Genomic DNA, 115,343 nt, shown 5'->3' with positions numbered 1-115,343 from the left:
TACATTTAAATATGCCTCTTCAAGCAGATCCAACGGTTATTTATGCTTTACCTAAATTTAATGGTAAGTTAAAAAAAGAAGATTTAAAATACCCATCTCCTTATAATACCTATCTTATAAAAGGTTTACCTCCAACACCTATTTGTAGTCCTGGAGAAGAAGCTATTAAAGCAGTAATAAATGCTCCAAAAACATCTTATCTTTATTTTGTAGCTAAAGGAAATGGTAGACATCATTTTTCTCGCACATTAAAAGAACATATTATGGCTATAAATAAATATCGAAAAAATAATTAACGTCTTTGCAATTTTTCCATTGCTTCTAATTTTCTTTTACATTCAATACAATAAGAAGCAACAGGGCGAGCTTTAAGCCGCTCTTCTTCTATCTCTCGACCACACAACTCACAAATACCATAAGTACCATTTTCTATTTTTTTGAGTGCTTCATCTATTTTAGCAATAAGTTTTCTTTCCCTATCCCGAATGCGTAAAAGAAAATTTCTTTCTGTTTCAAGACTAGCTCGATCAGCTAAATCTGCAGGTACTTCCTCCCCTTCTGCACTTAAACTATCCATTGTTTGACGAGCATGTTGTAACAACTCCTCCCGCTGTTTTAATAGAAGTTGTTTAAAAAACTCCAATTTTTCTTTATCCATAACCTTTCCCACAAAAAGTTTTAGGGCTTTTACACTGTTTTTTTATTTTTGTCAATCAACATTTTGCCAATTTATTGAACCTAACAGGTTCAACGTTTTGGTCCTCAACAGTGTTTAAAGGAGGGTTTAGGAGATGGGGAAACTAAAAGACGTTTTGATTTCTTTTTATTCCATTTTGATTTTATCTTTTGCCATAAGGCTTGCCACCAAGACATAAACACTTTATATCTTAAAAACATAATTTTAGCAATATATTAAAATGGTAAATTATATATACGGATTTCAGCCAGTCTTAGAAATTTTAAAGCGCTGTCCAAAAAAAATTGATATAATATTTATAGCTGAAGGTTTAACTAACAGAAAGAAACAACAATTAATTTCTATAGCAAGAGATAAAGGGATAAATATAAAAATATATCCACGAATAAATTTAGATTATCTTTTAAAAAATATTACTCCAAAACCTGTTCATCAAGGAGTGGTAGCAAGATTAAAAACATTTTATTATGCTGAATTAGAAGAAATAATAACTACTAATTTTCTCCTTATTCTTGACCATATTCAAGATCCACAAAATCTTGGAAATATTATTCGCAGTGCTTGTGCCTTTGGTGTTAAAGGTATTATTTTACCTAAAGATCGGGCAGCTAATATTACACCTACAGTCATTAAAGTATCAGCAGGTACAGTATTTAAAATAAAAATTGTTCAGGTTACAAATTTAGCGCAAACTATAGATAAACTTAAATCTGCCGGTTTTTGGATTGCTGGCACTGTAGTTAAAGGAGGAAAACCTATTTGGGAATTAAAGACAGATTTACGTTTAGGACTTGTTATTGGTCATGAACATAAAGGTATAAGTCGACTTATCAGACAAAAATGTGATTTTCTTATTACTATCCCTATGATGAAAGATGTTAATTCTCTAAATGTTGCAACAGCAGCAGCTATTTGTCTTTATGAAATTTTTCGTAAACGTCATGAGTAAACTATGTTGTTTACTTATTAATCCCTGGATTTATGATTTTGCTGCTCATGACTATTGGGCAAAACCTTTAGGACTGCTTTATATAGCTAGTTGGTTAAGAAGAAATGGATGGAAAGTGTATTTTATTGATTGTTTAAATGTTCATCATCCAAAAATGATCTCTGAGCCTTATGTAAAACCTGCTAAAAGAAGATCTGATGGTACAGGTAAATTTTTTCGTCAAAATATTCCTAAACCTATTTTTCTAGCCCATATCCCTAGATATTATTATCGTTTTGGTTTAACACCACGTATTTTTTGGGAAGAATTAAACAAAATACCACAACCAGATATTATCCTTATTACATCAGGTATGACTTATTGGTATCCTGGTGTATTTTCTGTGATTAATATATGCAAAAAAAAGTGGCCTCAAGTACCTATAATTTTAGGTGGTATTTATGCTACTCTTTGTTATGAACATGCTATTAAATTTAGTGGAGCAGATTTTGTATTAAAGGGACCTGCTGAAATCAATTTACCCACTCTTTTAGAAGAAATTACTTCTTCCAAATTAGAATATGTTCCAAAATTAGGATATGATCCAGAATTACCTTATCCAGCTTTTGATTTACTTAATAGTATTGATTATGTTTGTCTTTTAACATCTAGGGGATGTCCTTTCAGCTGTCCTTATTGTGCTTCTTCTCTGCTTTTCCCCAATTTTTATCAACGTCCTCCTGAAGATGTATTTAAAGAAATAATTTTTTGGCATAAGCAATATGGAGTAAAAATATTTGCTTTTTATGATGATGCCTTATTAATAAATGCTGAAAAACATATAATTCCACTTTTTGAAATGATTATAAAGAGTAAAATAAATGTTGAATTTCATACCCCAAATGGTCTACATGCTCGATTTATCACTCCTAAAATAGCTAAATTAATGAAATTGGCTGGAGTAAAGACAATAAGATTAGGACTTGAAACAAGTAGCAAAAATCGATTAGATAAAAAAATAACTAAAGAAGAATTTATAAAAGCTGTTCGTTATCTTTATGAAGCTGATTTCTCTCCACAACAAATTGGTGCATATCTTTTAATCGGTTTACCGGGTCAAACCCGCACAGAAGTAGAAGAAAGTATTTTTTTTGTTAAAAATCTTGGTATTACTCCTAGGTTAGCAGAATATTCACCCATTCCTGGCACACCTCTTTGGAAAAAGGCTGTGACAGAAAGTCCTTATGATCTTGTAAATGAGCCCATTACGCACAATAACTCCCTCCTTCCCTGTGCTCATTTCACCTTATCTTGGGAGGATGTAAGAGATTTAAAAAGAAAAATCTGGCATGACTCTTGCTAATAAGCAAAAAATGTGCTACCTATAAATAAAAAGGAGGGAGTTATGAGAGCTGTAGCTAAAAAAGTGACAACTTTTGGTGAAAAAATTAATTTAAATCAATTACGACCTTTTAAAAATCATCCTGTAGAATGTCTTGTTCTTAATGAGAGAGAAGCAAAATTGTGTGCCGCTTTGAACATTAAGACTATTGGTCACTTAGCAGAAACACCTGTAAATAAAGCATTGACACTTCGTAATCTTTGGTATCGTTCAGTAGAAAGTTTAATGTCCAAATTGGCACAATTTGTGTCAAATTGGCACGATGTGGAGGCGGATTTCTTAAAAACTCCTTTTACAGAGATCTTACAGAAAATGGCACGTTTTGTTCCTGAAAAAGAAAGGGTTTTCTTTATCCGCCGTTATTTTTATGGAGAAACGCTGAGCGAAATTGGTAAAGATTATGGACTAACTCGTGAAGCAGTAAGACAAAAATTGTTAAAGGCAAAAAAGAGCTTACAGACACCTAATTGGGAAAAATTAGTTAATCAATATTTGGAAAAGCATATTATTCCATTGTTTAAAGATGAAAAAGGTAAAATATTAGCTAGGGAAGAAATAATTAAACGTTTGCAAACAGAGTTTGGAAATGCCTTACCAGTAGCATGTGCCACTTTTATTCTGTTTGAACAACTTTATTTTAGTGATAAGAATACTGAAATAGCCAAAATAGTTAGAATTGGACGGAAATTGCTGGAGAAAATGGTGAAAAGGGCATTTGATGCACAATATCGGCGTGCATGCCGGCAGGGAGAGATTGGCAAAAAGATTAGAATGTTAAGACGATTACATGGATGGACACAAGAACAATTGGCAAAAAAATTAAGTTGTGCACGTATTACTGTAAACATGTGGGAAAAAGGGAAATCTATCCCTAAAGGGAAAAATATAGAAAAACTCGCCCAGGTTTTTGGTGTGCCTAAGGAGGCTTTGGTAATGGGATAACATTGACAAAGCCTCTATTATAGGGCACTTTTAATGTATGTTTCCCTTTTTCTCAAGTTTACTATTAATCCTTGCCCATCCTCCTTTTGGGATTTATCCCTTGGCCTGGGTGGGTTTTCTACCTTTATTTTTTTCTATAAGAGAAACAACACCAAATAGAGCTTTTTTAAAAGGATTTATAACAGGTAGTATATTTTTTTTAGGAATCTTATATTGGATTGTTTATGCAGTAGTATGTTATGGTAATATTTCTATTTTTTTGGCTATTTTTTTACTTTTTTTACTTATTTTTTATCTTTCTCTTTATTTTGCTATTTTTTGCTATATTTTACGTATCTTACCTTGGGAACATCCCCCATTAATAGCAGCTATTTGGGTAGGTTTAGAATATATTAGAGGACATCTCTTTACTGGTTTTCCCTGGATGTTATTAGGTGATTCTCAATATCGCTGGTTAACTTTTATTCAAATAGCTGAAATTGGTGGAGTTTATTTAATCTCTTTCTTAATCATGTGGGGAAATGCCTCTATTTTTTATTTCATCCTCAAAAAGGATAAAAAAGCAAATTTTATCTTTTTTATTATAGTTTTTGTCCTTGCTCTTTTTTATGGTCATAATCGCCTTATTTTTTGGCAAAAAATTTCTTTTAAAAAACCTCATCTAAAACTTGCCCTTATTCAGGGCAATATAAATCAAGCTCAAAAATGGGATCCAAAATTTCAAACAGAGACAATAAAAATATACAAAAAATTAACAAAAAAAGTGACACAAAAATCTATCGATTTAATAATTTGGCCTGAAACTGCTTTACCTTTTTACTTACAAGAATTATCTCCTTTTAGAGAAGAAATTTTAAATTTAGCTCGCACAATAAATACCCCTATTCTTACAGGTAGTCCTGCTTATGAATGGAAAGGCAAAAAAATTGTTTATTTTAATAGAGCTTATCTTATTGATAAAAATGGGAAAATTAAAGGATATTATGATAAAGTACATTTAGTACCTTTTGGCGAATATATACCATGTAGAAAATTATTTCCTTTTCTTTCAGCTATTGCTAGTAATATTGGTGATTTTACACCAGGAAAAGAAATGACTGTATTAAAAATTGATAACTATTTGTTTAGTGTGCTTATTTGTTTTGAAAGTATTTTTCCTGAATTGAGTCGAGAAGCTGTAAGAAAAGGAGCAGAATTCCTTGTTAATATTACTAATGATGCCTGGTTTGGTTATACAAGTGCTCCCTATCAACACCTTTTTATGCTTACTTTAAGAGCAATAGAAACACGTCGGGCTATTCCACGGGTTGCAAATACTGGTTTCACAGCCTTCATTGAACCTACTGGTCATATTTTGAAAAAAACAAAACTTTTTAAAAGAGATTATCTTATTGATAAAATACCAATTATACGTTATCAGACATTTTATGTTCGCCATGGTGATATTTTATGTTTTATTTCTCTTTTAATTTTGATTACTTTTACCCTTGCCTTTTCCTTAAAATAGATTATTTTAATAAAAAAGGCTAATGATGGAAGAAATTAGAGAAACTTTAAAAAATCTTCAAACTCGTTTTATAAAATTAGGGGAGTGTCTTTGACATCCCTATCAAAATATCCCGTCTTAAAGAGTTAGAAAAGACACTTCTTGAATATCAAGATTGGCAGTGTATTGAAAAAATAAAGCCTTTATTAAAAGAGAAAAGCCAACTTGAGGAACTAATAAGACAATGGCAGGAATATAAAAAGGCTATAGAAGACTTAAATATCCTTTATGAATTAGCTTGTGAAGAAAATGATATAGATACATTTAAGGAAATTGCTAATGAAATTGCTAAATGGGAAAGGAAAATAAAAAGATTAGAACTTCAATGGCTTTTGGATGATCCTAGTGATAAGCTTAATGCTATAATAGAAATTCATGCAGGTGCAGGTGGCACTGATGCTCAAGATTGGGCAGAAATGTTATTACGTATGTATGTTCGTTGGGCAGAAAAATCGGGATTTAAAACAAAAATTTTAGATATTACTAGAGGCGAAGAAGCAGGAATAAAAAGTGTTACTTTTCTTATTGAAGGCTCTTATGCTTATGGTCTTTTAAAAGGAGAAACAGGCATACATCGTCTTATTCGCATTTCCCCTTTTGATGCTAGTGGTCGTAGACATACGTCCTTTGCTGCTGTTTCAATTTATCCTCAAGTAGATGAGGAAATCCATATAGAAATTAAAGAAAATGATTTAAAAATTGAAACCTTTCGTTCAAGTGGAGCAGGTGGTCAACATGTTAATAAAGTAGAAACAGGTGTAAGAATCACACACATACCTACAGGTATAGTAGTACAGTGCCAAGATGAAAGATCTCAATATCGCAATAAAGAAATTGCTTTAATGATATTAAGATCTCGCCTTTATGATTTGGAGCGTCGCAAAAGGGAAGAAAAGAAAAAAGAAATTTATGCTCAACAAAAAGAAATTGCATGGGGTAATCAAATTCGCACCTATATTCTTCACCCACATCGCTTGGTCAAAGACCATCGCACTCAATTAGAAATTCCTCAAGCTGATATTGTTTTAGATGGAGAAATAGATAAATTTATTGAAGCATATATTTTATATACTAAGAGAAAATAAAAAAGGCCTGCTAAAAGCAGGCCTTTTAGGCATAGTTTGACTTTAAAGCCGCACTACTTTTGAAGCTTGTAATCCTTTAGCTGTTTCCACTACTTCAAATTCAACTTCTTGACCTTCTTTTAATGTCTTATAACCTTCCCCTACAATAGCAGAAAAATGTACAAATACATCTGATCCATCTTCCCGTTGAATAAAACCATAACCCTTACTGTCATTAAACCACTTAACCTTACCTCTAAACTTCATTTAAAAAACCTCCTAAAAAATAAAAAATCAGCTATTTACTAGCTTCCCTTCTCTAGCATGGCTATAATATTTTGTCAACAAGCAATTTCCACTTGCCAGAAAAGGATAACAGGATTATTATAATGATGGAGGTAATTATTATGGAATTTAAAGATAGTGAATTACCATCTCAAAAAGAATTGGAAAAGGAACTTAATGAGTATCTTGCTCGCAAATATGGACATAGAGTAAGGGTTATTTCTGCCCCCTTTTTTCAGCCTAAGCCAGAAAGAAAAGAAGAAAAATCTTCTGCTAAACGTATCCTTTCTAAAATTAATTTTGATTTAAAGCCTGAAGAACTTATTGCATATTTAGATCAATATGTAGTAAAACAAGATGAAGCAAAAGCTATCCTTGCCACAAAGATTTGTACTCATTTTAATCGTATTAAATATTGGCTGACACATCGGGAAAATGCTTGGCAAAAGATTCATTATATAAAAAATAATATCTTGATGATTGGACCTACTGGGGTAGGAAAAACATTTATGATTAAACTTATTGCTCAAAAACTTGGAGTACCTTTTGTTAAAGGAGATGCAACCAAATTTAGTGAAACAGGCTATGTTGGTGGAGACGTAGAAGATTTGGTAAGAGAACTTGTTCATCAAGCAGATGATGACATTGAAATTGCTCAATTTGGCATCATTTATATTGATGAAATAGATAAGATTGCTTCAAGTGGTGAGATTGTTGGGCCAGATGTCTCTCGTACTGGTGTCCAACGTGCCCTTTTAAAACCCATGGAAGAAACTGAGGTTGATTTAAAAACTCCATTTGACCCAATTGCCCAATTAGAGGCAATAGAACATTATCGTCGCACTGGGAAAAAAGAGCGACGTATAATAAATACAAGACATATTCTTTTTATAATGAGTGGTGCCTTTAATAACTTAGAAGAGATTATTAAACAGCGTCTCCATCAGCAGGGGATGGGATTTGGTGCAAAAATTACTACAAAAAAAGAAATACATAGTTATCTTCCCTATGTAAAGCCAGAAGATTTAATTAAATATGGATTTGAATCTGAATTTATTGGTCGCCTACCAGTAATTGCTGTATTTGAAGATTTAAATACAGAAGACCTTTATCAAATTTTAAAGAATCCAAATAGTGTAGTAATTAATGCTAAAAAACAGGATTTTAGAGCTTATGGCATTGATCTTGTGTTTGAAGATGATGCTTTACACATTTTGGCAGAAAAGGCTTCAGAAGAAGGAACAGGTGCAAGAGGATTAGTAAGTGTGTTAGAAAAAACCCTTTTACCTTTTGAAAAAACTTTACCTTCTACTGATATTAAAAGGTTAGTAGTAACAAAAGAATTGGTTTTAAATCCAAAAGAAACATTAAAGAAAATTCTAGAAGGTAGTATTGATCTAGTAAGTGAAAAACGATTTGAAAAAGCTTTAAAAGAAGAAAAAAAATATCTTAGAGAAATTGTCATAAATAAAGGAAAGGCTTTAGCTAAACAATATGATCTTCATTTAACACCTAAAAGAATTGAACTCATTGTTAATGCTTATGATAAATTTGATTATGATCTTACCTATGGTTTTCAAGAGATGGCCAGATGGATAAAAGAAGTAACCACATTTTTTGAAACATTTTATGAAGAAACTGGTCTTAAATGCCATCTTTCTGAAGAAGCAATAGATGAGCTTCTTTCTCATGTAATTATTCAAGAAAAAGATATTGTTAATATTTGCCGAGAAATTGCACAAAATTTGGAATTTGGTTTAAAACTTGTAAAAGAAAAAACAGGGCAATCAATTTTTGAGCTTACTGCCCAATCATTAAAAGATCCAGAAGGTTATATTCGTCAACTTATTCGAAGATCCTATGAAGGATATTCCTAAAGAAGAAGGCTATCAGGAATTTGAAGCTGCCACACTTTATTGTCCTTATTGCAGGCAAACAGTGCCTGTAAGGAAAAAACTGCTTCTTATTCTTCCTGAAGGGGAGAAATATGATTATTGCTGCTCACGCTGTGGAAAGCCTATTGGATCAAAAATTAATAGCAAACGCCAAATTTTCTTCAAATGATGGAGACATTATATTACCCCTATCTATATCCAAAAGAAAAAACTGCTTATGCTATAGCTGCCTGTTTTGGTAAGCTTTATTCATTAACTCCACTTGCTTTGCGCCCTCATTTTTCTATACCTGCCCAAAAATTTCTTGATCCTCTTCCCACAGATTGGAAGGAATCTTTTAGATCACTTTTATATCAATATCGTTTATTTACACAAATCTATACAGATAGAAGCTTTCTTGAATATTTAAAATTTGTACCCCCTCAATCAGATGATGAGGAAAAAACATCTGTTCTTATCAATCTTTTAAAAGGAAAAGATATTAAAAAAATATCAGAAATACCAAAGGAAGTTATTAGTGCTCTTTTTCTATATTTAGCTGAACAATATCGTCAAAATATTTTTGAAATTTATCAAAGAATAAAACGTATTATAATTCAAGAAGAGGCTTTAAAAGAAATTTTTGATGCTAAAGAAGAGATAAAAATACCTGATTTTATTAATCCACGTCTTGATTACACTCATCCTGATGAAGGATTAAATGAATTTTTAGATAAAATTTTAAAAGCTTTTTCTTACTTATTACCTGAAAAGGAATTTCCTATTTTTGTTACAGATGATGAAGTAGTCCACCAATATGTAAAAGAAAAATTAAAAGAATTACCATTTTTTTCTTACACTTTATATTTTGATCCTTCAAAAAAAATGGCTGATTTATGGCCAAAATTAATAGAACTTCCTAAAGAAAATATTTCCTCACATCTTAATAATTTACTTGCTCTATATCAAAAACCTTCAAATGACTCATTTTCTATTGAAATTCTCTTTTTTCCTTCCTTTTCTGCAAAGGAGATTTTCTTAAAAGTATTGACAAAGATTGAATTAAAAACAAAAAATAAAAATGCCATTTTTGCCTATTGGAGATAATTATGCCTTTTAGAGTAGAAGTAGGTTTTAAGCCTGGTATTAAAGATGCTTTAGGAGAAAAAATAACTAAGAAAATTCGTAATTTTCTTGGTATTCCTGTTGAGGAAGTAAAAACAGTATTTGTTTATACAGTAGATGCAGATTTAACAAGAGAAGAAATAGAAATTATAGCTAATGGTCCATTTTCTGATCCTATTATTCAAAATTATTCTATTGACCGACCTTTAATAACAGATTTCGATTGGATGATAGAAATAGGGTTTAAACCTGGTGTCACAGATAATGTAGGAAAAACAGCAAAGGAGGCAATTGAATGGCGTCTTTCTCGTTCTTTAAAGCCTGAAGAAGGAGTATACACTTCTACACTTTATCTTTTAAAAGGAAATTTAACTGAAAAAGATACAGAGAGAATAGCTGTTGAACTTTTGGCTAATACCTTAATACATCGTTATCGTATTGTTTCTAGAGAAAAATGGGATGGTAGTGTATGGTTATATATACCTAAAGTTATTTTACCTAAAGAACCAGAAGTAAAAAAATATAATTTAAATCTTATGTCTGATGAAGAATTAATAGCCTTAAGTAAAAATCGACTTTTAGCATTAGATTTAAAAGAAATGAAAACCATAAGTGAATATTTTGCTCAAACTGAAGTAATTGCTGAAAGAAAAAAGGTTGGGTTAGATGAACGGATAACTGATGTAGAATTGGAATCCATTGCACAAACTTGGTCAGAACATTGCAAACATAAGATTTTTAATGGAATTATTCATTATACTGATGAAAATGGCAAAACTATAATTATTGATAGTCTTTTTGATACTTATATTCGCCGGTCTACAGAAGAAATTAGGAAGGCTAAAGGAGAAAAAGATTTTTGCCTTTCTGTTTTTAAAGACAATGCTGGGGTAATCAAATTTAATGATGAATGGAATTTAGTATTTAAAGTAGAAACCCATAATTCACCTTCAGCCCTTGATCCATATGGCGGTGCATTAACTGGAATTGTTGGAGTAAACAGGGATCCATTTGGGACTGGTAAAGGAGCAAAATTAATTTTTAATACTGATGTTTTTTGTTTTGCCTCTCCATTTTATGATAAGCCATTACCACCGCGCATCCTTCATCCACGTAGAATTTTTGAGGGAGTAAGAGAGGGAGTAGAGCATGGTGGAAATAAAAGTGGGATTCCTACTGTTAATGGCTGTATTGTATTTGACAATCGTTATCTTGGTAAACCCCTTGTCTATTGTGGTACAGGTGGGATTATGCCTGCTAAAATTAATAATGAGCCAAGCTATATGAAACAGGCAAAACCTGGTGATTTAATTGTTATGGTAGGTGGTCGTATTGGCAAAGATGGTATTCATGGAGCAACATTTTCTTCAGAAGAATTACATGAAGGATCGCCAGTAACTGCAGTACAAATTGGTGATCCAATAACTCAGAAAAAGATGTTTGATTTCCTCCTTATTGCACGTGATAGAGGTTGGTATAATTCTATTACAGATAATGGAGCAGGTGGGCTTTCTTGCTCTGTAGGTGAAATGGCAAAAGAATCAGGAGGAGCTGAATTATATTTAGATAAAGCCCCATTAAAATATGCAGGACTTGACCCTTGGGAGATTTTTGTTTCAGAATCTCAAGAAAGAATGACACTTGCAGTACCACCTGAACATATTGAAGAGTTTCTTACTTTAGCAAAAAAAATGGATGTAGAAGCAACTGTTCTTGGAAAATTCACTGATACAGGTAAATTTCATGTTCTTTATAAAGGAAAAACTGTACTTTATTTAGATATGCATTTTTTCCATAATGGTGTTCCTAAAAAAGAGATGGTTGCTCGTTGGAAACCACCTAAACATCCTGAACCAGATTTTCCTTGCCCAAAAGATTTAACAGAAACTCTAAAAGTTATGCTTGGTCGATTAAATATTTGCAGTAAAGAAGGTGTTGTAAGACAATATGACCATGAAGTCCAAGGTGGTAGTGTTTTAAAACCTCTTGTTGGAAAATATAATGATGGCCCATCAGATGCTGCTGTTATTAGACCACTATTAGAAAGCTATGAAGGAATAGTAATATCAAATGGTATATGTCCACGTTATAGTGATATAGATACTTACCATATGACTGCTTGCGCTTTAGATGAAGCCATCCGTAATGCCATCTGTGTTGGTGGTGATTTGAATCACATGGCTACTTTAGATAATTTCTGTTGGTGTGATCCAATTTTGTCAGAAAAAACGCCTGATGGAGATTATAAACTTGCTCAACTTGTTAGAGCTAATCAAGCCCTTTATGATTATACTACTGCTTATGGTGTACCATGCATTTCTGGTAAGGATAGTATGAAAAATGATTATCGTATTGGAGATATAAAAATCTCTATTCCTCCAACTATTTTGTTCTCTGTTATTGCACGTATAGAAGATGTACGTAAAGTAGTAAGTATGGATGTAAAAAGACCAGGAGACTTAATCTATATTTTAGGTATGACATATGATGAATTAGGAGGCAGTGAATATTTTGCTGAACATGGTTTTATTGGTAATAATGTTCCTAAAGTAAATGCTAAAACAGCAAAAAGACTTTATTTGAATTTACATGATGCTATTATGGAAAAAATTATTGCCAGTTGCCATGATTGTTCAGATGGTGGTTTAGGTGTTGCTTTAGCTGAAAGTGCCTTTGCAGGTGGTTTAGGTATGGAAATAGATTTAAGAAATGTGCCTTATGAAGGAGAAAAAAGAAACGATTATATTCTTTTTTCTGAATCCCAAAGCAGATTTATTGTAACTATTCATCCAGAATATAAAGAAGCATTTGAAAGTTTTATGACAGATTGTGTTTTTGCACAAATTGGACAAGTACGTGATGATGAACAATTTATTGTTAAGGGAATTAATGGAGAAACAATAATAAAAACAGATATTTATGTTTTAAAAGAAGCTTGGAAAAATACATTAAAAGAAATTGGTTAATTTATTTAGATAATGGTCCTAATTCATCTACTATCATTGCTAAAGCAAAACTTAAAAGAGTAGGAGCAATCCAGTCAAATTCTTCCTTTTCCTTTTCTGATAAAGCTTGTCTTATTTTTTCAACTAAAATTTTAAATTCCTTACATTCATCAAAACTAAAAACTTTTTGAGTAGCTATTTTATTTAGATAAAATTCTATTTTTTCCTTTTCATCTTTTCTTAAATTTTGTTTTGTTTTTTCCAAAAATTGATTAAACTTTCTTAAATGCAATTTCATTTTACTTCAAAACCATATTTTTTTAATAATTCTTTCAATTTATCAAGACCAAGAGGTTTACTTAAAACATCATCAATTTTATGTGCTTGAATTTCTTCTAAAGACACAGCTGCTCCCCAACCTGTAAGAAGGATTATAGGTATTTCAGGAGTAATTTCTTTTATTTTCTCTGCAAGTTCAAAACCACTCATTTCAGGCATACCTAAGTCGGTAATAACCAACCCTATTTCATCTTTAAATTTTTTCATTAATTCAATTGCTTTATATGGTATTTCAACACCAAAATTTTCTATACCAAGATTTGTTAAAATTTCACGTAAGATTGTGAGAATTTCTACTTCATCATCTACTACTAAAACCTTTTTCTTCCGTAGAGAAGAAGATTTGATAACCTCTTCTTTTTTCTTCAAACTAACAATAAGATTAGGATCAATAATAGGTAAATAAACATAAAAAGTTGCTCCTTTTCCTTCCTTACTTTCCACTTTAATATCACCACCATGAGCTCGAACAATTCCTAAACTTACTGCTAATCCTAAACCACTTCCTTTCTCACCTTTTGTACTGAAAAATGGTTCAAAAATTTTTGGCATAATAGTTTCAGGAATACCTTGCCCATTGTCTTTGATCATTACACAATTCATTTTATTTTCTTGCCAAGTTTTGATAAAAATTTCTCCTTTCTCTGGAATAGCTTCAACAGCATTTTTGATTAAATTTATAAAAACTTCTTTTAATTCCACCGGAGTACCTGCTATTGGTCCTACATTACCATATTCTTCAATAACATTAATCTCCCTTCCCTCTCTTCGAGCTTGTGTACGCCAGAAAGGTTTAGTTAAAAGCACTGTTTCTTTTAAAAGCTTATTTAAATCAGAAATGACTTCTGCTGTTTGTAATCTTTTATGAGCATATGCATAAAGTCGCCTTACAATACCTTCCCCTTCCTCTGCCACATTCAATGCTTTTTCCAAATAGCTTTTAGCTTTAATTGAATTTTTTTCTAAAAAGAAATTTACTAATTCTAAATTACCCATAATCATCATTAATAGATTGTTTATATCATGCGCAACCCCAGCAGCCATTTCACCTAAAACAGCAATTCTATCCTGTTCACGCAATTTTTCTTCTAGAGCCTTTCTTTGAGTAATATCATAGATAAACCCAAGAATAGCTGTTTCTCTTTTAAATCTTGTTGCTTGAAGAAAAAGATCAACAAAAATAGTATGCTTTTCTTTAGGAAAAAATCTCATTTCTCGGTAAAAAACACTTTGTTGATTAAGACAATCTTGAAACAATTTTTGCAAAGCCGCACGTTCGGTTGGAGAACACATTGATTTAAAATTAAGTTTTAAAAGTTCTTCTTCACTATAACCACTAATTTCTTTAAATTTTTCATTAAACATCAAAAATTCTCCTGTTGGCTGGATGATAAAAATGCCCATTAATTGTGTTTCAAAAATTTGGCGATATTGTTCTTCACTTTCTATTAAATCCTGTGTACGTTTTATCACCAATTCTTCTAATTGTTCTGTGTATTCTTCTAAAGTCTTTTCTAATTTAACTTGACGTGTGATATCATTAAAATCTATGGCTACATAAGTAGGATTTCCTTTAGCATCTTTAAGCACAGAAAAAACCACCCGGGTCCAAAAAGTTTCTCCTTGGGCTGTCTCAAAACAATAACGAGGGAGTTCATAATCTTTCCCTTTCTTTATACTATTCAACATTTCTCTATGCCAAAGAGGCATTTCTCCTCGGTGAAAATCAGGCGAAATAGCACAAAGCTTTTCTCCTTCTTTTACTTTATTACTTAAATAACGCTTAAATGCAGGATTAGCATAAATAATCCGACCATTTAAATCGGTAATAACAAAAGGATCTATAAGGCTTTTAATAGCTTGATAATAAGGAGAAACAAATTTTATAGTAGAAGTATAAAATCGATTAATGGTAAACAATAATAAAGCTAAAAAGGTAATTATAAGAAAAGCAGAAATCATACCACCTTTAATCAAAGGATAAAGATAAGTTTTTCTTAAATTTTTAGGATAAGAATAAACAAAAACCCATCGTGTTTTATCTGGAAAATAAAAAGCTGTATAAACTAATCGAGAATCATAACCATCACAACTTCCCTTTTCTTCTTTTAATATCTGCTCAATAACAATATTTATTTTGTCTTGATGTGCTGATGGAATATCTTTAAATATTTTTTTGAACGGTTGATGGCAAAAAGAAGAATCTGTGTGATAAATAATGATCCCTTTTTCATCTATAATGAAAAAGGAAGCAGGTATAAAGTTTTTCAAATAACTTAAATATTTTTCTAAAATATTTTTTATATCAATGAATCCAACAAAAGCCCCAATATAATTATTTAATGTAGGCCAAAAAACAGGTGCAATAATAACAAAAAAAGGGGTATTTAAAAAGGAAATATCTTTTGAAAAAAATAAAAAATTACTTAAGTAAAATGTCACCTTTTTAGTTTTATAAGCATTTTGAACATAGGTTATAAATTTCTCTGTTTGAGATAGCTCTTTTAAAGGTAAGGTAAAATTATATTGCCCATAAAATTTAAGTATGTTTTTTTTATTAAAGAAAAAGGCAACTTTTAAAGGTAAAGCAGACAAATGTCTTTGGGCAATAAAGTCAAAGTATTCAAAAGGTGAGTATGTAGAAGGTAAAGAGCCAAAATAATTTTCAAAAAAAAGGATAGCGCTATTTATTTCTTCATAGAGAAAAGCCTGTAATTTTTCCAATTCATAATTAAATTGTAAATCTAATTGATACTCTACTTCTTTTAAACCTTTTTGATAATAATAAAATTGGCTTAAAATAAACAAAATTAAGCTTAATAAAATAAAGATATAAATCCAAACTGAAATATTAATATTAGAAATTTTTTTCATCAAAATAATATAGCTAATATCTGAAAATCATGTAAAATTTTTATTAGCAAAAATCTTTTTAAAAAGCAACTATTTTCTTGCAGAAAAGAAACATTATGTGTATAAGTTAATATGCTTTCCTCTAAAGTAACTAAAGCCCTTATAAATATTGTAGGTAGAGATTTTTTTTCTGATGAAAAAGAAGATCTTTTATCTTATGCATATGATGCTACACAAGAGAAAAAAATGCCAGAAGCAGTAGTTTTTCCTGGATCAGCTGAAGAAATTTCAGCTATTATTAAATTAGCCAATAAATATCATTTTCCTGTAATCCCTAGAGGAGCTGGAACAGGAATGGCTGGAGGAGCAGTACCTTTAAAAGGAGGGGTAGTAATTGTTTTAAGCCGTTTAAATCGTATTTTAAAAATTGATGAAAAAAATTTTTATGTATGGGTAGAACCAGGTGTCATTACAGGAGAATTACAACAAGCAGTAGCTGAAAAAGGGCTTTTTTATCCTCCTGATCCTGCTAGTCTTTCTTTTTCTACTATCGGAGGAAATATAGCTACCTGTGCTGGAGGAGCAAGGGCAGTAAAATATGGTGTAACTCGAGACTATGTTTTAGCTTTGGAGATTGTATTACCTACAGGTGAAATTATTCATACAGGACGCAAAACTATCAAGGGAGTAAGTGGATATGATATTACATCTTTTTTTGTTGGCTCAGAAGGCACACTTGGAATCTTTACTAAAATTTTGTTGCGTTTACTACCATTTCCTCCTGCAAAAGGCACAATATTGTTAAATTTAGAAAAACTTAAAGTCTTACCTCATTTATTGATGAGGCTTTTACATTTACCAGAACGTCTCACAGCTATAGAGTTTATGGATGATTTATGCCGAGAATGTATAAAAGATAAATTTCCTTTTGATTTACCACCAGGAGAGGGTTTATTGCTTTTAGAAGTAGATGGAAGTGAAAAAGTTGTCAATATTATGTTAGAAAACATTATTACCATAGCAAATGAATTAAAAGTGGAAGTGATTAAAAAAGAAAAAAAAGAAAAAAGTGAATTATGGGAAATAAGACGAGCTATTTCACCAATTTTATTTCAACTTGGAGAAAAAAAAGCAAGTTATGATATTGTTGTACCATATAGCCATATTTTTTCTATGATAAAGAAAATTAAGATGTTACGAAAAGAATATAAAATACATATTTTGTGTTTTGGTCATATTGGTGATGGCAATCTCCATGTAAATATTTTATATTCTTCTAAAGAAAAAAATAAAGCAGAAACTATAGCTAAAGAGATTATAAAAAATACTTTAAATTTTGGTGGTACTATTACCGGAGAACATGGTATTGGCTATAAAAAAGCAGCATTCCTACCTTGGGAAATAGAACCAAATACTCTTCATTTAATGAAACGATTAAAGCATACCTTAGATCCAAATAATATTCTTAACCCAGGAAAAATTTTTACAATTTAGACCGATAGGGATTGATTGTAAGTACTGGACAAGATGCTCCTTTTACTACCCTTTCAGCTACACTACCAAAAATAATTTTATCTAAACCTTTACGACCATGAGTACCCATTAAAATTAAATCAATATTTTCTTTTTCAGCAAAATTTAAAATTTCTGTAGCAGCATCACCAATCAAAACATGGAATTTAACTTGAAAATCTTTAAAATGTTCTTCAACAAAATCTTTCATTCTTTTTTCTGCGCCTTTAATAATCTCTTCTTCAAACTTTTTAATAGAAGTATGAGGTACATAAAAACCGCCAAAATAATCAAGGCTTCTTACAACATAGAGGAGATGAACCTTAACTTGAAGTTTCTCAGCAAAATATTTAGCATAAGGAACAAGCACTATACTTACTTCAGAAAAGTCAATAGGTACTAACATTTTTTTAAATTCTTTCACTCTTATCTCCTCCATCTTTTTTGATGCTATCACTAACCCTATAAACTGTCAACTAAATTGCAAAAAATTTCTTGACAAAATGTCTAGTCATTTTTATTATTTATCTCAAAAAAAGAAAGGAGGTGAAATGATAATGCGCTATGTAAAGGTAATAGCAGTTGTTTTAATGGTAATGTTTTTGGGAGCAATTTATAAAGTAGCGATTAGTGGTGATGTTCCTGCTACAATCACTATTAAAGATGAGGCTTTTGGTAAGCTTAAGAAAGCAGCTGTGGAATTTACACATGAAAAACATTTTAAAGAACACAAAATCGCCTGTACTGAGTGTCATCATGTTTACAAAGAAGGGAAGAATGTATGGAAAGAGGGTGATCCGGTAAAGAAGTGTTCAGAATGCCATAAGCCAGCTGCAGCAGAAAAAGATGCTCTTAGTTTCTGTAAAAAGACTTATCCTAAAGGTAAGGCGCCTGGTCTCAAGTGTGCTTATCATATGAATTGTGTTGGCTGTCATAAAGCAGAAAAGAAAGCTGGAAAAAAACCACCTACAAGCTGTAGCAAATGTCATCCTAAAAAACACTAATTTTGTAGATACGGGGAGGTTTTTACCTCCCCGTCTTATTCTTCTTTTAACTTAATAGCCTTTAAATTATAGGCTATAATAATTGTTCTTGCTTTAGAAAATAAAGTAGTTTTTCTATGTTTTACAACTGTAAAAATTAATTCAGTCTCACCATCATTATCAAAATCAGCTAAAGTACAATCAGTAATGCAACCATCAATTTCTGGAGAACGCCATTTTATTTTCATTCCTAATCCATCCCAAACAAGTACTCTTAATTCTCCACTCTTAAAACTTTTATAATTTTTTACAATTCGACCAAACCGTGAATGATTTTGATAAAAAATTATTTCATAGGGTGGTTTTTGATCAAGTTCTGTAATAAGCATCCGACCTGGAATATATATCCTTTCTAATCGAGGATTAAACGCATCCTCATCTATAGGCTTGCCTTCTAAGTAATAAAAAGAGCCATTATAATGCTCACCACTTTTCCATTCTTTGTTTCCTGTTTTTGTAAGCAAAACAAGATAATCCTCTTCATCAAGCATCAAAATATCCTCAACTTCATCACCAGTTAAATCCGCAAAAATACAATTATAAATTTGAACATCTTTTAAGGAAGATACTCTCTCTTTAACATCAAATCCATTGCCATTCCAAGTTAAACGGAAGATACCCTCTTTAAATGGAACTTCAATACCTCCTTTTTGTCCCAAAATTGCTTTTTTACCATCTGGGTATGTTTGCACACGAAGATACCAAGGAATGTCTTTTGCTAATGGCTCAAGTTTACCATTTTGCCAGCTATAAATAATTGACATTACTCTCTTTCTTATCACATTACTAATTAATAATTCTTCTTTACCATCATTATTAAGGTCATATAAATCTACATTTACAAAAAAGATATGTGGAGATCCTTCTTTTTTCTTAATAAGCAAAAGCCTTTCATCTTTAAATTGGTAGATCCAAATATCATTATCATCAATTAAAATTACCTCATTGTAACCATCACCATTTACATCACCAACAGCCAATCCTTTTGCTTCTAAAGGCATGGGATAACTATACCATTTCTTCAATTTTATTTTTTTAGATAAAATCTTTGTTTCTTTAACAGGTGTAGATTGAGACTGAATAGGTTGTTTAGTTGTAACTACTTTTCGACCAAAAATAGCATTGTTAATTCTTGCTGCCAGGGAATCTATTTTAGAAATTAAATCACTTAAGTTATCACATTGCGCAAAAAATGGATAAACCTTTTTTGTAGCAAGGTCTAAAAAGTTTAAGTCTATGCTTGCTCCCTTTCCAAATATTGTTATGCTTCCATAAAGAACATAATCTACATTAAGCGCATCCCCTAATTGTTTTGCTTTTTCAATATTAGAGACATTTTTTATATTAAGTTGTTGCATAGTATTTTCTATTATTTCTCTTTCTAATACTTCCACTTTATTTTCCCAGAAAAGACGAGTAAAAAACATTGTATATATGCCATCTTTTAAATAATGAAATTCAAGAGGAGCATAAATAGCAAAAGGTGCAATAGCTATTTTTTGAGGAGCAGCAATAGCAAATAAAGGTAAAAAAATAAAAAATATCAAAATAAATAAAAGTTTTCTCATCTAATCCTCCTTTTTTACTTTAAAGGCTAATGCAAAATAAAAACGATGTTCATCTATAAAATTTTTAAGAGAAAAACCGAATTTTTTAAGAAATTTTCTCAATTCTTCTTTTTCTGGTAAAGAATTGATAGGAAAAGGAAGAATCTTCTTCAAATTATTCACAAATGCTTTCCCCTCTGGATGGCTAATAATTATACGACCATTGTCTTTTAATATACGATATAAGTTTTTCAAAGCACCTGGTTTATCACCAATATTTGGCCAAACAGCATTTAAAAAAGCAACATCAATATATGCATTAGGTAAATGTAAGTCTCTGATATCCATAAGATATGTTTCTACTTCAGGAAACTGCTGCTTTAAATAATTCAACATACGTTTAGAAAGATCACAGGCAATAATTTTTTTAGGTTTATATTTCAAAAAATATGGAATTAAAACACCAGTACCTGCACCTACATCTAAAATAACTTCATCCTGAACAATATTAGCAAAGGCAACAATTTTTTCAAGATTTTTTTTAATTTCTAAAGGTAAAGGTTGGGTAAAAAATTCCATTACATTATTAAAAAACTCACTTTGTTTCTGATTATAAATTTTGAGATCTAAATCTTTTAAGAAATCATTAGACATATTTAATAGCTAAAAGTTTACCTTCACTCATTTCTTCCATAGCATAACGTATACCTTCTCTTCCCAAACCAGAAAGTTTAACTCCTCCATATGGCATAGGATCACTTCGATAAGTAGGTATATCGTTAATAATAACACCACCTACATCTAAATGATTATAAGCATAAAAAACCTCTTCTAATTTATCAGTAAAAATGCCTGTTTGAAGACCATAAACAGAATTGTTTACCATAGCAACAGCATCATTAAATTTTTCAAATGACTCTACAGTTACTACTGGGCCAAAGATTTCTTTAGCATTTACCTTCATTTCTGGACGTGTATTAGTTAAAACTGTTGGATAAATAAGATTATCTTTTCTTTCACCTCCTATTAATAATTTTGCACCACCTTCTATTGCTTCTTTTATCCATGACTCTACCCTATCAGCTGCTGATTTATTAATAAGAGGTCCTACTAATACATCTTCATCAAATGGATCCCCAGTTTTGACATCTTCTACTTTTTTCAGAAAATCATTAAGAAATTCTTTATACAAATCTTTTCTAACAAATATACGTTGAATAGAAATACATACCTGACCTGCTTGATAAAATGCTCCAAAAATAGCTCTTTCTAATAAAAATTCCTTTAAACGTAAAGATGATATAACTAAAGCAGCATTACCACCAAGTTCTAACACTACACGTTTTCTCCCTGCTATGTTTTTTAAATACCATCCTACTTCAGGACTACCTGTAAAAGTCAACATAACAAGGCGATCATCTTTTACCATCTTTTCAGCTATATCTGTTGAGCAAGGTAAAATACTTATTGTTCCTTCTGGTAAATCTGTTTTAGCTATTATTTCTCCCAAAATTAAAGCAGCAGTAGGAGTGGCAGAAGAAGGTTTAATAATAATAGGATTACCTACTGCTAAAGCAGGTGCTACTTTATGAGCAACGAGATTTAAAGGGAAATTGAAAGGAGTAATACCAAGCATAGGCCCAATGGGAAATCGCCTATAAATACCCAATCGATTTTCTCCCAATTTATCTAAATCTAAAGGGACAATCTCACCACCAAAACGCTTTGCTTCTTCTGCAGCATATTTGAACAAATCAATACATCGATTTACTTCAATCCTTGCTAATGAAATGGGCTTACCTGCTTCTTTAGTTATAGTTTGTGCTAATTCCTCTGCTTTTTCTTTTACTCCTTCACTAATTTGAAAAAGAGCATTTGCTTTGATATAAGCAGGCATATGTTTTAATATAGAAAAAGCCTTTTGTGCGGCTAAAATTGCTTCTTCTATTTCTTTTTCAGTAGCTAAACATACTTCACTTACAGGTTGATGAGTATAAGGAGAATATACAGTAAGTCTTTTTTCTGTATAAACAGTTTTTTGACCTAAGATAATTGGATAGACACTCATTTTATACTCCTAAAATATAAACTAAGCCTCTGGTCAAAACACCAAAGAAAAAGGCAATAAGAGTAGTGAAAATTAAAGCAAAAATTGTTTTTTTTGCTCCGATTTCCTGCCATAATGCAGCTATTGTAGCTAAACAAGGTATATAAAAAACAACAAAGATAGTAAAAGTTAATATTTGTCCTTTTGTCATAACAGTTAATAATTCTTGTGTACCAAGTGCCTGTAAAAGCATAATTAATGAAAGTTCTTTTCTCAATATTCCAAAGATTAAGGTTGTACCTATAACCTCTGGCAAACCTAAAATTAAAGTAATAGGAAGACAAAAAGTATTTATAATTTTATCTAAATGAAAAAATTGTAAAATACTTAAAATAACACTACCAACAACAAGTATAGGCCAGGCAATAACAATAAATTCTTTTAATCTATACCAAGACTTTATTGCAATGGATTTGAAAGAAGGAATATGATATTTTGGTACTTCAAGAAGTAAACCTGGTGTAACTTCAGGATAAAGATGAGTTAAAATTTTACCACTAAGACCAACAATAAGTATATTTAAAATATAAATTCCAAAAGCATAATTTGGACCAAGATAATAAGATACAAGACCAAGAATAATTACTGTACGGGCAGAGCAAGGAATGAAAGTAGAAAGAATAGCAGTAATGAATCTATCTCTTTCTGATTCAAGCACACGTGTAGCCATAACTGCTGGCACACTACAACCATAACCTAAAAGAAGAGGAATTATTGATTTCCCATGAAGCCCAATACGGTGCATAAAAGAATCAAGAAGAAAAGCTACTCTAGGCAAATATCCAGAATCTTCAAGTAATGCTAAACCAATGAAAAATGGCACTAAATAAGGCAAAACAATAGCGACCCCTCCAGCAATTCCTTGTATTGCACCTTCTATAACAACATAAGAGAAAGAAGAATTAAAAAAAGATTGCATTTTAATAAGAAGAGAATCAAATATTTTCATCAAAGGTTCTTCAATATAACTACCAATTTTAAAAACAAGATTAAAAAAACCATAAAAAATTGCTACTAAAAATACATAACCCCATATACGATGCATAAGTACATCATCTATCTTATCCCGAATATCTGGTTTTGGAGTACGAAGGATCTTAGCTACTTTTTCATAAATATGCATAGCTAAACCATGACGTTCAGAAGATATGACTACATCTGATGGACGACCATGTGTCTCTTCAAGTTGCTTTTGGGCTTGTTTTAAATAAGAAGAAAGAGATAAATGAAAATTTAAAACTATCTTTTCAAGTTCAGGATCTTTTTCTAAAAGTTTTAAAGCTAAAAAACGAGGAGGAATGTGCATTTTTTTAGCTATATCTCTTACTTTTTTCATAAATGCTACTACCACTTTTTCCACATCTTTACTTAAAATAGGAGGAGAACCAACAATATTCCTTTCATAGGCTTTAATTGCTATTCGCAAAAGTTCTGTTAAACCTTGACCTGTATAAGCAATTGTTTTTATAACAGGCACTCCTAAAATATTGGCTAATTGTTTTTCATCTATATGGATACCTTTACGTTCTGCCTCATCAATCATATTCAAGGCTATTACCATTGGTTTACATAACTCTAATAATTCTAATGTAAGCTCCAAACTCCGACCAAGGATTGAAGCATCTAAAACATTAACAATAACATCTACTTTTTGTGTTAAAAGATAACGCCTGGCCTCTTGTTCAGCAGCATCAGTAGAAATAAGAGAATAAGTACCTGGTAAATCTACACATTCACAAAGATAACCATTAATATAAAGTTTACTAACTGTGTATTTAACAGTAGTTCCAGGAAAATTAGCAGTAACGGCTTTGTAACCACTTATATAATTAAAGATAGTGCTTTTACCACAATTTGGCTGACCTACTAATACTATTCTCAAGTTACCTCCTCCACTATAATTTTACTTGCCATTCCCCTACCAAGCATAACTCTTGCACCATTGACCTCTACAAGTATAGGCCCTGCAAATGGGGCACTTCTTATTACCTTTATTACATCTCCAGGATACACTCCTAACTCTGCTAAGCATTGACGACATCTTACGCCACCTTCTACCATTATTATTCGCACTTTCTTACCAGGAAGAACCATATTTAATGTAATAGGCATACTACCTCCTTAACCAGAGACCATTTTAATCTTTTTTCTAAAACTCTGTATTATTTCTTTATAATTTCCTTTACCAAAGATAGCTGAACCAGCTACAAAGACATTTGCTCCTGCTTTAGCTACAGCTGAAATGGTTTTTTCATTAATCCCACCATCTACTTCTAAATCTATTTTTAGTTGATTTTCCTCAATCCACCTTCGCACTGTTTGTATACGATCTAAGGCTTGAGATATAAATTCTTGTCCACCAAATCCTGGATTAACACTCATAATAAGCACTAAATCCACTTCTTTTAATATAGGTTCTAAAAAACAAAGAGGTGTAGCAGGATTTAAAGCCACACCAGCTTTTTTCCCAAAATAGCGAATAAATTGCAAGGTGCGATGTAAATGAATACATGTTTCTACATGAACAGTAAGAATATCAGCTCCTGCTTTAACAAATTCTTCTATATATCTTTCTGGCTTTTCTATCATTAAGTGAACATCTAAAGGTAACTTCGTAACTTGACGTAAGCAAGCTATTACAGGTGGGCCAATAGTTAAATTAGGTACAAAATGCCCATCCATTACATCTATGTGAATCCAATCTGCTCCCGCTTTTTCTACTGCCTTTATCTCTACTGCTAAATTAGCAAAGTCTGCTGAAAGAATAGATGGAGCAATTTTAAATTTTTTAGACATATTCCCCCCTTGAATGCTCTTTTTTATAAGGGATTTTTTCAATCGTCAACCTTCCGCAAACGGGCAGCAAAAAAACCTTCAAGATTATGAAGATGAGGTAAAGTTTGAAAAAAACAATTTTTACAAAATTGGGCATATTGAGGGAATAAAAATGCAATATCTTCTAAACAAAAATTAGGAAACATTTTTAAAAATGCTTTTATTACATCTTCATTTTCTTCTTTAGTTAAAGTGCAAGTAACATAAAGAAGTATACCATTTTTTTTCAAATAAAATGGAATGCTTTTTAAAAGAAGAAGTTGTAATTGAGAAAGTCTTTTAATATCTTCTTCTTTTTTTCTCCATTTTAAATCTACATTTTTTCTTAAGACCCCTAATCCAGAACAGGGTGCATCTATAAGAATACGGTCAAAATAGTTTTTGGGAAATGAAGTAATATTTTTTTCTAAAAATCCTGGTTTTACTATAGTATTTTTTATTTCAAATTTTTTTAAATTTTGATAGAGACGTTGTACTCTTTCCTTATTTGGTTCAATGGCATAAATTCTCCCTTTATTTTGCATCAATTGTGCAATATGAGTAGTTTTTCCACCTACTCCAGCACAACCATCTAATATTATCTCATCAGACTTAGGAGAAAGAAGATGAGTGATAATCTGAGATACTTCTGATTGTGGAAAAAACAATCCTTCTTTAAAACCTGGCAATTCTGATAAAGAACAAGGTAATTTCCCTAAAATCAGTCCTTCGGGAGTAAAACGAGTTTCATTTGCTTTTAAATTTATAGACAAAAATTTTTTCTTTAATTCTTCTCTTGTAATCTTTAATGTATTTGTGCGAATAACAATAGGAGAAGTCATATTGTTGAATTTACATATAGAGATAGTATTTTCCTCTCCAAAGTGTTTAAGCCAATATTTAACCATCCATTCAGGATGTGCATATTTTAATGAAATAAAAGAAACTTTATCATCTGGAAATTTTATTTTATCTTTTTCCCTAACTACCCTTCTTAAAATAGCATTAATAAATCCTATTACCCAAGGAGGAAGTTCTTTTTTTGCTATTTCTACTGTTTCATAAACAGCTACCCATGGAGGAATTCCATCAAGATAATACAATTGATAAATACCAAGTCGCAAAAGAGATCGCACTTTAATGCTTATCTTCTTAGGTTTAACATGTGAAAATTGGTCAATAATATAATCTAATTGATTTAACCAACGCAATACTCCATAGAACAATTCAGTAAGAAATGCCCTTTCATGTTGAGATATATTTTTATAGCGATATAAAAGAGTTTGTTCTAATAAAGCATCTGCTTGCTTTTTCTTCCTTTCCCAATCAACAAGAAGTTTAAAAGCAACAAGACGCACATTCATAAATTTAAATTAAGTCCAAAAATAAATGTTGACAATATTCAACTTGACGATTAAAGAAGAAATGGTTAGATAAATTAAGAAAATTGTTAAAGGAGGTGAAAATGGTGAAAGAACCTTTAGAAATTAGATGCCAGTGGTGTGGAGATGTAATTAGACCTGGACAGAGATTTGCTAAGACAAAAAAACCTGTGCATTCTTTAAGAGGAATGATGAAAATGATTTTATGTGAAAAATGTGGGAGAGAAAGAGAAAAGAAAGAAGCAGATATTGATTGGGATGTAATGGATGAAGACGGAAAAGCAATAGATATAGATTCTTACTGGGTTAATGTATCAATTAGTACATAAATAAAAATTTTGTCCTGCACCTAAAAAGGTGCAGGACTTTTTATTCAATGTAATAGTCAAGTCCTAAATGTGTAATTTGTTCTTCTTCCATTAAGAAACGTAGAGTATTTTTTAATTTCATTAATTGAATGAAAAGATCATGTTCAGGATAAAGTCCTTTTTTATACATAGGACTTTTAAAGTAAAAGGAAAGCCATTCTTGAATACCATAAAGACCTGCACGTTGAGCAAAATCAGTAAATAAAGCGAGATCTAATACCACCGGGGCAGCAAGGATACTATCTCGACATAAGAAATTAATTTTAATTTGCATTTCATAGCCTAACCAGCCAAAAATATCTATACAATCCCATGCTTCTTTATTATCTCCCCGAGGTGGATAGAAATTAATACGTACTTTATGATAAATATTACCATAAAGTTCAGGATAAATATGAGGTTGTAAAATATATTCTAGAGGAGAAAGTTTACTAACAGCTTTAGTCTTATATGATGCCTCATCATCCAAAACCAGACCATCACGATTACCTAAAATATTTGTTGAAAACCAACCTGTAAGACCTAATAATCTAGCTTTTAGACCTGGTGCAATAATGGTTTTAAGTAGAGTCTGACCTGTTTTAAAATCTTTACCAGCAATAGGCACTTCATATTTTTCTGCCAATTCTATCATAGCTGGAATATCTACTGTTAGATTAGGTGCACCATTAATGAATGGAATACCACTAGTAATAGCTGCATAAGCATAAAGCATACTTGGTGCAATATTGACATCATTGCGTTTTAAACCTTCTTCAAATTCTTTAAGAGATTGGTGAACCTCTTGTGGTTTTAAATAAGCTTCTGTACTCCCACACCACACCATTACACAACGATCCAACTGATGTTTTTGTTTAAAATCTTCAATATCTGCTTTTAAGGCTTCAATTAAATCCATATAATTTTTTTCTTTTTTTACATATTCACCTTTTAAATTATGCACAAATTCTTGTTTAAAAACTGCTGGATAGGGCTTAATATTAATCAGAAAATCTTTTAAATCTTCTACAAGCTGCCTTTCTAAAACCTTTGCTTTTAAGCAAGCATCATAAAGATTATCTTCAAAAATATCCCAACCACCAAATACAAGGTCTTCAAGACGGGCTAAGGGAATAAATTCTTTTATTTTAGGCACTCGATGCTCATCTCTTCTTCCCAAACGGATAGTGCCCATCTCAGCCAGAGAACCAATTGGTAAAGCCATTCCTCTTCTTACAGCTTCCACCCCGGCAATAAAAGTAGTACTTACTGCCCCGGCTAAGCCAGGTAATAATACTCCCAAACGCCCTTTTGCTGGTAAGATCTTGTCCTTCTTACGAATTTTTTCCTCCTTCAATGCCCTTCCCTCCTTTCTTTTATAAATAAGAATTTAACTTAGTTATAAACTCTCCTTCTTTCCATTGAATTAGAATATATCCTTGGTCAATAGTACCAGGATTAATAATAAGAGTATTTCCTATTTTATCAATATTGCGAGATTCGTGAATATGCCCTGTTAAACATAAGTCAGGTTGATATTTTTCTATAAATTCTCTTATTATTCGACTACCTACATGTTCACCCCTTCCTACAATATCTACCTTTGTTCCATAAGGTGGTGTATGAGAAACAAGAATTTTATGCGGTATATCTTTAATTTCTTCATAAGCTGCAAAAAGAAATGCAGCCAATTCTTCTTCTGAGTATTCAGTAGGAGTTCCAAAAGGAGTAGGAGAAGAACCACCTACACCAAAAATAGCTATTTCTTCGCTAAGTTTGTAACCATGACCATGTAAATTTATATTCAAATCACTAAAATAAGCATCCATTTCAAGTGTATCCATATTTCCTATTTGAGCTAAAATATTTTTATTATATTTTTTAACTCGATTTATCACTTCTTCTCCGATTTTTTTCCCTCCTCCATTACTTAAATCACCAGTGATAATAACCCAATCTGCTTGAGATAATTCTTTAATTTGATCAATATAACTTAGACGTCCATGAATATCACCAAAGGCGACAATTAACACCGCTTCACCCCCTGTTATAAGCAACTATTTTTATTTCTTCTTTTTTTAAACTCAAATCAGGTAAAATGGCAATCCTTTTTTCAGGAAAAATTTGCTTAAGATAATAATAATTTTCCTTCTTTTGACCTAAACATTGAGAAATTATTTTAGGTGAGACAAAAATATTTATTTTTGTATTATTTTTAAATTGTTTTTTTAAAATAGTTATAATTTTTTCTCTAAAAATAGCTGCTCTAACCATCTCACCAAATGACGGATGCCAAGGACCTGCTATAATATTTTTAATAAGACTTGAAGTAGGCTGCAATCCCAAACGAATTACTGAAATACCTGCATCTTCAAATGCCATAACCAATTTTTTACAAATTTCTACTGCTTTTTTAAGTGTAAGAGGTTTATACCTTCCCTCTTTCCACCAGCGAGCAAGCACAGTGTTTTTAAGAACAATTGTAGGATAAATACGTACAAAATCTGGATGCCAACTAAGTACTTCATTAATCATCATTTGCCAAGTTTTCTCAGTCTCACTTGGAAGACCTATCATAAGTTGCCAACCTATAGAAAAACCAGCTTCTTTTATCATAGTTGTAGCTTTAAAAACATCTTTTACACTATGCCCTCTTTTGGCAATATTTAAAACATTTTCATCAAGTGATTGCACACCTAATTCAATTGTTTTCACACTATAAGATTTTAATTCATTTAATATTTCTTCATTTATAGCATCAGGTCTTGTAGATAGTCTAATACTTTCTACTTTTTGTTTTTGTATATAATGAAAAGCAAGTGAAAGTAATGCTTTTCTTTGAAAAGGCTCTAAAGCAGTAAAACTTCCTCCATAAAAGGCAATTTGTGGCTTATTTCTTTTAGTATGAATTTTCCTAGTTAGAAAAAAATCAATGGTTTCTTTAATTTTATTTAAAGAAAAACTTCTTATTCCAGTAATTTTAGATTGATTACAATAAATACAACGATGTGGACAACCCATATGTGGAATAAATATAGGAATAATATATGGCTTCATATTTTTAACCGTTGTAATGCTTGTTTTGCTGCATTTTGCTCTGCTTTTTTACGTGATTTTCCTTTACCCTTTCCCCATAACTCATTTTTAATAAATACACCTACTTGAAATATTCGATCATGATCAGGCCCATTTATTTTAAGAATACGGTAAGTTGGCAAAAGTTTATAGCGAGATTGAAGAATATTTTGCAATTCTGTTTTATAATCTCGATAATCACCTTGATAAACCTTAATAAACCAAGGATTAAATAATTTTTTTATAAGCTTCTTTACTGTAGTAAAATCGCTATCTAAATAAATTGCAGCTATAACTGCTTCTAAAGTATCTGCTAGTATAGATTCAGTCCCTTTTTCTCCTTTACCTAACCATAAAAATTCAGAAAGACCAAGTGAACATGCCACTTCAGCCAAAGTAGTTTCTTCAACAAGAAAAGCCTTAAGTCTGCTTAATTCACCTTCTGTCAATTTTGGCTCTTTTTCAAATAAAAAAGTACGAATAGCTAATTCAAGTACTGCATCGCCAAGAAACTCCAACCTTTCATTACTTATAACTCCTGCTTCATGAGCATAAGAGCGATGAATTAAAGCTTGTTGTAATAATTTAATATTTTTAAAAAAATAGCCAAGCCTTTTTTCTAAAATTTCTAAGTTTTTCATCATTTCATTTTTGTACATGCTTTTTTAGACTGTCAAGACACTCCTTGCAAAGAAAATAAGTATGTTGTAATAAGCTTATAAAATGCAACCAGATAAATCTTTTGTTCAGCAAAAATTTAAGCGAATAACAAGATGGTATGATTTTTTAAATTCTTTATTAAGTCTTGGGCTTGACCATTATTGGCGTTGGCAAACAGTAAAATGTCTTAAAGGAATAAAAGGAGTAGTATTGGATTTATGTGCAGGTACTCTTCCATTAAGTAAAGCTTTATTAAGATGGATTGATTTTAAAGGAAAAATTATTGCTCTAGATTTTTGTCCATCTATGCTTTTTTATGGTTATAAAAAAGAAAAGAGAATTTTCCCAATAGCTGGTGATGCACTTTCTTTACCATTAAAAAATGAAAGTATAGATGCTGTAATGGTTGCTTTTGGAGTAAGAAACTTTACTGACCAACTAGCAGGATTAAAAGAGATGAAACGTGTTTTAAAAATTAAAGGGAAATTAGTTATTCTTGAATTTTCTCATCCTCTACATCCTTATTTTAAGGCATTTTACTTTGCTTATCTAAAGCATCTCTTGCCAAAAATAGGAGGAATAATAAGTGGAGAATGTGAAGCTTATCAATATCTTTCTAATTCTATTGCTTTATTCTATCAACCAAATGAATGGATGAATTTAATGAAAAAAGCAGGTTTTCATAATATAAAGCATCGTTATCTTACTAATGGAATAGTAAGTCTTTATACAGCTATTAAATCTTTGTCTTGATTTTTCGAAAAATGTAAGTTATTTTTGGAAACATAGAGAGGTGTATTATGATAAAAATTGTGTGGTTAGGACATGCTGCTTTTAAAATAGAGATTAATGGAAAGAAAATCTATATTGATCCTTGGTTAGAAAACCCTCAATCTCCTGTTAAATGGCAAGAAATAAAAGATGCTGAAATCGTACTTGTTACTCATGATCATTTTGACCATACTGGTCAAGCAATTGAGATTGTTAAACAAAGTAATGGTATTCTTGTTGCTAATGTAGAAACAGCTAGAAAATTTGCTGAAGCTGGATTGTCTGAAAAAAATATTGCAAATAATGGATATGGTTTAAATATTGGAGGTTCTTTTAACATAAATAACATAACTATAACAATGGTTCAGGCTTACCATTCAAGTAGTAGTGGGGTTGCTACAGGTTATATTATTAGCTTTCAGGATATAAATATTTATCATGCAGGAGATACAGGTATTTTTAGTGAAATGCAACTGATTAGTGAAATTTATCCCTTAACAGTAGCATTAATTCCTATTGGAGGGGTTTTCACCATGGATGCTTATCAAGCAGCCAAAGCTTTAAAACTTCTAAAACCTAAATTAGCTATACCCATGCATTATGGTACTTTCCCTATTATTGCTCCAGATGCTAATTCTTTTGTTGAAATTGCACAAAAGATTGCACCGGAGGTAAAAATTGTAGTCTTAAAGCCTGGAGAAGTATATAATATTGAAAAATAGGAGGTAAAAATGGAAAATTTAACCCGCATTGGTTTCACATTAGAAGATTTAAGCTGGGAAATAGAAGGGACAGAAGCTTTTGTGAAAGAAGAATGGGGAAAAATTAAAGATTATTTACTTGAATATTTACAGGCAAAATTAAGATCAACAACTCCTACACTAGTAGCTATCAATACTAGAAAGCTTTATGAATTTTATCAGCAGAAAAATCCTCGTAGTCATTTAAAAACAATTACTGTATTTGCTTATTATTTAAAACACTTTGAAGGGAAAGAAGAATTTTCACAAACAGATTTGCGTCAATGTTATCAAGCCCTTGGTCTCACCCCTCCTAAAGTACTTACACAGGCAATTAGAGATGTAAGAAGTAGATATAAATATTTTAATAAGGGCTCAAAAAGAGGATATTATACCATTTCACCTTTAGGCGAAAAGTTTGTAGAGGAAGAACTACCAAAATAGTCCCAAATCATGAAAAAATTAGCAGTAGTGTTAGTAAGTGGTGGATTAGATAGTTGTGTAACAACAGCTATTGCTGCACAAGAATATGAGCTTGCTTTATTACATGTGAATTATGGTCAACGCACAGAAAAAAGAGAATTGAAGGCTTTTGAAGATATTGCCAATTATTATAAAGCAAAATATCGTTTAGTAGTTTCTTTAAATTTTTTAAAAGAAATTGGAGGTTCAAGTCTTACAGATACGCAGATTCCAATACCAGAGTATGTATTAGAAGATAAAGAAGTCCTTACTACTTATGTACCTTTTCGCAATACCCATCTTATTGCTATAGGTGTTTCTTGGGCAGAAGTAATTGGTGCAGAAAAGATTTTTATAGGAGCAATGGAAGAAGATAGTAGTGGATATCCAGATTGTCGTGAGGAATATTTTAAGGCTTATAATCGATTGATAGAATTAGGAACAAAACCTGAAACACATATTGAGATTGTAACACCTGTTATTCACATGAAGAAATGGGAAGTAGTGAAAAAAGGAGCTGAACTTAAAGCTCCTTTTCACCTTACTTGGTCATGTTATCAAAATGAAACTGTTGCTTGTGGTAAATGCCCTTCTTGTCTATTACGTCTTAGAGCCTTTGCCTTAGCTGGTATAGAAGATCCTTTACCTTATGCTTTAAAACCTAAAGTAATTTAAATAAAATTTGACATAAACTTGACATAAAGTAGTGTTTCAATTAAAAAGGGGATTATGTTGAAAAGAAGGTTTAAAAAAATTTTGGTAGCAAATAGAGGGGAAATTGCTTCAAGGATTATCAGAGCTATCAAAGAATGGGGAAGTGCAGCAGTAGCTGTTTATGAAACACCAGATGCAGAAGCAAGACATGTAATTCAAGCAGATGAAGCAGTTTGGTTAGGGGATGGGCCATGTTTTGATTATTTGAGTATTGAAAAGATGATTGCTGCAGCTAAGAGGACTGGAGCTGAAGCTATCCATCCAGGTTATGGCTTCCTTGCAGAAAATCCTGATTTTGCTAAAGCGTGCCGTGAAGCAGGATTAGTATTTATTGGCCCTCCTACAGAAGTAATTAAAGCATTAGGAGATAAAGTTATTGCTCGAAAACTTATGGAAGAAGCAGGTATTCCAGTAGTACCAGGTACAGACCCTTTACCTTCAGGAGAAGAAGGAAAAGAGATGGCTTTAAGTTTTGCTAAAAAATATGGTTTTCCTTTATTAATTAAAGCAGTAGGTGGTGGAGGAGGACGTGGAATTAGACAAGTAAATAATGAAGAAGAATTGCTTAATCAAATTCCTTTAGCTGAAGCTGAAGCTAAATCAGCATTTGGAGATCCCAGAGTTTATTTAGAAAAATATTTACCTAATCCCAAGCATATAGAAGTACAGATCCTAGGTGATGAATATGGTAATGTTATTCATCTAGGCACAAGAGATTGTTCTATTCAACGGCGCCATCAAAAATTAGTAGAAATTGCCCCAGATATGCTTAATGACAAAAAGCTTACTTCTCAAATCTGTGAAGCAGCAATTAAAGCTGCAAAAAAAGTAGGTTATATCAATGCTGGCACTGTTGAATTTCTCGTTAAAGGGAAGGAGTTTTATTTTTTAGAAATTAATACACGTTTGCAAGTAGAACATACTGTTACTGAAATGATAACAGGTGTAGATATTGTTAGAGCTCAATTGGAAATTGCTGCTGGTAATCCTTTACCCATTACTCAAGAAAATGTCATATTAAGAGGACATGCTATTGAAATGCGGATTAATGCTGAAGATCCAAAAAATAATTTTTTACCTGAATCAGGAAAAAAAGTACTTGTTTATTATTCTCCAGGAGGCTTTGGAGTAAGACTAGATGGATGTGCTTATCCTGGTTATGTTGTACCTCAAGCCTATGATTCCCTTTTAGTAAAATTAACTGTTTATGGTCTTACTTGGGAAGAAGCTGTAGAAAGGCTAAAAAGAGCATTAAATGGCTTTATTATTATTGGACCAAAAACAACAATCCCTTTTTATCTACAAATTGTAGATGACCCTGATTTTCGTGCTGGTAATTTTGATACTGGTTATTTGGAAACACATCCTCATCTTTTAAATTATAAAGAAGAGGAGCAAGAAGTTTCAAAAATTGCTAGATTAATTGCTGAAATTCATCATCGTGGTTTTAATCCCTATGCTATTTAAGAGGAAAACATGAGAATTACCCGACACATGTCTGTAAAAGAAATTTTAGAAATATTAAGAAAAGCTAAAGGTTATTATATCACTAACACTCAAAGAGATTTATCTCAGTCAGATTTTAAAAATAGAATTTTGCTTCATACTGACCTTTTAGCTGCCCCTTATCGTGATCAAGCTGGTTATTTTTCTTTGGAAATCAGTGGTGGTGCTTCAGTGCATGTGGATATGCTTAGAAAACAAGTTAATCCTTTTTTAAAATTAGAATTACTACGGCAAGAAATGCCCAATACTATGTTTCAAACACTTTGCCGTGGTATTAATCTTTTTGGCTATAGACCCTATCCAGAAAATGTAATTAGGTTAACAGTAAAGGAATTTGCTAAATATATAGAAGTATGGAGAGTTTTTGATTTTCTTAACTATGTCCCTAATATGATTCCTGTCTTTGAAGAAGTTAAAAAAGCTGGAAAGGTTCTTGAACCATGTATTTGTTTTTCTACAGGTCCTGAACATACAGATGAATTTTATGTAAAAAAAGTGAAAGAAATTATTGAAGTTACAGGTGAAGATATTATCTTATGTATTAAAAATCATGGTGGTCTTGGCACACCTAAAAGAATTGGACAATTAGTTAAAGCAATTAAACAGGCATTTCCTGAACTTATTATTCACTATCACGGTCATAATACAGATGGTAATGACATTGGTCGGATTGTGGCAGCAGTAATGAATGGAGCAAAAATTGTTGATGCTGGCGATCATGCCTTAACAGGATTTTTTGGTCCTCCTCCTATATTAACTGTTATTGATACTCTTGAAGCTTATGGATATAAAGCTGAAGGTATTGATAGAAATGCTGTTATTGCCACTTCACAAGTATTACGTAAAGAAAGATTAGCTTATGCTTGTTTTGAATCTCAGTATAAGGGCTTTGATCCAACTGTTCAGATACATAAATTGCCAGGTGGAGCAATGGGCAGTAGCCTTGAACAAGCAGAAAAGGGTGGTTTTCTTCATTTAATGCCAAAGATTTTATTAGAAGAACTCCCTCGTGTACATCGGGAACTTGGAAATTGGTGGAGTGTAACACCAGGTTCACAAATACTTTGGACAACAGCTGTAGATAATGTACTTTCTGGTGAACGTTATGCTAACCCTAGTGGTGATTTAAAAAATCTGCTTTTAGGTCGTTATGGGCCATTTCCTTTTTATTGGCCTAGTGATGAAATTTATAAAAAAGTATTTGGACCTGATTGGAAAAAAATAGTTGATGAACAATGGGGTTTAGAAGAGATAAAACCAGTAGATTTAGAAGCAGAAAAAAAGACCCTTGAAGAAAAGATTGGAAGAAAGGCTACAACAGAAGAGCTTGTTCTTTATCTTCAACATCCTACTGATGCTATAGCTTTTTTTAAATTTGAAGAACAATTTGGCAAAACATTTGTTCTTCCACCACAAATTTGGTTTAGACAAGGTGGATTTAAGATAGGAGAAAAAATTACTTTTACTGACTACAAAGGTAAATTACATATTATTGAAGTAGGACCTACTCATGAAACTGATGGGAAAAAAGTTACACATTTTACCATTGATTTACATCCAGTAGTATTGGTTACAGAAATAGAGGAGAAAAAAGTAGCTGTTACAGCACTTACGCGAGAAGAAATAGATGCCCTTGCTCAAGTAGGAGATATTCGGGCACCTTTTAATGCTAGTATACAAAAAATTGAAGTAAAAATTGGAGATATTGTTAAATCAGGAGATGTTGTTATTATAATTGAGGCTATGAAGATGCAAACACCTTTAATTAGTGAAGTAGAAGGGACAGTAGAAAAAATTTTTGTTAAAGAAGGTGATCAGGTTAAAATGGGAGATCGCCTTGTTTTAATTAGGAAAAAATAAATAAAAAGGAATAAAAAATGACTCTAAAAGAAGTAAAAGCAATTGCTAAAAAAATGGGATTAAGAATAGGACGAATGAAAAAAGCGGAATTGATTAGAAGTATTCAAAAAGCTGAAGGTAATATTCCTTGTTTTGCAACAGATCGAGTTTATGAATGTGGAGAAGAAAATTGCCTTTGGCGTGAGGATTGTTTGAAAGAAAATAAAAAATCTAAAAAGTGAAAGTCCTTTTTGTCACTTCTGAAGCAACTCCTTTTGCTCGCACTGGAGGGTTAGCAGAATTTTGTGGTAGTTTACCAATTTATTTATCCAATCAAGGTATAAATACAGATATTATTCTTCCTTTTTATCGTTGTATAAAAGAAGGTGGTTATTCTTTAAAATTAGTTATTGAAAAATTACGTCTTGGTTTAGGTTGGCGTTGGCTTAATTTTTCTGTTTTTCAAACTTATTTAAAAGAAAATATACGTGTTTTTCTTATTGAAAAAGATGAATTTTTTGATCGATCTTTTCTTTACGGCACTGAAAAAGAAGAATATTTTGATAATGCAGAAAGATTTATTTTTTTCACTAAAGCTGTTTTAAATTTTATTGAACATTATAATGAATCTTGGGATATTATTCATTGCCATGATTGGCAAACAGCTTTAATACCAGTTTACTTAAAACAAAATTTCTATCCTCAATTAAATTCAATAAAAACTGTTCTTACTATCCATAACTTAGGTTATCAGGGAATATTCCCATCAGAAACTTTTTCATTTACTAATCTTCCTGCAGATTTATTTTCTATAAATGGATTAGAATTTTTTGGGCAAATAAATTTTTTAAAAGGAGGAATTATTTTTGCCGACTTCTTAACAACTGTCAGCCCTACTTATGCAAAAGAAATTCAGACACCTCATTATGGTTTTGGTTTAGATGGAGTTTTAAAAATATATGCACATAAACTTAAGGGAATACTAAATGGAGTAGATTATACTATATGGAACCCTGAGATTGACCCTTATATTGCGATTAATTATTCAAATTCAAATTTAGAAGGGAAAAAAATATGTAAAGAGGACTTATTAGCTACATGTGGTTTACCAGTAGATTTAAAAGAAAGACCTTTATTAGCTATGGTAAGCAGATTAGTAGAACAAAAAGGGATAGATATTTTATTACCAATCTTAGAAAAGCTTATGCAAAAAGGAGTATGTTTGATTATATTAGGTCAGGGGAATAAATATTATGAAGATACTTTAAAAAGCATAGCTGCAGCTTATCCTAATCAAATGAAGGTAGAAATTAAATTTGATAATATCCTTTCACACAAAATTATAGCTGGAGCTGATATGTTGCTCATGCCCTCACGTTATGAACCATGTGGGCTTGCTCAAATGTATGCTATGAAATATGGTACAATCCCTATTGTGCACCATACCGGAGGTTTAGCAGATACTGTCATAGATGTAAACTCAGAAAAAAAGATAGGTACAGGATTTAAATTCTATGATTATACAGCAAAGGCTTTTTTAGAAGCTATTGAACGTGCATTATTTTATTTTGAACAAAAAAAAGAAATGTGGTATAGTCTTATGCAAGAAGCAATGAGGTGTGATTTTTCCTGGGAAAAATCTGCTCATGAATATCTTTTATTATATCAATCATTATTATAAATTATGTCTAAGTTTGTCTGTTTCCATGGTCATTTTTATCAACCTCCTCGAGAAGACCCCTGGTTAGAACAGATTGAATTTCAAGAAACAGCTTTACCTTATCATGATTGGAACGAAAGGATCACAGCTGAATGTTATTTGCCGAATGCATATGCAAGACGTTTGGATAGTGAAGGTTTTATCATTGAAATTTTGAATAATTATGAAGAAATAAGTTTTAATTTTGGTCCTACACTTTTGCGTTGGTTTGAAAAACATAAACCAGACATTTTAAAAAAGATTGTTCAAGCAGATAAAAAAAGCTGTCTTTATTATAATGGACATGGTAATGCTATTGCTCAAGTATATAATCATATCATTATGCCTTTGGCCACAACTAAAGATAAAATTACACAAATACGTTGGGGAATTGAAGCCTTTAAATACTTTTTTGGACGTTCACCTGAAGGAATGTGGCTTCCAGAAACTGCAGTAGATAATGAAACACTTGCCTTAATGGCAAAAGAGGGTATTAAATTTACTATTTTAGCACCAAAACAAGCATTAAAAATTCGTCCACTTTCCTCAAAAGATGAAAAAATTTGGTGTCAAGTGGAAGAAAATACCTTAGACATTGCTCAACCTTACCGTTGTTATCCGACTAAAGATACATCTATTGACATTTTCTTTTATCATAGCCCACTTTCACATGGAATTGCTTTTGGCAATCTGTTACATAATGGAGAAATACTTGCAAAACAGATTGAAGCTGCTTTTTCAAAGGATGAAGGTCTCATCAGTATAGTCACTGATGGAGAAACATTTGGACATCATTGGAAATTTGGAGAAATGGCACTTGCTTATGCAATTTATCATTTTTCCCATCATTCTGACATAAAATTGACTAATTTTTCTTATTTTTTGAGTCAATTTCCTCCAAAATATGAAGTAGTTATAAAAGAGAATACTGCTTGGAGTTGTGCACATGGATTGGGACGATGGGAAAGAGATTGTGGTTGTTGCACAGGCTTTCATCCAGAGTGGCATCAGAAGTGGCGTAGACCTTTTAGAGATGCCCTTAACTGGTTAAGAGACAAAATTCATTCTTTTTTTGAAGAGATAGGTAGTCAATATTTTTATGACCCTTGGGCTGCTCGTGATGATTATATTAAAATTGTATTAAATCCCTCTTTTGAAACAAAAGAAGAATTTTGGCAAAAACATAGCAATTATCTTCCTCAAAAAGAAAAGATAAAAGCATTAAAACTCCTTGAAATGCAATATTATAGTCAATTAATGTTTACTAGTTGTGGTTGGTTCTTTGATGATATTTCTGGACTTGAAGCTAAACAAAACTTACGTTATGCAGCAAGAGCCATTCAACTTGCGAAGGATTTTAATCTAGACTTAGAAAAAGGATTTCTCAAAATACTTAAAAAAGCAAAAAGCAATTTACCAGAGTATGGTGATGGTGCTCAGATTTATCAAAAACAAATACGCCCTCATCTTTATGATTTTCAACGTATAGCTGTTCATTTTAGCTTTAATCATCTTTTAAAAGAACCTTTATCAAAAACATCTTTTTATACTTTAAATGTAGAAGTAAAAAAACATGAGATTTATAAAGCAGGTGGAAATTCTTTGCTTTTTGAACATCTTTTAATCACACATCAACGCACAGAGGAAAAAAAAGAATTTCTAACAGTTATACTCCATCTTGGTGGATTAGACCTAATAGGAACAGCCTTTTCAACATTAAATGAAACAATAGTTGAAAATTATAAAAAGCTTTTCCAAGAATTAGCTTTTTACCAAATTAAAGCTAAATTAGAAAAATTTTCAAATTGTTATAAAATTCAAAACATTTTTTTGGACGACCGTAGAAAGCTTGCTCTTAAATTGTTAAAAGATAAATTGGAAACATTTGAAAATACTTATGCTAGTTTTTATCAAGAAAATAAAAGTTTGATGCTTTCTTTAAAACAACTTCATATCCCTTTACCAGAAGGCTTTTTAGCTATTGCTAAAACTGTGTTGAGTAAAGAAGCCTATAAAGAATGTCAGAAAAAACTTCTAGGAAAGAAAAATTATTTTAAAGAAGTTCTTGAAGAGGCTAAAATATTAGGATTGAAATTAGATACATTAGATATAAAAAATCTTTTAGAAGATTATATTAAAACAAATCTTAAAAAAATTAAAGAAACATTTGATTTTAATGTTATCAAACAAATTCAAAATGCTTTGGATCTCTATCAAAGTCTTTCCCCCCAATTGGATTTATGTCATATTCAGAACGATTTTTGGGATACTATTATTTCACTTAAAGCACAATTAAATATTTTGCCTAAAGCTATTATTTCTTTAGGGGAAAAACTTAAATTTAGATTAGAAATATAAGATGCCAAAATATTATCTCCCTTTTGCTATTCATTTACATCAGCCTGTTGGTAACTTTGAAAAGATTTTAGAAAAAGCAGTATATAAATGTTATGCACCTTTTCTTAAAACTATAGAAAAATTTCCAAACTTTCGTTTTAGCCTTCATATTTCAGGTCCTTTATGGGAGTGGTTCGAGGTGCGTTTTCCTCATCTTATAGATTTAATTGCTAGATTGGTAGAAAGAAAACAAATAGAACTTATGGCTGGCGGTTTTTATGAACCATTATTGCCTTTTATTCCAGAAAGAGATGCTAAAGGGCAACTTTCTTATATGCTTAACTATTTAAAAAATCGTTTTGGTGTAGTTTCTGAAGGCTTATGGCTAACTGAAAGAGTTTGGACCCCTGAATTGCCAAAGCTTTTAGTACCCTTAGGTATAAAATACACACTAGTAGATGACACTCATTTTTTTAATGCTGGATTAAACAAAAAAGACATTCATGGTTATTTCATTACTGAAAAAGAAGGTTATTGTCTCTTTATTTTCCCTATTGATAAAAAATTACGCTACCTTATTCCTTTCAAAGATCCAAAAGATATTTTTGAATATTTTGAAAGTTTTTTTACTAATACAGAAGGAAATACATTAACTTATGGAGATGATGGAGAAAAATTTGGACTTTGGCCTAATACTTGGCAATTGGTTTATAAAAAAAGATGGCTTGAAAAATTTCTTTCTTTTTTAGAAAAAGAAAACAAAATTGAAATACTTCCTTTAAAAGAATTTTTAGAAAAATTTCCTCCACGTGCTCGGATTTATCTTCCTCCTGCTTCTTATGAAGAAATGATGGAATGGTCATTTTTACCTGAATTTGGTGCACGCTATCTTGAATTTATTGATTTTTTAAAATCAGAAAAAAAATGGGAAAGATATCAGCCATTTGTGCGAGGTAGTAATTGGGATAATTTTTTGCGAAAATATGAAGAGAGTAATCTTATGCATAAAAAAATGATTCTTGTAAGTGAAAAAGTGGCAAAAAATTTTCCAAAATATGAGCTTTCAAATCTTCCTTTAGCTATTAAACATCTATGGAAAGCTCAGTGCAATTGTGCTTATTGGCATGGAATCTTTGGTGGATTATATTTAGGACATTTACGCTCAGCTGTTTATCAAAATCTTATTGCTGCTGAAAATGCCTTACCTAATAAAGATATTGAAATAATATTTAAAGACTATGACTGTGATGGAAGAAAAGAATGGCTATTTTCCTCTCCTAAAATAAATGCCTATATCAAACCAACTTATGGTGGGGCTTTAATTTTACTAGAGTGGCGAGAAAAAAAACTAAATCTTACTCATGTTCTTACTCGTCGTCCTGAAACATATCATGTTAAAATCAGAGAAAAAATTAATCAACCAAAAAAAGAAAAAACAGATGATGTGAAAACTATCCATGAACAATTTAAATTGAAACAACCAAATTTGGATAAATATCTTGTTTATGACTGGCATTATCGTTTTAATTTTTTAGACCATTTTTTAAGTAACAAAATAAATTTGTTTACATTTAGTCAGTCAAAATATCAAGATTTGGGAGATTTTACTACTGAACCTTATGAAATTTTTGATTGGGGAAAAGAAGAAAATGGAGCTTTTCTTATATTAAAAAGAAATGGAAATATAAATGGATTTGGAACATTAGAATTAATAAAACAATTTAAGATTCTTACTGAAGGAGAAATTATTGTACATTATCAACTATTTCCTACATTTTCTTCCAATCTTCGATTTGCTACTGAACTTAATCTTTTCTTACCAAATTGGGATTTGATAATAAATGAGGAAAAATATAATATTTTAAAGGCAAGAGAATTTAAAAAAATTTCAAAATTTACTTTGATTAATTATAATAATTCTATCCATATTTCTGCCAAACAGCCATTTCATTTATGGATTTTCCCAATCTATACAGTAAACCTTTCAGAATCTGGTGCAGAAAAAACTTATCAAGGCACTTGTTTTGTTTTTATAACCAAATTTAATTTTAAAAAAGACAAAATTTTTATACAAGAATGGCAATTAAAATTATCAAATTAAACGGTTTTTTTAGGAACAACAACAATTCCCGATGTAAGATCAAGATAAAATCTTTCAGCATCTTTTTCTAAATCATAACCAATCCTTTCACCCCTTCGGATGATATTACCTTCATCCACAATTGTTCTTCTAATCTGAGCTCCTTCTTCTACAATAACATCTCCAATAAGAACAGATTCTTCAACTAAAGCACGGCTACCAACAAATACATTACGTCCAATAACAGAATCCCTTACCCAACCTCCACTTACAATAGAACCACCAGCAATAAGACTATTCTCAAGATGCCCAATACGACCCTCGGCATCTACTACTACCTTTGCTGGAGGATCATGATATTTAACTGAACGCACTGGCCATTTTGGATTATAAAGATTTAATTTAGGTAACGGATTTTTTAAATCCATATTAGCTTCATAATAAGAAATAATAGTACCTACATCTCTCCAATAAGTAGGTTGTTTTTCTAAACCAGGCACTTTATTTTTGCAAAAATCATAAGCAAATACACGTCTAGTTTGACAAATTCTTGGCAAAATATCTTTACCAAAATCATGAGAACTATCTTTATCCTCAGCATCAATTTCCAATTCTTCTAAAAGCACATCTGTATTAAAAACATAATTACCCATAGAAACTAATCCTTTATTAGGATCTCCAGGCATAGCAATAGGATTAGAAGATTTTTCTTGAAACTTTTTAATTTGCCAATTTTCGTCAACAACTACTACACCAAATTGATAACATTCAGAAATAGGATAGGGAATTGTAGCTACAGTTACTTCAGCATTTTTTTCTAAATGATAATCTATCATTTGGCGAACATCCATAAAATACACATGATCAGCACCAAAAATAAGGACTAAATCTGGCTTAAATTGTTTTATAAGATATGTATTTTGATAAATAGCATCAGCAGTACCCAAATACCAACTTTCTCTTAAACGCATTTGTGCAGGCACTGGTAAGATAAAAAAACTATCCATAGGATAAGCACCTACCCAACCTAATTGAAGATGTCTTAAAAGAGATTGTGCTTTATATTGAGTTAAAACATATATAGAATAAATACCGGAGTTAACAAGATTGCTTAAGACAAAATCAATCAATCGATAAATACCACCAAAGTGAACAGCTGGTTTGGTACGGTGAGCAGTAAGAGGATAAAGTCTTTCTCCCTTCCCACCAGCCAATACCATAGCTAATATTTTTAACATATAATCTACTTTACAAAAATTTTAATAATAAAGCAATAATTGACAAAATAAAGCTTTTTTTGTTAAAAAGCTTTTATGCAAGAAAAAATTAAAGGCATACTAGAAGTACTTGATAAGCACTATCCTAATGTAAAAGTAGCTCTTAACTATACAAATCCATTAGAATTATTAATAGCAACCATTCTTTCTGCACAATGTACTGATGAAAGAGTAAATCAAGTAACAGCTTATCTTTTTAAAAAGTATCAAACAGCCAAAGATTATGCTGAAGCAGATTTAAAGACTTTAGAAGAAGATATTAAACCTACAGGATTTTATAAAAATAAAGCAAAACATATAAAAGCCTGTTGTCAAGCATTATTGGAAAAATACAATGGAGAAATCCCTCCTGATCTTGAAAAACTTACAAATTTACCAGGAGTAGGAAGAAAAACAGCAAATGTAGTGTTGGGTAATGCCTTTAATATACCTGGCATTGTAGTAGATACTCATGTCCGCCGTTTAGCTAAACGTTTAGGATTAACAAAACAAAGAGATCCTTTAAAAATAGAACAAGATTTAATGGCAATCATACCTAGGGAGAAATGGACAAAATTCTCTTTGCAATTAACTTGGCATGGACGTACAATCTGTAAATCACGTCAACCTAAATGTGATGTTTGTCCTTTAACAACATGGTGTGATGAGTTCCAAAAGTTAAAGAAATAGCCTTTTCAGGACAAACATTGTAACAAGTAAGACATCTCAAACAATCTAATTGATTTGGTTTTTCATAAATCTTAATTCCCATTGGACAATATTTGTAACAAATATCACACTTTTTACACTTTGTTTTATCTACATGCATTTGTAAAAGACTAAAACGATTAAATAAACCATAAAAAGCACCCAATGGACAAAGTATATGGCAAAAAGGACGTTTAAAAAATATAGTCATTATTAAAAATATCGATAAAATTATTAGTTTATGATAAAAAACCCAAGTAATCTGCTGTTTTAAACTAGGTATTAATATTAAAAGAGGCAAACCTGCTTCTAATGTACCAACAGGACATAGATAACGACAAAACCATGCTTCACCATAACCCATTTTGTCTATAATTAAAATAGGTAATAAAAAAACAAAAAATAATAAAATTGCATATTTAAAAAGCGAAAAATATTTAGGTAAAGAAAATTTGCGTGTAGGTAACTTAAAAATAATTTCTTGTAAAAGACCAAAAGGACAAGCCCAACCGCAAGCCATACGACCAACAAAGGCACCGATAATAATCATTGTTCCTAAAACATAAATGCCGAAAACATAAATACTATTGTGCCAGTTAAACCTTAATTCAGAAAGAAAGTGTTGAATAGCACCAATAGGACAACTTAAAGTAGCAGCTGGGCAAGAATAACAATTAAGACCTGGTGCACAGAAGGCTTTTAAAGGTCCTGTATAAATTTTCTCTTTACCTAAGAATGCCCAATAACCATTATTAAAAAATAGCCAAAGAAATTGAATTCGACGTCTCATAATATTAACCAATACCCATACAACTTAAACAAATATTTGTAGCTTTTTTAAGAAGTATTTTTACCTCACCAAAATAGAGACCAAAAATTATAAAGAATAAACCAAGAAAGATAAAAAACCATGTTAAATTAATTTTTCTCATTTTATTTAGATGATTCTGAAATAACTTTTGGCTTATGAGCAAAAATCTTTGCTACCCAAATGCTTATTTCATAAAGCAAAATTAAAGGACCAGCCATAAGAAGCTGAGTACCAACATCAGGAGGAGTAAGAATAGCAGCTATTATAAAACTAAGAACAATAGCATAACGCCTTTTTGAAGCCAAAGTCTCTTTATCAATAATTCCCATCTTTGCTAAAAAAAATGTAAAGACTGGCAACTCAAAAATAAGACCAAAAGCAAAAAGAAGCTTTAAACTTAAAGAAAAATATTCATTCATTTTTGGTAAAAGTTTTAAATAATCAGTAGAAAAACCTAAAAAAAATTTAAAACCAAAAGGAAATACTACATAATAGGCAAAAACACAACCTAATAAGAAGAAAAAAGTAGAAGAAATTACGAAGGGAATAACAAACTTTTTTTCATGTTCATAAAGTCCTGGAGCAACAAACTTCCAGAGTTGATAAAAAACAATAGGTGAAGCAAATATAAAACCAAAAAGTAAAGAGACTTTAAAATAAGTAAAAAAAGCTTCTGTGAGGGCAGTAAAAATCATAGGTTGGTCAGGTGGTAGGAGTTTTACTAATGGCTGAGCAAGAAAATAAAATAATTTTTTAGAAAAGAAAAAAGAAATGGCTGCCCCTAAAGCAATAGCTATAAGACAGATAAATAAACGTTGACGTAATTCCTCTAGATGAGCAGTAAAAGGTAATTTTAATTCTTCATTTTCGCCCATTTTTAGCTTTTTCCTTTTCTTCTATCTCCTCAGAAATAATTTCATCTTCTATTTTTTTTAATTCTCCCTCTATATCAATGCTTTCTTTCACCTCTCTTGTTGCTTTTCTAAACTCCTTTACTCCTCTACCTAATGCACGAGCTACTTCAGGCAATCTCTTTGGGCCCAAAACAAGAAGGGCAATAATTAAAATAATTATTAATTCCTGCATACCAATACTAAACATTGATAAGCCTCCTTATAGACTTTCAACTTTTTAACAAAAAGCCTATTTAAAGACAAGGGTAAACATTTTATTCATTGACACTATTCAGCAAATAATTTATAGTGGACTTACTTGGGTATGCCCAAGTGATTTTTAATTTTTTAGGAGGTAAAGATGAAGATTGATACTGACATGGTAGTGGAAATTCAATACACAGTAACCTTGGATTCTGGTGAAGTGGTGGAAGGAGCAAAGGAACCAGCGCGTTATTCTTTCATTTTTGGTAAAGGACAGATCTTTCCAGCATTAGAAAGGAAATTAAAAGGGCTTAAACCTGGCGATACAATGGAAGTTACACTTACTCCTGCTGAAGGTTTTGGCGAAAGAAGACCAGAATTAATGAGAGAAGTACCTCTTTCTGAATTTCCACCAGATTTAGAAATAGAAGTAGGACATATGTATCGCACAGTAGATGCACAAGGAAATCCAATGTATTTTTCTATCAGAGAAAAAACAGACAAAACAGCCATTCTTGATTTTAACCATCCTTTAGCAGGTGAAAATCTCCATTTTAAGGTTTCTGTAGTTAGTGTACGTCCTGCCACAGCAGAAGAATTAGCAGAAGCTAGTTCTGTTTGTATCCCTGGTGGATGTGCTTCTTGTAGTGAGCCTTGTGATTAAAAAAGGGGGCTTAAAGCCCCCTAAATTAAATTTTTTATTAAATTTTTTATTCTTTTTTCTATCTCATCTCGCAGTTGGCGTATGTTTTTAATATTTTTTTCTTTTTTCTTTATATTCCAATTTTCTACTTTATTAGCAGAAATAATAGCTTTATATCCCTCATCCATTTGAATTAATAGATCATATAAATCTTCCTGCACAACTTCTATTTTTTTAGGTCGACGATAAACTAAATCAATCCCTTTTTCTGCCATAACTTTTATTACTAATGGATCTATATTTGAAGCTGGCTGTATACCAGCACTTTTTACATCAAAGTATTTTCCAGCATAATATTGTAAAAAGGCTTCAGCCATATGGCTACGGCAAGCGTTTTTTTGAGAAATAAAGATTATTTTTTTTCTTTTTTTAAAAGATTTTATAAATTTTTTCCCTTCTAAATAGGCTTCTTTTAATGCAGTTGGATGATAAATTATATCTCCCTTTTTTTCTATTCTTTTAAAACCAAGCTTTTTTTTGTATTTTGCTCCAATAGCTTTAAAAAAATATTTGGCTGTAAGCTCAATACCAAAAAAAAGATTTTTACATTTTGTCGCTCCTACTGTAAGCAAAAAGCCTAAACGGAAAGTGGCTTTTGGATCTATAAGATTTAAAATATATCTTCTTACCCAAAATACTTGACAACGATCAATAAAGGCCTTTAATTGAGCAGGAACATTATAGAAAAAAACAGGTGTAGCAAGAATCACTGCATCAGCTTGCCTCAGAAGAAAATAAATTTCTTCCATATCGTCTTTAATAAAACAAAAACCATTTTCCTCACATTTTCCACACTCTATACAAGGAAAAATCCTCTTTTCTGCAATATTTAATACTTTTATTTCTCCTCCCATTTCTTTTATACCTTCTAAAAAGGCAAAAAGAAGACTTTCTGTATTTCCTCCTTTCCTAGGACTACCCAATAAAGCAAGCACAAACATTAATTGACTCCTATTATCTTGGTACTGGCAAAGTTGAATTTGAAATAAATTAAGAATATTTTTCTTTATATCCACATTTAAGACAAATAAGTTGTTGTTTTTTTAAAATTCTAAATGCAGCCCCACAATTTGGACATGATTTAGCTATAGGTTCATTCCATAAAATAAATTGACATTGTGGATAACGACTGCAACGATAAAAAATCTTTTTCTTTTTAGAAATTTGTTTTACAAGTTTTCCTAAACCACATTGAGGACAAACAATATTTAATGTAATAGAAGCAGTATATTTGCATTCAGGATAACCTGAACAAGCAAGAAATAGACCATAACGACCTTGTTTTTTGATAAGAGGACGACCACATTCTGGACAAATTTCTTCTGTCTCTTTTGTTAGAATAACAATCTCTCCATTCTCGTTCCTAACAAAATCTTTTGTATTTTTACATACCGGATAACGAGAACAAGCAAGAAATACACCATTTTTGCCAATCTTTATTATCATTTTAGCACCACATTTCTCACACTTTATTTCTGTCTCAATTCCTTTCCTTTTTACATCAAGCATTTTTATTTCTGCCTGTTTGAGCGCTTGATTAAAAACCTCATAAAAAGCTGTAAGTGTTTCTAAAGGAAGCTTTTTTCCCTCTTCTATCTCATCTAACTCAGCTTCCATTTTAGCAGTAAAAGAGACATCTACAATTTCAGGAAAATTTTTTATTAGTAATTCGTTTACAATAAAACCTAATTCTGTTGGTTTAAACTTTCCTTTATCTTTCACAACATATTTTCTTTCTTGAATAGTAGTAAGTATGGTAGCATATGTACTAGGACGCCCTATACCTTTTTCTTCTAGTTCTTTTATTAAAGATGCTTCTGTATAACGAGCTGGTGGTTTAGTAAAATGTTGAGAAGGCAAAATCTTTTTTAATTTTAATTTTTCTCCTTCTTCTAATAATGGCAAAATAACAGATTTATCTTTATCTTCGGTTTCCTCATAAATATATTTAAAACCATAATCTTTTAATATGCTACCAGTAACCTTAAAAAGATAATCTCCACAAGTAATTTCTATTATTGTTTGATCATAAATAGCAGGAGCCATTTGAGAAGCAATAAAACGTTTCCAGATAAGTTCATAAAGTGCTTTTTGATCAGAGTTAAGCCAATTAGAAATACTTTCTGGAGTGCGATAAACAGAGGTAGGTCTTATTGCTTCATGAGCATCTTGAGCCTCTCGTTTATTCTTATAAAAATATGGATTTTTAGGAATAGCCTTATCTCCCCATTTTTCTTTTATAAATTTTCTTGCTTCTTTAATAGCTATTTCAGCACTGCGTACCGAATCTGTACGCATATAAGTAATAAGACCCACTCTACCTTCAGGTAAATCTATGCCTTCATAAAGTTGCTGAGCAATAAACATTGTTTTTTGAGCTGAAAAACCAAGCTTTTTTGCTGCTTCCTGTTGCATTGTGCTAGTAATAAATGGAGGAGGAGGATACTTTTTTTTCTCTTTGGATGTGATTTTTTCAACAATAAAAGGCTCTTTTAAATCATGAATTATCTTTTTTGCTTCATCTTCTGTTCTTAAATGACATTTTTGATCCTTAATTTTAATAAGTTTTGCCTCAAAAGGAGGAGGATTTTTTGCTTCTAATAAAACAGATATTTCCCAATATTCTTCTGATACAAAGTTCTGAATAGCCTTCTCTCTTTCACATATCAATCTCAAGGCTACTGATTGCACCCTACCTGCTGAAAGACCCCTTTTTACCTTTTCCCATAAAAGTGGAGAAATTTTATAGCCAACAAGTCTATCCAAAATACGTCTGGTTTGTTGTGAGCCATATTTATTTGAATCAAGGGATGTAGGATTTTTTAATGCTTCTTTTACAGCAATAGGCGTGATTTCGTGAAAAAGCACACGTTTAATTCTCTCCCCTTTTTTATCTATTTCTTCTGCTATATGCCAAGCAATAGCTTCTCCTTCTCTATCTGGATCAGAGGCAAGATAGATTTCTTCTGCTTTTTTTGCTAATGTTTTTAATTTTTTTATAATTTTTTGTTTCCCTGGTAAAATTACATAAATAGGTTTAAATTGATTTTCAATCTCTACACCTAATTTATTTTTTGGCAAATCTTTAATATGACCAATAGTAGCCTCTACTACAAAATTTTTCAAAAGTTTTTTTAAAGTCCTTGCCTTTGCTGGAGATTCAACAATAAGTAATTTCATCTTAAATTTCCATTAATTTTATTTCGGGTATAGTTACAATCTCTTCCATTTCCTTTAAGTGATAAAAAAATAGCCTTAAACTCTCTAAGTGCAAAGAGGATAAATCATAATTTAAACATTGCCAGTAGGCAATTGGATTATCTAAATGTTTATATAATGTGGCAATGATATTTAAATGAGAAAGACCCCATTTTTTTGAGGCAAGAAGTGCTTGCCAAATGTTTATGATTTTCCTTCTATGCGTTTCCCAAAATGTTTTTCTTACCACAAAAAAACTAAATACAAATGGTAAACCTGTCCATTTTTGCCAAATCTCGCTTAAATCAAGCTGATAAGGATAGATTCTTTTTGCCCTAAGATTTAAGGCTGCATCACCAATAGCTAATCCAGCTATAACTGTCCCATTAAATTTAATAATCTCGCCTTTTTTATAAATAGGTTTAATGCCAAATTCTTTTTTTAAAATAAGCTTTAAAAGGGCAACGGAAGTGGCTGATTGTTTAGTAACAAAAACAGGACACCCATCAAGTTCTTCTATTGGCACACGACTAAAAAGTACTACACTTTTTACTTTTCCCTTAGCAGATATAGAAAGTTCTGGCAAAATTAAACATTCATTAACTATGTCAACATATGCTATTGAGGAAATAGGGCTTATATCTAATTTAGCTTTTTTAAGAAGATTATTAAGATTTGTTGGAGGAGCAGAAATTAAATGAAATTCCTCTTTGCATTTTATTTTACCTGTTTCTAGACCATAATAGATTGGTACACAATTTAAAAATGGAAATTTACCTAAGCGTAATTTTCTATCCATCTTACTTTTCTTTCTATTCCAGCTATAATTACAGCCTCTGCCAAATTTTTTCCAATAATTGGAGAAAACAATATCTTTGCCTCTGCATGAGGGAAAAATGTACCAAAACGGCATCCAAATCCTAAAGCAATACTACCTTTCCATGTTCCCATCTCTAACAATTCACTAGGAGAAAAAATGCCTTCATTTAATAAATAGCCCATTTCTTTAAAAAGATTTAAATCCTCATTACTAGCTAAACTATCTGTACCTAAACAGAGAAATAGACCAAATTTTTTAAAAAGAAAAAGAGGAGGTTTTTTTAAACCCAAATTAGCATTACTTCTGGGACAGATACAAATTTTTACTTTATATTTTTTTAAAATCTCAATCTCTTTTTGTGTCACCTCTATACAATGTACACATAAAGTATTAGAGTCAAGTATCTTAAGAGATTCTAAATAATCTATTGGTCTTTTTTTAGGTATAAGCCCATCTTCCCAAACACCTTTTTCTTTAAGCAAAGAGGCAATTTTACCTTTTCCAGTAAGTAAAAATTCTACTTCTGCCTCACTTTCTGCTACATGAATAGAAAATATTTTTTTATTTTCCCTAGCTAATTTTTTAATTTTTTTTAAAAATTTTGGATGTACACTATAAGGAGAATGAGCAGATGGCATTACTTTTGGATAAGTTTCTATAAAATTTAGCCAGTTTTTCCAGCGTTTTTGAGCTATATTTTCATTAAAACCAATAAATTCAAAAAAAATTACTTCTCCAGGAAGATTATCATTTTCTGGTATATTTTTTATGTTTCCAAAAAGGGCTGTACCTGTAATCTTTAAATCATTATATGCTTTTTTTTCTGCTTCCTTACGTTTTTCTCTTTTTAATCCCATTTTTGCAACAATGATAGAGCTTAACCAATCAACAAAATTATCTTTTTTAATACCTTTTAATGCCGAAAGTTCTAAATGAGTATGGACATTTACTAAAGCAGGAAACAATATCCCTTCACCATGATCAATAACTTCACCATTTATTTTCTTTCTTATTTCTTTATAATTGCCAACTTCTAAAATTTTTCCTTGACTTATAGCTATAGCACCATTTTCAATAGGTGGACAAAATATAGGCAATATCCATTTAGCACGATGAATTTTAAACCCATTCATAATACATGTTTCTTCTCTGTGGTTTAAAACCTGCTTTTTCTATTAAATAACACATTTCTTTTTCATTCATACGAAATTTCACACCAGTAGCAGCAACTACATTTTCCTCTATCATAAGGCTACCTAAATCATTTGCCCCAAAAAATAAGGAAATTTGCCCAATTTTTGCCCCTTGTGTAACCCATGAGGCTTGAATATTGGGAATATTATCTAAAATAATTCGAGAAATTGCCAATGTTTTTAAATATTCAACAGCACCTACTGGTTTTAAATAATTCAGAGCTGTATTTTTGGGTTGAAATGTCCAAGGAATAAAAGCAGTAAAACCATGTGTTTTATCTTGTAAATCTCTAATCTTAAACAAATGTTCAATACGTTCTTCATAAGTTTCTATATGGCCAAACATCATTGTAGCAGTGGTTTTTATTCCTAATTTGTGTGCTGTTTCCATAACTTTAAGCCAGGTAAATACATCACATTTATTTGGAGAAAGAATTTTACGCACTCTATCTACTAAGATCTCTGCCCCTCCACCAGGGATAGAATTAAGACCTGCTTTTTTAAGCCTTATTAAAGTTTCTTCAATACTTAAATTAGATTTTTTAGCAATATGTGCTATTTCTGGAGCAGATAAACCATGAATATGAATATTTGGATAATGTTTTTTTATCCAAAAAAGCATCTCTTCATAATCAGAAATAGTCCAATCAGGATGCAATCCTCCTTGTAATAAAATTTGAATACCACCTAATTCAATAGTTTCTTCTATTTTTTTAGCTAATTCTTTTTTATTCAAAACATATGCCTCTGGATGTCCTTTTGGACGCCAAAATGCACAAAATTTACAGCAAGAAATACAAATATTTGAATAATTAATATTACGATCAACAATATAAGTTACTATAGGCTCTGGATGTAAACGTAATCTTATTTGATGTGCCAGTTTACCTAGTAAAATCAAATCTAAATCAAATAGTCTTATAGCTTCTTCTTTTTTAAGTCGCTCACCATTTAAAATTTTATCAATCAGTTTTTTATCTTGCTTTTTCAAAAAATCCATTCCTTTCTACTGGTTCATAACCTGCTTCTCTTATTAAACTTTCTAATTCCTTTTTTGTTAAACATTGTGGGGATTCTGCTTTTGCCATATGGGTAATCTTTTCTTCAATAATAGTACCATCCATATCATCTGCTCCAAAATTTAAAGCAACCTGCGCAAGCTTTGGTGTAAGCATGACCCAATATGCCTTAATATGAGGAATGTTATCTAGCATAAGTCGAGAAATAGCAATTGTCTTTAAATCTTCTATACCAGTTGGCCCTGGCAAGTAATCTAATCTTGTATTTTTTGGATGAAATGAAAGTGGAATAAAACAAAGAAAACCACCTGTTTCATCTTGTGCATTCCTTAAGGCAATTAAATGCTCAAGACGTTCCTCAATGGTCTCAATATGACCATAAAGCATAGTACAATTTGTAGGTATGCCTAAGCGATGGGCGGTCTTGATAACCTCTAACCATTCTTTACCAGAAAGCTTTTTAGGACATAATGCCCTTCTTACTCTATCACTAAATACTTCTGCTCCACCACCAGGTAAAATATTTAAACCTGCTTCTTTTAAAATTGATAAAACTTCTTCAATATTTTTGCCTGTTATTTTAGAAAAATGGGCAATTTCAGTAGCTGTATAGGCTTTAATGCAGACATCTGGACGAATTGAGCGCACAATCTTTATAATCTCAATATAATATTCAAAGGGAAGTTCAGGATTAAGTCCTCCAACAATATGAATCTCTTTTATAGGTTCATTCAAACGAGATTTAACCTTAGATTCTATTTCCTCTAAACTCAAAGTGAATGCCTTTGGATCTCCTTTTGGTTTACCAAAAGCACAAAATTTGCAAAGATTTATGCAAATATTGCTATAATTAATATGTTGATTATAAACATAATATGCCCTTTTCCCATGTAATTTTTCTCTTACAATTTTTGCTAATTCTCCAAGAAAAAATAAAGGTGCTTGATAAAGAAAAAGACCATCATTAAAACTAAGTCTTTCTCCACTTTCTACCTTATGCACAATTTCTTTAAACATTTCTTGCCAATCCTTTTTTTAAAATGTCTATCCAGATATCTATCTTTTTTTCCAATACTTTTTCATCTGCCTGATAAATAGAAATAGCATCTAAATAAGGTAACACATGTGCTTGTAAAAAACGTTCTATCATGGCATCTAACATAAAAGCTGCCATTTCCAAATCTATATCTTCTCTAATTTCCCCTTTTCTTTTTCCTTCCTCTAAAATTGGAAGAAGATAATCTCTAGAATAAAAACGAATAGCTTTTAAAAGATTTTCCCTTACAGGTACTTTATCTTCAAAAAGAATTTTTAAGTAAATATGAAAAATATGAGGATGTTTTTTTATAAATTCAATTCCTGCTTTTAAAGAAGTTTTAATTTTAAAAAAAACATCACCTTTTTCTTCTTTAATAGGTTTTAATATTTTTTTTGCTAAATAGATACCTTGTGAAAAAATAAAAAGAAATAAATGCTCTTTATTGCGAAAGTATTGATAAAGAGAACCTTTAGCAATTCCTAATTTCTCAATAATACGGTTAATGCTTGCTTTCTGATAACCTTGAGTAGCAAATTCCTCTGTAGCAACTTTAAGTAAACGTTCTTGTTTTTCTGCTGCTAATGAAAAAAATGTTTTTTGAGGTTGAAATTTATTTTTCATGACCAGGTGGTCATAATAAAGCAAAAAAATTATATACTTGATGCATAAATGCCTCTAAACGAGTTTGAATATGTGTTTGTTCTTGTCCATCAAAGGCTAAATGAAGACAAGGAAAACCACCTTTTTCTTTTTGTAATCTTGAAAATATTGCTTGGGTGATAGTACCAGGCATGCAGGTAAATGGCATAACATTAATAATACCTTTTGTGCCTTTTTTTAGAAAATCAATAGCCTTACCAATACTTAAAACTGCTTCACCTTCAAAAGCAGGGTGAAGATAAGGTTTAGCCCAATGAAGAAGTTGCACAATAAAAGGTTCATGAGCATGTTTTATTTTAGAAGCCACTTTTTTAACAAATCGCCATTCTTCCTTATGTTGAATAATAGTTGTAATCAAAAGTCTCAATAATCTTTTTAAATAACGCTGACGCCAAGAACGAAGTATGGCAGTATGATTTGTATAAAAAATCCATTCACCTAAAGGTGGAAGCCATACTTCTGCCCCAAGAGCTTCTAATCTTCTAATAAGATTTTCATTAGCAAATGGGTTACTGCGTAAATAAATTTCACCCACAATACCTACAGTAGGTTTAGATATTGCATTATCACGAATCTTTTCAAAATCATTTGCTGCCTGAATCAATAAAGGTAATGGCTCTTCTTTTTGGCGTAAATATTCACATATTTTTTCAAGATAATTTTGATAAATTCTGTCAGCTTCACCTGGCTTTTTCTCATATGGGCGGGTATGTCTTAAAAATTTTTCTAAAATATCTACAGCCACTAAACCCCTCCATGCCCAAAGGATAAAATCATTTGCTACCATACCAAGTTTTTCATAATATTCTCCATCCTGATTCGGCGAAAAAATAGGAATTTCTGTATATCCCCATTCATCTAATACACGGCGGTGAAAATGAGCATATTGACCAAAGCGGCATGGACCACTACCAGTAGGCATAAAAAAGGCAGCATATTTTGGATCAAAATCAGGCTGTTTTAGTGTTTTTAACATATCACCTGCTGTAAGAAGACAAGGGTAACACTCTTTACCAGAAACTGCCTGTCTACCTAAAATAAAACTTTCTTCATCCGTACGAGACATTACCTTTGCTTTTACTCCACAACCCTCAAATACAGCAGCTAAAGCATAAGAATGATCACACATATAAGGAATATAAACACAAGCATCATGATAATGTTTTTTATAAATAAAATAACGTCTTTGAGCTTTACTTGTCTGTTTTTTCCCTTTAATACTGTCTAAAAATGCCTCAAGCCTTGTTATTACTCCAGCATCGGCACTATGTTCATCTATTTCTATTTCAAGAAATGGCTTTTTACCTATCTCTTCTTTAAAAAAGTGAAGAATGAAAGAATCAGGACCACAAGCAAAATTTGTAATATAAATAGGATAAAGTTGAGGATGATCTCTAATATAAGCAGCTGCTGTTAATATATGTTGTCCATATCGCCAGTACATATGTGGCCAAGCATCTTTTATCCTTACTGTCTCAAGTGGTAGAGCATCTAAAGGGATAACTGGTACACCTCTTTGAGAAAGTTTTTGAGGAATGCGAAGGTTTGTACCACTGTCAAAGCTATTATAAGCGCGACCAACAATAACAATAGCTATATCTTTGGGTCTTAAATTTGAAATTATTTTTTTTGCTTTTTTTACAATTTTTTCCTCAAATTCTTTTTGTGCAATCTTTGCCTTTTCCCATGCCTTTTCTACTTTCTTTTTTGATATTCTTAAAGCTTCACTTAAATTTTTAATACTTTGTCTATAATACCAACCAGTTCTACCTAAATATACAACAGGGTGTAAAAACTCTATATCTTCTTTTTCAAAATTAAAAGCTGATTTAAGCATATAAGGCAATCCTTGAACATAAGGACACACCATCCCCCATACAAAACCTGGGGAACGAGAAGGAAGATCTATAACATTTGGGAAAAATAAGCGTTTGTATCCTGATTTAATTAAAACAGAAACATGTCCATGTGCTACTTTTACTGGATAACAAGTCTCAGCTAAAACACTTTCTACTCCAGCCTGAATAGTCTCTTTTGTTGTAGGGGCAGAAACAACTACTTTGAAACCTAATTCATTCAATAATGTAGCAAAAAATGGCAAAAAATCTTGTAAGAAAAAGGCATAGGGAATGGCAATTTCTCCTCTATCTCCTCCTTTTGCTTTTTCAACATATTCTAAAAGTAATTTTTCCCTTTCTTTGACAAGATCAGGAGCAGGAGAAATATCTCTATGAGCAATTTCATATTTTTCACAACGACCACCATAGTAATATACTTCCTTTTGTCCTTCAATAGTAACTTTTTTTATCTCACATTGATTTGGACAAGCTTTGCAGACAAATGTATTTATCTGATAATTTAGATGAGCTAAATCAAAACCTTTAAATTTACTTTTCTCCCAATTTTTTTCTTTTTTTGCTAATAAAGCTGCTCCAATTGCCCCTGTTACTTCATGATGAGGTGGTACAATAATAGGCTTTTTCAAAATCTGTTCAAAAGCAGCTACAACGCCTTTATTAGCAGCTACACCACCTTGAAAGAAAATATGATTACCAATAGTTCTATTAGATACTACTTTATTGATAAAATTATAGGCAATGGCATAACAAAGTCCAGCTACAAGATCTTCTTTAGGTAAACCTTTTTGTTGATAATGGACAAGGTCTGATTTCATAAATACTGTACAACGTTCTCCCAATGGAGCAGGATGTTTTGCAGAAAGAGCTAAATCAGAAAATTCTTTATAAATAGAAATACTTAAGCTATCAGCTTGCTCTTCTAAAAAAGAACCAGTACCAGCTGCACAAGCTTTATTCATTTCAAAATCTATAATTGCCCCATTTTTAAGACGAATAAATTTTGAGTCTTGTCCTCCAATTTCAATAATAGTATCTACCTTTGGATCTATAGCTACAGCTGCTGTAGCCTGGGCTGTAATTTCATTCTTTATTACATCTGCTCCAATAAAATCTCCTACTAAAAAACGACCAGAGCCAGTAGTTGCAGCTCCTAAAATCTCTACTTTATCTTTCCATTTTTTTCCTAAACTTTTTAAACCTTTTTTTACCGCTTCAAGAGGATGACCAGCTGTCATTAGATATTCTTTTGCCAATAATTGCCCTTTTTCATCTATTAACACTAAATTTGTACTAACAGAACCTACATCAACACCTAAATATGCAGGTATTTTTTCTTGAGAAATGATGTGAGTCTCAGTCTTTTTAATACAAGATTTTTCCAATTTTAAAGGAGGATAAAAATACTTTATTTCTCTTTCTTGTTTTATGGCAGCATATAATTTTTCCAAACCAGGAAAGTGATAATCTTCCTTTTTTCTCTCAATAGCATCTAAAGCTGCGCCAATCGCTCCCATAGTAAGATAATGCTTTGGAATAATCAATTCTTCTGGCTTTAATCGCAAAATATCACAAAAAGCACGACGCATACCTAAATTAGCTGCTACCCCTCCTTGAAAAGCAACTGGCTTATGAAATGGCTTTCCTCGACCTATATTGCTACGAAGATTCCTAGCTAAAGCATAACATAATCCCGCAACAATTTCTGGCAAAGGAGTACCTTCTTGTTGGAGATGAATCATGTCTGATTTAGCAAATACCGCACAACGCCCAGCAATTCTAGGAATTGTTTTAGCCTTAAGAGCTAAATAACTAAATTCTTCTATTTTTAATCCTAAACGATGTGCTTGTTGATCTAAAAAAGCACCTGTACCAGCAGCACAAAGTGTATTCATAGCAAAATCTACAATCCTTGGTCTTCCTGTTTCATCTGGTGCTAAGAAGATAAGCTTACTGTCTTCACCACCAATTTCAATAACAGTTCTTACTTCTGGATAATAAAAGGCTACTGCTTTACCATGGGCAATAATTTCATTAATAAACTCACCACCTAATAATGATAAAAATGTTTTTCCACCAGAACCTGTAAAAGAAAGAGAAACAATATCAGTTAGAGAAAATTTTTGGATAATTTCTTCTAAAATATTTGCAACAGTACGTAAAGGTTGCCCATAAGTACGCCGATAATCTTCATAAAGTATGTTTATCTTCTCATCTAAAATAACAGTGCAGGCACTTGTAGAACCTACATCTAGTCCAAGATATAACTTACTCATCATCTTATTAAATAATATTTTTGCCCCTGATATAAGTAACTGTCAATCCTTTTTTTTCGTTGATATAACTCTAATAATTTGATAACTGTTGTTTTTCTTACACCTAAAGCATAAATAATGTCATTTAGAGTGCAAGGGCGACGTTTTAAAATGGCAATAAGTCTTTCTTCTATATCCTTTGTTCCAGTATCTATAATTTCCCCTTTAAAATCTACAATAATCTCTGCTTTTTCACCAATCATTTCTTTAATTTTTTTCATTTCTTCAAAATTTAATGCTAAAACATTCGCTTCAGCAGGAGGTCTCACTACTGTATTTAAATGTATCTTATCTGGCAAAATTTCGTTTAAAACGGATTTTAAAGCAAAAATTTCTGATTCATTATCATTAATCCCTTTAACAAATAAAATTTCAAGCCAAATTTTCCCATCATATTGTTGTCTAAAATCTTTTAATCCTTCAATAATTTTATCAAGCTTTAGCATTGGATGAGGTCTATTTAAACGTTTCCAAGTATCATAAGAAACTGTATCTAAAGATGGCAATACAACATCAGCCAAAGAGACAGCTTTAATAATGTCTTTTTGCCAAAAAAGAGAGCCATTTGTAAGTACAGCTACTGGAACTTTACTTAAAGCCTTTACACTTAATATAATTTCTTCTAAATGTTTATTAAGAGTAGGCTCACCAGAGCCACCAATAGTAATAAAATCTATATGAGGATGATTTTCTGCAAAAAAATCCTCTAATTCTTTTAAAATCTCTTTAGCTGTTACATAATAAGCTGGTTCAATGCTTAAATGAGTTGTTCTTCCTAATTCACAATAAATACAATCATAACTACATGTCTTAAATGGCACTAAATCTAAACCTAAAGAAAAACCTAAACGGCGAGATGGCACTGGTCCAAAGATATATTTCATTTTATTCCTCGCTTTCTTTTGTTAAGATCCGATAAAAACAAAAAATATCTAAGCCTAAAATAACTAGCCAAACAATTAACATAAAAATTAAACCACTAAGCTTCATTTTTCTTACCTTTCCATGCAAAATGTACTAAAAATACACAAATTAAAAAGCTAATAAGAATAAGCCCTCTTGCCATCAATCTATAAGGTATATCTCTTTCTGGTATTCCTTTTAATAAAAAAAGCTTCAAACCACTTTGCCAAATCCAAACACAAAATATAATAAATAGACAAGTAGGAGTAATGTATTTAAGGATAAAACAATAAATTTTTGGCACTGTAAGTAATGCACCTCTATGCATTTCTTTAAATCCCTTATCTATACCATAAATCCAAGCAAAAAGTATAAGTTCAATAAGACCAAATAAGGGCATTCCTACTGTCCCAATCCAGAAATCAAGTTCATCTAAAAAACCATATTTTAGAAAAAAGATAACTAAATGTGTAGGAATAAAAACAGCAATAGCAGTAAAAATAACTGCTCTTTTCCAAGGGAGCTTAAGTTCATCTATTAGAAAAGAAACAAAAGGTTGAATTATAGAAACAGAAGAAGTTAAACCAGCAAAAAAAAGCAAAATAAACCACAAAAAACCCCAAAATTCACCAAAAGGTAAACGACTAAGCACTAAAGGCATAGAAAGAAAACCTAAATCAAAAGCCCCTCCTTGAGCAATCTGCTCAATACCAAAAAAGGCCACAGCTGCAGGGATAGCGATAGAACCACCTAATATAACTTCAGCTGTTTCATTTAATGAAGTTACTGTCAATCCTGAAAGGACAATATCGTCTTTTTCTCTTAAATAACTAGCATAACAATGAATAGTTCCTAAACCAAGGCTTAAAGTAAAAAATATCTGACCAGCAGCTGCTAACCAAGTATCAGCATTTTTTAATTCAGAAAAATTTGGATTCCAAAGAAAACCAAGTCCATTTAATGCACTTCTTTCAGGATGATTGGGGTCTGGTGTACCTAAAGTAAGAGAGCGTATAATAAGTAAGATAGCAACTAAAAATAAAGTAGGCATAGCCAATTTGCAAAGACGCTCTATACCTTTAGCTAAACCATGATACATAATAAAAAAATTGGCAAAAAATGCTACTAAAAAAAATAAATAAGCAGGTAAAATAGATTGAAAATAACCCTTTTTCACACCTTGAAAGCTTTGTAAAAAATCTTTCATACTTTCTAAATCATTAAGTCCATAATAAAGTTTACCTAATGAAAAGAAAGAAAAAGCCAAAGTCCAAGAGCAGACATAAAGATAGTACATACATAAGATTAAAGGTGTGACTAATCCTAAGACGCCAAGATAACGTGAAAGAGGGTGTGACCAAAGAAGATTAAAAATCCCTGGTGCTGTTCCATGTCCATATTTACCCCCCATACGTCCAATTGTCCATTCCACCCACATCATGGGAATGCCCATGATGAATAGGAAGAAAAAATAAGGAATCATAAAAGCGCCACCACCATGTTGACTAGCTTGTACTGGGAAACGCAAAAGATTACCAAGTCCAACAGCAGCACCTGCTGTAGCAAGAATCATCCCAATTTTTGTTGCCCACCTTGCTCGTGATTGCATTTTAAGATCAGATATTTGAGAAAATAATTATTAGCTTTCTTCCTTTTCTGCCTTTGCTTGCTGAATAATCTTTTCTGCTAGAGCTGCCGGTACTTCCTCATAATGGGAAAATTCAATAGTGAAAGAACCTCTACCTCCTGTAATGGAGGTCAAATCAGAGGCATAAGTAAGTACTTCAGCCATTGGCACTAGAGCTGTAATAACCTGATATTTTGATTTAGCCTCCATACCAAGCACTTTACCACGTCTTCCATTGAGATCTCCAATTACATCACCCATAAACTCATCAGGAACAGTAATAGTTAATTTCATAATAGGTTCTAATAAAATAGGCTTTGCTTCCATAAATGCCTTTTTAAAAGCAAGCGAACCAGCAATTTGAAAAGCAAGATCTGAAGAATCTACTGGATGATAGCTTCCATCCACTAAATAAACTCGCACATCTACTACTGGAAACCCAGCTAAAATACCTTCTGCCATAGCCCCTTTTATTCCTTTTTCTACAGCAGGAATATAATTTTTAGGAATCACTCCACCAACAATTTTATCTATAAATTCAAAACCAGTTCCTCTTGGTAATGGCTCAATCTCAATCCAAGCATCACCATATTGTCCACGACCACCTGTTTGCTTTTTATATTTCCCTTGTGCTCTAGCCTTTCCTTTAATTGTTTCTTTGTAAGGAATTTTTGGACTCCTCAATAGCACTTCTACTCCAAATTTGCGTTTTAGTTTTTCAATAGTATTCTCAATATGTTGTTGACCTGTACCAGATATAAGAAGTTCTTTTGTCTGTGGATCTCTTTCCAAACGTAAGGCTGGATCCTCTTCAGCTAAGCGTACAAGGGAAGAAAATATTTTTTCTTCATCTGCCTTTCCTTTAGGCTCTATAGCAAAAGAGATTACTGGTTTAATTGGCTCAACTGCTCTGATAACAATAGGAGATTTTTCATCACTTAAAGTATCACCAGTCAAGGTCTCTTTCAATTTGGCTACAGCAGCAATATCTCCTGCTTTTACTTCTTGAAGAAGCCTTTGTGTTTTTCCTGCTAAGACAAACAATTGACCTATTTTCTCTTTATAACCTTTAGTTGCATTTAAAACAGTACTTTCTGTTTTTAATGTTCCAGAAAAAACCCTAAATACATTAATACGTCCAGCAAAGGGATCATAAATGGTTTTTATCACTAAAGCTGAAAATGGCTCAGAAGGATCAGGCTTTCTTTTAATCTCTTCTTTTGTATTTGGATGATAACCTTTTATTGCTCCCCTTTCTAAAGGAGAAGGAAGGCATTGATTGACAAGATTTAATAAAAGCTGAGTACCTATATTGAGAATAGCTGAACCACATACTACTGGTGCAAACATTCGTTTTATTGTTCCTTCACGTAAAGCCTTTTGCCATTCTTCATCTTTTATCTCTTCTCCCTCTAAATATTTTTCCAACAAAACATCATCTGTTTCAGCTAAAAATTCAATCATCTTTTCTCTAAATTCATTTGCCTTATCTTCTAATTCTGAAGGAATTTCCTTACAAGAAAATTTGCCTGAGCCATCTTTTTTATAAAACCAAGCTTGCATAGTCAAAAGATTAATAATTCCTTCAAAATTCTCCCCTTCACCAATAGGCAAACAAACAGGCATTGGTTTGATATCAAGAGAAACAGATATATCCTCAAGTGTTTTTTCAAATGATGCGTGTTCTTTATCTATTTTAGATATAAAAATAATACAAGGTAATTCATTATCTTTAACATAATTAAAAAGTCTTTCTGTTTGAAATTTTACTCCCTCTATTGCATCTACTACTAAAATAACACCATCTGCTCCTTGTAAGGCAATTAAGGCTTCAGAAATAAAATTGCCATCACCTGGAGTATCAATAAGATTTACCCAACAACCATCCCATTCATAATGATGAAAAGCAGCACTTATTGTTATATGCCTTTTTATTTCTTCTGGCTCATGATCCAATACACTTGTCCCTTTATCCACACTACCCAAACGTTCAGTAGCCTTAGCCATAAAAAGCATAGCTTCAGCCAGCGAAGTTTTACCTGCCCCACTAGCAGCAATAAAACCAATATTACGGATATTTTTTACTTCACTGGCCATCTTTCCCTCCTTTTATTTCTTCCTGTTTCTTAACTGCTTTAGTCTTTATAGAATTTATCAACTTTTCCAAAGCTGGAAAGACATGTTCTCTAAAATCTCCAGCTACAGCCACTGCCATAATAGGCTCTCCAACTGTAAAAATCCCCTCTTTAACCTCTACTAATACTTCTAAAATTCCTGGTAAATTCTTTATTTCACTTATAATTTCTTTTACTATTTTTTGATTTACTTGAATTTTTATCCTTTTCACTGGCTCACCATTCCGAGAATATCCTCTTACTATACCTAAATGACATGCAATCATTCCTACTTCCGAAAACCGAGAACAATTTTTTATTTTATTTATTAATTCATCTAAACTCATCCCAATACTACTCTTAATAAATCTTTAACTGGATTAACTGTTTCAATCCTTATTTTTACTTTATCTCCTTGTTGAAGTTCTCCTTTATTTAGTAATAAATCTGCTTCTAAAAGATAATCAGGTAATAATACTTTATAGCCCTTTGATGTCTTCTCTAATATATAACCTTCTGTTACTTCTTTTATCCGTTGTTTTAAATAAGTTAAAATCCAGTACTTTATCCTTTGTGTAGAAAGCATATGTGTGCGTCGGCTTATTTCTTCAAGATGAGGGATTAAAAAAGAAAGTTCTTTTTCACTATAAAAAGGTTCTCCCTTTTGTAAAAAACACATAACTTGTCTTTGTATTAAAAGGTCAAGATAACGTCTTAAAGGTGATGTTACACTTGTATATTTTTCTAATCCTAAAATGTAATGAAATGCAGGTTTTGTATCTAATTGGGAACGATTAAGTAATTTGCGTTGAAGATATAAAGTAAAAATGTCCCTTGAAATACCATTCATAATTCGTTCTTTAGGAGGAGGTTGTAAACGATAAAGAGCTGGAATAGATTTTTCTTCCAAAAATTTTGCCATTAAATAATTAGCCATAATCATAAATTCTGCCACAAGAATACGTGCAGGTTGTTCTGGATCACGTTGTCTTATCTCTGCTACATTATCTGAAATAAAGGAAAATACTAACTCAGGTAAAGCAATAATCATTCCACCTTGTTCAAGGCGTTTTTTTCTAAATTTTAAAGCCAATTGATAAAGAATGTTAAAGGTTTCATCTTGTGTAAGAAGGCAATTAACTTCATCATAAGTAAAATGACGATCAACACAAATAATACTTGGTAAAATTCTATAATTTAGAATTTTAGCATTCTCATTTAAGGCAATCAAAAAACTTAATGCAGGTCTTGTCTCATTTACTTTAAGGCTAGCAAGATGGTCAGAAATTGGCTCAGGTAACATAGGAATTCTTTTTTCAGGAAGATAAATACTTGTTCCTCTTTCTTTTGCTTCTTCATCTAATATGTCTCCTGGTTTAATAAATGGAGTTAAATCAGTAATGTGTACACCTATTATAAACTTTTCACCATCACGATAAAGAGTAAGTGCATCATCAAAGTCCTTTGTTTCAGGGCCATCAATAGTAAAGGTATAAAGATCACGTAAATCCTCTCGATTATGAAAATAAGATGGTTTTTGTTGAATAAGAATTTGTATAGCAGTTTTTACCTTTTCAGAAAATACAATAGGAATGCGAAGACGATGAAGAAGAATATTTTCATGTTTAGAAAATACACCCAATTTTACTAAAAGTAAAAAAGGATGATCTTCAGTATTAAGTCCAGCTTTTTCTAAAATTTCTTTAATAATCTTTGCATCTTTTGCATCTTCTTTCCAGAAACACCACTCTTTTAAAAGTTGAATATATTCTTTAGAATTAGCAGGAGGTTTAATCATTTGACCTGTCCAAATGGCTTTAAACCAGTTTGCTGCCTCCTCTATCTTCTTTTTCCTTTCTTCTTCCCTTGCCTTTTGTTTTAAAATTTCTTTTACTTTTTCTGGAGATTGAACCTCAAAACCATCTCCTTTAAATTTAAATCTTAATTTTTCTTCAAAAAGAGCTCTAAAAAGAGCAGCCTCTTGAGTAGAAGATGGGGTATTTGGAAAGTAAAATTCAGCTAATGTTTTAATAGAATATACACCTCCCTCAGGAGCTAATAATTCCCAAAGACCTAAAACATCAATAGTATTTTTTAAAGCATTACGTTTTTCAATTTCTTCTTTTAAGATAGAAAGCAATATTTCTCGAGATTGTTTTAATGATATTTTTTCTTTTGAAATATGACAAATACGGTTTTTATTAAGTACTGTTTCACGATTTTGGGCTGTTAAAAGACGTACTTTTTCTTTTTTTTCTTCTAAACAAATAGCAGCTATCACCTTCCTAGCATCTATATATTCAACAATTTTACCTTCCATAATTTAATTTTAATTAAACCCTTGCTAAAAAGTATGCTTTTCGTTATGATGCCTTTTCTGAAAACATGTGTCAAGTGAGGAGGTATAAAAATGGTTTCAAATCGAATTAAAAACATTCCACCCTCTCCCACTCTTACAATAAATGCAAAAGCAAAGGCTATGCAAGCAGCTGGTATAGATGTCATCTCTCTTGCTGCTGGAGAACCTGATTTTGATACACCTGAGCATATCAAAGAAGCTGCTATAAAAGCAATTAAAGATGGTTTTACTAAATATACTGCTGTTGGTGGTATACCAGAGTTAAAAGAAGCTGTTGTAAATTATATAGCAAAAGAATATGGACTGAATTATTCTCCAGAAGAAGTACTTATTTCCTGTGGTGGTAAACATGCCCTTTATAATCTTTTTCAAGTTATTTTAAATCCAGGTGATGAAGTAATCGTACCAGCTCCTTATTGGGTTTCATATCCACCTATGATACTTCTTGCTGGTGGGAAACCAGTAATTGTAGAAACAGAAGAAAAAAAAGGATTTAAATTAACACCTGAAATCTTAAAATCTTATCTTACTCCTTGGACAAAGGCTATTATAATTAATAGTCCTTCAAATCCAACTGGAAGTGTTTATACAAAAAAAGAATTAGAGGCATTAGCTGAAGTATTGATAGGTAAAGATATATGGATTGTTTCTGATGATGTATATCATAAAATTCTATTAGAGGACAATCTTAAATGGTTTTCTATAGCTAATATTGATGAATTAAAAGAAAAAACATTTATTATAAATGCTGTCTCAAAAACTTATTCTATGACTGGTTGGCGCATAGGATTTCTTGTAGGTAATAAGGAAATTATCCGTGCTGCTACTCGTTTACAAGGTCAAAGCACATCAAATCCAACTTCTATTGCTCAAAAAGCAGCTTTAGCAGCACTTAATGGCCCACAGGATTTTCTTAAAGATTGGTTAAATGCCTTTAAGGAAAGAAAAAAAAGACTTCTCTCTCTTTTAAAAGAAATGTCAAAAATAAGTTGTTTTGAGCCAAAAGGTGCTTTTTATGCATTTCCCAATATAAGTGCTTATCTTAATAAAGATATATCTGATTCTGTAAAACTTGCTGAATATCTTCTTGAAAAAGCACATGTAGGAGTTGTGCCAGGTATAGCTTTTGGTAAAGAAGGATACATTAGGATTTCTTTTGCTACATCTTTAGAACTCCTTGAAAAGGCTATAGAAAGGATTAAAAAATCTATTGAAAAACTTCTTTAATTCAGCCGAACAGAGATAAAAAATTTCCGATAATATACTAAAATAAAAGTTGTATGAGACAGATGATTTTAATAATTATTATTTTAAGTATCTTCTCTGCTACTGTTTGTTTTTCTGAAAATTGTCTTAATTGTCATAAAGACCAAATAAAATCAGAGCCATATCCACACCCTCCTATTTTAGAAGGAAAGTGCTGTATTTGTCATGGTTCAGAAATTCAGAGAGAGACAAAAGTCATAAGCAAATATACACCCTTAAGTAAAAAACACTTTGTCTTACTTGAATTATCTTCTAAAAGTTCTTATGAAGGCTGGATTAAAGTAAAGGATAAAAGAGGACAATTTGCTCAGAAAAAAATTGAGATAGATATTAAAAATCTACCTTTAAAAAAAGACAGACAACCTCCTATAATAAAATCTGTACAAGTTGTAAGAATTGAACGAGGTATATTTTGGACAGCTACAATATATTGGGAAACAAATGAACCTGCTACTTCTATTGTTACTTGGGGGGAAAAGAAATTGCATGAAAATAAACTTGAAAATGAAGATTTAGTTTATAAACATGAAGTAATTATTGCTGGATTGGAAGGTGGTGCTTCTTATTCATTTCAAGTACACTCAGCAGATGCTTGTGGTAATATAACAAGTAGCCCAGAAATGAAATTTAAAGTTATTCCTATGATACTCTCTAAGAAAACGCAGGAAATGGAAAATCCATCAGTTCCTTTAGAGATAAAAAGAATAAAATATTATCGAACTCCTCAAAGAAAAATACTCATTAGTTGGGAAACCAATGTTTTAACAACTGGTGAAGTAGAATTAAGACCAAAAGACAAAACAGAAAAAGTTGCCCATATTGTCTTGGCAAGCAAAAAGGAAGCAGGACTAAATGCCTGTTATCGTTGTCACTCTTCAGAAAAATTAGGTCTTACTCATCCTGTGGATCTTCCATTACCAGCAGAAATGAAAAAGTCTTCTCACCTTCCTTTAGCTAATGGTTGTATTACTTGTGCTACTTGTCATAACCCACATGGTGCCAAACTTGAATATCTCTTACGTAAATCTCATCGTAGTGAATTATGTGTAAGTTGTCATAAGAATTATTGAGGAGGGATTATGCAAAGAAGGAAACGCCTTAATTTTTCTATTAAAAGAGAATTCCAATTAAGGTTATTATTTAAAGTTTTCATTATTGTACTAATTAGTGTTATCTCATCTCTTTTGATTTTTTATATTATTAGCCGTCAAGAGTTAGGAGAAACTTATTATCAGGCTCATATTCGGATAAAAAGTTTTCAAGAATTGTTATTACCTGTTATTATTGGTGGTATCTTAGTTGGCTCTCTTGTAGGTTTTTTAGTTGCCCTCTTTTTCCCTCAACCAATTGCTGGCCCTCTTTATCGAATAGAAAAAGAACTTAAAAAAGTAGGAGAAGGAGATTTAACTTTAAATTTACGTATAAGGAAAAATGATGAACTTCAAGATTTGGTTTCTGTTATAAATGAAATGATTAAAAATTTGAATGAAAAAGTAAAATTGTTAAAACTTAATTGTGAAAAACTTAATATTGCTTTAGAAAAAGGTGACATTGATGCTGCTCGTTCTGCTTCCACAGAATTAAAAGAAACAATAGCAATATTTAAAGTTAAAAATTAATTTTTTCTAATTTTTTTAAATCTTCCGGAGTGTTTATATCTATAACTTCATGTTCAGTAATATTTATATAAATAGTATAACCATGTTCTAATACACGAAGTTGCTCAAGACATTCTGCTTTTTCTAAAGGTGTTTGTGAGAGTTTGATATATTTATCTAAAAAAGCTTTACGATAAGCATAAATTCCTATATGCTTATAATAAATTGTTTTTGTCTCATCTCGATAATAAGGAATAGGAGAGCGAGAAAAATAAATAGCCCTACCATTCTGAGAAAATACTACTTTAACACAATTTGGGTCATAAATTTCCTTAGTATTAGTAATCTTACAGACAAGAGTAGCCATAGTTAAAAAGGGATTATTTAATAGAGGATTGGCTACTTCCTCAATTATTTGAGGAGGAAAATAAGGCATATCTCCTTGAACATTAACTATAATATCTGTTGGAGAAAGTTTTAACAATTGGGCTGCTTCAGCTAGACGATCAGTACCAGATGGATGTTTAGATGAAGTCATAATCACATTGCCTTTAAATGTTTTCACACAATTAGCAATACGCTTATCATCTGTAGCAATAAAAACTGCTTTAGGTAAAGGGGATTTATTAGCACATTCATAAACATGTTGAATTAATGGTTTTTTCTGCCATTTAACTAAAACTTTTCCTGGAAAACGTGTACTTTGATAGCGAGCTGGAATAATAACATAAACTGCAGATGTTAATAAAAAACGCCGATGTAAATCTTTCTTTGTAATTTTATACCCACAATCACACAGTATATATGATTGAAAATCAAATAATACTACATCATATTGTCTCCCACATTTAGGACAAATTATAGCCATCTTTTAAAAACTATCTTACTCTTTTTTTATAGTCAAGTAATACCTAAATCCTTGTTTGTTATACAAGAGGCGATTTTGATAGGATGCCCCAAATTTTGGACACTGTTAGGGGGTCGTTATAATAACCCCTAACATTTTACATGTCCAAAAAACGGGGAGCAATCCAGTTTCAGTTAGACTACTTCAGTTGATTTTTTTCTTTCTTTTAAGTATATTTTAGAAAGAGAAATTTGGAGAAAAAAATGGAGTTAAAAGAGATTATCACTAATACATTTAAGGAATTGATTTTGCCTGAATTGGGGAAGATTAAGGAGGAAAATAAGGAGATAAAAAATTATCTTGCCTTTATTAATAAGCGGCTTGATGATGTAAATAAAAGGCTTGATGATGTAAATATTCACTTAGCAGATCAGAGTAGACGGATTGATGAGATAAATAAAAGAATTGATGAGACAAATAAAAGGATTGATTCGGTAAGAGAGGAATTAAATGCAAGGATTGATTCAATAAGAGAAGAGTTGAATAAAAGGATTGATGAGACAAATAAAAGGATTGATGAAACCAATAAAAGACTAGATAGACTCTATGAGGTTATAGTAAGAAGGGATGAGCATGTAAGGCTTGAAGAACGTGTTACTCGGTTAGAGTATGAGATGCAAGAAATCAAAAGAAAAATAGCTTAATGAATAAAAATATGGGATGTCCAAAAAACGGGGAGCAATCCATAAATCATAAAAAAGTTTATCGAATTTTGAAAAATTGCTTTCATCTAAAACGCTTGATTTAGAGCAACGGCTATTTTAGCAGAAAAGAAATATCTTCTTTAACAAAAATCAATTGCGGATTTTGGGATACTCTTGCATTTCTAAATGAAGCAAATTATTATGTATTATTCTTAAAAGGAGGTAAATGATGCCTATTGCTACAATTGAAGAAGCTATTGAAGATATTCGTCAAGGTAAAATGATTATTCTTGTTGATGATGAAGATAGAGAAAATGAAGGTGATTTATGTGTTGCGGCTGAAAAAGTAACACCAGAAATCATCAATTTTATGGCAAAATATGGACGTGGTTTAATCTGCCTTGCTCTTACAGCAGAAAAGGTTGAACAATTAAAATTACCTTTAATGTCTAGTGATACACATCCTAGTCCACCTCATGGGACTGCTTTTACTGTTTCTATTGAAGCAAGAAAAGGAGTAACTACTGGTATTTCTGCTCATGATCGTGCAGTAACAATTTTAACAGCTATTGCTGATGATGCTAAGCCAGAAGATTTAGTCATACCTGGACATGTATTTCCTTTACGTGCTCGTCCTGGTGGTGTTTTAGTGCGTGCTGGACATACTGAAGGATCTGTAGACTTAGCACGTCTAGCAGGATTAAAGCCAGCAGCTGTAATCTGTGAAATAATGAATGATGATGGAACTATGGCCCGTTTGCCAGATTTAGAAAAATTTGCTCAAAAGCATGGACTTAAAATTGTAACTATTGCTGATTTGATTTCATATCGATTAAAAAATGAATGTCTTGTGCGTAGAGTAGTTGAAACATTCTTGCCAACATCTATTGCTGGAGAGTTTAAGGCAATTGTTTATGAAAGTGATGTAGATCCTAATCATCATTTGGCTTTAGTAAAAGGTGAAATATATCAAGATAAACCAGTTCTTGTACGAGTACATTCTCAATGTTTAACTGGTGATGTTTTTGGTTCTTTACGTTGTGATTGCGGCCCTCAATTGCATACAGCTCTTAAAATGATTGAAAAAGAAGGAAAAGGCGTTTTGGTTTATATGCGACAAGAAGGTAGAGGAATTGGTTTTGTAAATAAACTTAAGGCATATGCTCTCCAAGATAAGGGTTATGACACAGTAGAGGCAAATATTGCCCTTGGATTTAAACCAGATTTGAGAAATTATGGTATTGGAGCTCAAATTTTAAGGGATTTAGGTGTAAAGAAAATGCGACTTATGACTAATAACCCTAAAAAAATTGTAGGCTTACAAGGTTATGGATTAGAAATTGTAGAACGAATACCTATAGAGATTCCACCATGTAAAGAAAATTTTTTCTATCTTTTAACAAAAAAAAGGAAAATGGGACATTTACTTACAATTTTAGATGAGTCTGAAGAAAGAAAAAATAAGGAGTAGTCCATGCCTAAGATATGGGAAGGAGATTTATTAGCAAGTGGCTTAAGATTTGGTATTGTAGTTAGTCGATTTAATGAATTTATGACACAGCGACTTTTAGAAGGTGCTCTAGATGCCTTAATTCGCCATGGGGCAAAAGAAGAAGACATAGAAATTGTACGAGTACCTGGGGCATTTGAGATCCCATTAATGACAAAGGTCATGGCTAATTCAAAAAAATATGATGCTATTGTTGCGTTAGGAGTAGTTATTAGAGGTGCTACTCCACACTTTGATTATGTAGCTACAGAAGTAGCGAAAGGGATTGCGCAGGTACAACTTGAGACAGGAATACCTATTGGATTTGGTATTATTACTGCAGATACAATTGAACAGGCTATTGAAAGAGCTGGTTCAAAGGCAGGAAATAAAGGTTGGCAAGCTGCTATAGCTGCTATTGAAATGATAAATGTTTTAAAAAAATTTTAGAATGGAAATACTACCATCGATAATAGCAACAAGACAGAAAGCGCGTGAGATTGCCCTTCAAGTACTTTATCAAAAGGATGTTAGTAGAGAACCATTAGAAATAGTATGGAAAGATTTTTGCAAACATTATCAACCACCAACAGAAGCTTTAGATTATGCCTGGCAATTGGTGCAAGGAGTTACAGAGTATCAAACTTATATAGATTTATTGATAGAAAAATATGCCTTACATTGGCGATTAGAACGTATTTCTTTAATAGAAAGAAACATTTTAAGATTAGCTATTTATGAAATGTTTCATATTCCAGATGTGCCTCCAAAAGTCAGTATTAATGAAGCCATTGAATTAGCTAAGATGTATGGCAGTGAAACTTCCAGTACCTTTGTCAATGGAATTTTAGACGCTGTTTTTCATAAAGAATTTGAAAAACAAAATTCTTAAAGGGGAAAGAAATGAAAGAAACCTATTCACCACATGAAATAGAGAAAAAATGGCAAAATGAGTGGGAAAAAGCACAAATCTATAGAGTAACTGAAGATAATAAAAAGCCAAAATATTATATTTTAGAAATGTTTCCTTACCCTTCTGGTCGTATACATATGGGTCATGTGCGCAATTATTGCATTGGTGATGTTTTGGCTAGATATAAAAAAATGCAAGGATTTAATGTCCTTCACCCTATGGGTTGGGATGCCTTTGGTTTACCTGCTGAAAATGCCGCTATTGAACATAACATTCATCCAGCCAAATGGACATATGACAATATTAATTATATGCGACGTCAATTAAAACGTTTAGGATTTAGCTATGATTGGAATAGAGAATTTGCTACTTGTGACCCTGAATATTACCGATGGGAACAATTATTTTTCTTAGAGATGTTTAAAAGAGGTCTTGTTTATAGAAAGAAGGCTCCAGTAAATTGGTGCCCTAGTTGTCAAACTGTTTTGGCAAATGAGCAAGTAGAAGAAGGGAGATGTTGGCGTTGTGGGGCTGAAGTAGAAACAAGAGAATTAGAACAATGGTTTTTTAAAATTACAGCTTATGCTGAAGAATTACTTTCATATTGCGATAAGTTAAAAGGTTGGCCAGAAAAAGTGCTTGTAATGCAACGTAATTGGATTGGAAAAAGTGAGGGAACAGAAATAAAATTTCCATTAGAAGGAATAGATGATTATATCACTGTTTTCACTACCCGTCCTGACACTCTTTATGGCGTTACATTTATGTCTTTAGCACCTGAACATCCTTTAGTTTTAAAACTAGTGAAAAATACTTCACAGGAAAAAATAGTAATGGAATTTATAGAGAAAATAAAGAAAATGAGCCATGTTGAAAGGATGGCAGAAACAGCAGAAAAAGAAGGAGTATTTACTGGCGCATACTGTAAGCATCCTTTATTAGATAGAAAGATTCCTATTTATGTAGCTAATTTTGTTTTAATGGAATATGGTACAGGGGCTGTTATGGGTGTACCTGCTCATGATCAGCGTGATTTTGAATTTGCAAAAAAATATGGCTTACCTATTATTTTAGTTATCAAACCACCAAATGAAAATTTAGATCCAGAAACAATGAAAGAAGCTTATACTGAAGAGGGTATTCTTATAAATTCTGGCCCATTTAATGGACTTAATAGCAAAAAGGCAAAAGAAATTATTACTCAATATTTGGATGAAAGAAAACTTGGTAAAAAAACCATAACTTATCGTTTGAGGGATTGGGGCATTTCACGCCAGCGTTATTGGGGAGCACCTATACCTATTATTTATTGCCCAAAATGTGGTATTGTCCCTGTACCAAAAGAAAAATTACCTGTTATTTTGCCCTTAGATGTAACTGTAAAAGGAAAGGGTAATCCCCTTTCTGAACATGCATCTTTTTATGAAACCATTTGTCCCTATTGTGGCACAAAAGCAAGAAGAGAAACAGACACAATGGACACATTTGTAGAATCTTCTTGGTATTTTGCTCGTTATGCCTGTCCTGATGAAAATAATGCACCTCTTAATAAAGAAAAGGTAAAATATTGGTTACCTGTAGACCAATATATTGGAGGCATTGAACATGCTGTTTTGCATTTACTTTATGCAAGATTTTTTGCAAAGGTACTTAGGGACTTAGGATGGCTTGAAATAGATGAACCATTTATTAATCTTCTTACTCAAGGAATGGTATGCAAGGAAACTTATCGATGCAAAAAACATGGTTATCTTATACCAGATGAAGAAGTAGAGGAAAAAAATGGGAAAAAGATTTGTAAATACTGTGGCAAAGAAGTAGAGATTGGTCGTTTAGAAAAGATGTCAAAATCCAAAAAAAATATTGTAGATCCTGAATATATAGTTGATCAATATGGAGCAGATACAGTTAGATTATTTATCCTTTTTGCTGCTCCGCCAGAAAGGGATTTAGAATGGAGTGCTCAGGGTGTTGAAGGAGCTCATCGCTTTTTAAATCGATTATGGCGTTTAGTAAATGATGCTTTACCTTTTATAAAAGAGAAAAGCAATTATGATCACAATAAATTAAATAAAGAACAACAAAAATTACGCCGTAAAACACATCAAACTATTAAAAAGGTTACTGAAGACATAGAAAGATTTCACTTCAATACTGCTATTAGTGCATTAATGGAACTTTTAAATGAAATATCAGAATTTTGGCAAAAAGGGCTAAGAGATAAAATAAGTTGTGCAGTATTAAAAGAAGCTATAGAAAAATTTATTATTCTTCTCTCACCTTTTGTCCCACATATTACTGAAGAATTATGGCGAGAGTTAGGACATAAAAATTGGTTAATAGAAGAACCTTGGCCTAAGTGGGATGAAGAGGCTATTAAAGAAGAAACTATATTAATAGTTATTGAGATTAATGGTAAAGTAAGAGCAAGAATAGAAGTTCCTGCTAATATATCTGAGACGGAAGTTAAAGAACAAGCATTAAACCATGAAAGGATAAAACAACTTTTGTCAGGAAAAGAAATAAAGCAAATTATTTGGGTACCTAAAAAGATTGTGAATATTGTAGTATGATAAAATATATTTTTATCTTTTTAATTCCATTTCACTTCATCGCTTGTGGTTATCATTTTAGCTTAATTGAAGCTCGAAGAGCAAAAGCAATTTCTGAAGTTTCTTTAGGAGTAGAAAAAATTTACATACAACTTTTTCAAAATCATACACCAAAGCGTGGATTAGAAAACAATTTTTTAAATGCCCTTGTATATGAATTTAATACAGGAAAAGGACTTCAAATCGTTAAAAAAACAGAAGCAGAAGCATTTCTTTTAGGTGAACTTACTGGTTATAGGGCTACAGGCATTGCTTATACAAAAGGAGAATACACAGCTACTGGACGTATAAGTTTAACTGTAAAGGCAATTTTAAAAGATAGAGAAGGCAAAATACTTTGGCAAAAAACTATCTCTGATCAAGAAGAATATCAAGTAACTAATAATCCTTCAGAAACAAAAAGTAATCGAGAAATTGCCTTACAGCGCATTCTCGACCGATTAGCTGAGAGAATTTATGAAGGATTAATTATGGGAATTTAAGCAGCTTTTTGTAAATTTTGTCTTAAGAGATGAACTTTTTTAGAAAGGCGAGAAATTTTACGCGAAGCATTTCGCCAATGTAATACACCTTTTGAAGATGCTTTAGAAATCACTGATACAGCTTCTTGTAATGCCTTTTCTGCCTCTTCTAAAGACTTAGATGCAATTGCTTGATGTACTTTTTTAATAACATTTTTTACCCTTGTTTTATAAAAACGATTACGCATTCGCCTTTTTTCAATCTGTCTAATCCGTTTAATAGCTGACTTATGATGTGCCACCTTTTTTCCTCACTTAAATTTTGCTTGCTTATATCATAAAAATAAAGTGTGTCAAGGTTTTATTGCCAAAATAATCTTTGACCTTTCATCTAAAGGAATTGTTTTTATACTATCAAAGCCCAATTCTTTTACCCAATAAATTACTTCTTTTTCTTTATAGCTTCTGCCTTTTTGAGTATGAATAAGCATATTAACGGAAAAAATAGCCGCCCAAGGAGGATTAAGACCTGATTCATCTAATAAAAAATCACGTATTCCAATCTTTCCTTTATTATTTAAAGATTGATAAACCTTTTTTAAAAGAAATTTATTCTCTTTTTCACCAAAAATATGAATAATTGAAGACATCCATACAAAATCATAATTATTACCTAAATCATCTTTTAAAAAATCACCTTTTATAAATTTTATCCTTTTTTTCTCTATTTTCTTTTTTTTAATCAACTCTTTAGCAACATTTATTGGTCCAGGAAGATCAAAAAGCACAGCCTTTAATTTCGGATACCTTTTTAAAAAAGCTACACTATAAGCACCTGAACCAGCACCTAAATCCAACATAAGCCTAGCTTCACTTAAATCTATTAAATTAGCTACCTTTTCTGCTACTTCTTTTGCTAAATGCTCCATACCCAAAATAAAATCCCTATTTATCCTTTTTCTTCTTTTTATTGGACAACCACTCTTTATAATAGAAGTTAATTTAGACCAGTCTTTCCACAAATGAGCCATATGTCTAAGACCACCACCAGGATATTCTTCACTATCTGTGCGTAAGAAAATAGCTGCTGCTTCAGTTAAACCAAATTTTTCTCCTTTTTTCTCAAGTACACCTATAGCTGCCAGTGCATGAAGCAAAATTTCAATAGCTCTTTCATTAATTTTTAGTCTTTTTGCCACTTCTTCTGATGAAAGAAAATCGCCAAAAACATCAAAAAGCTTTAATTCTACAGCAGTTAAAAGAATACGAGACTGCCAAAAACAACCAGCTATTTCTCTAATCTTAGCAACAGACAGATTCATTAAACTTTAAATTTTACTTCTATCTTATAAGTCTTTGTGGCGGGAAAATTATATATTTCTTCTATCCCTGTCTCCTTACGTATTTCCTCTAATGCCTTTTCCACTTCTTCCATTGTTGGAGCAATGAATGTGAACCAGATATTAAATTCATCCCTTCTTTGATAATTATGTGTAACACCTTTATATCGATTTACTATCTTAACAAACTCAGCAATCTTTTCCTTTGGGACTTTAGCTGCGCAAAGAGTGCTAACAAAACCAAGTTTATCTGAATTAAAATTTGCTCCAATACGGCGAATATAACCGTCCCTTTTCAATCTTTTTATCCTCTCAATTACTTCCTTTTCACTAATACCAAGCCTTTCCCCTATCTCTGCATAAGGACGAGAAGTGATTGGAAAATGAAATTGAAGTTCATTCATAATTTTACGGTCAATTGTATCCATAGTTTACTCCCAATGTTTTGGTTGATATAAACACATAGGCTCTTCGCTTAAATAATCGCCTGTTAAGGCATATGCCCTAGCTCGGCAACCCCCACATACATGCCAATATTCACAGCGTCCACATTTACCTTTATATTGAGATTTATCTCTTAATTTAATAAATATTAAAGAATTTTTCCATATTTTAGATAAAGGCTCTTTTCTTATATGTCCACATTCAATATCTAAATAGCCACAAGTTTGAACCTTGCCTGTACTAGATATAAAGCAAAATCCTATCCCTGCTAAACAACCTCTTGTCATTGCATCTAGACCATAAGTTTCAAATGTAACCTTTTCACCCCATTCTTTTGCCTTTTGCCTTAAAATACGATAATATTGAGGTGCACAGGTTGCTTTTACTTGAATAATTGCCCTTTTCCTTTGTTCAGCAAGCCAACTCAATATTTCTTCATATTCTTTAGGTGTAATTACCTCTTCTTTAATATCCTTTCCCCTACCCATAGGTACAAAGAGAAAAATATGATGGGCAATTGCACCAAGCTTAATAGCCAATTTTTGAATATCTGAAATTTCCTTTAAATTTGTCTTTGTCACTGTAGTATTTATTTGAAAATCAAGCCCTCCCCTTTTTAATGCCTCAATCCCTCCTAATGTTTTGTCAAATGCACCAGAAACACCTCTAAAATTATCATGGCTTTCTGCATTAGCACCATCAATACTTACACTCACTCGTTTTATGCCCACTTTTTTTAATTCCTTTACCCAATTATCGTCCAATAATGTACCATTTGTCGCCAATACCATACGCAATCCCCTCTCTGTACCATATGCAGCTAAATCTAAGATATCTTCTCTCATTAAGGGTTCACCACCAGTTAAAATAATAATGGGCTTGGAAAAACTAACAATATCATCCAGAATAGCTTTACCTTCCTGTGTAGTAAGCTCATCAGATAAAGGTTTATTAATTGCTTCAGCACGACAATGTTTACAAACAAGATTGCATGCCTTAGTTAATTCCCAAGCAACAAGACGAAGTGAAGGAACCTTTATCTCATCAACCATTTAGCTACATCTTTGGCAAAATAAGTTAGAATTAAATCCGCCCCTGCTCTTTTAATACCTATTAAGGCTTCTAAAATAACCCTTTTTTCATCAAGCCAGCCATTTAAAATAGCTGCCTTTAACATAGAAAATTCACCACTAACATTATAGGCAGCGATAGGACGATTTATTTTCTGACGTATGCGATAGATGATATCAAGATAGGGCAATGCAGGTTTAACCATAATAATATCTGCCCCTTCAGCTACATCTAATTCTGCCTCCCTTATTGCCTCTCTTGCATTTGGTGGATCCATCTGATAACTACGTCTATCACCAAATTTTGGTGCAGATTCAGCTGCTTCCCTAAATGGCCCATAAAAGGCAGATGCATATTTTACTGCATATGACATAATAGGGATATTTTTAAAACCTGTATTATCTAATGCCTCTCTAATTGCCTTTACCCTTCCATCCATCATATCGGATGGGGCAACTATATCTGCACCTGCTTCAGCATGTGATACAGCTGTTTTTGCTAATAATTCTAAAGTAGCATCATTATCTACTTCACCATTTTTAATAATCCCACAATGACCATGGCTTGTATATTCACAAAGGCAAACATCTGTAATAACAATTATATCTGGCACTTTGTCTTTAATTGCCTTAATTGCCCTTTGAATAATCCCATCCTTTGCATATGCCTCACTACCAAATTCATCCTTTTTTTCTGGGATACCAAATAAAATAATGGCTGGAATACCTAAATCATAAACCTCTTTTACTTCTTTTATTAACTCATCTATGGAAAAACGATAATTCCCAGGCATAGAAGAGATAGGTTCTTTAATACCTTTGCCAGGCAAGACAAAAAGGGGGAAGATTAAATCATCAATAGATAGATGTGTCTCCCTTATCATCCTTCTAAGATTTTCATTTCGTCTTAATCTTCTTGGACGATACCTTGGGAAATACATTATTTTAGCCCAATCTCTTCATCTGTGAGATAACAAGCAGGGTCAGGTGCCCAAATATCTCCATAATATGCCTCTGCCCTTGCCCGAAAGTTTCCTGCACATACATCAAGCCATTTACATTTACTACAACGCCCTTTAACATACTTTTTCTTCTCTTTTAATTTTGCCATTAATGGATTTGATGTATCCATCCAGATTTCACTAAAAGGTCTTTTTCTTACATTGCCAAAGCTATGATTACGCCAAAATTGGTCTGCATAAACCTCACCATCCCAACTAACACAGCCAATCCCTACCCCAGAGCTATTTCCCTCATTCATTTTTAATAATTCCAATACTTCTTTTGCCCTAGGATTTTTTTCTCTTAACATCCTTAAATAGATATAAGGGCCATCAGCATGATTATCTACAGTTAAAACCTCTTTTTTCTTCCCACGTTTAAATAAGTCATAAGTAAGGTCAATAATTTGGTCTACTACTTTTCTTGTTTCTTCATGAGATAAATCTTGTTCAATTAAACTGCTCCCCCTGCCTGTATAAACTAGATGGTAAAAACAGATTCTATCTATCTCTTCTTTTTCAGCAATCTCAAAGATCTTTGGTATCTCTTTTGCGTTTCCTTTAAAAATAGTAAATCTAAGTCCTACTTTAAGTCCCAATTCTTTACAATTCCTTGCCCCTTCTATTGCCTTTTTAAATGCACCTTTAATACCACGGAATTCATCATGCACTCTTTCACCACCATCAAGACTTATACCTACATAAGATGTCCCAATCTCTTTTAAACGTCTTGCTACTTCTTTTGTAATAAGTGTACCATTTGTAGAAAAGACTACCCTTAATCCTTTCTTAGCTGCATATTCAGCCAATTCAAATATATCTTGTCTTATCAAAGGTTCACCACCAGAAAGCAATAATACAGGACAGCCAAATTGGGCTAAATCATCTATTAAATGTTTTCCTTCTTTTGTCGTTAATTCATTTGAATAATCCTTATCTTCAGAAACAGCATAACAGTGCTTACATTTTAAATTGCAACGTCTAGTAACATTCCAAACAACAATAGGCTTTTTATCTAAAGCAAATTGCAAGAGATGGGAAGGTAAATGTTTTGTCTTTCTTCCATAACGTAGAGGGTCAGATGGTTCAACTGTACCACAATATAGCTTTGATACACCAATCATAATTGGTTTTTAAATCATTCTTATTAAATCGTCAAGAAAACTGAGGTTCATAAAAATTTCCTTTAAAAATTAAAGGATTGTTTATATCAAAATTAATTTTATTATAAATTTTCATAAATCTTTTTTTAGCTAAAGGAGAGAGAAAGGTTTGAGTTTTTTTATATCCTTTATCAGCTAATAAAAATTCATCATAACTTTTACAGCTCCCTTTTCCTAAAAGGAAAAAATAACCTTTCATATCAAAGACAAGGGCTGGAAATAAAAAGAGCTGTTTAGCATAAGGGCATATTGTTGTAAGAAAATAAGAAAATCTTTTTTTCAGAAATACATCAAAAAGCACATCTAAAGCAGTGGTCATAATATAAAAAGGAGATTTAAACATTATAGCCATCTTTACCATCTCTTTTAATTCACACTTTTTGCAAGCAGGATAAATAATTAAATTCTCAGCAAACAAACAGCGATGATTAAATCTTTTTGCTGGACAATCAAGAGGTTTTTGACAATATGCCCCTATAATTAATGGATGAGAAAAAGAATATGGCTTTATTTTTTTAGATAATTGATATTTTAAAAGCCCTTTAATTGAGCTTATTGGATGAGCAAGAAATAATCTTCCTAGAATTTCAAATCCCAACCTGCGTTTCATAGATTTAAAAGCAAATTCCCAAAAAATTTTGTTTTTAAACATATTAAATAATATCACAAAATGTCCATTTTGTAACTTATCTTCCCATTGCTACCTTAGATGGTTTCTGATATGATTTTGCAAAAAATTTTGGAGAAAATAGATGGAAGTAAAAGAAGCTATTTATAAACGTCAAAGTATTAGAGGATTTTTATCTAAATCTGTTGATAATGAGCTTATTATTGAAATTCTAAAAGCTGCTATTCAAGCACCTTCAGCTTGCAATATACAACCTTGGGAATTCATTGTCATTAAAGGAAAAGCAAAAGAAAATTTAGTTAAAGCATTGCTTTCTGCTTATAAAAAAGAAAAAAGACCATCTAGAACACAAGCTTCTATGCCAGAAAAATATAAAAATAGAATGAAACAGCTTTTTGAAGCAATAAAGCCCTTTGCAGAAAAAACACCAAATTTTGATACATGGCAGGGGAGTTTAAGCTTTTATAATGCTCCAGTAGTTATCATTGTTGCCAAACATAAAGAAATAGCTTATTTACGACTTTTAGATATTGGTTTGGCTGTACAAAATCTTATGCTTATGGCTCAAAGTCTTGGACTAAGCACATGTCCTATTGGACTTACTTTAAGATATGAAGATATTATTAAAGAAACATTATCTTTGCCTGATACACTTGAATTAGTTTTAACTATTGCTCTTGGTTATCCAGATAATTCTCTTTATATCAATAAATTTAGGGCAACAAAAATAGATCTAAAAGAATGTGTACATTGGATAGAATGAAAAGAGATGATTATAACTATGGATTTAAAATAGGCAATTTGTTTAAAAAAATTTATAAAGATATTTTGCATTTAAATATTAAATTTGATGTCTCAAAATTTCTTTTATATTTAAAGGAAATTTATCCACAAAGATGGCAAAGATTAAAAGGATTAGCAGATATTTTGGGCATAAATATTAAACAGCTTTATACTAATGTAGTTTATTTATTCACTTTAATAAAAGGATGTACTGCTGGCTTTTGTGCTCCAAGTGCAAGCAAGGATGGAAAAACTTATCTTTTTTGGAATATTGATTTTTTAAAAGCATCTGAAAAAATTAAAAAATTTTTTAGATTTTATTTAGTTAGCATACCTAATACTTATTGTTATCTTGCATTTGGTATTCCTGGACTTATTGCTGTGCCTATTATAAATGAATTTGGATTAGCTGTAGTTTCAGCCTCAGTAGGAATGAAAGATGGAGGTGGAGAAGGTATTATGGATGCTGAAATAATCCCTTTATGTATGGAAAAGAGCAAGAATATAGAAGAAGTTTGCCATATTTACAAAAGCACTAAATTATACTCATTTCCAGGAATAACAGCTGGTGCACTTTTAAATTTAAATTGTATATGGGCAGATAATTTTGGAAATGGAGTTTTAATTGAACATTCATCAAATTATCTTCACTTTGAATTTGCCAAAGAAGGTATCCTTGCCATTGCAAATCATCATCAATTTATTCAAAAATTAACAGGTTCTCCCACACCTAATGAATTACCTTCTATTGCTGGCTCTTATTGTCGATTAGGAAGAATGTGGAATTTACTTAGAAAAAATAGAGGTAAAATAGGTTTAGAATTAATCAAAAAAATAATGGCTGATCATGAGTTAGAAAAGGAACATGTAAATAATTATAAACATAGAGAGTTAATTGATGATGGTACTATATGTGTACATTATTGGCATCTTAAAAAATATTTAAGGGAAGGTAATCTTAAAAGGGCAATAGAAACTTATTTAATGGGGAAAACAGTTGGTTCTATCATTATTGAACCAAATTCTTTAATAATTCACACATGTTCTGGTAATCCTTGCAATCATCATTATAAATCTGTATTTTTTTCAAATAAAAAATTTTTAAAAGTCAATAAACCCATAAATCCTCTTTTAAAAAAGTCTTTTAGAAAAACACTAATTACATTAGCTACTTTTTTAGAAAAAACAATTCCAGTAGAAAGGAATGCTTAAAGAATTACCATATTTGGTCTATGCAGATGATCAAGGTCGGATTTATAATCATCCCTATTTAAAAGTTTTGGGAAAGTCTGGAGAACAAATTGTTATTCCTGAACCTAAAGATTTCATCCCATTACCTGAGGGAAGTAAACTCTTTTTTTTGCCAAAATGTCCTCCTCTTGGTTATGATGAAAAAAGAGGCCATATCTACCTTATAGAAAACCTACCATTTTCTAAATGGAAACCCTGTCATGGTGTAGCAGCCTTTATGTCTCCTGGTTATTTACGTACACTTTTGCCTGCTGTAGATTATTCACAAAAAGATTATATCCTACCTCTTTGGGGCTATACAGCTGTAGGCTGGTATGAAGGGAAATATTGGGTGGCAGGAATATTAGTTGAAGATAATCCACATTGGCACCCTTCACAGTATGATGACCGCACTTTATTACCAAAATTAAAAGAAAAAATTAAACAGTTTCCAAATAATCGTCTTATAAAACATTTAAAAATCTGTGCCACAGAATTTCATTGTTTTGCTGCTAAAAATGCTTTTTATAAACGTTGGGAATTGCCTGTACCTATCTCTCCTACTTGTAATGCTCGTTGTCTTGGCTGCCTTTCCTGGCAAGAAGGGAGTTGTCCACCTTCTCATCATCGAATTTCATTTATCCCTTCAGTAGAAGAAGTCATTGAATTTGTTTTACCTCATCTCCTTGAGGCAGAAGAACCTATAATCAGTTTTGGACAAGGATGTGAAGGTGAACCTCTTTTACAAGGAAAATTGATTGAAAAAATTATAAAAGATTTACGTAAAAGAACAAATCGTGGTACTATAAATCTTAATACTAATGGTAGCTTACCTGAAGTAGTAGCAAAATTAGCTGATGCTGGTCTAGATAGCATTCGCATTAGTTTGAATAGTGCACAAGATATTCTTTATCAACGTTATTATCGACCTTTAAATTACAATTTTAAAGATGTAAAGAAAACAATTAAAATTGCTAAAGAAAAAGGGCTCTTTGTCATGATAAATTATCTTACTTTCCCTGGACTTTCTGATACAAAAGAGGAAATTGATGCGTTAAAAAGACTTATTGAGGAAACAGAGATTGATTTAATTCAATTAAAAAATTTAAATATTGATCCTTTTTTATATTGCCGCAAAATGGACTTTCCCTATACTGCTGGTTTGGGAATGAAATACCTATTAAAAGAATTAAAAGATAACTTCCCACAATTAACATTTGGATATTTTAATCGATTTCTTCATTGAGTGCTTAATTCAGGGCTAGCTAATTTTATCAACTCGTTTTTTGCCCATTTTGCTTCTTCTGCTTTTGGGTATCTTCTAATCAACTGTTCAAATAAAATACGCGCTGTTTCTTTATCGCCCAACTTGAGAAATGCCTTTGCCTGTTTAAAAAGGGCAGGTGGCAATTTAGGACTCTTTGGATAATTTTTTATAACTTTTTGATAAGCAAGGATAGCTTCCTCATACTTTTTTTGAGAATAATAACATTCTCCTAACCAAAATTGAGCATTTCCTGCTAAATTTGATTTAGGATAAAGCTTAAGAAATTGATTAAAAACCTTTATTGCTTCTTTAAGTTTTCCTTTTCTAGCATAAGCTAGACCTTCTTGATATAATTGTTTTTCTGTCTTTCCTCTTTTTATTTGTTTTTCTCTTTCAATTATTTTTAATCTTTTTTCTATTTTTTCTAAACAGGAAATTTGATCATTAATTCTTTTTTGCAGATCTTTAATTTGATTATTTAAATTTTCAATATCTTTATTTAAGTTTTCTTTTAATATTTCTAACTGATATGTAGTTTCTTCTACTTTTCCATTCAATTCATTTAAGGCTGTTTGCAAACTATCAATCTGCACTAATAAATCTACTTGACGAGAAGAAATTGCATTAAGAGTTTTAATCGTTGTCTCCAATTTTTTTACTCTTTTTTCCAAATCCTTTACATGGGTCTTTTCTAAACGACTAACCCTTTCATGCAGATTAACAATATGTTGTTCTAAACCAATTAAATCTTGTCTTGTAGCACAACCTAATAAAAGTAAAAAACAAAATATTATTTTTTTCATAATTAATACTTAATGACTATAAAATGACACCTTCTGTTTTTAGCCCAAGCTTCTTCACAATGTCTTGGATCAAGAGGTCTTTCTTCTCCATAACTAATAATAGAAATTCTTTCAGGGTCAACACCTAAATTGACAAGAAAACGTTTTGCGCTATTTGCCCTTCTTTCTCCTAATGCCAAATTATACTCCTCTGTACCCCTCTCATCACAGTGCCCTTCAATCAAAATATGTACTTGTGGATTTTTAAGCAACCATTCTGCTTTTTTCTTTAAAATCTTAGCAGCATCAGGTCGAATATTATATTTGTCAAAATCAAAATGAATATCTTCTGCTTCAAATCTCTTAATTTCCTCTGCAAGTTGTTTTCTAATCAATTCTTCAGCACTAATTTTTTCTTCTGTAATCTTTTCCTCAGTAATACCACTTACAGGAGGCATTTCCTCTATTGGAGTCTTTTGCATTTCTACTTTTTCTGCTGGTTTTTCTTTCTCTTCAACTGTGGGCACTTCCTCCACAGGTGGGGCAACCGTAACTAAAGGTTTTTTAGCACATCCAAGAAAAATTATTAATCCAAATATTAACAAAATTTTCTTTTTCATCATTTCCTCCTTATCTTAAGTAGGGTGACCAATTGGGCTGTGTCTGTCTGCCTGGTAATTTTGGTAAAACAGGAAACTTACATCCATCTGCCATACGTAAAATATAAATTTTCCCATTTTGACTAAAAGCAATAAAATGACCATCTGGTGACCAACTGGGGCTTTCATGGTTCGCTTCATCATATGTCAATTGTTTTATCTCACTGCCATCGGACTTTATCACAAATATATGGAAATGTCCATCCCTCATTCCACTATAAGCAATATAATTTCCTTTAGGTGACCAAGCTGGTGAAGTATTATAATTTCCTTCAAAAGTTAAACGTCTAATTTTACCTGAAACTATATCTAAAATATAAATTTGAGGACTACCACTTCGATCAGAAACAAAGGCAATCTTTTTCCCATCTGGAGAAAAAGTAGGAGAAACATTAATACCTTTAGAACGTACCAAACATTTTATAACCTTTCCTTTATTATCTGTTAAATATATTCCTTGATAACCTGCTTTTGTTAAAGTAACAGCAATATATTCGCCATCTGGCGACCAAGCAGGACTGATATTAAGTCCTGGATAATGGATAAGTCTAATTACCTCTGGTTTTTTTAAATCTAAAAGATAAACCTCAGGTCTTCCCTTTTTATAACTAGTAAAAAGAAGCTTATTACCTTTAGGGTGCCATCTAGGACTTAAACAAATATTTTTAAATTTAGTAAGAGGATAAAAATTATAGCCATCAAAATCTGTGATATAAATTTCTTTTGTATTTTTTTCTTCATAAACAAAGGCAATCTTTGTTTGAAAAATACTTGGCTTTCCAGTGAGTATTTCTATTATAGCATCTGAAAAACGATGTATCATGTAACGTAAGAAATTTATTTTACCTTCATAACGTTTACCAAGAAGTTTCATGCCTTTATAAACATCATAAAGATAGAGTTTAATTTCTAAATCTTTTTCCAAAATTTTTATCTGTCCTTTTATTAAAAGATAAGCACCAATCAATTGCCATTTTTTAAAATCTACTTCCAAAGTAGGTTTTTCTTCCAAAAAGGTTTCTGGTTTTAATATCTCAAAAAAACCAGTATATTCTAAATCTTTTTGTAAAATTGTTCTTGCTTCTAAAGCTATTTTTCTCTCACCTACAAAATAGCTTATAGCTATAGGAATTTTTTCTTGTCCAGGCGCTTCAATATCAATATAGACTCGAGCAAAACAAAGATTAGAAAAGAAAAGAAAAAAGAGACTAATTAAGTATTTTCTTTTAACCACCGAAACCGTACCCCTATTTCGTGAAAATTTTTAGTATAATCTTTTGGCAAAGCAGGTAAAGGAACAGATTTTTCAATAGCTTCTTTTACTGAACGATCAAATATTATATTACCAGAAGATTTTTCAAAATATTTTGATATAATTTTCCCTTGCCTATTAATTTTCAACACAACAATAGCTTCAAGTTGATTTGCTTCTTTTAATAAAAAAGTGGGTAATATCCAATTTTTTTTAATTTTTTCCCAAACTTTACGATAATAAACCTGAAAGGCTAAACTTAAAGATTTATTATTAAAATTGTTACTTATAAATTCCCCTAATACCTCACCACTTATCCCTTCTTTTATCTCTTCAGCAACTTTTGTAATTTTTCTTTTTTTCACCTTCTTTTCTATACTTTTAATCCGTTGAGCTAAAAAATCCTCCCAATTATTTTTGCCAGTTTTTTTCTTTTTTATAGAAATTGCCTTTGAAGTTGTTTTAGTAATATTTCTTTTAGAAATTTTTTTAGAAACTTTTTTAAAAGAAGTTTTTTTTGCTTTAACTTTTTTTACTGGAGGAATTTCTACAATATTTACTTGATATACAGGTGAAAAAGAGAAATATTGTGTGCGTTCAATAGATGCATAAAAGATGATTGTTAAAAGAAAAACGTGAAACAGAAAAGAAATCAATAATGAAACCTTAAAACTCATTTTTTCTTTTTAGGCTGGGTAATAAGTCCCACTTGCTCTACACCTGCTGCCTTTATTTCAGCCATTATTTCCATAACATAACCATATGGCACATTTTTATCAGCTTGTAATAATATTTTTTGATAAGGATGAGATTTAATAATAGAAGAAATTTTTTCTTTTAATTTTTTTAATGATACAGTATAACGATCAATAAATATATTTTTCTTTTTATCTATAGTAATAATAATTGGCTCTTTTCTCATCTTCATTGGTTTGGTAGTAACAGTAGGCAAATCCACTCTTACTCCATAAGTAAGCATGGGGGCAGTGATCATAAAAATAATAAGCAATACTAACATTACATCTACTAATGGGGTAACATTAATATCTGACATAAATGGGTCTTCATTTAGATTTCTCACTTCTTATATACCCTCTCCTTATACGGTTAAGCATATCAGTAATAAAGTTTTCCATAATAGTTTTTTGTTCCATAACACGCTGAGTAAAATAATTATAACCGATTACTGCAGGAATAGCTGCAACTAAACCAAAGGCAGTAGCTACAAGAGCTTCTGAAATACCAGGAGCTACTTCAGCTAATGAAGCTGAACCTTTTAAACCAATATCATGAAAGGCACGCATAATGCCCCAAACAGTACCAAAGAGCCCTACAAATGGAGCAGTATTGCCAACAGTGGCAAGAAAGGTCAAACCCTGACGTAAACGTAAATATTCAAATTGAGCAGTTTTACGCATAGTTTCTGTCAAATTTTCTAAAAACATATTTTTTTCAATAAATCCTTCTCTAGACCATTTTTTTAATTCTGTAAAAGCAGATTGATAAATTAAACTGATTGGAGAAGCACCATAATTGCGTGATTCTGTAAAAAGAATCTTTAAATCATTAGTACTCCAAAAAATTTCTAAAAATTTTTTACCTTGATTTTTAATTCGCTTAAATACAAACAAACGATTGATAATAATAGCCCAAGATATAAGGGACATTAAAGTAAGAATAATAAGAACAAATTTGGCCATGGGGCCAGCATGCAGAATCATTTGATAAAAAAGACTTTTTTGAAGAATAGGAAAAGACATAATCACTCCTTTTTTAGAGTGAAATATTAGAGTAAAAATGAAGAAAAGTCAATTTCATTGACCTAATTAGACCTTTATGCTAAAAATTTCCTGTGAAAGTTGGCTATTTTAGAATAAAAAATAAATTAGGGCTTCATGCTCGCCCAGCAGCACGATTAGTTGATTTGGCTAAGGAAGTTAATTCAGAAATAAAGATTGTTAAAGGGAAAAAAGAGGCAGATGCAAAAAGCATTTTAGACTTATTAACATTATCATGTCAATTTGATGATAAAATAAAAATTGAAGTAAAAGGAGAAGATGAAGATAAAGCCTTTTGGTTGATATGTAAATTGTTTGAAGCAGAAATAGGAGAAAAAATAAATGGAAGAAAGATTTAAGGGAATTGGAGCTTCTCCTGGCATTGGTATTGGTAAAGTGGTATTGCTTGAAAGAAAAGAACCTCGCTTTGTTTATGAATTTTTATTAAAAGAATCTGAAGTAAAAAAAGAAGTAGAAAGATTTAAAAAGGCAGTAGATGAAGTAAAAAAAGAGTTTAAACAACTTATTAAAAATCTCAAAAAAACTCCATTTAAAGAAGTAAAACAAATTATTGAAACATATATCAGTATTCTTTCTGACCCTTTATTATTTAAAACCACAATTCATTGTATTAAAGAAGAAAAAGTTAATGCTGAATGGGCTTTAGCAAAGTCTTTAGAAGGAATTGAAAAAATATTTGGTGAAATTGAGGATGATTATTTAAAACAAAGAGTACAAGATGTTCATTATGTAGTTAATCGCATTCTTACTAAATTGCAATCGCGGCAAGAAATTAGTAGACAAGTACCAGCTCAAAGTGTCATTGTAGCCTATGATCTATCTCCTCCTGAAATGACACGCTTTTTATCTGGAGAAGTAGTAGGATTTGTCTCAGAAACAGGTGGGAGGACTTCACATACTGCTATTGTTGCTCAAGCTTTAAAATTACCTGCTGTTTTGGGTGCCAAAGAAATTAGTCAAAAGGTAAAAGTAGGTGAATTGATAATTGTAGATGGTTTAAGTGGTGAGGTAATTGTAAATCCATTATCAGATACACTTAAAAAATATCAAGAAAAACAGAAAAAATATAAAGAATATTGTCAAGAAATTGAACATTTTGCTTTTTTACCAGCTCAAACATTAGATGGTTATACTCTTAAAGTTATGGCTAATGTGGAACTTTTTGAAGAAATTCCTTCAATACTTAATGCTGGTGCAGAAGGTATTGGTCTTTTTCGTACAGAATTTTTTTATCTTCAACAAAAAGAATTGCCTGATGAAGAGACACTTTATGAATATTACGCCAAAGTTGTAAAGGCAATGGCTCCATATCCTGTAACATTTCGTACTTTAGACCTTGGTGGTGATAAGCTTAGTTCAGCCTTAGAATTTACTCCTGCATTAAATCCAGCATTGGGACTAAGGGCTATCCGATTTTGTCTAAAACAAAAAGATATATTTCGTACACAATTACGTGCCCTTTTGCGAGCAAGTGCACATGGACAAATACGTATATTATTACCATTAATTTCAGGACTTGAGGAAATTAAAGAAACAAAAGAATTTTTAGAAAAGTTAAAAGCTGAATTAAAAGTATCTGGTTATCCTGTTGCTTCTCATATTCCTCTAGGAATTATGGTAGAAGTACCTTCAGCTGTTACACTTATTGAATTTTTGGCAAAGGAAGTGGATTTTTTAAGTATTGGTACAAATGACCTCATTCAATATACTTTGGCTATAGACCGTGGTAATGAGCAAGTAGCTTATCTTTATGAACCTTTGCATCCAGCAGTACTAAGAATGATTTATACTATTGTAGAAACTGCTCGAAAATTACGTCTTCCTGTTAGTGTATGTGGGGAGGTGGCAGGAGATCCTATATATACACCTATTCTTGTTGGGATGGGAATAAATGAAATAAGTTTAAATGCTCAAAATATTGCTTTAATAAAAAAGACCATCCGTTCTATTTCCTTCCAGGAAGTAAGAGAGCTTGTAAAAGAATTGATTAATATGGGAAGTGTGAAAGAAATAAAACAGTGTTATTTAAATATAGTACAAAATTGGTTTAAAGAAACACTAGAAGATATTCTTACAGAAAGAATAAGTTTGGTTTATGAAGGAAAAACATAAAAAGATTATTTGTACTAATAAACGTGCTTATTATAATTATCAAATTGAAGAGACATTTGAGGCAGGTATGGTTTTAAAAGGTACAGAAGTAAAATCACTTAGACTTGGAAGAGTAAGTCTTGGTGATAGTTATGCTGAAATAAAAAATAATGAAGCATATCTTATTAACTGCCATATTGCTCCTTATCCTTTTGCTACTCATACTCAACATGAGCCATTACGTCCTCGCAAATTACTTTTGCATAAAAAAGAAATTAAACGATTGATTGGAAAACTTAAAGAAAGAGGTTTAACTTTAATCCCTCTTCGCATTTATTTCAGAGATGGAAAGGCTAAAGTAGAATTAGGATTGGCAAGAGGTAAAAGGAAAATTGACAAGAGAGAAGAGATAAAAAGAAGAGATGAAGAAAGAATTATGAGAAGAGAATACAAAATTAAATGATTTTTTCTAAAGGCATAATAAAAACGCAAATTCCCTTTCCTTGACGTTTATCAGAATATTTCTTTAGTTCTTTAAGCAATGTCTCTTTTTCTTCTTCATTAACACCAATAATCAAAGCATTATTAAATCCAGGCCAAACTGCTGTATCCAATCTAGGCTCAGAATTCTTTCCTTTACCCAAAACTCGCTCCAATTTGGAATAATTCTTTATACCTGTCTTTTCTAAAATAGCCATTAATTCTTCATCATATTCAACATGATAAATAATTATAATGACTTTCATATCCTCTTTTTATACACCTTATATGTAATCATAACACTTGTTATACCTACAATAACTCCAGCGACTGCATCTGTTACATAATGATACCTTCCATATACTGCCCCTAAAGCAACCATGATAGCTAAGGGGAAAAGTATTTTAAAAAGCCATGGCATGTATTTTTTAACTATAAATGATGAAGCCATGACCATTGCTACATGAGAAGATGGGAAGGCTGCCCCTTTTAAAGCAAATTTAGCCATCATTTTTGCTTGAATTTTAGGTAAAAAATAGCCTATAATTGGCACTGTATATTTATCTGCTAAAGTAAACCTTGGGCCTGCTACAGGGATTAAAACAAAAAGAATAAAACAAAAATAATAAACTAAACTCATGCCAAAAATAAGAGGGGGAGCTCCTTTTCTTTTAAAAAAATAAATAATAAAAGGAGGGAAAAGAAAAATTAGATAATAAGAAAAATAACCAAAAGCCATGATTTCTGTAAGTAAAGGTGAAATAAATTTTTGTAAATAAACAGTTGGATGAACACCAAAAATAGTTAATTCAAAATTGTGAATAAAAGAATCAAAAAGATTAGGAAAAATAGCATGAATATAATGACGTAACAATTCATAAAAATTTGGTACAGAAAACAATGGATACATAATAGCAATAAATTCTAATAAAGGGTTAGAAAAATATTTAACAATTTGCATAATAACAATTACAAATGCAGCATAGGAAAGATAAACAATTAAATAATTTTGCCATGAAGGAATGTTTTCTTTAAAAAAAATAGTAATTATAGCCATAAGAAAGACATAAATAAATGAAATAATATGAATAGGTAAAGTTTTAATGTAAAGTTCAACTATTTTATTCTTTTCCGCCACTCTTCTAAAATAGAATAAAGTGTTGGTATTAAAATTAAAGTTATTAAAGTAGATAAAGAAAGACCACCAATAACTGTAATGCCCAAAGCATTCCAGATTTCAGAACCTACACCCTTATCTAAAGCCATAGGCAACATACCAAATATAGTTGTTAATGTTGTCATAAGCACTGGTCTTAGTCTAGACCTTCCTGCTTCTATAATAGCTTCATAAAGAGATAATCCACGTTTTTGTAATAAATGAGTATAATCTAAAAGAACAATAGCATTGTTTACTACAATGCCTGTAAGCATAACTATACCCATAAAGCTAATAATATTTAAAATAATACCAGTAATTAAAAATGCCCAAATTACTCCTGTAAAGGCAAAAGGCACAGAAAACATGATAACAAATGGGTCTAAAAATCCTTCATATAAAGAAGCCATTACCATGTAGGTTAAAATAATACCTAAAAGCAATAACCATTTTAAATCTTTAAAAGCCTCTCTTTGCTCCTTTATATAACCACCAAATTGAATAGTAACACCAGGGGGAAGATTTAATTTTTCTAATTCTTTCTTTATATCTCTTGTAACCTCCCCTAAAGATCGTTTATAAGTATCAGCTTCCACTTTGATAATTCTTTGTCTATTTTTTCTTTCTATCTCTGTTAATCCAGTGCCTTCTTTAATATGAGCAATATTTTTTAATAAAATCATACGTCCATCTGGTGTGAAAATGGGCACTTCAGGTAGGGTTTCCAAACGATTTTTGTCTTTATCTGTAAGCCTAACAAAAATATCATAATCTTCTCCTGCATCACGAAAATCTGTAGGATTATTTCCATAAAAATAAGTCCTGACTGCATCAGCAATTATGGCAATATTTAAGCCCAAACTAGCCGCCTTCTTTCTATCTACCTCTATCCATATCTCAGGTCTTGGGTCTTTAAAGGAAAGACTCACATCCACAGCACCTGGTATTTCTTGAACTATTTTTTTAATTTTTCTTGCTACTTTAAGACTTTCTTCTAGATTGTAACCAAGCACTTCAATCACTATAGGTTTTGTGCCTCCCATAAGAACGGCAGAAATAGGATTTGTTGCAATTACTTTTGTTCTTGTTATGCCAGGTACATGTTTTAAATATTCTCTTAAAATAGCAGCAATCTCTTTATCACTACGTCTTCTTTTATTTTTATCCACTAATTTAAGCCCAACCTCTCCACAATTGCTGCCTTCTTCAAAACCTAATGCCTCACCAAATCCCTTTTCTGTCTGTCCAGCAAAACCATAAGTATGACGTAATTCTTCTGGTTTTATCTCTTTGGCAATCCATTGATTTATTTTATCTATTAATCTGCTTGTTTCTTCTAATCTTGTCCCTTCAGCCAAACGAAAACTGATACTAACAAAACCTGCATCTGGTTCAGGTACAAAGGCAGTACCAATAAATTTAAGAAGAAATATTGTTGGAATAAATATCAATAAAGAAATAGCGATAACGGTTTTTCTGTGTTTTAATGCCCAAGTAAGTAGAGATTTATATCTTTCATCTAGCTTATCCAAACTCTTATGTATCTTTTTAGTAAAAGAATTTTTTTTAGATTCTAAAGTCAAAAACTTTGAAGAAAGCATTGGGGTAAGGGTAAGGGCAGTAAAAAGAGAAGTTAATAATGTAGCGGTAATAACATAGCCTAATTGTTTAAACATAATACCAGTAATACCAGTAACGAACATTAATGGAATAAAGATAACTACGGTAGTAAAAGTAGAGGCAGTAATAGCCATACCCATCTCTGATGTGCCATAAATGGCTGCAATATGTGGATAGCTGCCTCTTTCTACATGCTTTGTAATATTTTCAACCACTACAATAGCATTATCCACTACCATACCTGATGCGATTGCCATAGACATAAGAGAGACAACATTTATTGTATAGCCACCTAAATAGAGCAATAAAAAGGAAATAATAAGCGAACAAGGGATAGTAATAGCAACGATAATTCCACTTCTTATATTCAAAAGGAAGACAAAAACAACTATAATAACTAAAATAATAGCTTGAAATAAAGTATTTTTTAATTGATTTAAAGCAGTTTTAATATATTCAGAATTATCTTCCACAATATTAATCTTGACATCACGAGGGAGGATTTTTTCTATTTTCTTTAACTTTTCTTTCACTCTATCAGCTACTTCTACTGTATTTTTTCCAGTTTGTTTTTGTAACAAAACAACAATGGCAGGTTTCCCATCTCCCCAGCCATTCATTATCCTTTCTTCAAAGCTATCACTTACTTGAGCAATATCTTTCAGATAAATCGGATTACCATGAAAATAACCCACTACACAATTTTTAATCTCTTCAACTGTTTTATAACGGGCAGGAATGCGCAGATAATATTCCCTTTTACCTAATTTGATACTGCCTGTTGGTATATCTAAATTTTCTGATTTTAAGATTTCTCTTATTTTATAAAGAGATAAATTGTAAGCCTTTATTTTGTCTAAATCAAAATAGACATTGATTTGACGTTTATCTCCACCATAAAGGATAACTGCACCTACTCCAGGTACACGACGCAATTCATCACCAATAATCTTATCAGTAATATAATAAAGTCTTGGCCAAGAAACATCAGCAGTTACAGTCATAAACAAAATTGGGGCAGTAGCACTGCTGAATTTAAATAAGACAGGTTTCTCTATATCAGGTGGCAAATCCCTTTTAGCAAGCTCTATTTTATCACGTATATCATTGCTGGCAGTATCTAAATCTGTGCCCCATTCAAATTTACATTGTATTAAAGAAAGATTAGTAATGGATTTTGAAGTTAATTCATCTAAATTGTTAACAGTAATAAGCTGATCTTCTAAATATTTAGTTACATTCTTTTCAACATCCTCTGCGCTTGCCCCAGGCCAATAAGTAAGAACACTTATTATAGGGGGTTCAATTTCTGGAAAGAGATCAATATTTAGTTTAAAAAGAGCAGTAATACTCATTAAAATTAATGCTGAAAAAAGCATTAAAGTTGCAATAGGTCTCTTAACACCAAATTCAGGTAATTTCATTTTTAACTAATAATCTCTACTGGTAATCCTTCTCTTAAACGATTTTGACCTTTTATAACTACTAAGTCGCCTTCTTTTAAACCTTCTTTTATCTCTACTAAATTCCCTTCATTTATACCTATTTTTACATTCCTTAGATATGCCTTATTCTCTTTTATAACAAATACATAATAAACACCTGTGCCTGGAAGTTTTTGCAAAGCATCTCTTGGAATAGCTAAAACTTGTTTTTTGCCTAAAATCAATTTTACATGGGCAAACATACCTGATTTTAGCAAATGCTTTGGATTGGGAATGTGTATTTCTACATTTACAGTGCGGGTAGCAGGATCCACTCTAGGATTAATAATTTTTATCTCACCTTTAAAAACCTTTTTTGGATAGGCATCAACATAAATATAAGCCTTTTGACCTATTTTAACATAAGGTAAATCCTTTTCATTAATAGCCACATTTACTTTTACTATGCTATCATCAGTAATCCTTATTACTGGCTTCTTTCTATCCATCATTGCTCCTTCATCTACATATCTGGCAGTAACAAGACCAGAAATAGGGGCTGTAATGGTATGATTGTTATAAATGATTTTTATCTCCTTTAATGTTGCTTTTGCCTGATTAATTTGAGCAATAGCTAATTCTCTTGCTGCTAAAGTAGCTTCATATTGAGCAGTAATGTGATCAAGTCTTTGTTTTGGAACTACCTTTTGTTCATATAATTTTTTTATGCGTTCATAATCTTTTTTTATACTTTTAAGATTTGCTTCAATTTGAGTTAAATTTGCTTTAGCTGAATTTAAAGCTGCCTTGGCTTTATTTAATTTGGCAGTAATGGTTTCCCTATTTATGATCCCTATAATCTGTCCTGCCTTTATTCTATCTCCCTTTTCAACATAGAGTTTTTCTAAAATTTCTCCACCCACTTTTGGATAAACATCAACTTCCTGCTTAGGTAAAATATTTCCAGTTAATTCCAAGTGCCATGTCATCTCTTTATAATCTGCCTTACTCACTTCTACTGGTATTTTTGTAATTGTTATTTCAATCTCTTTTTTATGAATATTTTTATAAATCCGATAACCAGCCAAACTTGCTAAAATAATAATGATAATGGCAACAATAATCTTTTTCACTAAATGCCTCCTAAGAATTAATGACTAACCAACTTTCCCATCGCCCTCTCTAAATCTGCAATGGCTGTGTTATAGCGGTAAAGGGCACTATAATAGTTATTTTGTGCCTGTGTAAGTAAGGTTTGAGCATCCAAAACTTCAGTAGAAGTAGTAATTTGATTTTTATACTGTAAGTCAGTAAGACGATAATTTTCTTTAGCCTGTTCCACTGAAATTCTGGCTGTCTCAATATTTTTTTCAGCCTCCTTTAAATTTAAATAAGCCCGTTTAACCTGAAATTTTATTTGATCTTTTAATTGTTCTAAAATTTTTTCTAATGCTTTTTTCCTCCAGATTAGACTCTTTACTTTTGCTCTTGTCTTTCCCCATTCCCAAAATGTCCATTTTGCTTCTAAAGTAAGATAAAATTGGTCTGGATTACGATAACCAGTTCCATCAATTCCAGGGTCATCACCAATACGTTCATATCTTCCTACCATGGCTATCTGAGGATAATAGGCAGACTTTGCCATCTTGATTTGAACATCCATCTGTTCAAGCCTTTTTGCAATCTGTTTTATTTCAGGTCTCTCTTTAATTGCGATTTTCATAGCTTCATTAAGGGTTAAGTTTAAGGGCTTATAGGTTAATATATCTTCAATTTTAGTGGGATGATTAATGTCAAAACGCAAAAGAATATTAAAAGCAGATATAGCAGTTTGTAAGTTATTATCTGCTCTGACCAAATCCTGTTTGGCATTGGCAAGTGCTACTTTTGATTTCAATAAATCATTTAGTGGAATAATACCAATATCATACAATGCCTTAGCATCTTTAAGATGAGCAGAAAGATTTTTAACTGCAATTTCTGCTACTTTTTTATATTTTTCTGCCAAAAGCACTTTAAAATAGCTCACCTTTACCTGACGAATCACCTCCTGTTCTGCTTCAATTTTTTCTAATTTAGAGATATCCACACCTAATTTGCTTAGACGATACTGACTGCTCAAATAAAAACCAGTAAAAATAGGCTGGATAAAACCTATATCCCAAGTATAATTGTCCTGAGGACCCATAACAAACTTTGGTTGTCCTGGAACATTTTTAGCAATCATATAAGGTTCTTCTCCAAGCCTTGTATAGCTATAAGATGTTTGAAGCTTTGGGAAAAATTCACTTTTTGCTACCTTTACACTTTCAGTGGCAGCCTTAATTTGAGCCAATTTTTCTTGAATGAGTAGATTATTTTTTAATGCCAATTCAATACTTTTTTTTAAATTAAGAGTTTCGGCTTGAACATTTATAGAAAACAAAATTAAAATAAGTATAAGCAAATTTATCATTTTTCCCTCCAATGAATCCCTTTAAAGAAAAAATTAGTAATAATTTTTATTTTTTCATCTAAATTAATCTCTTTCCCACTTTTAATCCAATCATGAATGTATGCTTGAGTCATTCCACTAAATAAAATAGCTACTTCTGCCGGAGGAAATGGATAAAATTCTTTATTTTTAATACCTTCTTCAATAATTTGTTTTAAAAGAGCTAACCCTTCTTCATGTTTTTTATTTACTTCTCTACCCAACTCTTCTCTTACAATAACCGTAACAGCTTCTCTTTCCATAGCATAAAGTCTGAAAAAATCTTTATTTTTTTGAAAAAAATCAAATTCAACTTTTAAAATTGCCTTTATCTTTTCAGTAGCAGTATTGGCATTCTTGACAGCATCTTTGACTAATTCAAGTAATGTATCTAATTTTTCATTAAAAAGCGTTAAATAAATTTTTTCTTTACTTTCAAAAAACTGATATATTGTACTCATTCCAAATTCTGAAGCTTTGGCAATCTCAGCCATAGTTGTTTGATGATAACCTTTTTGTGCAAATAAACGCTCTGCCACTTTTAAGATATACTGACGCCGCCACTGCCTTTCTTGTTCTCGCCGACCTAAAGACATATTGGAATATTTATTCTATATTGGAATAAAAATTCCAATATGTCAAGTTACTTCAAAATTTTCCTGAGCGAAAGATAGCAATAAGAAGCCATAAGCCCATGAAACCAGCAACTAAGAAACCGATAAGACCAATAATAGGAATCCCAAAAATGAAAGGTGGTATATCTGAAAGCACAATGAGGGCTGAGCTAATGATTAATGAGGCAGAAATGATGGCAAAGGACAAACGATTGTTAACCTGATCTTGTTTAGCAATGAATGTCTCTAAACCTTTATGTTCAAATTTCACTTTTATCTCGCCCTTTTTCAACAAAGAAAGAAATTCTCTAATTTCTTGTGGAGATTCTTGGAAAAGAACAAAGAGCTCCCAAAAACTTTTTTGCCCCTTGTGTATGATGTTGCGAAGACTGAATTTTTTTAGAATAATCTCTTTGACAAATGGCTGAATTTGCTCTACTGCATTAAAATCTGGATCAAGTGATCTACCTATACCTTCCAAAGAAACCAATGCCTTGTTAAGTAAAAATAAGTCCGGTGGTATCTTGAGATGATGCTTCTCAACAAGATAAAGCACTTGTCGAAAGACCCTTTTTAATTCAATTTGTTTAAGGGGTACGCCATGATATTGATCAAGCAGTTCCCATATATCTAGTTTAAATTCTCTAAGATTGACTTTTTTAGCAGGATAAAGTCTTAAAAACCATCGTGTTGTTTCTGAAATATCTTTATCAATACAGGCTTTTATTAGCAATGCCAAATTCTCTTTGATTTCTTCATCTATACGACCCATCATGCCATAGTCCAAAAAACAAATAACATTATCAGGCAAAACAAAAATATTACCTGGATGTGGATCTCCGTGAAAAAAACCGTGTTCAAATATTTGCTTCAAAATCAGGTTTGCTCCTCGCCTGGCGATCAATTTGCGGTCATATCCTGCTGCTTCTAATTTCCCTATTTCAGATATCTTGATACCATCAATATATTCCATGGTAAGCACTTTTTCTGTTGAATAATCACGATAAACACGGGGAACATAAATTGTGGGGTCATCTTTAAAATTTTTGGCAAATCGTTCAATATTTGAAGCCTCAAGGGTATAATCCAGCTCTTTCGCAATGTTCTTGGCAAATTCTTTTACAATACCTACTGGGTCATACCACTCCACTTCAACAATATGTTTTTGTAATAAACCAGCAAGATACAACATAATGTCTAAATCAACTTCTATTATACGGCGGATATTGGGTCGCTGTATTTTAACAGCTACCATATCTCCGCTCTTCAACCAGGCGCGGTGCACTTGACCTAAAGAAGCAGCTGCTATTGGCATTTCTTCAAATCTAGAAAATATTTTTTCCAGTGGACGTCCTAGTTCAGATTCAATGATTTTCTTTGCTTCAAGAAAAGAAAAAGGTGGAACTTTATCTTGAAGCTTTCCCAATTCTTCTGCTAAAGTGGGAGGTACTAAGTCTGGTCTTGTACTAAGCAATTGCCCTAGTTTGACAAAAGTAGGACCTAACTCTTCTAGAGTCAAACGAATACGCTCATACCGAGACAATCGTGTTATTTCAGTCTCTTGCTCTCTTTTAAAGAAACGAAGATACTTTTCTACTACCCGATAGAGATGAAGTTGAGCAAGAATATCACTAAATCCATATTTAACTAAAACCTTTAAAATCTGTTGGTAGCGACGAAAATGGCGATAAGTACGAGTGATTGTATGTAACTTTCTTAGAGAAAACATTTATTCAGAGATTTTCTTTTTTAACTCTTCAAGAGCTTCTTCTAATTTGGCTAAACGTTGATTAATAGCGATGTAGTCTTGTCTAGTAGGAATATCAATTTTCTTTAAGACCTTATTTACCAATGTTTCAATCTTTTTTTCTAACTCCTGTTGAGCTTCTTCTGATTTTTTTAATAATTCTTCCACAAAACTTCGCCCTTCTTTTTCTGAAAGCTCTCCTTTTTTAACCAACTCCTTTGCCCATTCTTCTGCTTTTTCCTTTGTAATTAAAACCAAACCAAGACTAGTGTAAAAACCTTTTTTAACCCATTCCAACATTTCATTCCTCCTAATTTTATTAAAACAGTTATATAACACATTCAAACTTAACAATAAAGGAAAAAATCTAGAAAATATTTTTTGTGCTCCTAGTTTTATCAGGGTTGACAACCAAAAAATTCTTTATAAAAAGCCTCGTAGTATTTTGAGGAGATGAATTTATGTTAGAAACTCTAAAACCCTATATCAATTTAGACTTAGAAAATTTCAAATTGGAAGTGCCTGAATATTTTAATTATGCCATAGATGTGGTGGATGAATGGGCAAAAAAGGAAAGAAATAAACTGGCTTTAATCTGGGTCAATGATAAAGGAGAAGAACGAAAATTCTCTTTTTGGGACTTAATGTCTCGTTCCAACCAGTTTGCCAATATCTTAAAGGGTTTAGGAATTGGCAAAAAGGATAGGGTGTTGATTATGCTCCCTCGCATTCCAGAGTGGTGGGAAGCAATTTTGGGTTTGACAAAAGTTGGTGCTATTATCATTCCTTCTACTACTATGCTACAAGCAAGAGATATTCTTTATCGTGTAAAAGCTGCTAAAGTAAAGGCTATTATTACTACTGATGAGCATATAGAAAAGGTAGAAAAAATACTCCCTCAATGTCTCACTTTGCAGATATTAATAAATATTGGTAAGCCGCATCCTAACTGGATCAATTATGAAGAGGAGATGAAAACAGCTTCGAGATATTGGATTAGTCTAGATGGTAATTACAAAACTTTAGCCACTGATCCTTATATTATTTTCTTCACTTCCGGCACGACAGGTTATCCGAAAATGGTACTCCATGATCATTCTTATCCTTTAGGGCATGTGATTACTGCTGGTTTATGGCATGACTTAACTCCAAATGACCTGCATTGGACATTGTCTGATACAGGCTGGGCTAAAGCAGCTTGGGGAAAGATTTATGGACAGTGGATCATGGGAGCTGCTGTATTTGTCTATGATGAAAGGGGAAGGTTCAATCCTGCAAAGGTGTTAGAATTAATGGATAGATATGCCATTACAACCTTTTGTGCCCCTCCTACTGCTTATCGCATGATGATTTTAGAAGATTTAAAAAAATACAATCTGAGTGAGTTACGTCATGCTACTAGTGCTGGTGAGCCTCTAAATCCAGAAGTCATCAAAGTTTGGGAAAGAGAAACTGGCATAAAGATTTATGAAGGATACGGTCAATCAGAGTCAGTAGTTATGGTTGCTAACCTCAAAAATATGGAAATTAAACCTGGTTCTATGGGCAAGCCTGTGCCAGGATGGAAGGTGGCTATTGTAGATGACGATGGCAATGAGCTAGGGGCTTATGAAGAAGGAAATATTGCTGTGTATGTGAAGGAAAATTATCCAGTAGGGTTATTTAAAGGTTACTGGAAGGATAAAGAGAAGAGTGCTAATGTATTTAAAAATGGTTGGTATTTTACTGGTGATCGTGCTTATAAAGATGAAGATGGTTATTTCTGGTTTGTTGGCAGAGCAGATGATGTTATAAAGAGTTCAGGTTATCGTATTGGTCCTTTTGAGGTAGAAAGCACTTTAATTGAACACCCAGCTGTAGCTGAAGCGGCTGTTATCGGTGTGCCTGATCCCATCAGAGGGCAAATTGTCAAGGCATTTGTAGTTTTAACACCTGGTTATACCCCTTCAGATACATTAATAAAAGAATTGCAAGAACATGTAAAAAATAATACTGCTCCTTATAAATATCCTAGACAGATTGAATTTGTTTCTGAATTGCCAAAAACCATTAGTGGGAAGATTAGGCGAGTAGAACTAAGAGAAAGAGAATTAGCAAAGTTGAAAAAGCAAAATTTAAGTTAGTCTTGACCCATGTTTTTTTAGATAGACTTGCAATATAGAGATGGCAGCAGGAGTAATGCCAGAGATGCGAGCTGCTTGTCCAAGGGACAAAGGACGAATACGAGAAAGCTTTTCCCTTACCTCATTAGAAAGACCCGGAATTTTATAATAATCTATATCTTCAGGAAGTCGCACCTCTTCAAGGCGTCTGAAACGGGCAACCTGTTCTTCTTGTCTTTTTATATATCCTTCATACTTTATTTGAAAACTTACTTCTTCTGCTACATCTTTTCTAACTCTCTCTAATGTCTCATCAAAAATTTTCAAGCTATAAAAATCTACCTCAGGTCTTCTCAATAATTCTCTTAAAGTCATAGGGTTTTTGATAGGGGTTGTACCTATTTGTTTTAATTTCTCATTTGTTTCCTTTGTGGGCTTTATCTTTATTTCTGATAAACGTTCAATAGTCTTTTCAATCCCCTCTTTTTTCTCTAAAAATCGTTTATATTGTTCTTCACCAATTAACCCAAGTTTATAACCAATAGGCATAAGTCTTAAATCTGCATTATCTTCCCTTAAAAGTAAACGATACTCTGCTCTTGAAGTAAACATCCGATATGGCTCATTTGTACCTTTTGTTACCAAATCATCTATTAATACCCCTATATATGCCTGAGAGCGGTCAAGAATAATTGGAGATTCTCCCCTGATATAGAGGGCAGCATTTATACCGGCTATAATACCTTGAGCAGCGGCTTCTTCATAACCGGTTGTACCATTTATCTGACCTGCAAAAAAAAGCCCCTTTATTAATTTTGTCTCAAGTGAAGGTTTCAATTGTGTAGGATCAACATAGTCGTGCTCAATAGCATATCCAGGTCTCATTATCTCTGCATGCTCTAAACCTTCTATGCTTCTTACCATTTTTATCTGAATGTCTATAGGAAGGCTGGTAGAAATGCCATTTGGATAATACTCTACAGTATTTATTCCTTCTGGCTCAATGAATATTTGATGGCGTTCTTTTTCTGGAAAACGGACTACTTTATCTTCAATGGAAGGACAATATCTTACCCCTGTTCCTTTTATCACGCCAGTAAAAAGTGGAGAGCGGTCAAGTCCACTTCTTATAATCTCATGAGTCTTTTGATTGGTGTAAGTAATATAACAAGGTAATTGAGGTCTATCTATTTTTTCAGTAGAGAATGAAAATGGATGTGGAGGGTCATCACCATATTGTGGTGTAAGACGAGAAAAATCTATTGTTCTTCCATCAAGTCTTGGAGGTGTTCCTGTCTTAAATCTTCCAATATGAAAACCAAGTTTTGCTAAATTTTGAGAGAGACGATTTGAAGGTGGATCCCCCATTCTACCAGCAGGGAAATTGGTAAGTCCAATATGAATAAGACCAGTAAGGAAAGTGCCTGTAGTCAAAATCACTGTTTTGCCTAGAAAAACCTCACCAATACCTGTCTTTACCCCCTTTACTACACCATTTTCAACCAAAATTTCACTTACCTTAGCCTGCCTTATAAACAAATTTTCTGTCTTTTCTAAAACAGATCTCATCCTAAGCCGATAAAGCTCTCTGTCTGCTTGAGCACGAGATGACCAGACAGCAGGCCCTTTTTTAGTATTTAGACGCCTAAATTGAATACCTGTGGCATCAATATTTTTAGCCATCTCCCCACCTAAGGCATCTATCTCCTTTACCAAATGCCCTTTAGCTAATCCACCTATAGCAGGATTACAGCTCATATGGGCAATACGTTCAATATTGATAGTAAGCAAAAGAGTAAGATGACCCATACGGGCAGCAGCTAAAGCCGCCTCACAACCAGCATGACCTGCTCCAACAACTATAACATCAAAGACTTCAGGCATCTTTTTTATGTAATTTCATAAAATCTGAACGGCTAAAAATAGCTAAACAATCATAACCTTTTTCTTCTATCGCCTGTTTTCCACCTTCTTCTCTATCTACTAATATTATCACTTTTATTACTTTAAGCCCAGCCTCTTCAGCCCTTTCAATAGCCTTAAGAGCTGATGCACCCGTAGTAACAACATCTTCAACAATAACTACTTTCATGCCTTTCTTAATATTTCCCTCAATCCAGCTTTTTGTACCATGCCCTTTAGGCTCTTTACGTACAATAAAACCATCTATCTTTTTCCCATCTTTAAAAGCCTGCATAACTACCGCACAAACAATAGGATCTGCTCCAAGTGTTAAACCACCAACAGCATCTATGTTAAGATTTTTTATTTCCTTCCAAATCACTTCACCTACTAATGCCATCCCTTCACCAGTAAGCGTTGTTTTTTTACCATCAATATAAAAATCACTATACTTTCCAGAAGAAAGTTTAAATCTCTTATTTGGATCATAAAGAAAAGAATTTTTATAAAGTAATTGAAATAATTTGTCTTTTGAGCTCATTTAAAGCAAAATTTTTATATATGCTTTTTCTCTAAGCTCTTTTAACCAACGTTGATATCTTTCTTCTAGTTTCTTTTGATAAAGAATTTTATATATCTCTTCCCTTACTTCAGAAAGAGTCTTTTCAGGCACTTTTTTCTTCTCTATCAATTGTATAAGTTGATAACCTACATCAGTCTTTATCCATAAGCTATATTCACCTACTTTAAGAGTCTTTACAGTCTCTTTAATTACAGGAGCTAATTCCTCTTCTTTAAACCAACCTAAATCTCCTCCATCAGAAGCAGTAGGCGCTTTGGAATATAATTTAGCCAATTCTGAAAAGGAAACACCCATCTTGAGCTTTCTCAAAATTTTTTCTTGAATTTTTCTTATTTCTTTCTCTTGAGTTAATGTTTGCGGAAAAGGCAACAAAATATGGCGTAATTTAAATAATGTATAACCTTTGTATTTTTTTCTATTATTTTCATAATAATTTTTTATCTCTTCTTCTGTAACAGTAACCTTCCCTTGAACCTCTAAACCTATTAATCGACGTTTAATTAATTGATATTTTAACCAATTTTTATAATCTTCATAAGATATTCCATTTTTTAATAATTCTTCTTTAAATGCTGTTAATGTTATACCTTTTTGTGAAATAAGTTCTTTTATAGTATTTTCTACTTCTTTTTCTTTTATTTCAATACCTCGTTTTTTAGCCTCTTGAACAGCAAGATGAGTATTAATCAACTCTTCAAGCACTTGCCTTTCTATCTCAGGTGAAGGATCAGTAAAGGGAGTTAACTGTTTTATGGCATCTTTTAATTCAGAAAGAGTAATTACATCTTCATTTACAATAGCTACAACTCTATCTAAAAGTTTGCCAAAAGCAGGCTGAATAAACAATAATGTTAATATAGTTATTTTTAGCAAAAACATATTTTAATAATAATCTGATAAAACTATAAAGACAAGAATCAAAAGGTAAATTTAAAAGTCTATTGACAGCTATTAAATAGTATAATAAAGGTTAAGAATTGCAGGGTTGAAGTAAAGTATTATGTTGTGCGTAAAATCTCCCTATAATTGATTATATGTATTTTCAAGAAATTATACTTGCTTTGGATAGGTTTTGGGCTAATCAGGGATGTGTTATTGAACAACCTTATGATTTAGAAGTAGGAGCTGGAACTTTTCATCCTGCTACTTTTTTACGTGTCTTAGGTCCAGAACCTTATAAAGTAGCTTATGTTCAACCTTCTCGTCGCCCTACAGATGGTCGTTATGGCCAAAATCCCAATAGACTTCAACGCTATTATCAATATCAAGTCATTTTAAAACCTTCTCCTTTAGAAGTACAAGAAACATACCTTAAGAGTCTTGAAGCATTAGGAATTGATCTAAAAGCTCATGATATCCGATTTGTAGAAGATGATTGGGAATCACCTACCCTTGGAGCTTGGGGTTTAGGCTGGGAGGTTTGGTTAGATGGAATGGAAATCACTCAATTTACCTATTTTCAACAAGCAGGAGGAATTGATCTTGATCCAGTTTCAGTAGAGATTACTTATGGACTTGAACGCATTGCTATGTACCTTCAAAGTGTAGATAGTGTTTTTGAAATCATGTGGGCTCCCAATATCAGTTATGGTGATATACATTTTCAAACAGAAGTAGAAGGTTGTAAGTATAATTTTGAATTAGCTGATACAAAAATGCTTTTTCAATTATTTGAAAATTTTGAAAAAGAAGGGGAAAAATTGTTAAAAAAAGGCATTGTTTTACCTGGTTATGAATGTTGTCTTAAATGCTCTCATATCTTTAATCTATTAGATGCTCGAGGTGCTATTAGTGTTACGGAAAGAACACAATATATAGCTCGTGTGAGACACTTAGCAAGAATGACAGCAGAAGCTTATCTTTCTCAGAGAAAAGCTCTAGGTTATCCTTTATTAAAGAAATAACATGAAAACTTTATTACTTGAAATCGGTACTGAAGAATTACCAATTAGCATTTTCCCAAAAATTTTGGAAGATATGAAAAATATTTTAGCTGAAAGACTAAAAGCTGAAAGATTAAATTTTGATCATATCAAAACTATGGCTACTCCTAGAAGATTGACAGTTTTAGTTACTGGCATACCTGAAACCCAAGCAGAAAAGGAGATAGATATAATTGGGCCACCATATAAATTAGCTTTTACTGCTGATAATAAACCAACAAAAGCTGCCTTTGGTTTTGCTAAAAAACATGGTGTTTCAGTAGAAAGACTTGTTAAAATTAAAACAAAAAAGGGAGAATATGTAGGATTAAAAATAAAAGAAAAAGGTAAACCTACTTTAGAAATCTTAAAAGAATTATTACCAAAATATATTCTTTCTTTACCATTTCCCAAGACAATGCGTTGGCATAAAAGTAAAATTCATTTTGCTCGTCCCATCCATTGGATATTAGCCATCTTAGATAAGGATGTCATTCCATTTTCTCTAGAAGAAATAAAAAGCAATAATTTGACTTTTGGTCATCGTTTTATGGCTCCTAATCCTATTATCATTTCTCATCCTGAAGAATATTCATCAGTACTTAAAAAAGTATTTGTGATTATAGACCCAATAGAAAGAGAAAAACGTATTATTAATTTATTGGAAAAAATAGCTCAAGAAATAAATGGCTCTCCTATTTTAGACAAAAATTTATTAAATTGGGTAAATTTTCTTGTAGAATATCCGGTAGCAGTTAGAGGTAAATTTGATGAAGAATTTCTTTCTTTACCAGAACCAGTATTGATTACTGTAATGAAACAACATCAAAAATGCTTTGCTATTCGAGATAATAATGGTAACCTTTTGCCAGCTTTTATTGCTATTATAAATATCTCTGTTAAAGATATTTTGCCTATAAAAATTGGATTAGAAAGGGTAATTAGAGCTCGTCTAGCTGATGCTCGCTTTTTTTATCAAGAAGATTTAAAAGTACCTTTATCTGAAAGAATAATAAAACTTAAAGACATAATTTTTCAAGCAAAACTTGGTACTATGGCTGAGAAGGTAGAAAGATTAAAATCGCTTGCAACTTGGATAACAGAAAGCCTTTTTCCTGAAAAGAAAGATATAATTTTAAGGGCAACTATTTTATGTAAAGCAGATTTGACAACAGAAATGGTAAATGAATTCCCAGAATTACAGGGAATAATGGGTGGAATTTACGCTAAAGCACAAGGGGAAAGTGAAGCAGTCGCTTGTGCTATAAGTGAACATTATTTACCAGTAGAAGCGGGAGGAACACTACCTAAAACAATAGAAGGAGCTATTTTGTCCATAATAGATAAAATGGATACTATTGTTGGTTGTTTTGGAATAGGTTTAATTCCTACAGGTACAGCTGATCCTTTTGCCTTAAGACGACAGGCAATTGGTATATTACGTATCCTTTTTGAAAAAAACATTTCTTTTTCTCTTTTTAATTTAATAGAGTTATCATTAAAAACATATGGAAAATTTGAAAAAATAAAAGAAAAAATTATTTCTTTTTTTAAAACTCGTCTTGCTTCACTTCTTCAAGAAAAGAATTATCCTTATCCTATTGTAGAAGCAGTACTTAGTGTATTTGATGGAAATGTGCCTTCTATTTTTAGAAAAGCAGATGCTTTATTTAAATTTTCCAAAACTTCTCAATTTGAGCCATTAGTCATTGCCTATAAACGCGTATACCGTATTATCCAAAATCCAATAGATAGAAATCCACAAATAAACCTTTTTCAGACACCTGAAGAGAAGAAACTTTATGAGAAATATATAGAAGTAGAGCAAGAAATAAAAAGATTGCTTGAAAAAAATGATTTTCTTAAGGCACTTGAAACACTCACAATATTAAAACCTTTTATTGATAATTTTTTTGATCATGTACTTGTAATGACAGAAGAAAAAAGTTTACGTAATAATAGGTTAGCTTTGCTTACTCAAATAAAAAAACTATTTCTTAAAGTAGCTGATTTAAGCAAGATTCCTATTTAAAACAATCTTTCTTGTCTTTTATGCTCACCTATGATAGCATGAAAATAGATTTTTTCAATTTTTCTTAATTTCTAAATGAAATGAGTGAGGATATAAAAGAATCAAAAGCTGCTGAGGAAAAATATCGTTTACTTTTTGAACAAAATCCCGATGCCATCCTGCTTATTGATGAAAATGGAAAAATTGTAATGGCAAATGATGCTTTTTGTATGCTAGTAGAAGATAAAAAAGTAGAGGGAAAATTTTTCTTTGATTATGTGGCAAAAGAAGACAAAAAACACTTTCTTTTTTATTATAAAAGAAGAAAAAAAATAACCTTACCTTCTCGCTATTCTTTTACTTTAATTACACATAAAGGTCAACGTAGAGAAGTTGATGGCACAATTATCCTTTTACCTGATAAAAAAACTAGTTTAACTGTTCTAAGAGATATAACACCACTTATAGAAGCTGAAGCAAGATTTCAAGCCTTATCCGAAGAAACCCCAGTAGGAGTATTTTTTATTGAAGAAGGTAAATTTACTTATGTAAATCCTAAAATTGCTAAAATTTTCGAAACTACTCCAAAAGAAATGATAGGAAAAAACCTATTAGAATTTGTTGCGCCTACTTCTAGAAAAATTGTAGAAAAAGCAATTAAAAATAAACTTTCTGATCGTAAAAAGACAGATCAATATGAATTTCAAGGGCTTACTGCTAAGGGGAAAATCATTACTTGCGAAGTACGCAGTCAGAGTATTACTTATCGAGGGAAACCAGCTATTGTAGGTAGTTTAATAGATATTACAGAAAGAAAAAAACAAGAAATGGAACTTATTCGAGCAAAAGAAGAAGCCCTTTCTGCCAATAGAGCAAAAACTGCTTTTCTCGCAAATATGTCTCATGAGATGCGTACTCCTTTAAATGCTATACTTGGTTTTACAGAATTATTATTTGAAACAAATCTAACACCACAACAAAAAGAATATGTAAAAACCATATTTAATTCTGCCAAACACTTAAATGATTTAATTAGTCAAGTGTTAGATATAAGCCAAATAGAAGCAGGTATTTTTAAAATAGAGAAAAAGCCAACATCACTTAAAAAATTAATTGAAGAAGTAGCTAGTATTATTAAACAAAGAGCCCTTATTAAAGGGCTTAAATTTAAATTATCATTAAGCAAAAAATTACCAGAACGTATTCTTACAGATCCTTTAAGATTAAGGCAAGCTTTACTTAATCTTTTGCATAATGCTTTAAAATATACAGAATATGGATATATATCTCTTAGTGTAAAACACAAGAATAAAAAACTTATTTTTACTATAAAAGATACAGGCTGTGGCATTCCAAAAGAAAAACTTCCTCATATTTTTGAACGTTTTTTACCTTTTGAAAGAAAAGAGGGAGGATTAGGGCTTGGTTTAGCTATTACTAAAGAAGTAATAGAAAAATTAGGAGGAGCAATAAAAGTTAAAAGTCAAATACAAAGAGGCACAATTTTTGAGGTAAATCTTCCTATAGAAGAAGCAAAAAAAGAAGAAATTCTGCCAAAAGCAGATGTCCTTCTTATTGAAGGTGATGAACTTACTGCAAAGCTTATTTTATCTTATTTGCAAACCAGAGGATTAAGTACATATACTTTAAAAGAGGGAAATCAAGCAATTAAAATGGCAATGAAACTTCATCCATCATTCATTATGCTTAATCTTCTTTTGCCTGATATATTTGGATTTGAGATTTTAAAGGAATTAAAACAAAATGAAAAAACAAAAAGAATCCCAGTAATTATATATTCTACATTTAATGAAAAACTATTTACATTCGGAATAGCAGATTATCTAAAAAAACCTATTACTAAAAAAGAAATTCTTAGAGTTGTTTTACCTTATTTACATAGAAAAGGTGATATATTTATTATTGATAATGATGAAACTACAGTTGAATTTATAGCAAAAATTATTAAAAAATTAGGATACAAAGCAGAAACATTTTTATCAGCTAAAGATGCAATAGAAGCACTAGATCAAAAAATCCCTTTTCTTCTTATTATTAATCCATTTTTGCCTAAAATTGACATATTTAAATTATTTTCAAATTTAAAATTTAACAAGATAAAAGATGTTCCAATAGTTGTATTTATATCAAAGAAACTTAGTAAAAGAAAAATTTATGAATTAAAAGAAAAAACAATAGCATTAGTGGAAAAAGAAGGAGAAAACAAAGAAAAAATTATTGGATTACTTAAAAAATTTTTTGAAATACCTCAAGGTTTGGTGCTTTTAGCTGAAGATGACCCTGCTAGCCAGCGTCTTATTAAAAATATTTTAGAAAAAGAAGGAATTAGTGTAGATGTCGTAGAAGATGGTGAATCAGCTATTAATGCTGCTCATAAAAAAGCCTATGACCTTATTATCATGGATATGAGAATGCCAAAATTAGATGGTTATGAGGCAACAAGACATCTTAAGTCAGATCCAGAAACAAGAAATATTCCTATTATTGCTCTTACAGCTTATGCTTTAAAAGAAGATAAGAAACGTTGTTTGGAAGCTGGTGCAGATGACTATTTAGCTAAACCAGTAAGTAAAAGGGAAATTTTATGTATATTAAAAAAATATATTGAAGCTAGCAGAAAAGTTGAAGAAGAGGAAGATAGAAAATATTATATTAATTACTTAAAAGAAACTATCCAAAAAATGGAAAGTGCTTTTAAAACAGGAGATATTGATACATTTTTACGTCTAGCACATAATCTAAAAGGCTCTGGTCAAGCTTATGGATTCACTGAAATTTCCCTTTTAGGAAAAATGTTAGAAGAAGAGATTAAAAAAGGAGAGAAAGAAATTATAAATCTTCTTTTCACCCAACTTTGTCAAAAGGTAAAAGAATATGGAACAAATTAAAATAATGATTGTAGAAGATGACCCAGCCATGCAGCGTCTTTTAAGTCGTATATTAAAGAAAGAGGGATTTAAAGTAATAATAGCTAAATCTCCAAAAGAAGTTATTCCTCTTTGTTTTCAAACAAATCCTCATCTGATTATCATGGATATAATTTTGCCTGAAAAAAATGGCTTTACTTTAGTGAAAGAAATAAAACAACATCCTGCTTTAGCTTCTATACCAATTGTCTTTTATACAGTAAAAGATGATATTGATAGTCGTTTAGAGGGGTTAGAATTAGGTGCTATAGATTTTATTGAGAAGACAAAATTATTGTCTGAATCTGAATTGCGATTAAAAATTAAAAATATTGTCAATCTTATTAAAGAAAATATAAAACTTAAAGAAAAAGTAAGAATTGATTTTTTAACAGGTATTTTAAATCGAGAAGGACTTCTTGAGATGCTTAATTTAGAACTTTCACAATTAAAAAGACACAATTTACCACTTTCTCTACTTATGCTTGATATAGACAATTTTAAGCTTTACAATGATACATATGGTCATCTTGCTGGAGATAAAGTTTTAAAAGAATTGGCGAATCTTATAAAAGAAAACATAAGAAAAACTGATATATTTGGTCGTTATGGTGGAGAAGAATTTTTAGTAATTTTGCCTAATACGCCTCTTCCAAGAGCCTGTCTTTTGGGTAAAAGACTTATAAATATTGTTTATAAAGCAAATATACCACATTGTCATGGAATAAAAGGACGTCTTACTGTTAGTATAGGAGCTGATAAAGCTTTTCCTGAGGATAACTGTTTTACTTTAATAGAGAGAGTAGATAAAGCCCTTTATCAAGCAAAACAAAAAGGAAAAAATCTTATTGTTTGTTTTGATAGATAAAAAGAATTGCTTTTCATGAAGCTCTGGTTTATAAAACTAAAACATGCAAAAGCTTAAAGAAAATTGTGGTATATTTGGGGTCTTTGGCCATCCAGAAGCAGCTAAATTGGTTTATTTTGGCCTTTATGCGCTTCAGCACAGAGGACAAGAAAGTGCTGGGATTGTTGTCTCTGATGGTAAAAGAGTTTATGAACACAAGGGAATGGGATTGGTGCCAGAGGTATTTAATGAAGAAATCTTAAATAATCTTCCTGGACATGTTGCCATTGGACATGTACGTTATTCTACTACAGGTTCTTCTCTCTTTCGAAATGCTCAACCTTTTGTTGTTTATCATTTAGGAAAAACATTAGCAATTGCACATAATGGAAATATTGTAAATGCTTATCAGTTAAGAAAACAATTAGAAGAAGATGGCGCTATCTTTCAATCTACTATGGATAGCGAAATTATTATCCACCTCTGGGTACGTTACTTTTATTTAGGATTAGAGGAAGGATTAGCTAAAGCATTGAGTAAATTAAAAGGTGCTTATTCTTTAGTACTTATGACTGAAGATACACTTATTGCTGCTCGTGACCCATTTGGTTTTCGCCCTTTATGTTTAGGTAGATTAAAAAATGGTGGTTATGTTATAGCTTCTGAAACTTGTGCTTTAGATTTAATCGAAGCTGAATATATAAGAGAAATTGAACCTGGAGAAATTCTCTTTATTAATGAAAAAGAAACATTTTCACTTCATCTTCCTTCTGTCCATCGTCATGCTTACTGTATTTTTGAATTAATTTATTTTGCTAGACCAGACAGCATCATATTTGGTAGAAATGTATATCTTTTCCGTAAAGCTCAAGGAAAGGAATTAGCAAAGGAAAGGTTAATAGAAGCTGACTTTGTCATGCCTTTTCCTGATTCAGGAAATTATGTCACAATTGGCTATGCTCAAGCAGCTAATTTGCCATTTGAAATGGGAATGATTAGAAATCATTATGTAGGTCGTACTTTTATTCAGCCATCTCCAACTATGCGAGCATTTGGAGTAAAAGTAAAACTTAATCCTGTAAAAGAATTACTTAAAGGCAAACGTATTATCATTTTAGAAGATTCTATCATCCGAGGTACAACTTGCCGTACCAGAATAAAAACATTACGAGAAATTGGTGCAAAAGAGGTCCATTTGCTTGTAAGCTGTCCTCCTCATCGTTATCCATGTTTTTATGGTATAGATTTTTCTTCAAAAGGAGAACTTATTGCTGCTACCAAAAGTGTAGAAGAAATAAAAAAATTTTTAGGATTAGATAGCCTTTATTATTTAAGTATTGATGGATTATTAAGAGCAGCTACTATCCCAAAAGAAAAATTCTGTCTTGCCTGTTTTAATGGAGAATATCCTATTCCTCTTGAAAGAGAATTTTCTAAAGATTGGCTTGAAAAATAATGAAAAATAAAGAGATTAAGGATATCTTAAGAAGGGCAAAAGAAGTTTTAAAAATAGAGGCTGAAGGTATCTTAGGTATTATTGATAAACTTGGGCCAGAATTTGCTAAGGCAGTAGAAATTATTCTTAAAACTGATGGTCGGGTGATTGTTACAGGAGTAGGTAAATCAGGCATCATAGGAAGAAAGATTGTTGCTACTTTAAATAGTACTGGTACTCCTGCTCTTTTTTTACATCCTGTAGAGGCAATGCATGGTGATTTAGGTATGGTAACAAAAAAAGATATTATTTTAGCTATTTCTAATAGTGGTGAAACTGGTGAAATTACTATCCTTATTCCTAGTTTTAAACGTTTAGGTGCGCCACT

The 115,343-nt window shown here is 31.7% G+C and carries 105 protein-coding genes (2 of these 105 running past the window's edge); 47 read left to right on the top strand and 58 right to left on the bottom strand.

All coding sequences use genetic code 11. From position 1 onward, the window contains the following. A protein-coding gene (gene mltG / locus LWW95_01145) for an endolytic transglycosylase MltG (protein MDL1955648.1) crosses the window boundary here: on the top strand, positions 1 to 296 show its 3' portion. Its footprint begins 694 nt before the window's first position; the window shows 296 of its 990 coding nt (coding positions 695–990); the start codon falls outside the window, past its left edge; the stop codon is at positions 294 to 296. Here mltG and dksA read toward each other — a convergent pair. Beyond that, on the bottom strand, positions 293 to 658 hold the full coding sequence (gene dksA / locus LWW95_01140; GenBank protein MDL1955647.1) for an RNA polymerase-binding protein DksA: 366 nt from the start codon (positions 656 to 658) through the stop codon (positions 293 to 295). The two genes, mltG and dksA, sit on opposite strands and share 4 nt — an antisense overlap. Positions 659 to 917: 259 nt before the next feature. Between dksA and rlmB the strand changes: the two genes are divergently transcribed. The 5 genes from rlmB to prfB all read left to right on the top strand — a co-directional run bounded on the left by rlmB (position 918) and on the right by prfB (position 6,600). After that, positions 918 to 1,646, top strand: coding sequence for a 23S rRNA (guanosine(2251)-2'-O)-methyltransferase RlmB (gene rlmB / locus LWW95_01135; GenBank protein MDL1955646.1), 729 nt, complete (start codon positions 918 to 920; stop codon positions 1,644 to 1,646). Beyond that, complete coding sequence (locus LWW95_01130) at positions 1,639 to 2,988, top strand: B12-binding domain-containing radical SAM protein (protein MDL1955645.1); 1,350 nt, start codon at positions 1,639 to 1,641, stop codon at positions 2,986 to 2,988. Before rlmB ends, LWW95_01130 begins: the two co-directional genes overlap by 8 nt. A gap of 42 nt (positions 2,989 to 3,030) precedes the next feature. Then, complete coding sequence (locus LWW95_01125; GenBank protein ID MDL1955644.1) at positions 3,031 to 3,969, top strand: helix-turn-helix domain-containing protein; 939 nt, start codon at positions 3,031 to 3,033, stop codon at positions 3,967 to 3,969. A 109-nt stretch (positions 3,970 to 4,078) separates the two neighbouring features. Next, on the top strand, positions 4,079 to 5,476 hold the full coding sequence (lnt, locus tag LWW95_01120; GenBank protein MDL1955643.1) for an apolipoprotein N-acyltransferase: 1,398 nt from the start codon (positions 4,079 to 4,081) through the stop codon (positions 5,474 to 5,476). A gap of 22 nt (positions 5,477 to 5,498) precedes the next feature. After that, positions 5,499 to 6,600 (top strand): peptide chain release factor 2 gene (prfB, locus tag LWW95_01115; protein MDL1955642.1). Its coding sequence is split into 2 segments (ribosomal slippage): positions 5,499 to 5,567 and positions 5,569 to 6,600, totalling 1,101 coding nucleotides; the frame shifts between segments, so codons are not numbered across the junction. Between the two features lie 42 nt (positions 6,601 to 6,642). Here the strand turns inward: prfB and LWW95_01110 are convergent. Then, positions 6,643 to 6,846 carry a cold-shock protein gene (locus LWW95_01110; protein MDL1955641.1) on the bottom strand — a complete coding sequence of 68 codons (204 nt, stop codon included), beginning with the start codon at positions 6,844 to 6,846 and terminating at the stop codon, positions 6,643 to 6,645. Positions 6,847 to 6,986: 140 nt separating this feature from the next. On the opposite strand from LWW95_01110, the gene LWW95_01105 reads away from it, so the two are divergent. Genes LWW95_01105 through LWW95_01090 form a run of 4 tightly spaced genes read left to right on the top strand, consistent with a single transcriptional unit; the run spans position 6,987 to position 12,829 of the window. Next, positions 6,987 to 8,741, top strand: coding sequence for an AAA family ATPase (locus LWW95_01105; protein ID MDL1955640.1), 1,755 nt, complete (start codon positions 6,987 to 6,989; stop codon positions 8,739 to 8,741). Beyond that, complete coding sequence (locus tag LWW95_01100) at positions 8,725 to 8,928, top strand: hypothetical protein (GenBank protein MDL1955639.1); 204 nt, start codon at positions 8,725 to 8,727, stop codon at positions 8,926 to 8,928. The genes LWW95_01105 and LWW95_01100 overlap by 17 nt, the downstream gene beginning before the upstream one ends. Next, positions 8,925 to 9,845, top strand: coding sequence for a hypothetical protein (locus LWW95_01095; GenBank protein ID MDL1955638.1), 921 nt, complete (start codon positions 8,925 to 8,927; stop codon positions 9,843 to 9,845). The genes LWW95_01100 and LWW95_01095 overlap by 4 nt, the downstream gene beginning before the upstream one ends. A gap of 2 nt (positions 9,846 to 9,847) precedes the next feature. Further along, the gene (locus LWW95_01090; protein MDL1955637.1) at positions 9,848 to 12,829 is read left to right on the top strand and encodes a phosphoribosylformylglycinamidine synthase subunit PurS; all 2,982 of its coding nucleotides are present in this window, start codon (positions 9,848 to 9,850) and stop codon (positions 12,827 to 12,829) included. Position 12,830: 1 nt separating this feature from the next. Here the strand turns inward: LWW95_01090 and LWW95_01085 are convergent, their stop codons facing one another. Together LWW95_01085 and LWW95_01080 are read right to left on the bottom strand one after the other, a co-directional pair. After that, positions 12,831 to 13,106, bottom strand: a complete 276-nt coding sequence (locus tag LWW95_01085) for a hypothetical protein (protein MDL1955636.1) — start codon at positions 13,104 to 13,106, stop codon at positions 12,831 to 12,833. After that, entirely contained in the window at positions 13,103 to 16,021 is a 2,919-nt protein-coding gene (locus LWW95_01080; GenBank protein MDL1955635.1) for a PAS domain S-box protein, read from the bottom strand. The genes LWW95_01085 and LWW95_01080 overlap by 4 nt, the downstream gene beginning before the upstream one ends. 111 nt (positions 16,022 to 16,132) lie before the next feature. On the opposite strand from LWW95_01080, the gene LWW95_01075 reads away from it, so the two are divergent. After that, the gene (locus LWW95_01075) at positions 16,133 to 17,494 is read left to right on the top strand and encodes an FAD-binding oxidoreductase (GenBank protein ID MDL1955634.1); all 1,362 of its coding nucleotides are present in this window, start codon (positions 16,133 to 16,135) and stop codon (positions 17,492 to 17,494) included. On the opposite strand, the gene LWW95_01070 is transcribed toward LWW95_01075, so the two are convergent. Next, complete coding sequence (locus tag LWW95_01070) at positions 17,484 to 17,951, bottom strand: universal stress protein (protein MDL1955633.1); 468 nt, start codon at positions 17,949 to 17,951, stop codon at positions 17,484 to 17,486. The two genes, LWW95_01075 and LWW95_01070, sit on opposite strands and share 11 nt — an antisense overlap. Positions 17,952 to 18,063: 112 nt before the next feature. Here LWW95_01070 and LWW95_01065 point away from each other — a divergent pair, with 112 nt between their 5' ends. Continuing rightward, positions 18,064 to 18,516: a cytochrome c family protein gene (locus tag LWW95_01065; GenBank protein ID MDL1955632.1), complete on the top strand. Its 453-nt coding sequence runs from the start codon at positions 18,064 to 18,066 to the stop codon at positions 18,514 to 18,516. A 35-nt stretch (positions 18,517 to 18,551) separates the two neighbouring features. On the opposite strand, the gene LWW95_01060 is transcribed toward LWW95_01065, so the two are convergent. The 7 genes from LWW95_01060 to rsmB form a co-directional block, all read right to left on the bottom strand. Then, positions 18,552 to 20,123 (bottom strand): FG-GAP-like repeat-containing protein, encoded by a 1,572-nt coding sequence (locus LWW95_01060; protein MDL1955631.1) that lies wholly within the window; start codon positions 20,121 to 20,123, stop codon positions 18,552 to 18,554. Beyond that, positions 20,124 to 20,681, bottom strand: coding sequence for a class I SAM-dependent methyltransferase (locus LWW95_01055; protein MDL1955630.1), 558 nt, complete (start codon positions 20,679 to 20,681; stop codon positions 20,124 to 20,126). It lies immediately after the preceding gene. A 67-nt stretch (positions 20,682 to 20,748) separates the two neighbouring features. Beyond that, complete coding sequence (locus tag LWW95_01050) at positions 20,749 to 22,170, bottom strand: aldehyde dehydrogenase family protein (protein ID MDL1955629.1); 1,422 nt, start codon at positions 22,168 to 22,170, stop codon at positions 20,749 to 20,751. Between the two features lies 1 nt (position 22,171). Then, positions 22,172 to 24,091: a ferrous iron transport protein B gene (gene feoB, locus LWW95_01045; protein MDL1955628.1), complete on the bottom strand. Its 1,920-nt coding sequence runs from the start codon at positions 24,089 to 24,091 to the stop codon at positions 22,172 to 22,174. Beyond that, positions 24,088 to 24,321: a ferrous iron transport protein A gene (locus LWW95_01040; GenBank protein MDL1955627.1), complete on the bottom strand. Its 234-nt coding sequence runs from the start codon at positions 24,319 to 24,321 to the stop codon at positions 24,088 to 24,090. Before LWW95_01040 ends, feoB begins: the two co-directional genes overlap by 4 nt. 9 nt (positions 24,322 to 24,330) lie before the next feature. Continuing rightward, positions 24,331 to 25,005 carry a ribulose-phosphate 3-epimerase gene (rpe, locus tag LWW95_01035; protein ID MDL1955626.1) on the bottom strand — a complete coding sequence of 225 codons (675 nt, stop codon included), beginning with the start codon at positions 25,003 to 25,005 and terminating at the stop codon, positions 24,331 to 24,333. Between the two features lie 38 nt (positions 25,006 to 25,043). Next, the gene (rsmB, locus tag LWW95_01030) at positions 25,044 to 26,387 is read right to left on the bottom strand and encodes a 16S rRNA (cytosine(967)-C(5))-methyltransferase RsmB (protein ID MDL1955625.1); all 1,344 of its coding nucleotides are present in this window, start codon (positions 26,385 to 26,387) and stop codon (positions 25,044 to 25,046) included. A 101-nt stretch (positions 26,388 to 26,488) separates the two neighbouring features. Between rsmB and LWW95_01025 the strand changes: the two genes are divergently transcribed. Further along, on the top strand, positions 26,489 to 26,734 hold the full coding sequence (locus LWW95_01025) for a hypothetical protein (GenBank protein MDL1955624.1): 246 nt from the start codon (positions 26,489 to 26,491) through the stop codon (positions 26,732 to 26,734). A 40-nt stretch (positions 26,735 to 26,774) separates the two neighbouring features. On the opposite strand, the gene LWW95_01020 is transcribed toward LWW95_01025, so the two are convergent. Genes LWW95_01020 through rnc form a run of 4 tightly spaced genes read right to left on the bottom strand, consistent with a single transcriptional unit; the run spans position 26,775 to position 30,468 of the window. Next, positions 26,775 to 28,109 carry an inositol-3-phosphate synthase gene (locus tag LWW95_01020; GenBank protein MDL1955623.1) on the bottom strand — a complete coding sequence of 445 codons (1,335 nt, stop codon included), beginning with the start codon at positions 28,107 to 28,109 and terminating at the stop codon, positions 26,775 to 26,777. Positions 28,110 to 28,128: 19 nt separating this feature from the next. Beyond that, entirely contained in the window at positions 28,129 to 28,785 is a 657-nt protein-coding gene (locus tag LWW95_01015) for a metallophosphoesterase (protein MDL1955622.1), read from the bottom strand. Positions 28,786 to 28,789: 4 nt separating this feature from the next. Then, on the bottom strand, positions 28,790 to 29,809 hold the full coding sequence (locus LWW95_01010; protein MDL1955621.1) for a radical SAM protein: 1,020 nt from the start codon (positions 29,807 to 29,809) through the stop codon (positions 28,790 to 28,792). Next, positions 29,806 to 30,468, bottom strand: coding sequence for a ribonuclease III (rnc, locus tag LWW95_01005; protein ID MDL1955620.1), 663 nt, complete (start codon positions 30,466 to 30,468; stop codon positions 29,806 to 29,808). The genes LWW95_01010 and rnc overlap by 4 nt, the downstream gene beginning before the upstream one ends. Before the next feature lie 82 nt (positions 30,469 to 30,550). On the opposite strand from rnc, the gene LWW95_01000 reads away from it, so the two are divergent. Genes LWW95_01000 through LWW95_00955 form a run of 10 tightly spaced genes read left to right on the top strand, consistent with a single transcriptional unit; the run spans position 30,551 to position 42,656 of the window. Beyond that, entirely contained in the window at positions 30,551 to 31,240 is a 690-nt protein-coding gene (locus LWW95_01000) for a ubiquinone/menaquinone biosynthesis methyltransferase (protein MDL1955619.1), read from the top strand. Positions 31,241 to 31,287: 47 nt separating this feature from the next. Next, positions 31,288 to 31,980 (top strand): metal-dependent hydrolase, encoded by a 693-nt coding sequence (locus LWW95_00995; GenBank protein MDL1955618.1) that lies wholly within the window; start codon positions 31,288 to 31,290, stop codon positions 31,978 to 31,980. Positions 31,981 to 31,989: 9 nt separating this feature from the next. Further along, a complete protein-coding gene (locus LWW95_00990) occupies positions 31,990 to 32,442 on the top strand; it encodes a hypothetical protein (protein ID MDL1955617.1) in 453 nt (150 codons plus the stop codon). A gap of 9 nt (positions 32,443 to 32,451) precedes the next feature. Beyond that, positions 32,452 to 33,135, top strand: a complete 684-nt coding sequence (gene queC, locus LWW95_00985) for a 7-cyano-7-deazaguanine synthase QueC (GenBank protein ID MDL1955616.1) — start codon at positions 32,452 to 32,454, stop codon at positions 33,133 to 33,135. Between the two features lie 54 nt (positions 33,136 to 33,189). Then, entirely contained in the window at positions 33,190 to 34,641 is a 1,452-nt protein-coding gene (locus LWW95_00980; protein MDL1955615.1) for an acetyl-CoA carboxylase biotin carboxylase subunit, read from the top strand. A 9-nt stretch (positions 34,642 to 34,650) separates the two neighbouring features. Continuing rightward, positions 34,651 to 36,540: a pyruvate carboxylase gene (locus tag LWW95_00975; protein MDL1955614.1), complete on the top strand. Its 1,890-nt coding sequence runs from the start codon at positions 34,651 to 34,653 to the stop codon at positions 36,538 to 36,540. Between the two features lie 17 nt (positions 36,541 to 36,557). Beyond that, the gene (locus tag LWW95_00970; protein MDL1955613.1) at positions 36,558 to 36,761 is read left to right on the top strand and encodes a Rho termination factor N-terminal domain-containing protein; all 204 of its coding nucleotides are present in this window, start codon (positions 36,558 to 36,560) and stop codon (positions 36,759 to 36,761) included. Further along, positions 36,758 to 38,200 (top strand): glycogen synthase GlgA, encoded by a 1,443-nt coding sequence (glgA, locus tag LWW95_00965; protein ID MDL1955612.1) that lies wholly within the window; start codon positions 36,758 to 36,760, stop codon positions 38,198 to 38,200. The genes LWW95_00970 and glgA overlap by 4 nt, the downstream gene beginning before the upstream one ends. A 3-nt stretch (positions 38,201 to 38,203) precedes the next feature. Further along, positions 38,204 to 40,576 carry a DUF3536 domain-containing protein gene (locus tag LWW95_00960; GenBank protein ID MDL1955611.1) on the top strand — a complete coding sequence of 791 codons (2,373 nt, stop codon included), beginning with the start codon at positions 38,204 to 38,206 and terminating at the stop codon, positions 40,574 to 40,576. A 1-nt stretch (position 40,577) separates the two neighbouring features. Continuing rightward, a complete protein-coding gene (locus tag LWW95_00955; protein MDL1955610.1) occupies positions 40,578 to 42,656 on the top strand; it encodes a DUF1926 domain-containing protein in 2,079 nt (692 codons plus the stop codon). Here the strand turns inward: LWW95_00955 and glgC are convergent. Beyond that, positions 42,653 to 43,873 (bottom strand): glucose-1-phosphate adenylyltransferase, encoded by a 1,221-nt coding sequence (gene glgC, locus LWW95_00950; protein ID MDL1955609.1) that lies wholly within the window; start codon positions 43,871 to 43,873, stop codon positions 42,653 to 42,655. The genes LWW95_00955 and glgC overlap by 4 nt on opposite strands. Positions 43,874 to 43,948: 75 nt before the next feature. Between glgC and nth the strand changes: the two genes are divergently transcribed. Further along, positions 43,949 to 44,581, top strand: a complete 633-nt coding sequence (nth, locus tag LWW95_00945; GenBank protein ID MDL1955608.1) for an endonuclease III — start codon at positions 43,949 to 43,951, stop codon at positions 44,579 to 44,581. Here the strand turns inward: nth and LWW95_00940 are convergent. The 3 genes from LWW95_00940 to tatB all read right to left on the bottom strand — a co-directional run bounded on the left by LWW95_00940 (position 44,520) and on the right by tatB (position 46,511). After that, positions 44,520 to 45,389 (bottom strand): 4Fe-4S binding protein, encoded by an 870-nt coding sequence (locus LWW95_00940; GenBank protein ID MDL1955607.1) that lies wholly within the window; start codon positions 45,387 to 45,389, stop codon positions 44,520 to 44,522. The genes nth and LWW95_00940 overlap by 62 nt on opposite strands. Before the next feature lie 143 nt (positions 45,390 to 45,532). Continuing rightward, a complete protein-coding gene (gene tatC / locus LWW95_00935; GenBank protein ID MDL1955606.1) occupies positions 45,533 to 46,285 on the bottom strand; it encodes a twin-arginine translocase subunit TatC in 753 nt (250 codons plus the stop codon). Further along, positions 46,272 to 46,511: a Sec-independent protein translocase protein TatB gene (gene tatB / locus LWW95_00930; protein MDL1955605.1), complete on the bottom strand. Its 240-nt coding sequence runs from the start codon at positions 46,509 to 46,511 to the stop codon at positions 46,272 to 46,274. The genes tatC and tatB overlap by 14 nt, the downstream gene beginning before the upstream one ends. 153 nt (positions 46,512 to 46,664) lie before the next feature. Between tatB and LWW95_00925 the strand changes: the two genes are divergently transcribed. Then, the gene (locus LWW95_00925; GenBank protein ID MDL1955604.1) at positions 46,665 to 47,171 is read left to right on the top strand and encodes a peptidylprolyl isomerase; all 507 of its coding nucleotides are present in this window, start codon (positions 46,665 to 46,667) and stop codon (positions 47,169 to 47,171) included. A 20-nt stretch (positions 47,172 to 47,191) separates the two neighbouring features. Here the strand turns inward: LWW95_00925 and LWW95_00920 are convergent, their stop codons facing one another. The 13 genes from LWW95_00920 to LWW95_00860 all read right to left on the bottom strand — a co-directional run bounded on the left by LWW95_00920 (position 47,192) and on the right by LWW95_00860 (position 66,274). Next, a complete protein-coding gene (locus LWW95_00920; GenBank protein ID MDL1955603.1) occupies positions 47,192 to 48,151 on the bottom strand; it encodes an NAD(P)H-dependent oxidoreductase in 960 nt (319 codons plus the stop codon). A gap of 49 nt (positions 48,152 to 48,200) precedes the next feature. Further along, a complete protein-coding gene (gene topA / locus LWW95_00915; GenBank protein ID MDL1955602.1) occupies positions 48,201 to 50,390 on the bottom strand; it encodes a type I DNA topoisomerase in 2,190 nt (729 codons plus the stop codon). Position 50,391: 1 nt separating this feature from the next. After that, a complete protein-coding gene (locus LWW95_00910; GenBank protein ID MDL1955601.1) occupies positions 50,392 to 51,207 on the bottom strand; it encodes a menaquinone biosynthesis protein in 816 nt (271 codons plus the stop codon). Beyond that, positions 51,186 to 52,361, bottom strand: a complete 1,176-nt coding sequence (locus tag LWW95_00905) for an amidohydrolase family protein (protein ID MDL1955600.1) — start codon at positions 52,359 to 52,361, stop codon at positions 51,186 to 51,188. Before LWW95_00905 ends, LWW95_00910 begins: the two co-directional genes overlap by 22 nt. Continuing rightward, positions 52,348 to 53,421, bottom strand: coding sequence for a dehypoxanthine futalosine cyclase (gene mqnC, locus LWW95_00900; protein ID MDL1955599.1), 1,074 nt, complete (start codon positions 53,419 to 53,421; stop codon positions 52,348 to 52,350). Before mqnC ends, LWW95_00905 begins: the two co-directional genes overlap by 14 nt. Continuing rightward, positions 53,396 to 54,457: an aminofutalosine synthase MqnE gene (gene mqnE / locus LWW95_00895; GenBank protein ID MDL1955598.1), complete on the bottom strand. Its 1,062-nt coding sequence runs from the start codon at positions 54,455 to 54,457 to the stop codon at positions 53,396 to 53,398. The genes mqnC and mqnE overlap by 26 nt, the downstream gene beginning before the upstream one ends. Next, the gene (locus LWW95_00890) at positions 54,450 to 55,100 is read right to left on the bottom strand and encodes a TetR/AcrR family transcriptional regulator (GenBank protein ID MDL1955597.1); all 651 of its coding nucleotides are present in this window, start codon (positions 55,098 to 55,100) and stop codon (positions 54,450 to 54,452) included. The genes mqnE and LWW95_00890 overlap by 8 nt, the downstream gene beginning before the upstream one ends. A 10-nt stretch (positions 55,101 to 55,110) precedes the next feature. Then, positions 55,111 to 59,274 (bottom strand): acyl-CoA dehydratase activase, encoded by a 4,164-nt coding sequence (locus tag LWW95_00885; GenBank protein ID MDL1955596.1) that lies wholly within the window; start codon positions 59,272 to 59,274, stop codon positions 55,111 to 55,113. After that, complete coding sequence (locus LWW95_00880; protein ID MDL1955595.1) at positions 59,271 to 60,194, bottom strand: radical SAM protein; 924 nt, start codon at positions 60,192 to 60,194, stop codon at positions 59,271 to 59,273. The genes LWW95_00885 and LWW95_00880 overlap by 4 nt, the downstream gene beginning before the upstream one ends. A gap of 95 nt (positions 60,195 to 60,289) precedes the next feature. Next, positions 60,290 to 61,786: a sodium-dependent transporter gene (locus LWW95_00875; protein ID MDL1955594.1), complete on the bottom strand. Its 1,497-nt coding sequence runs from the start codon at positions 61,784 to 61,786 to the stop codon at positions 60,290 to 60,292. A 66-nt stretch (positions 61,787 to 61,852) separates the two neighbouring features. Then, complete coding sequence (gene fusA, locus LWW95_00870) at positions 61,853 to 63,937, bottom strand: elongation factor G (GenBank protein MDL1955593.1); 2,085 nt, start codon at positions 63,935 to 63,937, stop codon at positions 61,853 to 61,855. Next, positions 63,927 to 64,301, bottom strand: a complete 375-nt coding sequence (locus tag LWW95_00865; protein MDL1955592.1) for a molybdenum cofactor biosynthesis protein MoaE — start codon at positions 64,299 to 64,301, stop codon at positions 63,927 to 63,929. The genes fusA and LWW95_00865 overlap by 11 nt, the downstream gene beginning before the upstream one ends. Then, a complete protein-coding gene (locus LWW95_00860; protein MDL1955591.1) occupies positions 64,298 to 66,274 on the bottom strand; it encodes an RNB domain-containing ribonuclease in 1,977 nt (658 codons plus the stop codon). The genes LWW95_00865 and LWW95_00860 overlap by 4 nt, the downstream gene beginning before the upstream one ends. Positions 66,275 to 66,364: 90 nt before the next feature. On the opposite strand from LWW95_00860, the gene LWW95_00855 reads away from it, so the two are divergent. The 3 genes from LWW95_00855 to LWW95_00845 all read left to right on the top strand — a co-directional run bounded on the left by LWW95_00855 (position 66,365) and on the right by LWW95_00845 (position 69,198). Beyond that, positions 66,365 to 67,540, top strand: coding sequence for a pyridoxal phosphate-dependent aminotransferase (locus tag LWW95_00855; protein ID MDL1955590.1), 1,176 nt, complete (start codon positions 66,365 to 66,367; stop codon positions 67,538 to 67,540). Positions 67,541 to 67,602: 62 nt separating this feature from the next. Then, entirely contained in the window at positions 67,603 to 68,649 is a 1,047-nt protein-coding gene (locus LWW95_00850; GenBank protein ID MDL1955589.1) for a hypothetical protein, read from the top strand. Between the two features lie 9 nt (positions 68,650 to 68,658). Beyond that, a complete protein-coding gene (locus LWW95_00845; protein ID MDL1955588.1) occupies positions 68,659 to 69,198 on the top strand; it encodes a methyl-accepting chemotaxis protein in 540 nt (179 codons plus the stop codon). Here the strand turns inward: LWW95_00845 and kdsB are convergent. Continuing rightward, on the bottom strand, positions 69,188 to 70,045 hold the full coding sequence (gene kdsB, locus LWW95_00840; protein MDL1955587.1) for a 3-deoxy-manno-octulosonate cytidylyltransferase: 858 nt from the start codon (positions 70,043 to 70,045) through the stop codon (positions 69,188 to 69,190). The two genes, LWW95_00845 and kdsB, sit on opposite strands and share 11 nt — an antisense overlap. A 242-nt stretch (positions 70,046 to 70,287) precedes the next feature. Between kdsB and LWW95_00835 the strand changes: the two genes are divergently transcribed. The 6 genes from LWW95_00835 to lptE all read left to right on the top strand — a co-directional run bounded on the left by LWW95_00835 (position 70,288) and on the right by lptE (position 76,224). Further along, entirely contained in the window at positions 70,288 to 70,728 is a 441-nt protein-coding gene (locus tag LWW95_00835) for a hypothetical protein (GenBank protein MDL1955586.1), read from the top strand. Between the two features lie 229 nt (positions 70,729 to 70,957). Beyond that, entirely contained in the window at positions 70,958 to 72,199 is a 1,242-nt protein-coding gene (locus tag LWW95_00830; protein ID MDL1955585.1) for a bifunctional 3,4-dihydroxy-2-butanone-4-phosphate synthase/GTP cyclohydrolase II, read from the top strand. Positions 72,200 to 72,202: 3 nt separating this feature from the next. Next, positions 72,203 to 72,667, top strand: a complete 465-nt coding sequence (gene ribE / locus LWW95_00825) for a 6,7-dimethyl-8-ribityllumazine synthase (protein MDL1955584.1) — start codon at positions 72,203 to 72,205, stop codon at positions 72,665 to 72,667. A 1-nt stretch (position 72,668) separates the two neighbouring features. After that, positions 72,669 to 73,109 (top strand): transcription antitermination factor NusB, encoded by a 441-nt coding sequence (gene nusB / locus LWW95_00820; protein MDL1955583.1) that lies wholly within the window; start codon positions 72,669 to 72,671, stop codon positions 73,107 to 73,109. 11 nt (positions 73,110 to 73,120) lie between these two features. Next, positions 73,121 to 75,703, top strand: a complete 2,583-nt coding sequence (gene leuS, locus LWW95_00815; GenBank protein MDL1955582.1) for a leucine--tRNA ligase — start codon at positions 73,121 to 73,123, stop codon at positions 75,701 to 75,703. After that, positions 75,700 to 76,224 carry an LPS assembly lipoprotein LptE gene (gene lptE, locus LWW95_00810; protein MDL1955581.1) on the top strand — a complete coding sequence of 175 codons (525 nt, stop codon included), beginning with the start codon at positions 75,700 to 75,702 and terminating at the stop codon, positions 76,222 to 76,224. Before leuS ends, lptE begins: the two co-directional genes overlap by 4 nt. On the opposite strand, the gene rpsT is transcribed toward lptE, so the two are convergent. From rpsT to LWW95_00775, 7 genes are read right to left on the bottom strand one after another with little or no spacing between them, the layout of a single operon-like run. After that, positions 76,221 to 76,505 (bottom strand): 30S ribosomal protein S20, encoded by a 285-nt coding sequence (gene rpsT, locus LWW95_00805; protein ID MDL1955580.1) that lies wholly within the window; start codon positions 76,503 to 76,505, stop codon positions 76,221 to 76,223. The two genes, lptE and rpsT, sit on opposite strands and share 4 nt — an antisense overlap. A gap of 51 nt (positions 76,506 to 76,556) precedes the next feature. Next, the gene (locus LWW95_00800) at positions 76,557 to 77,525 is read right to left on the bottom strand and encodes an acetylserotonin O-methyltransferase (GenBank protein MDL1955579.1); all 969 of its coding nucleotides are present in this window, start codon (positions 77,523 to 77,525) and stop codon (positions 76,557 to 76,559) included. Further along, positions 77,525 to 77,971 (bottom strand): AsnC family transcriptional regulator, encoded by a 447-nt coding sequence (locus tag LWW95_00795; protein MDL1955578.1) that lies wholly within the window; start codon positions 77,969 to 77,971, stop codon positions 77,525 to 77,527. Before LWW95_00795 ends, LWW95_00800 begins: the two co-directional genes overlap by 1 nt. 3 nt (positions 77,972 to 77,974) lie before the next feature. Continuing rightward, positions 77,975 to 79,039 (bottom strand): heme b synthase, encoded by a 1,065-nt coding sequence (gene ahbD, locus LWW95_00790; protein MDL1955577.1) that lies wholly within the window; start codon positions 79,037 to 79,039, stop codon positions 77,975 to 77,977. Next, on the bottom strand, positions 79,024 to 79,998 hold the full coding sequence (gene hemB / locus LWW95_00785; GenBank protein MDL1955576.1) for a porphobilinogen synthase: 975 nt from the start codon (positions 79,996 to 79,998) through the stop codon (positions 79,024 to 79,026). The genes ahbD and hemB overlap by 16 nt, the downstream gene beginning before the upstream one ends. Next, positions 79,998 to 81,182, bottom strand: coding sequence for a 12,18-didecarboxysiroheme deacetylase (gene ahbC / locus LWW95_00780; protein ID MDL1955575.1), 1,185 nt, complete (start codon positions 81,180 to 81,182; stop codon positions 79,998 to 80,000). The genes hemB and ahbC overlap by 1 nt, the downstream gene beginning before the upstream one ends. A gap of 31 nt (positions 81,183 to 81,213) precedes the next feature. Then, positions 81,214 to 81,831, bottom strand: a complete 618-nt coding sequence (locus LWW95_00775) for a hypothetical protein (protein MDL1955574.1) — start codon at positions 81,829 to 81,831, stop codon at positions 81,214 to 81,216. A gap of 142 nt (positions 81,832 to 81,973) precedes the next feature. Between LWW95_00775 and LWW95_00770 the strand changes: the two genes are divergently transcribed. From LWW95_00770 to LWW95_00760, 3 genes are read left to right on the top strand one after another with little or no spacing between them, the layout of a single operon-like run. Beyond that, positions 81,974 to 82,612, top strand: coding sequence for a nitroreductase (locus tag LWW95_00770; GenBank protein MDL1955573.1), 639 nt, complete (start codon positions 81,974 to 81,976; stop codon positions 82,610 to 82,612). Beyond that, a complete protein-coding gene (locus tag LWW95_00765; protein MDL1955572.1) occupies positions 82,609 to 83,844 on the top strand; it encodes a hypothetical protein in 1,236 nt (411 codons plus the stop codon). Before LWW95_00770 ends, LWW95_00765 begins: the two co-directional genes overlap by 4 nt. Further along, positions 83,837 to 85,108: a radical SAM protein gene (locus LWW95_00760; GenBank protein MDL1955571.1), complete on the top strand. Its 1,272-nt coding sequence runs from the start codon at positions 83,837 to 83,839 to the stop codon at positions 85,106 to 85,108. The genes LWW95_00765 and LWW95_00760 overlap by 8 nt, the downstream gene beginning before the upstream one ends. Here LWW95_00760 and ybgF read toward each other — a convergent pair. The 6 genes from ybgF to LWW95_00730 are packed head-to-tail and all read right to left on the bottom strand — an operon-like array spanning position 85,102 to position 89,489. Then, positions 85,102 to 85,932 carry a tol-pal system protein YbgF gene (ybgF, locus tag LWW95_00755; GenBank protein ID MDL1955570.1) on the bottom strand — a complete coding sequence of 277 codons (831 nt, stop codon included), beginning with the start codon at positions 85,930 to 85,932 and terminating at the stop codon, positions 85,102 to 85,104. The genes LWW95_00760 and ybgF overlap by 7 nt on opposite strands. Positions 85,933 to 85,934: 2 nt before the next feature. Continuing rightward, positions 85,935 to 86,531, bottom strand: a complete 597-nt coding sequence (gene pal, locus LWW95_00750) for a peptidoglycan-associated lipoprotein Pal (protein MDL1955569.1) — start codon at positions 86,529 to 86,531, stop codon at positions 85,935 to 85,937. A 10-nt stretch (positions 86,532 to 86,541) separates the two neighbouring features. After that, positions 86,542 to 87,804, bottom strand: a complete 1,263-nt coding sequence (gene tolB, locus LWW95_00745) for a Tol-Pal system beta propeller repeat protein TolB (GenBank protein MDL1955568.1) — start codon at positions 87,802 to 87,804, stop codon at positions 86,542 to 86,544. Then, positions 87,783 to 88,499: a TonB C-terminal domain-containing protein gene (locus LWW95_00740; protein MDL1955567.1), complete on the bottom strand. Its 717-nt coding sequence runs from the start codon at positions 88,497 to 88,499 to the stop codon at positions 87,783 to 87,785. Before LWW95_00740 ends, tolB begins: the two co-directional genes overlap by 22 nt. Next, on the bottom strand, positions 88,496 to 88,903 hold the full coding sequence (gene tolR, locus LWW95_00735) for a protein TolR (protein MDL1955566.1): 408 nt from the start codon (positions 88,901 to 88,903) through the stop codon (positions 88,496 to 88,498). The genes LWW95_00740 and tolR overlap by 4 nt, the downstream gene beginning before the upstream one ends. Continuing rightward, on the bottom strand, positions 88,887 to 89,489 hold the full coding sequence (locus tag LWW95_00730; protein MDL1955565.1) for a MotA/TolQ/ExbB proton channel family protein: 603 nt from the start codon (positions 89,487 to 89,489) through the stop codon (positions 88,887 to 88,889). Before LWW95_00730 ends, tolR begins: the two co-directional genes overlap by 17 nt. Before the next feature lie 185 nt (positions 89,490 to 89,674). Between LWW95_00730 and LWW95_00725 the strand changes: the two genes are divergently transcribed. Genes LWW95_00725 through smpB form a run of 3 tightly spaced genes read left to right on the top strand, consistent with a single transcriptional unit; the run spans position 89,675 to position 92,175 of the window. Further along, positions 89,675 to 89,959, top strand: coding sequence for an HPr family phosphocarrier protein (locus tag LWW95_00725; protein ID MDL1955564.1), 285 nt, complete (start codon positions 89,675 to 89,677; stop codon positions 89,957 to 89,959). Beyond that, the gene (gene ptsP / locus LWW95_00720; GenBank protein MDL1955563.1) at positions 89,943 to 91,733 is read left to right on the top strand and encodes a phosphoenolpyruvate--protein phosphotransferase; all 1,791 of its coding nucleotides are present in this window, start codon (positions 89,943 to 89,945) and stop codon (positions 91,731 to 91,733) included. Before LWW95_00725 ends, ptsP begins: the two co-directional genes overlap by 17 nt. Beyond that, positions 91,717 to 92,175: an SsrA-binding protein SmpB gene (gene smpB / locus LWW95_00715; GenBank protein ID MDL1955562.1), complete on the top strand. Its 459-nt coding sequence runs from the start codon at positions 91,717 to 91,719 to the stop codon at positions 92,173 to 92,175. Before ptsP ends, smpB begins: the two co-directional genes overlap by 17 nt. Here the strand turns inward: smpB and LWW95_00710 are convergent. Genes LWW95_00710 through LWW95_00675 form a run of 8 tightly spaced genes read right to left on the bottom strand, consistent with a single transcriptional unit; the run spans position 92,168 to position 101,526 of the window. Further along, positions 92,168 to 92,458 carry a transcriptional regulator gene (locus LWW95_00710; GenBank protein MDL1955561.1) on the bottom strand — a complete coding sequence of 97 codons (291 nt, stop codon included), beginning with the start codon at positions 92,456 to 92,458 and terminating at the stop codon, positions 92,168 to 92,170. The genes smpB and LWW95_00710 overlap by 8 nt on opposite strands. After that, entirely contained in the window at positions 92,455 to 93,330 is an 876-nt protein-coding gene (locus tag LWW95_00705; protein MDL1955560.1) for a phosphatase PAP2 family protein, read from the bottom strand. Before LWW95_00705 ends, LWW95_00710 begins: the two co-directional genes overlap by 4 nt. Beyond that, positions 93,309 to 96,392 carry an efflux RND transporter permease subunit gene (locus tag LWW95_00700; GenBank protein ID MDL1955559.1) on the bottom strand — a complete coding sequence of 1,028 codons (3,084 nt, stop codon included), beginning with the start codon at positions 96,390 to 96,392 and terminating at the stop codon, positions 93,309 to 93,311. The genes LWW95_00705 and LWW95_00700 overlap by 22 nt, the downstream gene beginning before the upstream one ends. A 2-nt stretch (positions 96,393 to 96,394) precedes the next feature. Further along, on the bottom strand, positions 96,395 to 97,525 hold the full coding sequence (locus tag LWW95_00695; GenBank protein ID MDL1955558.1) for an efflux RND transporter periplasmic adaptor subunit: 1,131 nt from the start codon (positions 97,523 to 97,525) through the stop codon (positions 96,395 to 96,397). 17 nt (positions 97,526 to 97,542) lie between these two features. Further along, positions 97,543 to 98,847 carry a TolC family protein gene (locus tag LWW95_00690; GenBank protein ID MDL1955557.1) on the bottom strand — a complete coding sequence of 435 codons (1,305 nt, stop codon included), beginning with the start codon at positions 98,845 to 98,847 and terminating at the stop codon, positions 97,543 to 97,545. Beyond that, a complete protein-coding gene (locus tag LWW95_00685; protein MDL1955556.1) occupies positions 98,844 to 99,461 on the bottom strand; it encodes a TetR/AcrR family transcriptional regulator in 618 nt (205 codons plus the stop codon). Before LWW95_00685 ends, LWW95_00690 begins: the two co-directional genes overlap by 4 nt. Positions 99,462 to 99,513: 52 nt before the next feature. After that, positions 99,514 to 101,208 (bottom strand): AarF/UbiB family protein, encoded by a 1,695-nt coding sequence (locus LWW95_00680; protein MDL1955555.1) that lies wholly within the window; start codon positions 101,206 to 101,208, stop codon positions 99,514 to 99,516. Beyond that, a complete protein-coding gene (locus LWW95_00675; protein MDL1955554.1) occupies positions 101,209 to 101,526 on the bottom strand; it encodes a phasin family protein in 318 nt (105 codons plus the stop codon). A gap of 161 nt (positions 101,527 to 101,687) precedes the next feature. Here LWW95_00675 and LWW95_00670 point away from each other — a divergent pair, with 161 nt between their 5' ends. Beyond that, positions 101,688 to 103,349 (top strand): AMP-binding protein, encoded by a 1,662-nt coding sequence (locus tag LWW95_00670; GenBank protein MDL1955553.1) that lies wholly within the window; start codon positions 101,688 to 101,690, stop codon positions 103,347 to 103,349. Here LWW95_00670 and mnmG read toward each other — a convergent pair. From mnmG to LWW95_00655, 3 genes are read right to left on the bottom strand one after another with little or no spacing between them, the layout of a single operon-like run. Then, positions 103,341 to 105,212 (bottom strand): tRNA uridine-5-carboxymethylaminomethyl(34) synthesis enzyme MnmG, encoded by a 1,872-nt coding sequence (gene mnmG / locus LWW95_00665; GenBank protein ID MDL1955552.1) that lies wholly within the window; start codon positions 105,210 to 105,212, stop codon positions 103,341 to 103,343. The genes LWW95_00670 and mnmG overlap by 9 nt on opposite strands. Further along, positions 105,205 to 105,771, bottom strand: a complete 567-nt coding sequence (gene pyrE / locus LWW95_00660; protein MDL1955551.1) for an orotate phosphoribosyltransferase — start codon at positions 105,769 to 105,771, stop codon at positions 105,205 to 105,207. Before pyrE ends, mnmG begins: the two co-directional genes overlap by 8 nt. Then, positions 105,772 to 106,692 (bottom strand): peptidylprolyl isomerase, encoded by a 921-nt coding sequence (locus tag LWW95_00655; protein ID MDL1955550.1) that lies wholly within the window; start codon positions 106,690 to 106,692, stop codon positions 105,772 to 105,774. It abuts the gene before it with no gap. Between the two features lie 155 nt (positions 106,693 to 106,847). Between LWW95_00655 and glyQ the strand changes: the two genes are divergently transcribed. The 6 genes from glyQ to LWW95_00625 form a co-directional block, all read left to right on the top strand. After that, positions 106,848 to 107,717: a glycine--tRNA ligase subunit alpha gene (gene glyQ, locus LWW95_00650; protein MDL1955549.1), complete on the top strand. Its 870-nt coding sequence runs from the start codon at positions 106,848 to 106,850 to the stop codon at positions 107,715 to 107,717. A gap of 1 nt (position 107,718) precedes the next feature. After that, positions 107,719 to 109,767, top strand: coding sequence for a glycine--tRNA ligase subunit beta (gene glyS, locus LWW95_00645; GenBank protein MDL1955548.1), 2,049 nt, complete (start codon positions 107,719 to 107,721; stop codon positions 109,765 to 109,767). Positions 109,768 to 109,847: 80 nt separating this feature from the next. After that, positions 109,848 to 112,655, top strand: coding sequence for a response regulator (locus LWW95_00640; protein MDL1955547.1), 2,808 nt, complete (start codon positions 109,848 to 109,850; stop codon positions 112,653 to 112,655). Continuing rightward, a complete protein-coding gene (locus LWW95_00635) occupies positions 112,642 to 113,541 on the top strand; it encodes a diguanylate cyclase (GenBank protein ID MDL1955546.1) in 900 nt (299 codons plus the stop codon). The genes LWW95_00640 and LWW95_00635 overlap by 14 nt, the downstream gene beginning before the upstream one ends. A 43-nt stretch (positions 113,542 to 113,584) precedes the next feature. Next, positions 113,585 to 114,976 carry an amidophosphoribosyltransferase gene (gene purF, locus LWW95_00630; protein ID MDL1955545.1) on the top strand — a complete coding sequence of 464 codons (1,392 nt, stop codon included), beginning with the start codon at positions 113,585 to 113,587 and terminating at the stop codon, positions 114,974 to 114,976. Beyond that, positions 114,976 to 115,343: the 5' end (the start) of a KpsF/GutQ family sugar-phosphate isomerase gene (locus LWW95_00625; protein MDL1955544.1), read on the top strand. 610 nt of this gene lie beyond the right edge of the window; only the first 368 of its 978 coding nucleotides appear in the window; it begins with the start codon at positions 114,976 to 114,978; its stop codon lies off the right edge, out of view. Before purF ends, LWW95_00625 begins: the two co-directional genes overlap by 1 nt.

The organism is Candidatus Desulfofervidus auxilii (genome assembly GCA_030262725.1).
In the GTDB taxonomy this organism is placed as follows: Bacteria; Desulfobacterota; Desulfofervidia; order Desulfofervidales; family Desulfofervidaceae; genus JAJSZS01.
The sequence above is the reverse complement of the archived record's forward strand: the minus strand, read 5'-3'. Positions and strand labels throughout refer to the sequence as shown.

What these genes read in the sequence shown, in the direction of transcription:
- LWW95_00885 (MDL1955596.1), bottom strand. Translation starts at nt 59,274, where the DNA reads ATGATGAGTAAGTTATATCTTGGACTAGATGTAGGTTCTACAAGTGCC.
- LWW95_00760 (MDL1955571.1), top strand. Translation starts at nt 83,837, where the DNA reads ATGCTTAAAGAATTACCATATTTGGTCTATGCAGATGATCAAGGTCGG.
- LWW95_00680 (MDL1955555.1), bottom strand. Translation starts at nt 101,208, where the DNA reads ATGTTTTCTCTAAGAAAGTTACATACAATCACTCGTACTTATCGCCAT.
- hemB (MDL1955576.1), bottom strand. Translation starts at nt 79,998, where the DNA reads ATGTATTTCCCAAGGTATCGTCCAAGAAGATTAAGACGAAATGAAAAT.
- LWW95_00710 (MDL1955561.1), bottom strand. Translation starts at nt 92,458, where the DNA reads ATGAAAGTCATTATAATTATTTATCATGTTGAATATGATGAAGAATTA.
- LWW95_01000 (MDL1955619.1), top strand. Translation starts at nt 30,551, where the DNA reads ATGCAACCAGATAAATCTTTTGTTCAGCAAAAATTTAAGCGAATAACA.
- LWW95_00980 (MDL1955615.1), top strand. Translation starts at nt 33,190, where the DNA reads ATGTTGAAAAGAAGGTTTAAAAAAATTTTGGTAGCAAATAGAGGGGAA.
- LWW95_00775 (MDL1955574.1), bottom strand. Translation starts at nt 81,831, where the DNA reads ATGAAACGCAGGTTGGGATTTGAAATTCTAGGAAGATTATTTCTTGCT.
- LWW95_00740 (MDL1955567.1), bottom strand. Translation starts at nt 88,499, where the DNA reads ATGAGTTTTAAGGTTTCATTATTGATTTCTTTTCTGTTTCACGTTTTT.
- leuS (MDL1955582.1), top strand. Translation starts at nt 73,121, where the DNA reads ATGAAAGAAACCTATTCACCACATGAAATAGAGAAAAAATGGCAAAAT.
- ahbD (MDL1955577.1), bottom strand. Translation starts at nt 79,039, where the DNA reads ATGGTTGATGAGATAAAGGTTCCTTCACTTCGTCTTGTTGCTTGGGAA.
- ribE (MDL1955584.1), top strand. Translation starts at nt 72,203, where the DNA reads ATGCCTAAGATATGGGAAGGAGATTTATTAGCAAGTGGCTTAAGATTT.
- LWW95_00955 (MDL1955610.1), top strand. Translation starts at nt 40,578, where the DNA reads ATGCCAAAATATTATCTCCCTTTTGCTATTCATTTACATCAGCCTGTT.
- tatC (MDL1955606.1), bottom strand. Translation starts at nt 46,285, where the DNA reads ATGGGCGAAAATGAAGAATTAAAATTACCTTTTACTGCTCATCTAGAG.
- LWW95_00880 (MDL1955595.1), bottom strand. Translation starts at nt 60,194, where the DNA reads ATGAAATATATCTTTGGACCAGTGCCATCTCGCCGTTTAGGTTTTTCT.
- rnc (MDL1955620.1), bottom strand. Translation starts at nt 30,468, where the DNA reads ATGAAAAACTTAGAAATTTTAGAAAAAAGGCTTGGCTATTTTTTTAAA.
- LWW95_00730 (MDL1955565.1), bottom strand. Translation starts at nt 89,489, where the DNA reads ATGTCCCTTATATCTTGGGCTATTATTATCAATCGTTTGTTTGTATTT.
- glgC (MDL1955609.1), bottom strand. Translation starts at nt 43,873, where the DNA reads ATGTTAAAAATATTAGCTATGGTATTGGCTGGTGGGAAGGGAGAAAGA.
- topA (MDL1955602.1), bottom strand. Translation starts at nt 50,390, where the DNA reads ATGAAATTACTTATTGTTGAATCTCCAGCAAAGGCAAGGACTTTAAAA.
- LWW95_01100 (MDL1955639.1), top strand. Translation starts at nt 8,725, where the DNA reads ATGAAGGATATTCCTAAAGAAGAAGGCTATCAGGAATTTGAAGCTGCC.
- mqnE (MDL1955598.1), bottom strand. Translation starts at nt 54,457, where the DNA reads ATGTTTAAAGAAATTGTGCATAAGGTAGAAAGTGGAGAAAGACTTAGT.
- LWW95_01025 (MDL1955624.1), top strand. Translation starts at nt 26,489, where the DNA reads ATGGTGAAAGAACCTTTAGAAATTAGATGCCAGTGGTGTGGAGATGTA.
- LWW95_00795 (MDL1955578.1), bottom strand. Translation starts at nt 77,971, where the DNA reads ATGGATACAATTGACCGTAAAATTATGAATGAACTTCAATTTCATTTT.
- fusA (MDL1955593.1), bottom strand. Translation starts at nt 63,937, where the DNA reads ATGGCCAGTGAAGTAAAAAATATCCGTAATATTGGTTTTATTGCTGCT.
- LWW95_01130 (MDL1955645.1), top strand. Translation starts at nt 1,639, where the DNA reads ATGAGTAAACTATGTTGTTTACTTATTAATCCCTGGATTTATGATTTT.
- rsmB (MDL1955625.1), bottom strand. Translation starts at nt 26,387, where the DNA reads ATGAATGTGCGTCTTGTTGCTTTTAAACTTCTTGTTGATTGGGAAAGG.
- ahbC (MDL1955575.1), bottom strand. Translation starts at nt 81,182, where the DNA reads ATGATTGGTGTATCAAAGCTATATTGTGGTACAGTTGAACCATCTGAC.
- LWW95_00675 (MDL1955554.1), bottom strand. Translation starts at nt 101,526, where the DNA reads ATGTTGGAATGGGTTAAAAAAGGTTTTTACACTAGTCTTGGTTTGGTT.
- glyS (MDL1955548.1), top strand. Translation starts at nt 107,719, where the DNA reads ATGAAAACTTTATTACTTGAAATCGGTACTGAAGAATTACCAATTAGC.
- LWW95_01040 (MDL1955627.1), bottom strand. Translation starts at nt 24,321, where the DNA reads ATGCCTATTACATTAAATATGGTTCTTCCTGGTAAGAAAGTGCGAATA.
- LWW95_00850 (MDL1955589.1), top strand. Translation starts at nt 67,603, where the DNA reads ATGATTTTAATAATTATTATTTTAAGTATCTTCTCTGCTACTGTTTGT.
- LWW95_00800 (MDL1955579.1), bottom strand. Translation starts at nt 77,525, where the DNA reads ATGAATCTGTCTGTTGCTAAGATTAGAGAAATAGCTGGTTGTTTTTGG.
- LWW95_01065 (MDL1955632.1), top strand. Translation starts at nt 18,064, where the DNA reads ATGATAATGCGCTATGTAAAGGTAATAGCAGTTGTTTTAATGGTAATG.
- lptE (MDL1955581.1), top strand. Translation starts at nt 75,700, where the DNA reads ATGATAAAATATATTTTTATCTTTTTAATTCCATTTCACTTCATCGCT.
- LWW95_00920 (MDL1955603.1), bottom strand. Translation starts at nt 48,151, where the DNA reads ATGTTTGTGCTTGCTTTATTGGGTAGTCCTAGGAAAGGAGGAAATACA.
- LWW95_00890 (MDL1955597.1), bottom strand. Translation starts at nt 55,100, where the DNA reads ATGAAAAATAAATTTCAACCTCAAAAAACATTTTTTTCATTAGCAGCA.
- LWW95_00875 (MDL1955594.1), bottom strand. Translation starts at nt 61,786, where the DNA reads ATGATTCTTGCTACAGCAGGTGCTGCTGTTGGACTTGGTAATCTTTTG.
- LWW95_00855 (MDL1955590.1), top strand. Translation starts at nt 66,365, where the DNA reads ATGGTTTCAAATCGAATTAAAAACATTCCACCCTCTCCCACTCTTACA.
- smpB (MDL1955562.1), top strand. Translation starts at nt 91,717, where the DNA reads ATGAAGGAAAAACATAAAAAGATTATTTGTACTAATAAACGTGCTTAT.
- LWW95_01085 (MDL1955636.1), bottom strand. Translation starts at nt 13,106, where the DNA reads ATGAAATTGCATTTAAGAAAGTTTAATCAATTTTTGGAAAAAACAAAA.
- rlmB (MDL1955646.1), top strand. Translation starts at nt 918, where the DNA reads ATGGTAAATTATATATACGGATTTCAGCCAGTCTTAGAAATTTTAAAG.
- LWW95_01010 (MDL1955621.1), bottom strand. Translation starts at nt 29,809, where the DNA reads ATGAAGCCATATATTATTCCTATATTTATTCCACATATGGGTTGTCCA.
- dksA (MDL1955647.1), bottom strand. Translation starts at nt 658, where the DNA reads ATGGATAAAGAAAAATTGGAGTTTTTTAAACAACTTCTATTAAAACAG.
- LWW95_00990 (MDL1955617.1), top strand. Translation starts at nt 31,990, where the DNA reads ATGGAAAATTTAACCCGCATTGGTTTCACATTAGAAGATTTAAGCTGG.
- pal (MDL1955569.1), bottom strand. Translation starts at nt 86,531, where the DNA reads ATGAAAAAGAAAATTTTGTTAATATTTGGATTAATAATTTTTCTTGGA.
- LWW95_00640 (MDL1955547.1), top strand. Translation starts at nt 109,848, where the DNA reads ATGAGTGAGGATATAAAAGAATCAAAAGCTGCTGAGGAAAAATATCGT.
- LWW95_00970 (MDL1955613.1), top strand. Translation starts at nt 36,558, where the DNA reads ATGACTCTAAAAGAAGTAAAAGCAATTGCTAAAAAAATGGGATTAAGA.
- LWW95_00670 (MDL1955553.1), top strand. Translation starts at nt 101,688, where the DNA reads ATGTTAGAAACTCTAAAACCCTATATCAATTTAGACTTAGAAAATTTC.
- LWW95_01090 (MDL1955637.1), top strand. Translation starts at nt 9,848, where the DNA reads ATGCCTTTTAGAGTAGAAGTAGGTTTTAAGCCTGGTATTAAAGATGCT.
- LWW95_00690 (MDL1955557.1), bottom strand. Translation starts at nt 98,847, where the DNA reads ATGATAAATTTGCTTATACTTATTTTAATTTTGTTTTCTATAAATGTT.
- LWW95_00925 (MDL1955604.1), top strand. Translation starts at nt 46,665, where the DNA reads ATGAAGATTGATACTGACATGGTAGTGGAAATTCAATACACAGTAACC.
- LWW95_00765 (MDL1955572.1), top strand. Translation starts at nt 82,609, where the DNA reads ATGAAAAGAGATGATTATAACTATGGATTTAAAATAGGCAATTTGTTT.
- purF (MDL1955545.1), top strand. Translation starts at nt 113,585, where the DNA reads ATGCAAAAGCTTAAAGAAAATTGTGGTATATTTGGGGTCTTTGGCCAT.
- LWW95_00905 (MDL1955600.1), bottom strand. Translation starts at nt 52,361, where the DNA reads ATGAATGGGTTTAAAATTCATCGTGCTAAATGGATATTGCCTATATTT.
- pyrE (MDL1955551.1), bottom strand. Translation starts at nt 105,771, where the DNA reads ATGAGCTCAAAAGACAAATTATTTCAATTACTTTATAAAAATTCTTTT.
- LWW95_00995 (MDL1955618.1), top strand. Translation starts at nt 31,288, where the DNA reads ATGATAAAAATTGTGTGGTTAGGACATGCTGCTTTTAAAATAGAGATT.
- LWW95_01075 (MDL1955634.1), top strand. Translation starts at nt 16,133, where the DNA reads ATGCTTTCCTCTAAAGTAACTAAAGCCCTTATAAATATTGTAGGTAGA.
- rpe (MDL1955626.1), bottom strand. Translation starts at nt 25,005, where the DNA reads ATGTCTAAAAAATTTAAAATTGCTCCATCTATTCTTTCAGCAGACTTT.
- nusB (MDL1955583.1), top strand. Translation starts at nt 72,669, where the DNA reads ATGGAAATACTACCATCGATAATAGCAACAAGACAGAAAGCGCGTGAG.
- LWW95_00635 (MDL1955546.1), top strand. Translation starts at nt 112,642, where the DNA reads ATGGAACAAATTAAAATAATGATTGTAGAAGATGACCCAGCCATGCAG.
- kdsB (MDL1955587.1), bottom strand. Translation starts at nt 70,045, where the DNA reads ATGGCTATAATTTGTCCTAAATGTGGGAGACAATATGATGTAGTATTA.
- LWW95_01055 (MDL1955630.1), bottom strand. Translation starts at nt 20,681, where the DNA reads ATGGAATTTTTTACCCAACCTTTACCTTTAGAAATTAAAAAAAATCTT.
- LWW95_01080 (MDL1955635.1), bottom strand. Translation starts at nt 16,021, where the DNA reads ATGAAAAAAATTTCTAATATTAATATTTCAGTTTGGATTTATATCTTT.
- LWW95_01110 (MDL1955641.1), bottom strand. Translation starts at nt 6,846, where the DNA reads ATGAAGTTTAGAGGTAAGGTTAAGTGGTTTAATGACAGTAAGGGTTAT.
- LWW95_00860 (MDL1955591.1), bottom strand. Translation starts at nt 66,274, where the DNA reads ATGGAAGGTAAAATTGTTGAATATATAGATGCTAGGAAGGTGATAGCT.
- queC (MDL1955616.1), top strand. Translation starts at nt 32,452, where the DNA reads ATGAAAAAATTAGCAGTAGTGTTAGTAAGTGGTGGATTAGATAGTTGT.
- ybgF (MDL1955570.1), bottom strand. Translation starts at nt 85,932, where the DNA reads ATGAAAAAAATAATATTTTGTTTTTTACTTTTATTAGGTTGTGCTACA.
- LWW95_00960 (MDL1955611.1), top strand. Translation starts at nt 38,204, where the DNA reads ATGTCTAAGTTTGTCTGTTTCCATGGTCATTTTTATCAACCTCCTCGA.
- LWW95_00835 (MDL1955586.1), top strand. Translation starts at nt 70,288, where the DNA reads ATGGAGTTAAAAGAGATTATCACTAATACATTTAAGGAATTGATTTTG.
- LWW95_00845 (MDL1955588.1), top strand. Translation starts at nt 68,659, where the DNA reads ATGCAAAGAAGGAAACGCCTTAATTTTTCTATTAAAAGAGAATTCCAA.
- mnmG (MDL1955552.1), bottom strand. Translation starts at nt 105,212, where the DNA reads ATGCCTGAAGTCTTTGATGTTATAGTTGTTGGAGCAGGTCATGCTGGT.
- LWW95_00700 (MDL1955559.1), bottom strand. Translation starts at nt 96,392, where the DNA reads ATGAAATTACCTGAATTTGGTGTTAAGAGACCTATTGCAACTTTAATG.
- LWW95_01105 (MDL1955640.1), top strand. Translation starts at nt 6,987, where the DNA reads ATGGAATTTAAAGATAGTGAATTACCATCTCAAAAAGAATTGGAAAAG.
- nth (MDL1955608.1), top strand. Translation starts at nt 43,949, where the DNA reads ATGCAAGAAAAAATTAAAGGCATACTAGAAGTACTTGATAAGCACTAT.
- LWW95_00770 (MDL1955573.1), top strand. Translation starts at nt 81,974, where the DNA reads ATGGAAGTAAAAGAAGCTATTTATAAACGTCAAAGTATTAGAGGATTT.
- LWW95_01050 (MDL1955629.1), bottom strand. Translation starts at nt 22,170, where the DNA reads ATGAGTGTCTATCCAATTATCTTAGGTCAAAAAACTGTTTATACAGAA.
- LWW95_00940 (MDL1955607.1), bottom strand. Translation starts at nt 45,389, where the DNA reads ATGAGACGTCGAATTCAATTTCTTTGGCTATTTTTTAATAATGGTTAT.
- ptsP (MDL1955563.1), top strand. Translation starts at nt 89,943, where the DNA reads ATGGAAGAAAGATTTAAGGGAATTGGAGCTTCTCCTGGCATTGGTATT.
- LWW95_01125 (MDL1955644.1), top strand. Translation starts at nt 3,031, where the DNA reads ATGAGAGCTGTAGCTAAAAAAGTGACAACTTTTGGTGAAAAAATTAAT.
- LWW95_00910 (MDL1955601.1), bottom strand. Translation starts at nt 51,207, where the DNA reads ATGGATAGAAAATTACGCTTAGGTAAATTTCCATTTTTAAATTGTGTA.
- LWW95_00685 (MDL1955556.1), bottom strand. Translation starts at nt 99,461, where the DNA reads ATGTCTTTAGGTCGGCGAGAACAAGAAAGGCAGTGGCGGCGTCAGTAT.
- LWW95_01060 (MDL1955631.1), bottom strand. Translation starts at nt 20,123, where the DNA reads ATGAGAAAACTTTTATTTATTTTGATATTTTTTATTTTTTTACCTTTA.
- tatB (MDL1955605.1), bottom strand. Translation starts at nt 46,511, where the DNA reads ATGTTTAGTATTGGTATGCAGGAATTAATAATTATTTTAATTATTGCC.
- mqnC (MDL1955599.1), bottom strand. Translation starts at nt 53,421, where the DNA reads ATGGATTTTTTGAAAAAGCAAGATAAAAAACTGATTGATAAAATTTTA.
- LWW95_00655 (MDL1955550.1), bottom strand. Translation starts at nt 106,692, where the DNA reads ATGTTTTTGCTAAAAATAACTATATTAACATTATTGTTTATTCAGCCT.
- LWW95_00975 (MDL1955614.1), top strand. Translation starts at nt 34,651, where the DNA reads ATGAGAATTACCCGACACATGTCTGTAAAAGAAATTTTAGAAATATTA.
- LWW95_00865 (MDL1955592.1), bottom strand. Translation starts at nt 64,301, where the DNA reads ATGAGTTTAGATGAATTAATAAATAAAATAAAAAATTGTTCTCGGTTT.
- LWW95_01070 (MDL1955633.1), bottom strand. Translation starts at nt 17,951, where the DNA reads ATGGAGGAGATAAGAGTGAAAGAATTTAAAAAAATGTTAGTACCTATT.
- LWW95_00830 (MDL1955585.1), top strand. Translation starts at nt 70,958, where the DNA reads ATGCCTATTGCTACAATTGAAGAAGCTATTGAAGATATTCGTCAAGGT.
- glyQ (MDL1955549.1), top strand. Translation starts at nt 106,848, where the DNA reads ATGTATTTTCAAGAAATTATACTTGCTTTGGATAGGTTTTGGGCTAAT.
- LWW95_01095 (MDL1955638.1), top strand. Translation starts at nt 8,925, where the DNA reads ATGATGGAGACATTATATTACCCCTATCTATATCCAAAAGAAAAAACT.